Below are 81,753 nucleotides of genomic sequence, written 5' to 3' on the forward strand. Positions count from 1 at the left end.
GTCTGAATTACTTCCATACATTTCATTTCAGTAATCGTCATCCGTTCTGAAATCTCTGACGGAGTCGGAAACGTATTGCCCGATTCTAAAAATGTGTGTACATGAAGTACAACCATAAATTCCGTTTCATTTAACCCTAATTTTTTATAATGCATCATAAGTAATTTTGGAATTGCAATGCTTCCCTGCTCAAACCACTGTAACATCATTTTCTTTTTCATCACCAAACACCTCGCTCTCTAGTATAACACACCTTTCGCTATTTCTTTTTGCCACAATTCGTCAAAAAAACCTCCCTATTATGTAGGAAGGTTTTTTGTATTGCGTTAATAAAATATACAATTAAGCTTTCACTTTACTTTTCATAAACGTATGAATGCGTTCTAATGCTTTCTCTACTTGTTCAAGAGATGTCGCATATGATAAACGAACGTTATTTGGAGCACCAAATCCTGTACCTGGTACAAGAGCCACTTTTTCCTCTTCTAATAAAGCTTTTGCCCAATCATCAACGTTTTCATACCCTGATAAAGCTACAGCTTCTTTTACATTAGGGAATAAGTAAAATGCACCTTGTGGTTTAATGCAAGTAAAGCCAGGGATTTGAATTAATTTATCATAAATAATGTTTAATCTCTCTTCAAATGCTTGACGCATTGTTTCTACAGGTTCTTGTGAGCCTGCATATGCCGCGATTGCGCCGTATTGAGCGATTGAAGTAGGGTTTGACGTACTATGACTCGCTAAGTTCGTCATCGCTTTAATAAGCTGCTTATTTCCTGCTGCATATCCAATACGCCATCCTGTCATAGAATGAGATTTAGATACACCATTAATAATAAGTGTTTGTTCTTTTAATGCATTAGAAAGCTGGGCAACCGAAGTATATTCTGCTCCACCATAAATTAATTTTTCATAAATTTCATCTGAAACGATTAAAATATCGTGTTCTAAACATACTTCTCCAAGCTGTTGTAATTCTTCTTTGCTGTAAATCATTCCTGTTGGATTGCTCGGTGAATTAATAATAACTGCTTTCGTTTTCTCTGTAATTGCCTCACGCAGCTGCTTCGCTGTAATTTTGTATTCATTGTCTTCCAGACCTTCTACATAAACTGGCTTACCACCAGCAAGCTTTACTTGTTCCGGATAACTTACCCAATAAGGAGTTGGGATGATAACTTCATCTCCTTCATCAAGTAATACTTGGAATAATGTGTATAATGCATGCTTTGCACCGTTACATACAATAATTTCAGATGGATCATACGCAATTCCTTGATCACGAGTAAACTTCTTCACAATTTCTTGTTTTAACGCTTGTAATCCACCTGTTGGTGTATACTTCGTATGTCCTTCTAACATCGCTTTATGTGCAGCATCCATAATATGTTCTGGTGTATTAAAGTCAGGCTCTCCTGCCCCTAATCCAATTACATCATGACCTTCTGCTTTTAATGCTTGTGCCTTTGCTGTAATTTCTAAAGTTGCAGATGGTGTTAAAGCAGCTACTCGCTTTGCTAATTTCATTTGTAGTTCCCCCTACATCTATTTTTCAATGCTGTAGTGTCCAGCATAAACCCCATTTTGAAACTCTAAATAGTAATACGTATAACGATCTTCCTGATCAATATATGTAATTTCCCACAACGGAATATCGTTTTGAGCACCTAATTTTACTTTTATAATTTCTTTTGGTTTCGGCTTCGGCTCAGCACCTTCTCCAGTAGCTTGTTCAGCCAATTTTTGCAAAGCTTCTTTTTCAGAAATACCTTCGCTCTTTTTCTTCAAAAGGACATTTCCTTTTTTATTAGGCACCCAAACAATAATTTGTTCTCCTTTTTCGTCTACACCTTGCACGACTGTATATGAAGAATTTCCATTATAATAATCTACAGATTTTACCTTTGTAAGCTTTGCCTTTTCTTTTGCAATTTCTACAGATTTTTCCTCTTTAGGAATTTTCTTTTCCATTGCTTTATTATAAACATACGCCCCATATATTCCGCTAGCAACGATTACGATAACGATTGCAAAGATCCACTTTTTCATTGTATCACTACGTTCTGTAAATCGTAAATACAGCTGTTTCTTTGTCTTTTTCGTCTAATGCTAATCCGAACATGAGGTCCTGCTCTTTTAACGTACGATTCAAACTATCAACGATTTTATACAAGTCAGACGAATATTTAAGACGCGTCGTTGATAGGACTTCGATTTTCTTATCCATGAAAAAACTCCTCCGTTACACAAAAATTTCTAATTATAGAAGAACGCAATGCGGTTACAATAAGAGTACATTCTTTACAACCCCTGCTTCATCACCCATCTATTATAGCAGGACATGTACTGCAAAAAAAGGTTTCAAGTCGAAAACCAATACATTTTGTATACAAGAAGTAAGAAAAATAAAATTCCTCCTACCCACATTTTTTACGCCTGAAGCTTAAATGTACTTCAGGCGTATTTTTCTTCCAATTTTATTTATTTGGCCGTTCCTTTAATTGTTCTAATAATTCTTCTAAAGGGCCTTCATAAAGTGGGACAGTTGGGATTGATTGTAAAAAACGTTTTCCATAAGAAGCGCTTGTCAAACGACGGTCTAATACAAATACCGTTCCGGTATCTGTACTTGTTCTAATCAGACGACCAAATCCTTGTTTGAAACGCAGTATTGCTTGCGGGAGTGCTAACTTAGCGAATACGTCTTCTCCTTGATTTTTTAACCATTCTCCTTTTGCTTCCATCATCGGTTGATGAGGAGGCGTAAAGGGAAGCCGGACAATAACAAGACAACTAAGGGCATCTCCAGGTATATCTATCCCTTCCCAAAAACTACTTGTTCCTAACAAAATCGATTTGTCGAACTCTTGAAATTTACGAATGAGACGACTTCGGCTCTTATTATTCACACTTTGCGTTAATAATAAATATCCCTCTAATTCCTCATCATTTTTCAAATTCGTATACGCTTCTTTCAACATTTCATACGAAGTGAATAAAACAAGCATTCTACCTTTTGTAGCTTTCGCTATTTTTGCAATATGTGCCGACACAGATTCAATATATTCTTCATTACTTGCTTGCTTAATAAAAGGCACATCTGTTGAAACCATTAATTTCATCTGTTCTTCAAAACGGAATGGTGACGGGACCTGTAATGTATTTGGAGAAAAATCATGTAAACCTAGCTCCTCTTTTATATAAGCAAATGAATCGTTTACTGTTAACGTTGCTGATGTGAAAATAACACTCTTTTTCTGTGTTAAAAATTCATCCGCAAACCTTTCACCAATATGAACAGGCTGTGCATATAAAACTGTTGAATGAATTGTTCCCTTCGTTTCAGTCTCCATCCATGTCACGTATGAATTTTTTTCTAAAATGAGTAATTGTAAAGATTGTTCCATCTTTCTCAACAACTCAATTAAATGCATAAATTCACCTGTAACAACATGCATCTCCCATTCTAATTTACTTTGCAATATATCAACTTGCTTCTCAAGTGTAGTCAATAATTTTCTTACATCGTATACAAAACGATTTGTTATCTCGGTAATGCTATCCCATAACTTACCTTTCTCTACTTCCGTGTTATATCGATAAATGAGTGGCATATTGCTTATCCCTTGTTCCTGCTTTGTTTGTTTAAAGATGAATGCACGTAACATTTGGAATAGCTCATCCGCATCAAATTTCAATTCCTTTAAACTATGACTAACCATACGGAAAGTCGAACGAGAAGCTTGCTCTGATTTTTTCATCATTTTATATACTTTAGAAAGTACATCATCTGTTTCTAGCGTACCAAGACGAGATAAAACTAATTGAAAATACATACAGGAGAACTGTTCACCTAATGTTCTACTCGCCGCTTCCTCAATATGATGAGCTTCATCAAAGATAATATGTTCACATGAAGCAAATAGTGGTTCTTCACTTGAAAAATCTTGAAATAATAACGCATGATTTGTAATAACGATATCTGCAAATAATGCTTTATTCTTTGCTCGTTGATAAAAACAACGGCTATACCAGTTGCTTTGCATCCCGCCTGGACTATGTACATCACTACAAATACGGTTCCAAAGTAACTTTCCGCCCTCAGGAATATTTAATTCATCACGATCGCCAGTTTCCGTTTGCAATAACCACACTAAAATTTTTGCCTTTGTGAGCGCCATATCATAATTTTTCTCTTCCTCTTGCAAGGCATATTCAAATTTATGTAGACAAAGATAATGCTTTCTTCCTTTCAAAAGAGCTACTTCAAATGAAAATGGCATTATTTTCTGTAATAATGGAATTTCTTTTTCTAATATTTGTTGTTGCAGTTGTACTGTTTGGGTACTTATGATGACAGGTTCTTCTTTTTCCGTTGCAAAATAAATACTTGGAAGTAAATACGCAAGAGTCTTCCCTGTTCCTGTTCCCGCTTCAATTAGTGAAAACCTAGAATCTCTTAATGCTGTATATATTTCCTTCATCATAATCTGTTGGCTTTCTCTTTTTTCAAACTTTGGCATATTCAATTCAAGTTTATCGATTGTCTTATGCAAGAAAGCATCAAATTTAGATGAGCATGTTTCACTGAGATTTAAAGCATAATTCCGTTTTCGAAGCGCAATATTTCGATGCACTTCATACCCCTCTACCGCTTTTTTACCATGCATCATTTTCTTTAAAATATTTTCAGAAAGTACATCCGCTATATCACTTTGAAAAACATCGCTCAATTCATAGAGCGATTGCAAGGTGACAAGGGGTAACTTTTCAATTTCATTTAAAAATTGTAAAAACAATTCCGCTGTTGCAAGAGCATCACTATCCGCACGATGCGGTTGATCGTGCTCTAGTTCATGTCGTTTAGCTAAATCACGTAATTTATAACTATCAGCCGTCGGCAAAAGAATTTGCGCCAACTCAACTGTATCAACTTTCGGACAATGTACTTCTGTATATCCAGCCTGCCTTAATTCTTCCGTTAAAAAATTCCAATCAAAGTGAACGTTATGTGCAACGAAAGCTGCACCTTGTAATAGCTCAACAACCATCGGGGCTACATCTTGAAATAACGGGGCTTGCTTTACCATACTCTCATCAATCCCTGTTAGTTCTGTAATAAATGGCGGAATCTCTCTCTTCGGATTAATAAAAGATGAAAAAATCTCTAATATCTCTCCATCTTCCACTACAACAGCTGCAATTTGGGTAATTTTATCCTTCCCATCCTTCCAGGAGTTCCCTGTCGTCTCTAAATCCACAACAACATAACGCTTACTCATATATGTAACACCTCAATTTCTTACCTATCAAACACAAAATTATATAATGTTACTATACCACGTTTTATCTCATCTTAATGAAAAGATACGCAAAAAAGCTATCTCCGTAATAGAGATAGCCTTCTTACTTATAATATCGTACCCGCTTTTTCAGCACCTAACATTTCAATAATTTGATTATCATCGTCTAATACTGCAATTTTCGGCTCTTGTTTATGAATATTTTCTTCTGCCACTAAACCGTAGCAAATAATAATAACTTTATCCCCCGGCTGTACAAGTCTTGCAGCTGCACCATTTAAACAAACAACACCGCTACCACGTTCTCCCTTAATAACATATGTCTCTAAGCGGGCACCATTATTGTTATTGACAATTTGTACTTTTTCATTTTCTACAATATTTACTGCATCCATTAAATCTTCATCAATTGTAATACTACCTACATAATTTAAATTTGCTTCTGTTACTGTTGCGCGATGTAACTTCGCTCTCATCATTGTGCGAAACATAGATGCTCCCCCTTATTTAACCGTTAATGTTATATTGTCAATTAATCGTACATTCTCAAATTTAACTGCAATTGCTAAAATGATTCGTCCTTCAATTTTATCTATTACTTGTAGTGAAGGATATGCATATAAATCCGCATAATCTACAGTGCCTTTCGTATACGTCTCAATATACTCTTTCACAAGATTTGTAATGATTTCTGCATTACGTTCGCCTGCTTCAATTTTTTCTTTTGCTATGCATAGACTGCGGTATAAATGAGGAGCCTCTTCACGCTCTTCTTGTGATAAATACACGTTACGAGAACTTTTCGCTAATCCATCCACTTCCCTTACAATATCCACTGGTACGATCGTAACCGGAATATTAAAATCAGCGACAAATCCTTCAATGACAGCAACTTGCTGTGCATCTTTCATACCGAAATAAGCACGCGTTGGCAATGTAATATTAAATAGTTTCATTAGTACAGTCGCAACACCAACGAAATGACCAGGTCTTTGTTTGCCACATAATACATCGGTACGCTTCACAACTGCTACTGTTGTCGTTTGTTCTGCTGGATACATTTCTTCTATGCTCGGATAAAACAAATAATCTACACCGTTTTCTTTTGCTACATTTTCATCTCTATCAATATCACGAGGGTATCGATCTAAATCTTCATTCGGCCCAAACTGTAGCGGATTGACAAACACGCTTAAAACTACAATTTCATTTTCTGCTCTTGCCTTACGTAATAAAGTCGCATGACCTTCATGTAAATAACCCATCGTTGGAACAAAACCAATACTTTTTCCACTGGTACGAAGTTCGTTTGTAGTTTGCTGCATCTCTTGTACTGTAGTAACGATTTTCATTATTGTTTTCCTCCGTATAACGCTAAGCATTCTTCCTCTTTCATTGTGAATGAATGTTTTTCTTCTGGAAATTGCCCTGTCTTTACTTCAGTAACGTATTGTGAAATCCCTCGCACAATCTCCTCTTGAACAGACGTATATTGCTTCACAAATTTTGGAACACGATTTACGCCGTATGAGATAAGATCATGATAAACAAGTACTTGCCCATCCACTTTTTGTCCTGCTCCAATTCCAATCGTTGGAATTGTTAGTTGCTTCGAAATTAATTCTGCTAATTGCATTGGCACACATTCTAACACAAGTGCTATCGCACCAGCTTCCTCACATCTCTTCGCATCTTCTATTAATTTTTTTGCACTTTCAGCATCTTTTCCTTGTACTTTATACCCACCTAGTACTCCTACAGATTGAGGAGTTAAGCCTAAGTGCGCCACGATAGGAACTCCCGCGCTCGTCAAGTAATGAATAGTTGATATCACTTCTCCTGCACCTTCTACCTTCAGTGCATGAGCACCACTCTCTTGAACGATGCGGCGTGCATTCACCATCGTATCTTGAAGCGACACATGATACGACATAAATGGCATATCAGTTACAATAAACGTCTCTTTCGCTCCTCGACGTACAGCTTTCGTATGATGAATCATATCCTCTACTGTTACAGGTACTGTTGAATCATATCCGAGCACAACCATCCCAAGGGAATCTCCAACTAGGATCATATCAACTTCAGCTTCCTCTGCTAACTTAGCAGATGGATAATCATACGCCGTTAGCATTGTAATCGGCTCACCTTGCTCTTTCATCTTCAAAAAATCTGTTTTTGTTTTCAAAAACTACTCCTCCTTTATGCAGGAGAGAGGAGATGGCCGAAATCATATAAAAAACCCCTCTGGCCACAAAAGGGCAGAAGGGTTGTGTGTTAGTCGGCATTATTCATCCCTCTGTCCCAGTCCGTTATTGGATCAAGGCAGAATCCAAGTTATTATTTTTTTGTATTGCTTCGAATCATGGTGCAGTTCGCTCTGATACTGCCCACATTCGAACTAATTATAGCAAATTCCAAAAAGGAATTACTACATTTTTTTGAAAAAATAATTTTTATCTCCATTACGGTATGTGAAATTTTTTTATAACTAACGCACTCATAGAAATATAAACAGCTTTGTTTACATGAATAGTATAACTCTTTAAATAATGATGCAGTTTAATTGAAGAAACATACTTACAAAAGGAGAATTACGAATGTCTATGAACAAATGGTTATTTCGATTCAACAATTTGCTTGTGATAATTGTAGGGATGATAACGTTTAGCTCCTTCTATACATTTGCCTCAGTTAACGTCGTAACACAACCTATCGATTCAACGAAAGTAATTGAGGTCGAACTAAACGATGATTACTTTCATCCAAACGTCATCACAATTCCAATTGAAGAGTCAACAACATTGTTATTAAAAAACAAGGGTAAGAATGAACACACCTTTACAGTAAAAAAGCTTGGCATTGACGTCGTAATCGAGTCAGGAAAAGAAAAAAATATTACCGTAAAACCTAAAAATATTGGTACATATGAATTAATATGTCGGTACCATCTTCTTAAAGGAATGGAAGGCAAAATAATAGTCAAATAAAAAGAAGTTCCAAAGAGGAACTTCTTTTACTTAATTTCGATATCCGCAGAATGAATGTGATGTACTTTCCCTTCATGGTCTTCTAGAAGCAATACACCATCCTCTGTAATTCCTTTTGCTACCCCTGTAATTGTCTCTCTCATCGTTCGAGCGATGATTTCTTTCCCGATGCTCACAGCGTAACTTTCCCAAAGAATTTTAATGACAGAAAAACCATTTTGTAAATACTCTTCATATAATTTTTCAAGTTGTAAAAAGATTTGTTGCATAAGCTCTGCACGAACAATAGGCTTACCAGATTCAATCGCTAAAGAAGTAGCAATATGCTGAATTTCCTCATCAAAATGTTCTTGCTTTTGATTCGCATTAATACCAATACCCATAATGACGGCATTAATTTTATCAGGATCAGCCTGCATTTCTGTTAATATACCTACAGCCTTTTTACCTTGAATTAAAATATCATTTGGCCATTTTATTCCTACGTTTACACCCGTGTACTTTTCGATTGCTTGTGCAACGCTAACGGCCGCTAATAAAGTAAGTTGTGGTGCATGATGAACCGGGATTGATGGACGTAAAATAATACTCATCCAAATTCCTGTTCCTTTTGGTGAATGCCATTTCCTGCTTAAACGACCTCTGCCCGCTGTTTGTTCTTCTGCCACAACAATCGTTCCTTCTGCTGCACCTTCATAAGCAAGTTTTGCTGCAATATGCTGCGTAGATTCAACAGATTCTTCAAAATATACCGTTCTACCAATATGTTTCGTTTGTAACCCTAACTGAATTTCATTAGCAGTTACTTTGTCTGGCTTACCCGCAATTCGATAACCTAATCGACGCACAGCTTCAAGTTCATATCCCTCATTTCGAAGGTCCTCCATATGTTTCCACACAGCGGTTCTTGAACAACCAAGTTTATCACTAAGCGTTTGGCCAGATACAAACGCGCCATCCGCTTCCGAAAAAACTTGCAATAACTGCTTTCTTATAGTAGATTGCATTCTTGCAGCCACTCCCTTATACACTCTTTCTCATTAACTACGTTTCCTTGTACGATTGCTTCCTCAATTTTTTGAATCATTTCAGCAACCCACGGACCGGGCTTTTTATTTGCCCAGTTTAATAAATCATTCCCAGTCACATTCATTTCTTGTCGATTCTTGATTGGCAATGCTTCAAACAACATTTGTACCCGTTTAACAGACGTATTATCATAGCTTTCAATCATCGCTTCATATACTCTTTCTGCCATTTCAGCGATATGAATTCCCGTTTTATAAAGAAGAACTGTATCCCAATCCTTCTCCTTTCTCGTACGGATTGTTAATAAAACTGCGACGATATCTTTTATTTTTTTATTCGAAAACTTCCATTGACGTAAAAAGACAGATGGATGCTCTTCCCCGATACAATATAAGAAAAATGCCCATGCCTCAATGTCCGTTTCAAAAGAATCCCAGTTATACTGCGTAGCTTTTAATAATCTCTCTTCTGACATTTGTAAATATGGCAAATGAGAAAATAGCTTCGTTTCTACTAATTCTTGCAAACCCTTCACGCAATATGTACCAGTTAACAGTTTTTCAAACTCCACTGTAATTCGCTCAATTGCTATATGTTCCAGCAAATGTCCATACGTTTCAATTGCTTGTTTCGTATTCTTTTCTAAAGAAAAACCTAACGTACTTACGAAACGAATACCACGCATCATCCGCAAGGCATCTTCTTGAAAACGATCCGCAGCATTTCCCACTGTCACAATTTCTCTCTTTTGAATCGCTTCCTGTCCAGCAAATAAATCAACCATTTCGCCTTCTTCTGTCATGGCAATTGCATTCATTGTGAAATCACGACGTTTTAAATCCTCTTCTAATGAACGAACAAATTGAACACTACTAGGTCTTCGAAAATCTTCATATTCGCTCTCTGTTCGAAAAGTGGTTACCTCGTAAGGTTCACCATTTTCTACCACAATTACAGTTCCATGCTCAAGACCAACAGGAACATGTCTTGGAAATATATCCATCACTTCTTCTGGTAAAGCAGATGTCGCAATATCAATATCACCAATCGGTCTATCAATAATAAGATCTCGTACGCTTCCACCGACAAAGTAGGCCTCATGTCCTTGTTGCTTTAAAGTCTCAATAATAGAACTAGCTTTTTTAAATCTTTCCATTTTTGTCATCCCTTAGCACATCATAGTAAATCGTTTCATATTGTGAAACGATTTTTTCAGAGCGGAACTGCTCGTAAACACTTTCTCTTGCCCGCTCTCCCATATTACGGTGAAGTTTTTCATCCTTTAAGAGCTGAATGGCTTGATTTGCCACTCCTGTTGTATTCCCAACTTCACATAAATATCCTGTTTCACCATGTTGAATGACTTCTGGAATACCTCCAACCCTTGTTCCGATACAAGGTACACCACACGCCATCGCTTCTAATAAAACAAGACCAAAACTCTCTTTCTCTGATAGAAGCAACATTAAATCACTCATTGCTAGTAGCTCAGCAACATTATCTTGCTTCCCTAAGAATAAGACGCGATCTTCAATATGTAGATTTTTTACTAGCTGTAAAATCGTGCAAAATTCTGGTCCATCTCCAACAAGAAGCAACTTTGCATCTACTTCTGTAACAATTTTAGCAAATGCCTGAACAACATCTTGCACACGTTTCACTTTACGGAAATTCGAAATGTGAATGAGTATCTTTTCATTCTCACTTATACCGTATTCTTTCTTTAATTGAGACATATCGCGCTTGAAATATACACGTTCGTCTATAAAGTTATATACTGTTTGAATTTCTTTATTTGGTTTAACAAGCTCATGCGTTTCGTTAATTAATGAATGCGAGACAGCAGTAACAACATCAGATTGCTCAATACCAAAACGAATTAAATTATTTAAAGACGGGTCGGAACCTAACACAGTAATATCTGTTCCATGCAAGGTTGTAACAATTTTAATACGCTCTCCAATCATTTGTTTTGCTAAATAAGCACAAATGGCATGTGGTATTGCGTAATGCACATGTAAAATGTCTAGGTTTTCTCTTTGTGCAACCTCTGCCATTTTACTCGCTAACGCTAAATCGTATGGTGGATATTGAAATACAGAGTATTGACTTACCGTCACTTCATGAAAATAAATGTTTGGATACACTTTATTTAACCGGAATGGTAAACCCGATGTAATAAAATGAATTTCATGCCCGCGTTCCGCTAATTGCTTTCCTAATTCTGTTCCAACAACTCCAGAACCACCTACAGAAGGATAACATGTAATACCTATTTTTAATTTCATTTACATCCCCCTATTAAATCAGCATGTAATAAAACCGGTTTCTTACTCATAAACCCTTCGGCATATAAAACTCCAACTTCTTTTCCAAACATTTTCTCACGAGCGACCACAGTTTCAACGTAACCTTCTGTTAACGGCGTTTTCACACCATCACTCCCTGTTGAAAACTGACTTTCATACGCTTCTAATGCTTCCACTTTTATAGAAAGGTACTCACTTATATCTATACAAAAATTCGGTTTATGAAAACCATTAATCATATAATAATAAAAAGACTCCACACGATGTGGTGGAAACTCTGGCATATATTTACGAATTCCCGCTGAAAAAATAGCTTCTTCCACAAGTTTTGCACAATTTGCATGATCTGGATGACGATCTTCATAATACGGCGCAAAAACTAGTTTTGGTTTATATGTACGAATCACCTTTACAATTTCACGTATATACTCTTCTTTCATATACAAACCACGGTCTGGCATCGCTAAATTCAGTCTCGTTTTCACTCCCATTATACGAGCTGCGGCCTTGGCTTCTTCTTTTCTCAATTCTACCGTTCCATTAGAAGAAAGATCAGCTTCTGTTAAATCACAAATACCTACTTCATACCCTTGCTTCGTATATTTAGCAATGGTACCAGCCATGCCGATTTCAACATCATCGGCATGAGCACCAAACGCTAATATATGTAATCCACTCATAATTGTTCCCCTCATTTTCTTAACTTGCGGTAATCTAAATCTCCTCGCTCTAATGCGTGCATTAACATTTCAGCACTTGCCATATTCGTTGCAAGTGGAATCGCATATACATCGCATAGACGAAGCAATGCATTTACATCTGGTTCATGCGGCTGAGCAGTTAGTGGATCCCGGAAAAAAATCACCATATCCATATCATTTTTCGCAATCATGGCACCAATTTCTTGATCACCACCAAGAGGACCCGATTGATATCTTGTTACAACTAAACCAGTTGCCTCCATAATACGAAGTCCTGTCGTCCCTGTTGCAAATAATTCATGTTTTTCAAAAATTGGTTTATATGCGTATGCAAACGAAACCATGTCATTTTTCTTTTTGTCATGTGCGATTAAGGCAATTTTCATCCGTTGTTTCCCCTTTAGTCGATAATATTTTCTAAACCGTACACAAGATGATCTAGATTCATTACTGTATCAATTGATAGTTTTACACCCGACATAAATGATGCACGATTGAATGAATCATGACGGACCGTTAACATTTGTCCATCTCCACCAAACATTACTTCTTGGTGTGCAATAAGTCCTGGTAAACGTACACTATGAATGTGAATGCCGTCTACATTTGCACCACGAGCACCTTCTAGTTGCTCTACTTCATTTGGATGACCTTGCTGCTTTGATTCACGGTTTTGACGAATTAATTCTACTGTTTTTACAGCTGTACCAGATGGTGCATCTAATTTTTGATCATGATGCAATTCAATTACTTCAACATCTTGGAAGTACTTCGCTGCCATTTGTGAGAATTTCATCATAAGAACTGCACCAATTGCAAAGTTTGGAGCGATAATTGTTCCTACTGCTTTTTCTTTCGCATTCTCTGTTAATTGTTTTAGTTCTTCTTCTGTAAATCCAGTTGTACCAATAACAGAACGAAGTCCACGCTCAACTGCTAGTGTAACGTGTTGTTTCCCAACTTCTGGCGTTGTTAAATCTAACAACACATCTGCTTCTACTTCCTCTAAACAAGTATGTAAATCTGCGTAAATTGGCGCTTGTAACGCTGGCATGCCCGGTAAATCAGAAATTTTCTCTCCACCATGCTTATAATCCACTGCTGCTACTAAATTAAAATGTTCCGTTCTTTCCATAAGAAGGACTGCCTCATGTCCCATACGTCCTCTTGGTCCAGCGATAATTACTTTAATTTCTTTCATTATTCTTTCTCTCCCTCATCAATACGTGTCCAGCGATCTTTATCACGTGTATTAAATTTATTCATTACAATGTTATGTGCTGTTTCTAAATCAATATTTAAACTATTTGCCATACAAATCATAACAAATAATACATCTCCAAGCTCTTCTTCTATACTACGTTCTTTTTCAGTTGTTTTCTTCGGCTTCTCACCATAATAATGATTTACCTCTCTTGCAAGCTCCCCCATTTCTTCCGTTAAACGAGCCATCATTGCAAGTGGACTGAAATAACCTTCTTTAAACTGACCAATATATGCATCTACTTCTTTCTGCATATCCTTCATCGTTTTCGCTTCCATACAATTCACCTCTAATCCTTCCTCTTTCATGTTAGCCAATTCATCGCGATTTGACAAATATTATTCCCCGCCAAACACCCATTTGCGACCCTTTTTTGGATAGACTATAATAAAGTGAAACTTCTTTTGCACGCTTTTCGCAAAATATTAGTTGAACCAATCGGGTTCCTACGGCTGGTTTGTCTCTCTTCAGAGCTTTATCTCCTACCAGCCGTTGGAACGGGGTAAAGTGAAACTTTCTTTTGCGATTTTTGCAAAAGATCAGCCCGAACCAATCGGATTTTTGTAACCTTCACTATTTTTACTAACAACTAGAAATTACTTATTATTATGTTTTACCGTTTCAGCGGAGCAATGCAATCTACATAATTAGGGGGATTTCTATATGACATCAAATTTGAAGATTCGAAATATCATTTTCATTTTAATCGGTTCCGCTATTTTTTCTTTCGGTATTGTGAATATCAATATTGAAAATCACCTTGCAGAAGGTGGATTTACCGGTATTACACTATTATTGTATTTTCTATTTAAGTTTGATCCTTCTTATTCAAACTTAATATTAAATATCCCTATATTTTTTATTGGTTGGAAGTTACTTGGAAGAACGACATTTATCTATACACTAATCGGCACCTTCAGCGTATCTTTGTTTCTATGGATTTTTCAACGTTACGAAGTTCTCAACTTACATTTAAACTTACAAAATGATATGACACTCGCGGCTTTATTTGCAGGGGCATTTATTGGTATCGGTCTTGGAATCATATTTAAATATGGCGGGACTACTGGCGGTGTAGATATTATCGCGAGACTCGCTCATAAATATGTTGGCTGGAGTATGGGGAAAACGATGTTTATGTTTGATGCAATCGTCATTATCGTCTCTATTCTTACCTATTTATCATACCACGAAGGCATGTATACGTTAGTTGCTGTTTTTATCGGGGCGAAAGTCATTGATTTTATGCAAGAAGGAGCCTATGCGGCGAAAGGAGCAACTATTATCTCAGATAAAAATGATGAAATTGCTGCCAAAATTTTATCTGAGATGGAACGTGGAGCTACTTTTTTAAAAGCTGTTGGATCGTATACAAAAGTGGAACGGAACGTATTATATTGCGTTGTTGCTAAAAATGAAATAGTGAAATTAAAAAATATTATTACTTCTGTAGATCCTCATGCCTTTGTTGCTGTAAGTGATGTACATGATGTAGTTGGTGAAGGTTTTACATTAGATGAAAATAAAAATCCGTTACATACATAAATGCAACTAGAAAAGCTCTCTAGCTTTTCTAGTTTTTTATTACATATTTTTTAAGTTTCTCTAAATCCTCATAAATTAGCTCCAACAAACTCCTATTATAAAAAATGGAAGCAGGATGAAAAGTCGGGAAAATATGATAGTCTTTCCCTGACCATATAAACTCTGCACTTTGCATGTCCTTTAATTTTTGAATAGGCTGTTTTAATAATTGTCCGTGCACATCTGTGATTTTTGTATTTTTTCCTGTTAAACGTTGAAGGCCGATATTTCCAAGCGTAACGATAAGCTTCGGGTTTATTTTCTCTAATTCATAATCTAACAAAGGTGCATGGGCAAGTATTTCTCCTTGATTTGGCGTTCTATTATACTTTTTCTGTATGATTTCACCATTTCGTTCTTTTTTCTCTCGCCACTTATAAGGTCTACTCCGAACTGTGCTCGTAATATATACTTCCTCCCTTGTAACGTGAATCCGTTCTAAAAACTCCATTAACTGTTTTCCCGCTCTCCCGCTAAATGGAATCCCATTATGAATTTCTGTTTCACCAGGCGCTTCTCCTAGCAACATAAATTTTGGATTTTCAGGACCTTGTCCACTTAAAAAGCCTTCTAGCTGATAAGAGGCACTTTGTTCTCTCACTTGTTTTACTAAATGGCTTGGATATTTCATTTCCCTCACCACCTTTCCGCATTACTTCTATTATTTCTATTTACAATACATTATATAATCCAATCCACAAAACAAAAAAAGACTATCAAATGATAGTCTTTAGTCGTCGCTACGCTGCATACCAGTATACATTAATACGAGACGTAATAATTCAAATACCGCTACAGCTGCAGCTGCTACATATGTTAATGCTGCCGCATTTAATACTTTACGAGCTTGCCCATATTCATCTGTTGATACGATACCTAACGCTTCAATTTGTTGCATTGCACGCTTTGAGGCATCAAACTCAACTGGTAATGTAACGAGTTGGAACACAACACCTGCTGCCATTAAGATAATACCTAATAACAATAAGTTAGACATAGATGCAAAGGCACCAATCATAATAAATACCCAAGAAATATTCGATCCAAAGTTTGCAACTGGCACTAACGAATGACGAATACGCATAAAGTTATAATCTTTTGCATCTTGAATTGCGTGTCCTACTTCGTGTGCTGCAACTGCTGTACCAGCAACTGAATGACCGTAATAGTTGTCTGTTGATAATCGAACTGTTTTGGCAGTTGGATCATAATGGTCTGATAAATGACCTGGTGTTTCTTCTACAGCTACGTTGTATAATCCATTCTCATCTAAAATTTTTCGAGCCACTTCCGCTCCTGTCATACCTGATGTTGAATAAACTTGTGAATACTTGCTATAGGCACTACGTACTTTTGACTGTGCATACAACGGTATGATCATTATGATCGCGAAGTAAATTAAATAAAACATCATGAACCTCTGAACCTCCATTGAAGTTTTAATTATAGTACTTCTCATTCTATTTTCTTCTGACATCATTGTCAATGAATAAACCTTACAATCCATATCTTTATTTATTGCATTATCTATTCTTAGAGTGTACATTACTTTTCCTTTTTTCTCTCTCTCCTTTATACTTTCTCCACCCAACATAAGTTAATGTGAATAAAATAAGACCTCCAGTAATTGTCATAAACCAAATGAGAGAGGGTGCAATTTCATCTTTTTTTACTGTGTGAAATATTTTTTGCAAATCCCCTTTAATGATCCCTAATTGCATTTGCCCACCTTTTGTTTTTAACATAACGTTACGAAATTCATCCAAATAAGATAAATGGGCATTTACACGCTGCACTTCGTTTTCTGGCAAAGCAATCATTAAGCTTGGATAAATAATATTAAATTCATGCAAAAATGTGTTTAACGTTTGTTGAAACTGTCCCGTATCTTCTTTTTTCATCGCTTTTTCCATTTGAGAAAAGGCACCCATTACTTTTTTTTCTCTTTCCATCCAAAGTGGTTGATATTTCGACACTTGCGCATCAACCGCGAGCTGTAGGGCTAACACATTATCAATTTTAACTTGTTTACCTAAATCTTCTTCTGCGAGAGATTGTTTTGCCTTGTCATATGCCAAAGAAATAACTCTAACTTGATCTGGCGTTACTTCTTGCTTCTTTTCATTACCCTTTATGACAAACTGCTCCGAGAAATGTTGTAATACTTGTACTGCTTTTTCATCTTCATTACGCTTCACTAATTGTAATGAGTCATCTAACAATCCGGTTAGTTCACTCCACTCTTCAGCGTATATACGTAACGGAAACATTATAATTAGAAATGCTATCAATCCAATTAATGTTCTCTTCATCACGGTCCCCCCTATAACTACTAGTACAAAATATGTTAATTTGGACAAGAATAGAACAGAACTGGACCGAAAAATATATTATCGTTTTACAAACAAAAAAATTCTCTTTAAACAGAGAATTTTTCCTTTGAAATCCTTTTCTTTTTTACAAAATATCTATACAAGCTGTAACAAATTATGCTACCGCATAAAATAAATAATAAAATAGCACACGCAGCATGCATAAAGAATTCTTCTGGTAGCATTAATATAATCGGATCCGTTTCAATATCAAACATCCAATAATCATTACTGAATAACAGTTTATGGAATAATACAAAACTCTTTTCAAAATTAATAGCGATTGGTAGCATCAGCGCGATTGGAAAGATAATTGTTAAAATCGATCCGTGCAGTAAAAACTTTTCATTTTTCTTTTTTAATAAATAAATGCCGCCTATCATTGCAATCATAATTGTTGCATACATTACATATTGAATCTTGACTAAAATATTTTTAACATCTACAAAATGAATACGGCCATTTGTAGACATATCTAATGTTGGCAACTGTAATGCACCATCATAAAACGGCGATAAATATGTGATAAGCACATCATAATTTCTTTTAATATCACCCTTCGTCATATCCGCTAAATCTGGAATGTTTAAAAAATCAATTTCAAAATAATACAGCCATTTTCCGTATACAACCGCCGTTGTTGCGAGTGCAAATACAGAAAATGCTATGCTGTATGAAACAACTATTGTAACCAATCGATCCCATATTTTTGTACCACTCTTATTTTTCTTCATTTTCTCCCCCTACATGTTTTAACTATCATAAAGAAAACTGTTTTCGGTTCTCACGCAAGCAAGAATAATATGTAATACATAGTGTAGCGATGCTTAGCCAGAACGTAAAATAACCAATTTCTTCTACAAACAAATGCATAATTCCATATCTCGGCATTTGCCAAAATAAATAATCAATTGCATCATTATGTAATGTCCATATAGCCGCTACCGCAAAATGCCATTTTTTTATACGGTAAAACGGTGCATATAACAATCCTTGTACTGTCATCGCAAAATGTGAAAGCATTAACATATATCCCACAACACCAATAGGACCTTTTACATAGATCAAAACCCCATTTACAACAACAGCCCATATACCATATTTTATTAAAGTAACAATCGCTAATGCCTCTATTAATCCCCAATTTCTCTTTATTAAAAAAGCAATTAAAACAAAGACAAAAAAGAGACTCGCCATCGGGCTATCCGGTACAAACGGCCAAAATATAGGTGAAGTTTCTTTTAATTGATTTCCATACCATATAAATCCGTATATTGTACCTAATATGTTAACAACTAATAAAAATAATAATACGGAGCGTTGCCTTAACATTGCATACAAGTAAACCAAGCTGTATGTCCAACACCTTTCAAACAAAGTCATTCTTTTCTCAAACACTACTCTATTATATAGTAAACTTTCTTTCATCAAAATAAAAAGCTGACTACAAATTTTTGTAGTCAGCTTTTTATTATTTTTTATTATACTTTGCAACGAATTCCGAAAGCTTCTTCAATTCCTCATCCGTACCTTTAAATACGCCTTTAGGCATTGAACCTTTTCCTTCTTTCGCAATTTTAGCAATTTCTTCTGGCTTTAAAGTTAAGTTTTGCAGTGCAGGCGCTGCTGCCCCGCCCTGTAAATTGTCACCGTGACATGTTAAACAAGTATTTTTTTGCATTAATTTATAACCGTCATCATTTTTATCAACTGGTGCTGTTTTTACAATTGCTCCTTGTTTTTTTGCAGCTTCCCAGTCGTGGTGTGCTACAGATTCCCAAGTTAAAAAGATAATCGATGCAATTGCTAAAAGCATAAATCCAGTTGCTACAGGACGCTTTAACGGGCGTCTTTCTGGTCCTCGATCAAGAAATGGAGCTAATAGTAATGCGCCAAATGCAATCCCTGGCATTATAAACGCTCCAATTACAGTAAATGAGCCAGAAGCATAAGAATACTTTAACAACTGATACAAGAATAAAAAATACCAATCTGGAAGTGGTATATATCCGGCATCAGTTGGATCCGCCATTCTCTCAAGTGGCGACGGATGCGCCACTGTTAAACATAAATAACCGATTAAAAAAACTGCACCAACCATCCATTCTTTTAACAAGAAATTCGGCCAAAATGCTTCTGTTTTTCCTGGGTATTCAGAATAGTCTTTTGGAATATTTGGTTTCCGAGCTACCGGTACCCGAGAATCTCCTACAAACTTCATCCCTTTGCCGCGATGCATAATCTCCCTCCTTTAGTTCTTTCCCCTTTAATTTAGCAATCTCTTATAGTGGACCGGAAATACCTTGTTTGCGAATCATGATGAAGTGGAAGGCCATTAAACCTAGAAGTGCTGCTGGTAAGAAGAAGACGTGAATAGCAAAGAAGCGAGTTAATGTTTGAGCGCCAACAATTTCGGAATGACCAGCGAGTAATGTTTTAATATAAGGACCAATGAGCGGCGTTTGCTCTGCAATTTGAATCCCTACTTTCGTAGCAAATAAAGCTTTCATATCCCACGGTAATAAATATCCAGTAAATCCAAGACCTAACATAACAAAGAAAATAAGAACACCAACAATCCAGTTTAGCTCACGAGGCTTTTTATACGCACCCTGGAAGAAAACTCTAAGTGTATGTAAAAACATCATTACAATGACGAGACTAGCACCCCAGTGGTGCATACCACGAACAATTTGTCCGTATGCAACTTCATTTTGTAAATAATAAACCGATTCCCAAGCATTTTTAATATCAGGCACATAATACATCGTCAAAAACATTCCAGATAAAATTTGAATTACGGTAACGAAAAAGGTCAGTCCTCCAAAGCAATAAACGAATGCAGAAAAGTGATGTGCCGGGTTTACATGTTCAGGTACTTCATGATCAGCGATATCACGCCATATTGGTGTAATATCTAGCCTTTCATCTACCCAATCATAAATTTTATTTAGCATCTACTTTGCACCCCCTCTTGGCTTCGCTTTTCCTAAATACAACGTTCCATCTTTCACTTTAGATTCGTATACATCAAGTGGAGCAAGGGGCGGCGTGCCTTTAATGTTCATCCCGTCTTTTGTGTAACGGCCCCCGTGACATGGACAAAAGAATTGATTCGGATGTGCTTTGTCCGAATTCCAGTTCACTGTACATCCTAAATGTTTACATACTGGAGAGAACGCAACAATGTCTCCGCTTTCATCTTTATGAACCCAAGCTGATTTTGGCTCTTCGGACTTGTACCAACCATCAACCTGCTTCACCTTAAAGTCGAAACGTTTCGGCTCTGTTGTAATATCCTTTACTTGCGCAACAGCAACCATATCCGTTCCCGCTTCTTTTCTTAACACCGGATCAAGCGCAAATCGCGTCATCGGCATTAAAATACCCGCTGCCATAAAGCCTCCTACCCCGGTAAGGGTGTAATTTAAAAACTGTCTTCTTGATACACGATGTTCTTTCTCGCTCACGAAAATTTCCCCCCTCTATCAGAAATTGTCCCCTCGTGATAAATTATATAAAAAATAAAAACTAGGACACTATCATGATATAATACGCTCATGCACAGGTCAATATCATACTACTCATAATAATAAGAACTTTCTGTTTATTATTCTTTTCCCCATTTTTCTTCTAACATCACCATTATATTTTTTATATGCGCATGAATAACTTCTCTTTTCGCTTGATCACTAAATTGTTCTAACGCTAATGAAGGAAACCAAAATAAATCTCCCTGCAATTCTTGCATATCTTCTTTCCATGAAAAATCACTAGTAACATAAGCAATATGCTTAAAACCTTGCTCTTGTAAATGATTTGTCCATTCTTGCAAACGACCTTTTTCATTTTTTTGACTTTCTACCAAATACGTAAATGATGGTAGTAAAAGCACTCTTCCCTTATATTCCCTTTCCAACTCCATACTCAACAATTCAATAAATTCCCCTTGTTCTACTACCATTTTCATTTCTTTTGCTGCCGAAATTGATAAAAGTGGTATAACACCTGTATCTACATACTCTCTTGCTTGCTCAAACTGTTCCACATCTTTTACAATCCATTTCAAATTTCTTCCCTCCCCTCACCTACAAATGACAGAACTTTCACTTTATATATATTAAACCATACTAAAAGAGGTAAAAAAAGAAAAACTACCTTAATATAGGTAGTTTTTCTTAAAAAGTCTGAAATTTGTAAAATTTTATGAATCCAAATGAATTCTATAACATCTTTAACTCAGCTGTTAACCTATGAAACGCTTCCTGATCTTGCTTATCCAGCGCTTCATCAATTTGTTTCAAAAGGCGTTCTCTTCTAAAAGAAAATACACTTTCTTCTAAAAATCTTTCTGCAAGTAAACGATCTTTTTCATTTACTTCAATATGTTTCGGTAAATACGGGTTTTCTTCTAATACAGCTACATAATTGGCATTTTGAAACGATGATTTAAAATTGAGTTGAATATAAATATCCTCATCTCGATTTAAACGAATATCATGAAACGATTTTTCAGCATCTGTTGTCATAACATTTTGTTTAAAAAAGTGAAACGGTGTATCTTTTACACAATTCGCGGACATCACTAAGCCACGCGGACAATATTTTGCATGCTCTACGAAGTGGACTTTATGCATCAATTGGTCGTGACTCATTAAATAATTCAAAATCCATACACATTCACGCTGTTTCAGTTGGTAATTGTTCAAAAACCATTTTACAAAATCCTTCTTCTCGTTTACAGAAACAGGGGTATTCATAGCAATTAAGTCCCTCCTCTGTCTTTCTCTTTTCTTTTTAGATTCAAGAAGCGGTATTCAGTTTCCTTCCAACTTATGAAAAATCCTCTAAATTATATAACAATTCTTCAATATGAATTTGTGTCGGGTCTAGTTGTATTAACTGAGTAAATACTTCTTTCGCCTCTTTGCGCATACCTTCTTCCAATAAGAAATAACCGTACTCTTCCAAGAAGTCTGGATGATTCTTAAAAGAAGTATATGCACTTTCATAGTGTTTTAATGCATCCGAATACATTTCTAATTGTTTTTTTGCAAATGCAAGATCCCAAAGTAGTTGTGTATCTGGTTCTCCGCTATCAATCGCACGCTCTACAACTGCAATTAACTCTTCATACTTTTCTTGTTCTTTTAGGATATACGCATATTTTAATATCGCACCTAAATGTCCTGGATCTAACTCAAGCGCTTTTTGAAGCACTTCCTCTGCTTCCGCTATTTTTCCTAATTTCGCCGCAATGTTCGCTAATTCTACATAAAATGGTACAGAAAGCTCATCTACTTTAATTCCTTCTTGAAGTGTTTCATAGCTTTCTTGAAGCATTCCTTCTTTTTCATAGCTTTTCGCTAAATACATGTAAAGCGATGCATACTCCGGATCTAATTCTTTTAATTCTTGCCAAGCACCAATTGCTCTTTGGTATTCTTCACCTTGATATAATGTGAAGGCATATCCAAATAATGAGTGGATATCTTTTTGTTCCTCTAAACCTGCTTCATAATAAGAAATCGCTTCTTCCCAATTTCCAATCGCACTTAACGTTTCTGCGAGGCGAAGTGCAATGACAACACCACCCATTACTTTATGTTCCGCTAATAGCGCCTCATAATAAGTGATTGCCTTTTGTTCTTCCCCTTTACTACTATATAACTCTGCTAATCCAAACGTAATAACAGGCTCGTCAGGCATCATTTCTTTCGCCTTTAATAGTTTTTGTTCTGCTACATCATCGAAACCTTGCATTTGGAATAAATCCGCAACAAGTAATAACGATTGAACATATAAATCATCATTTTCAGGAATATCATGAAGCACTTCAATTGCTTCATCTTCTTTGTCTAGATCAATATATAATTCTGCTAAAAATACAGTGAATTCACTTTCTTCTGGGTACAATAAACGCAAATCTTCTGTAATTGCTAACGCTTCATCCGTAAATCCAAGTGTATGATAATAGCGAGCGATATCATACTTCTCTTCATCATTCGCAATTTTTAATTGTTCTTTTAATAATTGTAATCCTTTTTCCGCTTCACCATTTTCAATATGTGAAACAGCTTGTTCAAATTTTTGCATAAACGTCTCCTTTAATTCTAACAAATATTATTTTCTGGTCATTTACCCCGATTGGTGCGGGCTAATAATCAGTAGGGGATAAACATCCCACTGATTAAAGTTTCACTTTATCATAAGCAACTAGGTGTAAGAACGCAACCTTTAGAATGAGCATACTTCTTCTTGTACTTTCACTGATAACGATTCGAATATGACACCGATACCGCATTACTACTTTCTATTGTACCGTTTTCTTTTATGACCGTGCAAATAACTTCTCTCACTAATTATCGAGCCATACAAACCGTGGTTTACAGAACAACTTAATTACCAGTCTTCAACTTTTATTTTTAATGCGATAAAAAAGGCCCCTATAATAGGAGCCTTCACAATTTCTTAAGAATATGTTTCTTCTTTCTTTACTTGCTCTTTTACAAGCTCTGTCAATAATTCTATAATTTCATCATTTTCTTCTTTCAAACCGACAGTAATACGAATACCATCATGTATACCAAATGCAGCACCAGAACGAACAATGTAGCCTTTCTTCATTAATCGTTCGAAAGCCTCATTACCAGGAATACCGAGCTTTAAGAAAATGAAATTTGTTTGAGATGGATAATAGAATACATTATATTCCTTACAAAATGCGTAATATTGATTTAATCCTTCTTCGTTCTTTTTCACACATTCTTGTAAAAATACTTGATCTTCTAATGCAGCGAGTGCTACAGCCTGCGCTACAGTCGATGTATTAAATGGTAACCTTGCTACTTCTAGCTGCCCGATTAACTTCGCATTACCAACCGCATACCCGATACGGAAAGCAGCTAAACCATATGCTTTTGAAAACGTACGTAAAACCATAAGATTTTCATATTTTTCAACAAGTGGTAATGTTTGTGGATAGTCTTCTGCTCCCGCATATTCATAGTATGCTTCGTCCATAATAATGAGCGCTGACTTAGGAACTGATTCTAAAAATGAAAGTAAGTTTTGTTTCTCTACATATGTACCTGTCGGATTATTCGGGTTACAAATCCATACAATCTTCGTTTTATCATCTACTTGCTGTAACATCGCATCTAAATCATGAACGCCATCTTTTAGTGGTACTTCACGAACTTCTGCTCCTTCAATAACAGCATGGTGATGGTATTGCGAGAATGTTGGATTCGCCATTACAACATTTGTTCCTTCTTGTAGTAATGCACGGCTAATCATTTGAATGACTTCATCTAATCCACTACCAAATAACAGTTGTTCTGCTTTAACACCTAAATGTTTTGCCACTTGTACCCGTAGTTCAAAAGCATATCCATCTGGATAAAGAGCGTATTGACTCGCTAAAGAAGTTAATGCTTCTGTTACGCGTGCTGAACAACCGAATGGATTTTCATTCGATGCTAATTTCACAATTTTTGACAATCCATATTCCCGTTTTACTTCTTCAATGTTTTTCCCAGGTACATATGCTCTCAAAGTTAACAATTGCTCTTTCACTCTCATTTTTCTTCCCCCAGTCATTTTATTCAATTCGATTACAATGCGGTTGTAATCCCGCACCAGCATCGTTTATCTTAACCGCCACTATTACGAGAATGCCTCAAAACAAGCACTTCACACTTCTTAAGCCATATCCTTTTGAAATGCCTCTAACGCAATATGAACAGTCTCATCTGGAATAGATACGACATTCACTACCCCATATTCCTGCATTAGCACCATATGAATTGCTCCAGCATTTGCTTTCTTATCTTGTTTCATCAACTGGACGAGGCGCTCTACATTCAAATCACTTGGCATTTTTGGATAGCCGTACTTTAAGAACCACTGCTTCATCTCTCCATAGGAAAGGTCAACCTTGTACACTTGCTCACTTAAAAACAAAGCAAATAGCATGCCAACCGCTACTCCGTCACCGTGAGTAATATTTCCATATCCTAGCTCTTTTTCAAGCGCATGGCCTAACGTATGTCCAAAGTTCAAATGAGCACGTACACCTTTTTCTGTTTCATCTTGCGCTACAATATTTGCCTTTACAGGAATCGCCTTCGTTAATATATGGATTAACTTTTCATCACGAAGGTCTGCTAATGTTTGCACTTCTTCTTTTAGCCAATGATACAGCTTTACATCACCAATAAGAGCATGCTTTATCACTTCTGCATAACCTGAACGCCATTCTTTTTCAGGAAGAGACTGTAAAAACGGCGTATGATATACAACTGCTTCTGGTTGATGGAATGCCCCTATCATATTTTTACCTAACGGATGATTAATCGCTACTTTCCCACCTACTGCGCTATCATGAGCTAATAAAGTTGTTGGAACTTGAACAAAGCGGATTCCACGCATAAACGACGCAGCAACAAAGCCAGCTAAATCTCCAATCATCCCGCCTCCAAGTGCAATAATTAAAGAATTTCTATCTAATTTATTTTCAAGAGCTGACGTATGAGCTGCATAGAAGTTTTCAAAAGACTTCTCTTTTTCGCCACTCGGTACAACGAATGAAAATACTTTTTGCTCTATTTGCAATGCATCTACAACTGTCTGTAAATGGAAAGATGCAACAGCTTCATCTGAAATAATCATAATGTTTGATACAGATGGCTGCATGTTTTGAACGATTGTTGTCAAATGTGACAACGATTCTTTTCCTACATGTACATCATATTCTTTTGATTTCGTTTGAATATGTATGTTTCCCATTAAAATCCCCTCGCATATTCATTATGTTTCTCAATATTTTCACGAATAAGGTCCATACGATCTAATCCGAATTGTTCTATTAAAGCTGTCGCTAATTCCCAAGCTACAACCGCTTCTGCAACGACACTAGCTGCTGGCACAGCACAACTATCTGAACGTTCAATGCTCGCTGTAAAAGGCTCTTTCGTATCAATATCTACACTTTGAAGAGGTTTATATAGTGTAGGTATCGGTTTCATCACACCTCGCACAACAATTGGCATTCCAGTCGTCATACCGCCTTCTAATCCACCTGCATTATTTGTTCTTCGTGTATATCCATGTTCCTCATTCCACAAAATTTCATCATGAACTTCACTTCCCGGTCTATGCGCTGCTTCAAAACCAATTCCAATCTCGACGCCTTTAAAAGCATTAATGCTCATAATTGCGGCTGCTAATTTTGCATCCAGTTTTCGATCATAATGCACATAGCTACCGATCCCAATTGGCATTCCTTCCACAATCACTTCAACGATTCCACCAATTGAATCACCATTTGCTTTCGCATCATCAATTGCTTTCATCATTTGGTTACCTGCTTCTTCATTTAAGCAACGTACAGGTGATGCTTCTGTAATATTTTTTAATTCTTCAATTGAACTATACGTAACTTCCTTAGCCTCAACACCACCAATTTCAATTACATGGCCCGCCACTGTAATACCGATTTCTGCTAACACTTTTTTAGCAATCGCACCAGCAGCAACACGCACGGTCGTTTCGCGTGCTGAAGAACGCTCAAGTACATTTCTCATGTCTCTATGACCATATTTAATCGCACCATTTAAATCAGCATGTCCCGGTCTTGGTTTTGTTACTTTCCTTTTCATTTCTTTTTCTTCTTGTTCCGTTAAAGGCTCTGCGCCCATAATTTTTGTCCAATGTGCAAAATCACGATTTTCAACAACAAGTGCAATTGGAGAACCTAATGTCTCTCCATGTCTAACACCACTTACAATTTGCACTTGATCTGTTTCAATTTGCATGCGTCTACCACGCCCATACCCCTTTTGCCTTCTAGCTAACTCTTCATTTATATCATCCGCTACTAAAGGCAATCCCGCCGGAACACCTTCTATAATCGTCGTAAGTTGTGGACCATGAGATTCACCAGCTGTAATATATCGCATACGTTATTCCTCTTTTCGTATATGTATTTATCTCGCTATATTAAGCAATGCTATTATCTTTCCTTACTCTAAAAATATGAAAGAAATTATATAATTAATCAGCCATTCGTTTATTCTCCGATAGGCCTTTTACTTTACATATCAATATATCATAACAGCTCTAACTTCGTAACTAATTGAAACAAAAAAAAGTGCAAGAAGAATACCCCTATTCTCCTTGCACTTTCTACTATTATCACAGTGATTAAAGCGTTTACAAATTATTTCAAAATAATTAGTAAATCCATTCATTCATTAATTTTGAGTAGTCAACTAATTCTTCTTCCTTAAAGAAAATAGCAATCTCGCGCTCTGCACTTTCTAACGAATCCGAACCATGAATAATGTTTTTTGCAACAGTTACACCGAAATCTCCACGAATTGTTCCAGGAGCTGCTTCATGTGGTCTTGTTTTACCCATCATGTTACGAGCTGTATCTACTACACCTTCACCTTGCCATACCATTGCGAATACAGGTCCTGATGTAATAAAGTCTACTAATTCACCAAAGAAAGGTTTTTCTTTATGCTCACCGTAGTGTTGTCCAGCAATTTCTGGAGTGACTTGCATTAATTTTGCACCAACTAATTGAAAGCCCTTTTTCTCAAAACGAGCTACAATTTCCCCAATGAAAGCACGTTGTACACCGTCTGGTTTTACCATTAGAAATGTTTTTTCCATAAAAAATCTCTCCACTTCTGAATTATGTATGTAATTGTATATCCCCACACACATATTAACACCCTTATCACAATTGTGCAATAGTTTTGAAATAGAGAGATTATTTTATTTTTTAGAAAAAACACTAAAATTTTCGTTTCCCAATATACTTTGCTACATTTTGTAATGCATACTTCGCTTGTCCACGCGGAAGTGGTTTTATGATTTCTAATGCTTTATGTAAATAACGTTCACTAAACGCAAATGCTTGATCAATAGCGTCACTATTTTTTATATCCTCAATAATTTCTTTCATTTCGTCCGCTGTTGTATTTTCATGTACAGATATGATTTTCTTACGAAGTACGGGATCTTCCATAGCATATAGGGCAGGAAGCGTAATATTCCCTTGTAGTAAATCTCCGCCAGCAGGTTTTCCAAGCTTCTCTTCTGTGGAAACGAAGTCTAAAATATCATCAATAATTTGATACGACATGCCTACAAAATACCCATACCAAAATAGTCGATTTACCGTATCACGATTAGCGCCAGCAGCAATTGCTCCTAGTTGACAACTCGCAGCAATTAATAATGCTGTTTTTCGCTTTATTCTTCTTAAATACGTTCGTAAATTTTGGTCATAATTGTATTTATCTTTAATTTGTTCAATTTCACCTTTACATACTTCTAAAATGGTATGCGATAGCGCCTGATGCGCCTCTGGAATTTCGATATTTGTTATACATTCAAGAGACTTAGCAAATAGATAGTCCCCTGTATACATTGCAATACGATCTCCCCATTTCGCATTCACAGTCGCACTACCACGTCGTAAAAATGCAGCATCAATAACATCATCGTGAACAAGAGAAGCCATATGAATAAGTTCTAACGCAACAGCTACATGCTTAATTGCATCTAACTTATAATCTCCAAATTTTCCCGCAAGCAATACAAATACAGGACGAATTCGCTTCCCACCAGCTTCAATAAGTTGTAATGCTGCCTCTTCTACTAATGGTTGTTCAGAAGCAACTGTCTTTTTTAATTCTTTTTCTATCACATTAATATCCGATCGTAAAAAAGAGTACATAAGTTGTAACTTCATATTGTTCACCTTAACCTAAAACTTCTTTTTTCTATTTTGATTCTGGTTTCATACCTAAATGCATCGCTGCTACTCCAAAAGTAAACGGCTTCACTTGTACACGTTCAAGTCCAGCTTCTTCAAACATATTAGCCAGTTCTTTCATACCTGGGAATGAGCTAGCAGATTCTTGCAGCCATGAATATTCTTTATAACTTTTCGCAAATAACTTTCCAAATAACGGCATGATATATTTAAAGTATAAAATATATCCTTGTCGAAAACCAATCATTGTTGGTTGAGATGTTTCTAAACAAATTACTTTTCCACCTGGCTTTACTACACGCGTCATTTCTTTTAATACGTGCATATAATCTGGTACGTTACGTAAACCAAATCCAATCGTTACATAATCAAATGTGTTATCTTCAAATGGAAGTTCCATTGCATTCCCGTGTAGAAGTTCTACTTGTTTTAATTGTAACGCCTCTACCTTTTGCTTACCGACAGATAACATATTTTCACTGAAGTCTAAACCAACAACCTTGCCCTGTTCACCTACCGCTCCAGCTAGCGCAATTGTCCAGTCCGCTGTCCCGCAGCATACATCAAGAGCCTTGTTACCTGGTTTTACATCCATAATGCGCATCGTCTCTTTACGCCATGCTTTATGTCTTTGAAAACTAATTACAGAATTCATCACATCGTATTTATCAGAGATTTTCTCAAATACATCATGTACTCTTTCTTCTTTTGATTGTTGCATGCTCGTACCTTCTTCCAATGTAAAATAGCTTATGTCTTCGATTTATCTCTTAGCACAGAGTTTATTTCGCTTATATCTGTGTGGTTTTCTAAAAACTGATTTTCTTTCTTTCTGAGTTCCATCATCCATCCATGTATAACTGTTTCTGCCTCCGCTTTATCCTTCGCAATCCCTTGAACTGCTTGAAAAACAGGTGAATGTCGTTTATCAGCATGCAGTTCACATTCTTTTTGAAGACGGTTTTTTCCTAGTACATACGTTATAAACGGCTTCCAATGCGATAAATGAAAATGATCACATGTTTTTTGCAAGAGTGCAGACTCAATCGTTACTACACTTTCCATTATGTCATCCATCGTTTCATGCGCTTTTTGATATAACATTATTTTGTGTTCATTAATTTCTTTAATTCCTTCAGCAAGCGCACGGATTAAAACAATATCACGATTCATAGACAATAAGTAATAATATAACCCGCTATAGTAATCACCAGCAAGTACTGTTAGCTGACGACGTTTATGCGATTCATTTGCTTCTTCCCCTGCTTTATTTGATACTCTTTCATGTGTATCAAGCGCAATTTGCACAAGCATAATCGTTACTACATAATGCTCAATTTGTTCTATATGTAAATTTGCACCTTTTAAAGCACCATATAACAATGCTATTTTTTCTTCATCAATAAATGGTTCTTCAATATAGTTTATAAAATAAGGATGGCGTAATTTCTCCATCAATTTCTCTCTTATACCCGCATACCCTCCGTAGATGTCACACACAAAAATCACCCTTGTTTTCTAATTCATAAAACTTATTATAACACATACATACTATTTTCTATAACCAAAACTTGGCTACTCTTTCCAAACTTCCACCGAACGAAATAACATCTTCCATTCTTTTTAGTAGTCTTTCTATTCTCACTCTTCCTTGCTAAAACTATATCATTTATTTACATAAAAAAAAAAGAAAAGCAGTTTCCTACTTTTCTTTACTTCGATTTAATAAAAGATAAAATTTCACTACGTGCTGCTGCATCATTTTCTAGCACACCACGTACTGCTGTTGTTACTGTTTTCGCGCCTGGCTTTTTCACACCACGCATCGTCATGCACATATGTTCCGCTTCTACTACTACCATTACACCATGCGGCTCTAGTACTTCCATAATAGAGTTCGCTACTGTTGATGTAATACGTTCTTGCAGTTGTGGACGACGTGCAATTGTATCCACAGTACGAGCTAATTTACTTAACCCTGTCACTTTTCCGCCTTGCGGAATATATGCAACGTGAGCAACTCCATAGAATGGAACTAAATGATGCTCACACATCGAATAAAACGGTATATCTTTTACTAGTACAAGCTCCTCGTGATCTTCTCCGAACACTTTATGCAAATGTTCTTTCGGATCTTCATGCATACCCGAGAACACTTCTGCGTACATTTTTGCAACACGCTTTGGTGTATCAAGTACTCCCTCACGATTTGGGTCATCTCCGATTGCCTCTAAAATAAGGCGTACTGCATGTTCAATTTGTTCTAAATTAACTTTTGCCATCCGCTAGCCCTCCCGAAAACCTAAAAGTGATACGAACACATTCTAGCATATTTATGTTTTTAAAAGCAAAAAGAAGAGTTCCCAAAAAGGAAACTCTTCTTCCCTGTTAATATGTAAGGATTATTTAACCGCATCTTTTAACGCTTTACCAGGTTTGAATGCAGGTACTTTACTTGCAGCGATTTCAATCTCCTCACCTGTTTGTGGGTTACGACCTTTACGAGCCGCACGCTCACGAACTTCGAAGTTACCGAATCCGATCAGTTGTACTTTATCACCTTGTTTTAAAGCTTCTAAGATAGAATCAAAAACAGCGTCTACTGCTTTTGTTGCGTCCTTTTTAGAAAGGGAACTTGCTTCTGCAACAGCATTGATTAAATCTGTCTTGTTCATGCCATTCACCTCCTCCCAAAGATAAGACTGTATAATGATCATAAAATGAGTCTTACTTTCATTTGTAGGCAATTTTTACAAATTCTATACTACAAAGATGTAGATAAATCATTATCAACGCCTATATTATACGATTCTCCTTTATAATTCAATATTTTTAAGGAAATTGTTACTCTTAAAATGTGAAAATCTGATGAAACTTGACAATTTACAACAATATATTAGATAATGACTGTTTATTTTTCTATTTCATACGCAAAAATCAAAAAAATCCCTCTACGATGAGAGGGATTTTTTCTTATAATATAATCGCAATTAATCCGCCAGATCCTTCATTAATAATTCTCTCTAGCGTTTCTTTTAATTTATATCTCGCATTTTCTGGCATTAAAGATAGTTTTGCTTGAATGCCTTCTCGAACAATAGAGCTAAGTGAACGCCCGAATATATCAGAATTCCAAATTGATAATGGGTCATCTTCAAAATCCTGCATTAAGTAACGAACTAGTTCTTCACTTTGCTTTTCAGTACCAATGATTGGCTCAAACGTTGACTCCACATCTACTTTAATCATATGAATAGACGGAGCTACAGCTTTTAATTTCACACCAAACCTTGAACCGTGACGAATAATTTCTGGCTCATCTAAGCTCATGTCAGCTAACGCAGGCGCTGCTACACCATATCCTGTTTGCTTTACCATACGCAGGGCATCCGCCACTTGATCGTATTCTATTTTTGCATGAGATAAATCGAGCATAAGCTTTAATAAATGATCTTTCCCTCGAATTTCTACCCCTACTACTTCTTTTAAAATTTGATCATATAATTCATCTGGTGCATATAAATCAATCTCTGCTACGCCTTGCCCCATATCAATACCAGCTAAGCTCGCTCGATCAATAAATTCATACTGACTAAACTGCCAAACGACACGGTCCACATCACGAAGACGTTTTATATCCTTCACAGTCTCTTGAACCGCTTCTTGATAACTTTGGCGCAACCAATGCCCTTCATTTAACACCATCACCCAGCTCGGAAGGTTAACATTCACTTCTAAAACAGGGAACTCAAATAATGCTTCTCGAAGTACATTGTATACATCTGTTTCCCTTAAACTTTCTACACTCATCGCAATAACTGGGATATCATATTCTTCAGATAAACTTTGGCGCAATTGCTCTGTATCTGGATGATACGGCTGTACAGTGTTGATGATCATAATGAAAGGTTTTCCGACTTCTTTTAACTCATTTACTACGCGTTCTTCTGCCTCTATATAATCTCTTCTTGGAATTTCACCAATCGTTCCATCTGTTGTAATTACAACACCAATTGTGGAATGTTCTTGAATTACTTTACGTGTTCCGATTTCTGCAGCTTCATGGAATGGAATAGGTTCTTCATACCAAGGAGTATTAATCATGCGTGGGCCATTCTCATCTTCATAGCCTTTTGCTCCTGGAACCGTATATCCAACGCAATCTACCAATCGAATATTCACTTCAAGACCTTCATCTACTTCGATAGAAACCGCTTGGTTTGGAACAAACTTCGGTTCCGTCGTCATGATTGTACGACCAGCAGCACTTTGAGGCAGTTCATCCTGCGCCCTTTGACGGTCAGACTCATTCTCAATATTAGGAATAACTACAAGTTCCATAAATTTTTTAATGAATGTTGATTTCCCTGTTCGAACAGCTCCTACAACTCCAAAATAAATATCACCGCCTGTGCGTTCCGCAATATCTTTAAAAATATCTACCTTTTCCAAGTGATTCCCTCCCTCAATATTTTTGGGAATAATTCCACGTTTATAGTCAACTAATACCTTCTCTAACGTTGCCTATAATATCTGATATAATATAATGGTATTCTAGAAGTTCGGACAATATATCATATAATTTTGTCCAATTTCATATGACTATTAAAAAATACCTTTGTTTGCATCGCAAGTTGTGTAACATAAAAAACCTTTCTTCTAGAACTTATTCACTAAAAGAAAGGTTCATGACTTATGATTTTAAAAAAATTGGTTCTCCATTCTTTACCGTATACGGTAAAGAATACGCAGGTACAAATGGAGAATCGTTCGAAAGTATATTCCGAATATCTTCCCCCTCCTTAATTTGACCTTCATTTTTTTTCAACGCTTCATATAAGTCGATTCGATAATCAACATAAATTTCTCCCTTTTCATTGATTACAAAAGGAAGCCCTTTACCGGAATACGGACTTGTCACTTGTGGCACATCTTTATATCCTAGTTTTTTGAAATCTAATTCATACACACCATCTGAAATTACCTTTTTAAAAGGTGGATATTGATGTTCATCCCGATACATCCTAAGCTTTAATGATAATTCCTGGATTTGTTCAGCCATCCTAACATCAATTAACTTTACTGTCGGGTTTGTTTCAACATCTATTAATACGTATTGGTACACTCCCCCGCTTTCATACGCATTTCCCGGCGCTTCTTGTATGTAACGCGGCGCAATCTTTTGAAAATCAATTGGATACTTTTGGTAAATAGGCGTACTCATATCCCGCGTCTTAATTGGCAATATCCCATCATTTTTCTCCTTAAATGTCTCTACAGCTTTTTGGACAACCTGTAGCTGATCATCATAAGGAACAGCATTTTGTCTCATATTTTCTTTCGGATACAGACAACCTGTTAAAAGGCTCATACAACAAAATATTAAAATAATATGGACTTTTTTCACTAGCAATCACCTTTTCATACTAATATAACTTGCTCCGTATGTAGCATTTTCGAGACCATTCCCTTTACTGCTGTACTGGTCCACTAAATACAACAAGAAAAATAACAATTCCTGACACAACCATAAGGGTGTACGCTACTAACGCTGTAATCCCTTTCAAAAATTTATTCTTTATTTTGTATCTACTTAGTAAAATAAAACTTACTGCAAAAAACATAAATCCAATTGCTCCTAAAGCAAACCACATTTTTAAAAGCCCTTCTGACATATACACACCCCTTTTTATTAATCTATTTTTATACTATTTTAACAAATTAAAATCTTTAAACAAATAAAAAAAAAACATTTTATTACAAATTACGAATATGTAACTTTAATCCACATATTTTTTCGCATCTTCCTCTAATCTAGATAAAAATAAAACCGAAGCGAGTGTATCTCTCGCTTCGGTTGACCAAATATGCCCAAAACAGCTCTATTCCCATACTTTCATGGCTATCATATGCAATCTACAAACTCTTTGTTTCTTATATTTTATTTTTTAAACATTTTACTTAACGAGCCAAAGTCAGCGGGCATATTATTGTTAATGATCGCTTTTACAATTTGATCCTCTTGTTCTTTCGGCACTTCACGTCCTGCCATAAGAGCCACTTGATGAATCAATTGACGAAGCACAGTCTCATCACGTAAATTCGCATTTTGTACAGATGATGCTAATTTAAAAATATCTTCTTTATTCACTTTCGCTTCTTTTTCAATGTTATTAAAAATGTTATTATCCATTCTTTTCACCCTCTCCTCAAGTTACTCTTCATCCTATGCAAAATTAAAAAAATGGTGAAAAGACCCATAAAAATAAAAAGCGACAGAAGTACAAATGTACTTCTGTCGCTTTTCTTTAAAGTAAGTCAGGTATAGCTTCCACTTCATGTTTTCGAACACGTCCCATTAATGAGCCTACTGCATCTTTCACATTATTCCCATTGAATAGCACGTCATATAAAGCAGCTGTAATCGGCATTTCAACTTCCATTTTCTCTGCTAATTCGTGAGCAGCTTTCGTTGTTCTGACACCTTCTACAACCATACCCATACTTTCTAACACTTCTTCTAAAGAGTGTCCTTTTCCAAGCATATTTCCAGCGCGCCAATTTCGGCTATGAACACTTGTACAAGTTACAATTAAGTCTCCCATACCAGTTAGACCAGCAAACGTTAATGGATTTCCGCCCATTTTTCTTCCTAAACGAGCAATCTCCGTTAAACCACGTGTCATTAATGCTGCTTTCGCATTATCACCTAATCCAAGTCCATCAGTTATCCCAGCAGCTAATGCGATGATATTTTTTAACGCACCACCAAGTTCAACTCCAACGATATCTGGATTTGTGTATACACGGAAGTAACTATTCATAAACAGGTCTTGTACTTCCTCAGCCGCTTCCATACGCTTTGCTGCAGACGTAACCGTCGTCTCTTGACGTAAACCGACTTCTTCAGCATGACTCGGTCCAGACAGTACAACAACGTCTTTAATCAAGTTCTCTGGAATTTCTTCCTCAATCACTTCCGAAATACGTTTTGACGTACCAGGTTCAATTCCTTTACTTGCATGAACCCAAGTAATCGGACCCGCTACATATTTCTTCATATCTTGCAATACTTCTCTATACGCTTTCGTTGGTACTACAAGAAGTACTACATTTACATCTACTAATGCTTCTTCTAAAGAAGAGTAGGCTACGATTGTGCTTGGCAATGTAATTCCTGGAAGGTATCGACTATTCTCATGTTTCGTATTAATCTCATCCATGAGTTCAGAGCGATTTCCCCAAATTCGTACATCATGTCCATTGTCAGCCAATACCATCGCTAACGCTGTTCCCCAGCTACCTGCTCCTACTACTGTGATTTTTGTCATAAAATCACATCCTCTCCATTAGTCTCTTGCTCTAGCGATAATGTGAATTGGCGTTCCTACAAAACCGAACGCTTCACGTAAGCGATTCTTTAAGAAGCGCTCATATGAGAAGTGCATTAACTCTGTATCGTTTACAAATATAACAAATGTTGGTGGTTTTACCGCAACCTGTGTCGCATAGAAGATTTTCAAACGGCTACCATTATGAGTTGGCGTTGGATTCATCGCTACCGCATCCATAATTACATCATTTAATACGTTCGTTTGAATACGAATACTATGGCTTTCATTTACTTCATTAATAACTGGTAATAATGTTTGTGTACGTTTTTTCGTTTTCGCAGATAAGAATACAATCGGTGCGTACTCTAAAAATTGGAAATGAGCACGGATGTTTTCTTCAAATGCTTTCATTGTTTTTTCATCTTTTTTCACTGCATCCCATTTGTTTACGACGATAATAACAGCACGTCCTGAATCATGAGCATATCCAGCGATTTTTTTATCCTGTTCAATAATTCCTTCTTCTCCGTCTAAAACGACTAAAACAACGTCAGAACGTTCAATCGCTCTTAGTGCACGAAGCACACTATACTTTTCTGTACTTTCGTATACTTTCCCTTTTTTACGCATACCAGCTGTATCGATGATTACATAATCTTGACCATCTTTACTATATGGTGTATCAACAGCATCACGTGTCGTTCCCGCTATATTACTTACAATTACACGTTCTTGACCAAGAAGTGCATTTACAAGTGATGATTTCCCTACATTCGGACGTCCAATTAAAGAGAAACGGATTGTTTCATCGTCATAAGCTTCTTCTTCAATTTTTGGAAAATGATTTGCAGCTTCATCTAACAAATCACCAAGTCCTAAACCGTGTGTACCTGAAATCGGGAATGGCTCGCCAAATCCTAATGCATAAAAATCATAAATATCACTACGCATTTCTGGATTATCAACCTTATTTACCGCAAGTACAATTGGTTTTTTAGAACGATATAAAATTTTAGCAACTTCTTCATCTGCTGCAGTTACACCATCGCGACCATTCGTCATAAAAATGATAACATCTGCTTCATCAATCGCTACTTCCGCTTGTTGACGAATTTGTGTCAAGAACGGCTCGTCACCAATATCAATTCCACCTGTATCAATAATGTTAAACTCATGATTTAACCATTCTCCCGCACTATAAATACGGTCTCGCGTTATACCTGGTATATCTTCTACGATTGAAACTCTTTCTCCAACAATTCTATTGAAAATAGTAGATTTTCCTACGTTCGGGCGGCCTACTATTGCTATTACTGGTTTCGGCATATACTTTCATCCTTTCAACTTGCTTCTGTTTATTATGTAAAAAACCCTTCTTTGTGCAAGAAGGGATTTGCATTCCAGAATATTTCTCAGCGTATCAAAACACCTCACATTATACCACACGTTACTAATGTTTCACAATAATATATACATTCTCTTGTAAGCGATGCGCAATACCATCCAAAATTGCCTCTAAATTATTTGCAACAAATTCTAATTCATCTGTCGATTCACAAGTAAACAAGGGGGCACCACCAGCAAATTTCTCCGGCGCTGTGGTAATAACCGCGAGTATTACACTTTCTAACATCATCTTTTATCTCCCCTTCCTTTCGGGGCTTCCGATGACATATGAACAGCACTTTCTAACGTCGGTACGTTCCCTATGACACCTATCGCTTTCTCTGCATCTTGATCTTGTGGCAAGACAAAAATCCCCACCCTACCATCTTCTAAATCACGCTTTGCTAACGGCACAAGCGCTGGCGTACCAGAATCTCTATAAATCCCTAAAGCAACAGAAACATCATGTAAAATAGCTTGTCGTTGTCCTAAGTTTGAGATTGTCACCATAGCATCAATTGATTTCGGCCTTAAAATAAAGCCCATTCCATATTTCATAATTTCTTCTTGCCTTGCTGGCAATCCAATATTCATAATGTAAATATTATCAATATATAGTCCCGCTCCTTCAAAACGAAGTGGAACATGCTCGATATCAACAAGATCATGTAACCTTCTGCCCGACATTAATTTTTTCGCGATAATAAATGCGATGATAGCCATAATTACTCCAGCAATCCATGAACGGAACCCTATATACGCAAACGTCGTTGCAAACGACGTTAACATCGCCAAATAGTTGCGACTTTCAAAAACTAATGCAATCCCTTCAATATATGTATTCCCACGCGGTACGAGCTCATATCCATCTAATTGTTGAAGTGTATTTCTTTCCATATTACGCACATCACGAAACTGTGTTGCTGCTAATGTCAGAAATGTAATAGCAGAAAAATCTTTTTTCAAAATTGACGGAATCGCAATCGCTCCTAAAGCCGCTGCAATTAACCCCATCGCAACGTGAATAATTTTCCCGTGGAGCCTCGTCGGATATTGACGCGTATCTGTCCGGAGCATTAGCACTCTCGTTACTGTCCCCGCAATTACTCCGCATAAAATGGCCGGTGTATATTCAGTCATGTATTACCCTCGCCTTTCTTTTACGTGCTTTCCTCTTGAACTGTTCCATGTATACTGATGCTTTTGCAATCCAAAACAAAATTGCCATGAAAAATGTAGAAACGGCGACGATATCAAAAAACGCTAAACTCCCGTAATCATAAGGAAAGTGTAGTTTCCGAAAAATAAGTGTCACAAACAATTCTCCCTGTAACATTCCTATATAAAGAGAACATAATCGTAATATGCGATCCCCATGTAATAAAACTGATGCATACACAAGAGCACTACTTAACAAAAACAACCTGTCCACCACAATCCAAATCGGATCATATACTTCTAACAAATGAAAACTTGTATATAACATTGCAATAATAAGTGCCGAAAGTAAGGTATATAATTTTTTCCAAATCGAATATAGTGTGATTCCTATAAAAGCAACAATACAAAGCAAAAGTGCATTTACTGATACCGTGAATGAAGCAATCGTTACATGTAACGAAGAGCAAATAATAAAAATCAGTATACAAGCGCTTATCTTCCACCGCATAGAGTCCTTTTTCATAAAAAAAGTTACAACAATCCACCCTATCCAAGCTACAAAATAAAAAGTACTCCCTTCCATCATTTCACCTCCTATGTTTTCCATTATGGGAACTTTTTATGAAAGTTAATCCACTTTCTTCACGCATAGTTTTTTCACATAACAGCAACACTTTTAATAAGGAGGTGCTATTCATTATGGGTAAAGATCGTCAAGAACGAAAACTAAGAGAATCACGACGCGTCGAATCTGACCGTGACCAATCATTACAATATCCCGGTGCAACTGGACTGGATACACCAGAGCAAGCCCGAAAACAAAATCAGCACTAATGAACACAAAAAGACGGTTTCGATATTGTACGAAACCGTCTTTCACATTTTTATTTATATCGAAATAACATTTCATATATAAGTCTTTCTAGGATTTTTCTACCTCCACCTATTTTCTTTGACAAAATTAAACCCTTCCCAATCATTCATCAGTACAATATTTACATTTTTCAGCCTCTATTTCAGTCGCAATTTTCTCAAGCTAATGTTTATATACATAATAATAATTTCATTTTTTATTTTTATAGAATATTAATTCGTTCCTCACTTTATATTACTCAAAAAGAACAGAAAATAAAAAAACCAACCAAACGGTTGATTTTTTTATCTCCTACTATAATGCGCAGTATCGATACCACGCTGCGTTAACCAATGATATGTTTCGCCCTTTACAACAAGAGGTACAGCCTGTAACTCTTCTATCGTCTTCGCACCAAGAGCTGTCATAATAAATTTCAAATCTGTATGTAAAAGAGCAATTTCATCCACTAACTTCTCGATACCATCTTGCATTAAAATACGTAAAAAGTATCCAGCAAACGCAGTTGTATTCGCCCCTAATGCGATTGCTTTCGCTACGTCAAGCGCTGTTTGTATGCCCCCAGATGCAATAAAAGAGAGGTTATTATTTGTAGAGGTTGCTTCAATAATCGAGGTTGCCGTTTGTATGCCCCAGTTATTAAAATAAGAAAGCATTCGTTGTCTTCTTTCATTTTCAACAGCAGCAAAATTCGTACCACCTTGTCCGCCAATATCAATTGCCGTGACACCTATGCTCGCTAACTGTTGCATTGTTTCCTTACTCATCCCAAATCCAACTTCTTTCACAATGACAGGAACTTTACTATTTAAAACAATTTTCTCAATGCGCTGAAGTACACCAGTAAAGTCACGGTCTCCTTCTGGCATCGTTAACTCTTGTATGACATTTAAATGAATTTGCAATGCATTCGCTTCAATCATATCAACGGCACGCTCTGCTTGTTCGATAGTTGCCTCACTACCTAAATTAGCAAAGAAAATACCATTTGGATTTACCTTTCTGATAATCTTATAAGAAGCAGCTTCACTTTCATCTTTTAACGCCGCCATTTGCGATCCTACAGCCATAGCAAGTTTATGATGTTTCGCTACATATGCTAATTGCTCATTAATATGTAACGTTTTCTCTCCTCCACCACCAGTCATCGCATTGATAAAAATCGGCGAACTTAGTGAAAGTTCGCCGATTTTTGTTTCACATGTTATTGTGTCATAACTTGAATTTGGCAAACCTTGATGCACAAAATCAATATCATGAAAGCCATGCGTACGAGACTGACCAGTAGAAAGAGCGTATTCAATATGATCTAATTTACGTTTTGCCCTTACCACTTGTACCCCTCTTTATTTCTTTAATTTTTTCAGTTGTTCACCAATAATATCACTTAATTGGAAAGTAGCAGAATCAGCATTTGGTTCATACTGACTGTAATCTTCAATTACATTATTTTCCTCAAGCGCTTCTTTTATACTTAAAGAAATACGTTTCTCTGCCACATGGACTTCAAGCACTTTCACTTTTACTTCTTGTCCCATTTCCAATACTTCACTTGGATTTTTCACGTGACGATTTGCAATTTGAGATACGTGCACAAGACCTTCAACGCCAGGTAAAACTTCAACAAATGCACCGAATGTAACAAGACGCTTTACTACTCCCTCACGAATATCTCCAGCTTTTAGTTCGCCAGCAACATTTTCCCAAGGTCCTGGTTGAGCTGCTTTAATTGATAAAGAAATACGTTGTGTATCAGCATCAACAGATAACACCTTTACTTTTACCTTTTGCCCTTGCTCTAATACTTCAGAAGGTTGCTCTACACGTTCGTGTGAAATTTGTGAAATATGAACTAAACCGTCCACACCACCAACATTTACGAAAGCACCAAAATCAGTTAATCGTTGTACTGTTCCTTCAACAACGTCTCCTTCTTTTAATGAAGAGATTGCTTCTTTTTTCTTAGAATCCAGTTCTAATTCTACTACTGCTTTATGCGAAAGGATTACACGATTTTTTTCGCGGTCTAATTCAACAATTTTCACGGCTAATGTTTTGCCTTTATAGTCAGTAAAATCTTCTACATAATGTACTTCTACAAGTGAAGCTGGGATAAAACCACGAACACCAAGGTCCACAACTAATCCACCATTCACGATATCTTTTACAGTCACATCAAATACATGACCTGAAGTAAATTTCTCTTGTAATTCTACCCATGCTTTTTCTGCATCAACAGCACGTTTAGATAAGACAAGATCATCTTCTTCTAATTTAATAATTTTTAATTCTAGTATTTGATCTAATTCTACAACATCGCTTGCTTTTTCAATATGAACGTTAGCTAATTCACTAATTGGAATTACGCCATCTGTTTTGTATCCAACATTTACAAGCACTTGTTTCTCTTCAACTTTCGTTACAGAACCTGTAACAACGTCACCAACTTGTAATTCTTTTGAATCCATAACTTCTTCATTCATTTTCTCTACCATGGAAATACCTCCCTACAGAATTGACAAAGCATTTTTTATGTATATACGAAATGAAAACATGTGTTTTCATTTGCATGTTTAAGAATTTATCATCACATACTCAGTTTTCATACATTTCACTAGAAAATATATTAAACCTATATAAATAGTATACAGCAAAATCATCTTGAAGAAAGTATGTTTTGAAATATAATAGCGAATATATTCTGAAAGTTTCATCTCTCTTTTACTAACTTCTTACAAATCCCATCATTTGTCAAGGAAAGAGACTCACAATTCACGTATCCTTTACATTTCTATATAAACAAAAAAGAAAGAGGTTATCCCCTTTCTTTATTTCGCAAACACTCCTGAAACAATACTCATAATTTTTTGGACAACTTCTTCAATTGATAAAGAAGTTGTATCTAATTCCAATGCATCATCAGCTTTCTTTAGAGGAGAAACCTCGCGTTCTGAATCTAATTTATCACGCTGAGCAATTTCTTCTTTTAACTGCTCTAAATTAGAATCGAACCCTTTATTCATATTTTCTAAATGTCTTCTTTCTGCTCTTTCTTCAACAGAAGCAAGCATAAAGATCTTCACTTCAGCATCTGGCAACACATGTGTACCAATATCACGACCATCCATTACAACGCCGCCTTTTTCCGCTAACTCTTGTTGACGACGTACCATTTCTTCACGAACAAGGCGATGTTTCGCTACAATAGATACTCGATTCGTCACCTCAGGTGTACGAATTACTTCAGAAACATCTTGTCCATTTAAAAATACAAGTTGTGTATTTTCTCCTTGCTGAAACTCGATTTTCACATTCTTTACAACTTCCATTAACTGCTCTTCATTTTCAATATCCACTTTTTGCTCAAGGGCTGCATATGTAATCGCACGATACATTGCGCCTGTATCAATATAAACGTAAGAAAGCTTCTTTGCCACTACTTTTGCAACCGTACTTTTTCCAGCAGCTGCTGGACCATCTATAGCAATTGAAATTCGTTTATCCATTGTAACACCTCATTTTTTCACTTATAAAACAAAATGAAAAGCAGGTATTCGCCTGCTTCTTCTCATTTGCTTCACGTCATTAAATCCTCAATTATTGTAGCATAATCCTTCATAGAAGAAAATGAAAACTACCTATTCACCTGTAAGATTTCTGCTTTGTTTTTTACCATGACACCTTCATAATAAACAATTTTAGATAAATATTTCACCGATGACTTATGTATAAATAACAATTGCACAATACAAAGACAAATGAATTGTATTACTAATATTCGAATAAAAATTCTCTCCATCTTTTTCAACGTAATTGCTCCCCCCTATCCTATATTTACACATTTCGTTTCGCAATTTTATACATCGTACATATAGCAGCTAACTTTATTGTCATTTTCAAGGCATACTTTTATACATTTCCATTGTCGAATTTACTCAAAACATGTTATGTTCTAAATGTATTTTTCAACTTGAAAGGGGTATAAGCATTGAAAAGAATCCTAGTTTTACACACAGGTGGAACAATTGCAATGGAGGAAGATAAAGAAACTGGGGTCGTACAACCAGGTGAAAAAAATCCTCTTTTAAAATTTATTCCTGATTTAGAAGGCGATGTTGATTTAATCGTTGAAGATGTGTTCCATCTACCATCTCCTCATATGACACCGAGCGAAATGTTACAATTACAAGTCATCATTGATGAAAGAGTAAAACAAGACAACATTCATGGCGTAGTCATTACGCATGGTACGGATACATTAGAAGAAACAGCCTATTTCTTAGATTTAACAGTGCAAGCAACTATTCCAATCGTTGTAACAGGCGCAATGCGTTCTAGTAATGAATTAGGTGCTGATGGTCTATATAACTTCTTATCAGCTGTAAAAGTCGCTAGCTGTAGTGAAGCTGCTGAAAAAGGAGTTCTAGTCGTATTAAACGACGAAATTCATTGCGCTACAAATGTAACGAAAACACATACAAGTAACGTGGCAACATTCCAGAGTCCACAGTATGGACCAATTGGTATGGTAACAAAGCGAGGCGTTGTATTCCATCACGCTTTAGTACATCACGAAACATATTCAGTCAATACAGTTTCTAAAAACGTAGTTGTTCTAAAAGCATACGCTGGTATGGACGATACATTATTAGCAGCAATTGAAACCCTTCCAGTAGACGGGATTGTTATTGAAGCACTTGGACAAGGTAATTTACCTCCAAGAACACTTCCTAGTCTAGAACGATTAATAAACAAAGGAATTCCTGTCGTATTAGTTTCTCGTTGTTTCAATGGCATCGTTCAAGATGTATATTCATATGAAGGTGGCGGCAAGCAATTAAAAGATATGGGTATTGTATTCACATACGGTTTAAATGCTCAAAAAGCACGTATTAAATTATTAGTTGCATTAGAGAACACAAATTCTCATGAAACAATCCAAAATATGTTTATGCACAGTTAAAAAAGAAGCTGTCGAAATAAACTTCGACAGCTTCTTTTTATACTTCTCTTGTTGCAATGGTTTGCGCAAGCGCATCTCCATGAAATCGACCGTTCTCAATAAATATTTCGTTCGCATTATTTCCAGCAGCAATTACACCTGCAATGAAAATATTTTCAGCGTTCGTTTCCATCGTATCCTCTGTATAAATTGGACGTCCTGTTTCTTCATCAATCCGAACACCCATCTTCGTTAAGAAACTATGATCAGGATGGTAACCAGTCATCGCAAATACAAAATCGTTTTGAATTGTATATGCCTCATCATCAACTGTAAACGTTAATGTATGTTCAGTAATTTCTTTCACGTGAGCCCCGAAATGCATTTGAATCGTGCCGCTTCGTACTAACGCCTCAAACTCCGGCAAAATCCACGGCTTAACGCTTGGTGAATACTCACTTCCGCGATATAAAACCGTTACACGCGCACCGGCTTTAACAAGTTCTAACGCAGCATCTACACTCGAGTTTTTCCCACCTATAACTACTACATCTCGATCAAAATAAGGATGTCCCTCTTTAAAATAGTGCGCTACTTTCTTTAGTTCCTCACCTGGAACGTTCATATAATTTGGATTGTCATAATATCCAGTTGCTACAACAATATATTTCGCTATATATATTGTTGTACTTCCGTCACGCTTTGTCGTCTCAACCTGAAACACTTCTCCATCCTTTTGAACTTTCTCCACTCGTTCAAAAGCATTTACACGTACAGATTTACGCTTTACTACTTCACGATAATACGCAAGCGCTTGATTTCGGACTGGCTTACGATTTTCTGTAATAAAAGCTACATCACCAATTTCTAATTTTTCACTAGAAGAGAAAAATGTTTGATGAGTTGGATAATTATAAATCGCATTTACAATGTTTCCTTTTTCAATTACTAACGGATTTATCCCTACCTTTTGCAACGAAATTGCTGCTGCTAATCCGCACGGACCGCCTCCAATTATGATAGCTGTTTCTTTCTGCATACTCAGCTCACTCCTAGTCTTCTACCAATACGCTATTTATAAAAACAAGAAAAAACCTACTTACAGCAGTAGGCACCTATCTTTATTGTATTCATTTTTCATATATTTGTCATCTAAACGAAACGTACATCCGATAGACATCTGCTAAAAACTGCTGAAATTTAATACCTTGTTTCCCTAATACATTCTCAGGATCAATCTTTCTAGCTGGATCAAGCGTTTTATGTGACACGATATCTTTTTTCGGATTTAAGCCAAAGTTTTGGCATAAATACGCATGATACCATGTAAAACGATTATATGCTTCCCAAAAGTTAACATCACCACCATAACAAAGTTCCACTCCAATGGCCGCCTTATTCGCGTCATAGCCGTATAAGTCATTATCCGTCGGCACACCATATCGAACATGATACGCAACTTCATTTATAGGAACAATTTCCAATATTGTTTTATCATCTATAAATGTATGTGCCGAAGCTTTCGGTTGTATTTCATTAAAATAATCCCGATTCCCTATCGCATTGCTACCAGGGTTCCCCGTATCATGACTTACAATAAACCTTACTTTAGAAAGAGGAATTCCCGGTCGTGAACTTCCATACCCAATATAGTTACGCTCTATAGGAAACATCGCCATTACTACCAACTCCCGCTCTAGAAGATTACCTTACTTCCTTATATATGTATTCGGCAGTAATGTCCTTATCGCATATTTCTTACGCGAAGAGAAAATCGAAAATATTTGAAGTGAACACCATAAACAACAAAATACTTACAGCCACTCCATAAAAACCGTAAAACCAAACACAATCTTCTTTCGTATCTAAACCGAAAAATTTGTTTACTGATTGTAATAATGTGCCACGCTTACTTTGTTTGTTTCGTAATACTTCCACTCGCTCTACAACATCTGCTGGCATCATAAATCTTTGGTCTACTGTCATTTTCATCATTTATCTCTCCTTAAAATCATTTCCGTTTTGTTTATCTAAGGAAAGTATAGCACGTTTGTTCGTGCAGAACAAGCGTTCTTTTTTATTTTTATTTTATTTTTCAACAATCCAAGTAAGAATTGAGATTACAAAAGCGATAATCGGCCCTACTACAACTGCACCAAATATTAAAAACAGTAGTCCTTCTCCGAACATCCGAACGTTACTTGTTTTTCGGGCTTTCATCGTTCTTGAGAGTTCTCCCTCTAACCTCTTAACCTTTTCTTCTAATTGTTCTACTCGTTCCATCATTTCATTTTCCATATACAACACCTCACACTAATACTTCAACAAAAAAACGTGATTCCCTCGAAAGGAATCACGTTTTCTCACGATATAATATTATACCCAACCTCTGAAGCGACTTGCTTCAGCCATTTTACGAACACCGACCATATACGCAGCTAAGCGCATATTCACTTTACGAACTTGTGCTGTTTCATAAATAGAATCAAATGATCTTACCATCACTTTTTCTAAACGTTGTTCTACTTCTTCTTCAGTCCAGTAGTAACCTTGGTTATTTTGTACCCACTCAAAGTAAGATACTGTTACCCCACCAGCACTTGCTAATACGTCTGGAACAAGTAAAATTCCGCGATCTGTTAAAATTTTAGTTGCTTCTAATGTTGTTGGACCATTTGCAGCTTCAACAACGATTTTTGCTTTAATATTATTAGCATTTTCTTCTGTAATTTGGTTCTCAATTGCAGCTGGAACTAAAATATCGCAATCAAGTTCTAACAATTCTTTATTTGAAATTGTATTATTAAATAGTTTGGTCACTGTACCGAAGCTATCACGACGGTCTAATAAATAATCAATATCTAATCCGTTTGGATCATGCAATGCACCGTAAGCATCCGAGATTGCAATAACTTTCGCGCCTGCATCATGCATAAATTTAGCTAAGAAGCTACCAGCATTACCGAATCCTTGAACAACAACGCGTGCACCTTTAATATCAATGTCGCGTTTTTTTGCAGCTTCGCGAATACAAATTGTTACACCTTTCGCTGTTGCTGTTTCACGTCCATGTGATCCACCTAATACAAGTGGCTTACCTGTAATAAATCCTGGTGAATTAAATTCATCAATACGGCTATATTCATCCATCATCCATGCCATGATTTGAGAGTTTGTGAATACATCTGGAGCTGGAATATCTTTCGTCGGTCCTACGATTTGGCTAATTGCTCGTACATAACCGCGGCTTAATCTTTCTAACTCACGGAATGACATTTCACGTGGGTCACAGATAATTCCACCTTTACCTCCACCGTATGGTAAATCAACAATACCACATTTTAAACTCATCCAGATTGAAAGTGCTTTCACTTCATTTTCTGTTACATTCGGATGGAAGCGAATTCCACCTTTCGTTGGACCAACAGCATCATTATGTTGTGCACGATATCCTGTAAATATTTTAACAGTCCCGTCATCCATACGAACTGGTATTTTCACTGTCATCATACGAATTGGTTCTTTTAATAATTCATATACTTCGTTTGGATAACCCAATTTTTCTAATGCTTCACTAATAACAATTTGTGTCGAATTCAATAGTTCAAAATGTTGTTCCCTTTGTTGTTGTGTTTTTGTTTGAGTTCCCTTTTCGGCTACCATAGTAAGTAAACCCCCTGTAATTTCACTTGTTTAGTAAACCTTCATTGCCTAGTATACACCGTTAAATTTGGAATGCAATAGAAAACGCTAACAAATATATACAAACTTTTTTCTGTTGCAAGCGTTTTCACTATCATTATAGTCCTTTTATTACTTTTAGAAAAGTAAAATACTTAAATATTTAAATATTTTTTATTTCACTTAAATACAACACCTTAAAAAGATACATTTAAATAAAATAAAGAATGCTTAAGTATTTATGATTCCCGCTATACCATTAATCGTTTTGACATTTTCAGACCAACATTTTAGGTTTTTCCAAATAAAAAACAAAACCTTAGCTCTGTTATATTAGCTAAGGTTTTGTTTTTTCACAAAGTAATTGTGTATTTGTTCAATTGCTTGAGAAGCCATTAATTCTTTACCATACTCCATTAGACGATAAATAGTTGCTGTAGACGGATTACCATATTCCGCTAAAATAGCTATAAAATCTGCCTTCAGTAATTGAACTTGCTCCTCTTCTTCCATCCAAAGATAGTAACGCCCATCCCACGTATATAGTTTTCCGCCAGTTACATCAAGGTTATATAAACGATTCGACAGGTTAATTACGTCATCTAGTGTAGCAAACTCATAAAGTATATGCTCACTTTCATCTAGAGTCACTTGCATTTCAATAAACTCGTCACGGAACTCATCATCTGTATCCACATCTTGATGTTCTTTCGTTACAATTACGACCATTCCTTGCGCTTGTAGAGAAAATACTTCAACTGCAATCGGACCATCCGCTTCAAACCCTAGTTCCTTATTTGCTTCTTGCATCATATCACGAAATAATTGCTGTACTTTCGGTGCATTTCTCCACAAATCTTCTTTCGTTAATCCTCGTTCAGATAAATCATCAAATGTTAAGAAAATTTTTATCTTATTGTAATTTAATCGTTCCAGCCTCATCTCATACCCTCCCTACGTAACCAATGAATATAATTTTTATTATATGAAATAGAAAATAGATGGTTCTTTTCGAACAACTATTCTAACATTTTTAACCAATCATCCCATTCTTCTTTCGTATCACCAATTAGGCATGTTTGAATGTTCAACTGATCTCGAGCACCTATTTCTCCTATAAACCCAACAGAAAGTTTCTCACTTTTTTCTTGCAACAAATTCATGTCGTTCATCGCGTTCTTAAGTTCTTGTTCCTCATCAAAAGAGACTACTACATATGTAGGTTGTATTTGCTCAACAGCTAACAAAATGCCATCTTCCGCTAAGCTTGACCTAATATATATCACTTCATATCCTTTTAAGCGTAAATACGTTGAGAAAACAAACCCTTTCAACATATTATTTTCTAACACAACAACTTTGTGTATAGAAGAAAATGATGATGCATTATGATACACCATTCCTAGACGAGTTTGTAAAAATGATACGACATATTGGAATTGCACCAATGTAACTTCATTATTATTTTTTAGCGTTAACAATTTATTTGACACTTGAAGAACAATACTTGCTATAACTTTTTCTGTTGCATAAATACTAAAAGCCTCGTTTAACAATGCAGAAGTTGTAATTTCATCAAATTTTAACAAAGCTTGTAGTAAATCGTCCACTAAAACAACTTCTCTATCGTAATGTATTTCTTTTTGAACATTACGCTGCAAACGATTCCCTTCTAATAATTGAACTGCTTGTCCAATCATCATGCCGGAAGAAACCTTGTCCATTAACCATTTCAAAATTTGAATATGCTCTTCTGTATATAATCGATGCCCCGCATGATTCCGCTTTGGAGCAATAATTTGATATCGTCTCTCCCATGCACGAAGAGTACTCGGCTGAATTCCAATTATATTCGAAACAGCTTTTATGTTATATTTCCCGTTTAGAGTTGGCATCATTTCCCTCCGCATAACGTGATAATATGTGTTTGAGCAGGTGCTCGGAAGCGAAGTGGGATCAACGTTGTTCCATACCCATTACTAACAAAAAGAGTCATATTTGAATGCTTATATACGCCACCTTTTAAATATTTTTTAGATGGGAATAATCGAATCTGTCCTCCATGTGTATGTCCACTTAACACAAGTGAAATTTGTTCTTTTCCAGACATTTTATTTATTATATCAGGGTTATGACTAATTAATATGCGAAAACCATCTTCTTTGCAATCAGCCAACGCTAAATCTAAACGATCACGTTTCAAACCAACATCATCTACACCGAGTAAACAAATTTTTTCTCCTAGTTCAGACTCAAATACAACTCTTGTATTATCTAAAACTTTCACATTATTTTCTAATAACAAAGCATCTAATTCATGATATTCAATCTCATAATCATTATTTCCCCATACAAAATATACAGGAGCTATAACTCTTAACTTTTGTATATTTGCAGAGATTTTCGATAAAGGGACGCCTCTTTCCGCTAAATCACCGCCAATAATTACAAGGTCTACATTTCCTTTTACTTGTTCAATTAATGAACTTGAAATGACCCTTCTATGAATATCAGAAATAAAAAACACCTTTACTTTTTGAAAACTTTTCGGAAATTCTTCAAATATTAAAGTATGTTCTAACACAGTATTACGCATCGCTTCTGTATACATTACAAGAAGAAATATAATACCAATACATATGAGAGTACTTAATAAGATAATCCATATCATATATTTTTTACTCCCTTCCTCATAAAGATAATCCTCAGTTTTTATAGCAAGTATGTTCTAGCTCTCCTGCTTTGCGGACTTATCTTTTATCGGAATTTTTATTTCTTGACCTACATTCACTTCATCCTCTTGTAAATCATTATACTTTTTAATCACTTCGATCCCAGTTTCATCTGAAAAATATTGCTTCGCTATACTTTCTAAAGTTTCTCCCTCTTTCACCGTATGCGTTACTACTTTCTCAGATGGTGCCCCTGATTCAGATTTAGCTGAATCAAAGAAAATGACCTCAAACGCACTTTTCCCAGCGTTATTACCATCACTTTTCACCTGAATATATTTATCTGTATACCATAAGATACTAATTGGTAGTAATATGAATAGAAATGTTAAAACTCGGACGAAAATATGATTCATTTTAAACTTTTCTTTTTTCTCTTTATTTCTATGAATTTCACTACGCGGCGGTAAACTTTCTTTTTCTTCCACTCGCTCAACTTCTAATTCCTCTTCAAAATCAGGAATTCGTTTTCTCATGTTGTTCACCACCACCTTCCATTTATTTTCTTAATTGGAGTCCCATTATAAAATCAACAAGAAAGTGTGCAAAGATTGTTATAAACAAATTTCCTGTCCATTCAAATACATAACCGAAGACAAAACTAATGAAACATACGAAACAAAATAAAAATGGCTTTTTTATATACCGAATATGTAACACTGCAAATACTAAACTCGCTATTACAATTCCAAAGTGCGTCTGCACTACACCTCTAAATAGAAATTCTTCTGCAAAACCGATAATGAACGTAATAACGAGTAGATGCATAACTGACATTCCTTGAAACATCCTATCGTTAATACCCCCATCATCAAACCAAGACTCTGGAAATACTCGCATTGCAACATAATCTAATAACACAATACCAATTGCTAATAAGCCGCCTATTATAAGTATAGACACCGGTTCCCATTTCCACAGACTATACACCGATTTTATATCTCGGAATAATATATATGCTAGTAAACAACCGATACCGATAATAATGAACTGTGTGATATACAGATTCAACCTTATTTCTTTCGGACTCATATCTTCAATATTATGCCTTTGAATGTTCATCATTCCCCCATCTTTTCTAGACCGAAAAGCTTTTGTAACTCTGTTTCCCAATTATAGTCGAAATCCGATTGCTGCGCTTGTCTTTTTTTATAATCTGTTTTTGTAATACTACAATAGTCACAGCAATTTTTTAACTCGTTCTCTTTTCTATAACCGAACTGTTGCAGCAAATATTCACGTCTACATCCTTTCACTTGTATCCATGATTTCATGTTTTCTAGCTCACTATATTTATTACGCAGCCTTATTTCTACTTCAGCTATTAATCTGTTCATAATTTCATCTGACAAGCTCTCTAATTTTAATTTTCGCTGTTGTATGATTCCAAGCTGCTCAAGATGATAGCGGATGAAACGCCAATATTGTTCATTAAATCTTGCTGCATTATAACAAATTTCTTCTACCTCTTCTATTGGTAATTCTTTCGTTTGAAACATTCTTTCTTGTAGTAAAGAAAATAGAAATTGTATTTGCGACTGACTTGGCAATTCATCTTCAATTATTGAAATTGGCAAATCGTGATCTAACGGACTACATAGTAAGATAGCTATACTCGGTTCACCATCTCTTCCAGCTCTTCCGATTTCTTGTAAATAGGAAGCTATATTGGTCGGATAATGGAAATGAATAATATAGCTCGTATTCGACTTATTTACTCCCATACCAAAAGCACTTGTACATATTACAAGCTGCAACTGGTCATTCATAAACTGCTGTTGAATTAACATACGCTCTTCATGTTCCATACCACCATGATAAAAAGCGACACCAGTCACGCCTTTTCCTCTTAAATATTCCGTTAAGCGCTCTGTCCATGCTCTGCTTGAACAATATACAATCCCTGGCCCTTGTAAATACATCACCTGGTCCAAAAGCGCTTCTTTCTTCTCTTCTATCGTCTCCACAAATTGGACTTCCATTGCAATATTTGGACGATCAATAGAGTATACATGCTGCGTCACTTTCTTCAAATCTAAACTATCCGCTATATCTCGTAGCACATCTTTCGTCGCTGTTGCCGTTAATGCTAGCACCGTAGGAGACCCGATATTCTCAATGACCACATTTAGTTTTTTATAGTCCGGTCTAAAATCATAACCCCATTGTGAAATACAATGAGCCTCATCCACAACAAATAATGAAATATGAACTTTCTTCAATTCTCTTATTAGCACTTCCGACTGCAACATCTCTGGTGAAACAAAAATAAATTTATATGAAGCTAATTTTTTCATCGCTTCTCTTTTTTCATGTAATGTCCGAAAACTATTAAATGCTATTACTCGGTTTTTCACAACATATTTTAATTGTGTAACCTGATCTTCCATCAAAGATAATAACGGTGATACAACAAGTACTGTTCCTTCTTGCATTAGCCCTGGAAGTTGATAGCACATAGACTTCCCTCTTCCAGTCGGGAGCATCGCTATAACATCTTTTCCTTCCAATAAATCTGTAATTACCCCTTTTTGCCCTGGTCGAAATTCAGAATATCCAAACCATCTATATAAATATTCCTCAAGCTTCATTTATACCCTCCATCCGCGCCAATACAAGACGGACCTCAAAATAAGAAATCCCCTCTCCAACCGCTTGTTTCAACTCACGCAACTTACGTGTTTGTAATGCCTCAATTACTTTTGTTACTTTATCTATTTTATCTTTTTCCATAAACATCTCGATTGAAAACTCTTTTTCCCGTAAAGCAATTTCAACAAAATGATCTTCTATCGTTGCAACCTTTAAATTTCTAATTGTCGCTATTTCTTCTAAAGAACGTCCTTGTCTCCAAAAATTATATGTTTTTTTCGTTGATAAACTAAATAATTCAGCTCTCTCATTTGGGTAAGATATAATTTCAGCTAACAGCGGAAATTCATTTTCTTTATCGCGAACTTCTTGTATAAAGAAGTGAATTGTACCCCAAAATAAAAAATACACCCGAAATATATCTTGTTTCGTAATTTCCGCTAATTGCTGCAATGTACAACCGATACGTTCATATCCTGTTAATCGATATGTTACAATTGTCGCTTCTACTACATCACCTTTTCCTAAAAGATTATGTATTTCTTTCCATAATCTTTTAGCCAATTCACTTCTCCTATACGGTATACCTGTTAAAAAGCGTTTCACCCACACCGTTATTTCTGTATCTTGTTGAATGGGAATAAACTTCGTATTATTCTGTTGTAAATTAGATATAGTTTGAATAATTAATGATAACCTTTTCCAAAATGTTTCACCTAATTCTCCATAGTGCAAACCATGTAAATGCGCGGGAAAAGCATACACTTCCTCCCATGTTTGCAACTGCATGTTACCTTTAGATGTTAACAAATATGTATTTTCATGTATTTCTTGAATCAAGTCTGCTTGCAACAACTTTGCAACTTCACGATCATAGTCTGTTCTATTTAACGATTTATATATTCCAAACAAAAAAGAAATTCGGAACATATTTCCATCTTGGAACGTTTGCGAAGATCGTTTTCCTTTTAATAAATAATAAATAGAAGAAACGGTCCTTTCACCATTCAATTGTTTTAAACAATACAATACAGTATATTGTAGTTGCATTACCGCTTCCACCTTTCAATCTAACTTAGTTACTTTTTAATATGATTGCGCTATTAAACTTATCATATTGGCACTATGTACTTGTATATAGTATATTGTACCAAACGAAATAACATTTACGTATTTTGAAAATCTTATGACATAATACAAAAATTAGTTGACACTCTAATTGATAAGGATTATCATTATAATTTTATGTTGAAAAGTTTTAAAAACCGTTTTACAATAAGATTATAATTTTTATGGCGAGCTTTTCACATACATATTATCAGGAGGGATAAAAGATGGCAAAATATACAATCGTTGATAAAGATACTTGTATCGCATGTGGTGCTTGCGGCGCTGCTGCACCAGACATTTATGATTATGATGATGAAGGTATTGCATTTGTAACGTTAGACGATAACCAAGGTATCGTTGAAATTCCAGATGTATTAATTGAAGATATGATGGATGCATTCGAAGGTTGTCCAACTGACTCAATTAAAGTTGCTGACGAATCATTCGACGGCGACTCTTTAAAATTCGAATAGTCTTTTATTAACTTCAAAAAATATCCCTCATTAATATGAGGGATATTTTTTGTTTTCTTTTTTCATTCTACTTAATAAAAAACCATTAGTAGTTCCATACTACTAATGGTTTTATTCCCCCCCGCTATTTGCCAGGCAGTAAGATCCCCACCTCAAAATTCAACGAAAGCAAAGAAGTTAGATGAGGGACGGGCTGCCCGTAAAGGATCGATTGGTAAGGGCTAATAATTAGTGGGGGCTAAACAAAAATCCCACTGATTAAAGTTTCACTTTATATTTTATGCATTTTTCATTTTTGCAAACACCCATACTTTCAGGCGTGAGAATAACGCTACAAATACAATTGTCACAACAATTCCTTTAATCAAATTAAATGGTAAGATGGCCGTTACAACCGTTGTTTTTATCGCTTCGCTAGACATAGCTGGTGAATTTAAAAACCAAGTGTAAGCTGGGAATATGATGATGTAATTTAATACACTCATAATGAGCGCCATTGTAATTGTACCTAGCATTAATCCTGTCGTTAAACTCTTAACAGTACGATACTTCCTAAATAAGAAAGCTGCTGGTCCAATAAATAAACATCCTGCAATAAAGTTAGCAATTTCTCCAACTGGTACTCCCGTTAAACTCCCTTGAATCCCGTAATGTAAAATATTCTTTATCGCTTCTACAATTATCCCTGCAACTGGCCCGAAAATAATCGCAGCAATTAGAGCTGGCACATCACTAAAATCAATTTTTAAAAATGGCGGAAGCCCTGGAAATGGGAAATCCAACATCATCAGTAAATACGCAATACTACTTAGCATCGCTACACTCACCATCTGCACTACACTTTTTTTTTGTTTCATCTTTCTCTCTCCTTTTCCATCGATCATCTCATGGAAAGTGGAAAGGTTCTGCTATGCCTATTTTTTCATAGAACGAAAAAACCCTTTGTGTTTTACACAAAGGGAGAATTTAAGGCACATCAAACAGACGTTCAAATACCTATCTTTTTTGAACGCTTGAACCTCCATCTTCTCCCATCCAGACTGTACTGTCGGCTTTGGAATCACACCAAATCCTGCCTTAACGGCTCGCGGGCTTAGAACAAAATCAAATATAGTTCATCACCGCCGGTCGGGATTTTCACCCTGCCCCGAAGATAGACCGATATTCTATTTTCCACTTCATTATACAACAACATGATCGTGTTGTGAACAAAAAAAATGTAACTTATTAAAAATAAGTTATTAATTTTATATAATTGAAACCAATCGCTATATTTTACAATACACCCCATATTTTTTAGTATTAGGCATTTCTCCTATGAATCCACTAGTCATATATAGTTAAAAGTGATAAGATGTTGAATTGTTAAGATAAGAACATTTTCTGGATTATGGAGGAAATGTCATGAAGAAAGAAAAGAGACACTCTATTCGAGAAGCAATGAAAAAAAACTTAAGAAAAGAATACTTTTACTTAAAAAAAGAATTACTTTTCTACTGTCCAATTGATCTAGGCACATTCTCAAGCGAGACATACTATGCTGCTTTCGATGAAGATGGCATCAGTATTTATCAGTATGATAAAAAAACAGAGAGTAAATTAAAATTATGCGAGCGTCATCCGTGGAAGAGTTGGAATAAAGTGAAGATTGATCACTACTTGACAACTTCACAATTTATTTTTCAAGGGGAGCGAAACTGGATATTATCCCTTTTCCAAAAAGGAAAAGAAGCTCAAAAAATAATTGAAGAGCATACATCTTTACAAACTGAAGTTGTTTCCCGCTCTTTCTTAAAAAAACTTCCAGGGTTCCGTTCTAATGCACCGTTGAATAAATACATCGGCAGCATTTGCTACACTGCACTTATTGCATTTTTATTAAAATGGATGATTCCATTTCAAGCACCACAAATTGCCCTGTACTCCATTTCAATTGGTTGTATGCTTCTTGGTCTACTTTGTTTGACAATCGGTTTAATTGAACCAACAATTGTACTGTTTCGGACAAACGAAAAAACAAGAACGAAAGTATTTTACTTATATAGCTACTTAGCTATTTCTGGATTTATATGTGTCTTTATTTTTTGGTAAAAGAAGAGCTAGTTAAACTAGCTCTTCTTTACTTTACGTATAATTGTTGATTTGGATAAATCCGATCTTGCTGCAGTCCATTTTTTTCTTTAACTTCCTTAACTGACATACTAAATTTCCGTGCAATACTAACTAAAGTGTCCCCTTTTTGCACGACATATAACGATGAAGAAACGACTTCATTTCTCTGTTCATGTAAAACAAGCAATGGATTCATCGCATTCTTTTTTGACATCGTCCATCTTCCTTGATGAACTTCCAAATGTAAGTGTGCACCTCTCGATTCTCCTGTATTTCCTACTTCTCCAATTATTTCTCCTTTTGAAATATAATCCCCTTGAACTACATATCTCTTATTTAAGTGTGCATACACAGCCTCATATTCTCCATGTTTAATAAATACAACGTTTCCATAACTACTTGAATAATAAGACTTCGTTACCTTACCTTCTTGAATAGCTGCCACAGGCGTGCCAATCGGTGCCGCTATATCTATACCGTAGTGTTTTCCATGCCTTGTCCCAAAATAATCACTTATCTGCCCTTCAACAGGCCATGTCCATCGATTTCCCTCTGCGTACACATGTAATTGAGATAAAAACAATACCGTCAATAACATGACACCACATTTTAACACTTTCATATACATCCTCCGTTTTCTAATTAACACCATACCTTCTCTATTTTGGTATATTACAGAAAAAAGTATACAAAAAAAGAAAGTGAATCACTCCACTTCCTTCTCTTCTTTATCACGGAAAACGATTGCACTGCGATTATACTCCACATCTTTTACTTGTAATCGAGCGTTTATTACTCTAGCTACCGCAAACAAATAATCAGATAATCTATTTACATACTTTAGAACAACTCCATTTATTTCCCCTTCTTTTTGCAAGGATACTACACATCGTTCTGCTCGCCTTACAACTGTACGCGCAATATGAATAGCAGCTGCAGCTTCGCTTCCACCTGGTAAAATAAAACGCTCTAACGGCGGTGCTTCTTCTATATACGAATCAATCCTTCTTTCTAAGCTTTCAACCATTTCAATCGTTACTTTATGAGGTGTTTTCCCCTCTACTATCGCCAAGTCTCCCCCGCAATCAAATAGTTCATGTTGAATATTTTCAAGTTCATTGTAAATATCTCCAAAAGATCCGCCTTGTAGCTTAGTCATTGCATATCCAATATGAGAATTCGCCTCATCTATCGTGCCATATGCTTCAACTCGGCTATTATCTTTATCCACTCTGCCGCCTATTACACTCGTTGTCCCTTTATCTCCTGTTTTCGTGTATAATTTCATCGCTTCACGACACCCCTCTTACTATTCTTCATTCGACTAAGATAGAAAAAAAGTTCTACTATTATTTATTTAATTGATTTTACAAAAAAATAAAAAACAGTAGAACTTTATTCATTATCAACTTTAAAAACGTATATCTAAATTATACGATTCGGTAAATATACAGAGAATGTAGTTCCCTCTCCAACAACACTTGAAACAGCAATTTTACCATCATGGCCTTGCACAATATTTTTTGCAATCGCAAGCCCGAGCCCTGTTCCACCTTTTTTTCCACGTGTTCTTGCTTTATCAGCTTTGTAGAAACGATCAAATAAAAATGGAATATCTTCTTCTGGAATACCAGCGCCCGAATCTCGTACTTCAAAAGTAAGACCATTATTTTTCGTATCAATTACAAGCGTTACATGTCCGCCTGCATTCGTATGACGAATTGCGTTGTCAATTAAATTCGTCAATACTTGTTCCATACGATCTGCATCAAACGGGTATTGTTCAATTGGATTCTGGAAATCAACCGTTAATGCGACTTCTTTATCCTTTGCAATTCCTTGGAATTTACGACCTATTTTTTCAACGAAAGGATGAATATCAACTTCACCTATATGTAACTCTACATTACCACTTTCCATACGCGCTAAATCTAATAGTTCATTTACAAGTTTACCTAAACGAACAGATTCATCATAAATGATTTGAACAAACTCATTAATTTCTTCTTTCGTTTGCACAATATCATCTAAAATCGCTTCACTATACCCTTGAAGCATTACCATCGGTGTACGAAGTTCATGTGATACGTTTGCAATAAAGTCTTGACGCATCTTCTCAAGACGGCGTTCTTCCGTCATATCACGTAATACAGCTACAGCACCACGAATTTTCGTTTGGTTGTAAAGCGGCGTCATAAGAACTACATAGTTCCCTTTTTGTAAATTAATTTCAACCACTTGTTGTTGTTCACTTTCTACAACAAGATGGAATAATTCAACAAGTTCAGAAGGCAGCTTTTTACTGAGCTCTACTTCTTTTTCCTCTTGCCAAACTTGTAAGAAATGTTCGGCCGGCGGATTGATTACAACGACTTCACCTTCTTGATTTAACGTAATAACCCCATCTGCCATACTACTTAAAATACTAGCTAGCTGTTCTTTCTCTTGCTGCAGAGCATTCATATTAAACTTCAACTGTTTCCCCATTTGATTTAAGGCCGTTGCAAGCTCACCAATCTCGTCCTGAGATACCATAGGAGCTTTCGCATCAAACTTCCCACGCGCCACCTCAAAAGCAACCTCACGCATTTTACGGAGCGGTGCTGTAATTCGAGTAGATAAGAAGAATGCAAAGAAAGTTGTTAATATAATCGCAATCCCTGCTGATAAGAATATAAAATCAGTCGTTCTCTCCATACCTTGTATCGGAACTTTTAAAGATTCGTATACGAACACTGCACTTTGATTTTTTGACTGCACTGGTTTTCCGACAATCATAATATCATTTTCAGTGTTTTTATTCTTTCTACTATTAGAGGCTTTTCTAATGTTATTCTTAATTTCTTTTTTGTCTGTAAAAACAGCCGCTAATTCTTTATCTTCTTTCAAATCATCCATTGTAAGAGTGACTAATCCTTCTTGTTTCGGCGAAGAAGATATTTCTTTACCATCTTCTACAATAATGATCCTTGAAAGGGGATCAGAGAATTTGTACGCGATATTCTCAATCGTTTTTACATCGGCACCTTCTTCAATTAACTCTGAAACACTTGTTGCAACCTTTTGAAGCCTTGCTTCACTCATATCAACATAATACGTTCTAAAAAACTGTGAAAGTAAAATCGCAACAAATCCAAGCACAAACGAAACGAGAAGTAATATGGTCATCCATAACTTCCCTACTACACTTCTCCAAAGCATCAGTCGTTCACAACCTCAAACTTGTAACCTACGCCCCAAACGGTAACAATCATCTTCGCAGCATCTGGTGATTTTTTGCTTAACTTCTCACGTAAACGCTTTACATGCGTATCAACTGTACGTAAATCTCCGAAGAATTCATATTGCCATACTTCTTTTAACAATTGCTCACGATCAAATACTTTATCAGGCGCTTTCGCTAAGAATAATAGTAATTCGTACTCTTTCGGTGTTAAGTTTACTTCATTACCATCTGCTGTAACACGGTGTGCATCATTATCAATTGTTAAATGAGGGAACACAGTAACATCTTTTGTCGTTGTATCTTGTGTAAAGAATGTTGTTGGTACTGAACGGCGTAAGACCGCTTTCACACGAAGTACTACTTCACGTGGGCTAAATGGTTTCACAATATAATCATCAGTTCCTACCTCAAACCCCTGTACTCGATTTACCTCTTCACCCTTCGCTGTCAACATAATAATTGGCGTCGCTTTCTTCTCACGAACCCCTTTACACACTTCAATACCATCTTTACCAGGCATCATAAGATCTAGTAGGATCAAATCGTAATCATTTTGCAGTGCCATTTCTAAAGCTGTATCACCATTGTCCGCTTCTTCAATTGTGTATTGTTCTCTTTCTAAATACATTTTCAACAAACGACGAATACGATCCTCATCGTCTACAATTAAAATTCTTGATTCATTTTCCATTTCTACCCGTTGCGTACTTTTACCACAACGGTTTACACCTACCCTTCTACACTAGTATGTTGCGCTATTCTCGTTTATTTAAGCAATCTTCTAAATGTTTCACTTCCCATATTATGCTTCACAAGAATACTAAATTTTGTTCAATTTTTTTCCAAAACTATGTATTTTTTTTGAACAGTATATAATGTCCTCGACATCATTTTACAAAATCAACCGCTACTTTGTCATGTTTTTCTCAAAAAAGAAGAAAAGTTGACAAAAATAAAATAGGAAAGTGACATTCACTCTCCTATTTTATTTCTCTATGCGTATGAATGTAAACCCGCGATAATTAAGTTTACTACAATAAAGTTAAACATAATGATTGCAAAACCAATTACCGCTAACCACGCTGACTTCTCTCCGTGCCACCCTTTTGATAAGCGTAAATGTAATACCGCCGCATAAAAGAGCCAAGTAATAAGCGCCCAAACCTCTTTTGGATCCCAGCCCCAAAAACGCGTCCACGCTATTTGTGCCCAAATCATGGCGAAAATTAATGCACCTAATGTGAAAACTGGGAATCCAATTGCAATAGAACGATATCCGATTTCATCCAGTAAATCACTATTTGTATTCTTTACTAACGGCTGAAGTGCTGCCGATACCCGTTTCCGTAAAACAAGTCTTAATACAATATAAAGTAATGTCCCAACTAACACTGACCAAATAACAGTATTTAACTTTTTCGCATTTACAATCGCTGGAACTTCAACTGTCGGTTCTAATTTATTTTCTGTCAATAACTTTCCTTCGTGCGGTCCTACTAAAGCCGGAAGATTGTACTTCATTTCCACTTGTTGTTCATTTTTATCAATCCATTGAAACTTCGCTTCATATTTCATACTAGAAAATACCGTTGTCACTCCAATAAAACCAACTGTACAAACAAGTGTGAACACTACCGTTTCTAACCAAAATGTACGTTTACTTCTCGTTGATTGATCTACATTTTTCAATAAATACATAACGCCCGTAATAAAACTAATTGCTAAAATTGCTTGTCCTGCTGCTGCAGTCGTCACGTGAATATGTAACCAATTACTTTTTAAAGAAGGAATAAGCGGCGATATTTCCCTCGGAAACATACTTGCATAGGCAATTAATAAAAGTGCAACTGGTAATGCAAAGAGTCCGATTATACTTACGCGATACATAAAATACATGACAATAAATGCTCCGACAAGCATCATGCCGAAAAATGTACCGAATTCAAAAAAGTTACTAACCGGCGCATGTCCTGATGCAATCCATCTTGTAACAAAATATACTGTCTGTGCAATAAACCCTAAAATTGTAATCGTTATTCCTATATTTGCCCATTTATGACCCTTTTCTTTAATAGCTCCCCCGAAAAATAGAGTTGCAATTAAATATAAAATAAATGCGGTAAAGAGGAAGTTACTACTTATTTGCACCATATCGTTTCCCCACCTTAACTAATTTTTTTATCCACTACTTTATCGCTTGGCTGCGGAATTGCTGTACCTTCTATTACTCTTTCAATATCTTTCTTTAAACCGAACCAATTTTTATTCGTATGTCCTGCAATCCACCATTCATCATTAACGCGTTGTATCCAAATACGGCGATGATTCCAATACATTCCTTGAATGACACCAACCATAAATATAAATCCGCCAATACCGAGAATCCAAAGCGTTAAATCTTTCCTTACAGTAAGTGCTGTTGCATTTTGCATTTCAACACCTGCAAACGACATTTTATATTTGTTATTCCCATCTGGTTCTATATTTTGCTGAATACCAACAAAACTCACTTCACCATCTGGTGTTTCAGGCGTAAACATTTTAAACACAAATGCAGGGTTGTTTGGCAATTTCGTTTTTGTATTCGGTCTTCCATTCTCGTCAAAATAAAAATCAGGAAAATAGCTTAATAGTTCTAAAGAATAACCATTTCCTAAATCGAATTTTTCTGTAGGATTCGTTAAATCAACTTTGATTGGTCCCCACTTTTGATTATTTTCTTTGTTTTGCAAATGGAATGACATGCTTTTAAATTCACTTTCTTTGTAATCCACTTGATAAACAGCAAATTGATCAAATTTCATTGGCTCATTTACTCGAATTTCCGCTTCTTTTATCTTTTCCAATTTCGGTTTTTGTCCTGCTATATTTTCGCCAACTACTTTATATAATACCGCATTCGTTTGGAAGTTTTTCGCAATCATTTTATCACCTACACGGTCAATTGCTTCATCAAAAACTTCCTTGTCCTTACTTTTATCGTAAACTTCCTTTATAAATTTCTCGTTTTTTAGATAGTATTGCCCATCCGTTCCTGGTATTTCTTTCGTTTCACCATCACGTAACCAAAGCGCTTCGTCTACGTACATACTCGGTAAAAAACGGAGCATTGCACCGAATAAAAAGATAATGAGACCGATATGATTCACATATGGACCCCAGCGTGAAAACCGTCCCTTTTCAGCTAAAATGTTACCGTCTTCCACTTTCACGTTATAGTTCGTTTTCTTTAAATTCATTTGGATTTTTTCCAAATCACCATCTTGGGGTGTACCAGTGCCGTATAATCGTTGTCTCTTTAAAAAGCTAGGGTGTCTTTTCACCCCTTGCTTCTTTAAGGCTTTATAAAGCGGAATGACACGATCTAAACTGCATATCACAAGTGAAATACCAATTGAAGCAATTAAAATCATATACCACCACGAACCGTATAAATTATTAAATCCTAATTGATAGTATAATTGTCCTAAAAATCCATATTCTTGTTTATAATATTCAGCTGGTGCAATCCCTGGAGTTATGTACATTTCTTGTGGAAAAATAGTTCCAACCGCCGATGCAGCTAAAGTGATTACAATGAGCCATACACCCACTTTTACAGAAGAGAAAAAGCTCCAAATTTTATCGACAATCGTTTTTGTTTGCGTGAGAGATCTTCGTGCACTCCCCTCATAGCGCATATCCAATAGTTTTATATTTTCATTGCTTTCAAATGGTTTCCCACAAGCTTCACAAAAAACAGTTCCTATCGGATTAACATGTCCACATTCACACTTAATTTCTTTCAACACTCTCACCGCCCCTGTATCTATATGTACTATTGTATATTCTAACCTCAAGTTACCGCAATACTCAGAATTTTTAAACCAAAGGTGCTATAGGTAAGCACCTCTCATGTAAAGGCTTTCTTTATTACGGAGTAATTTTCTTTAAATATCCTTCTAACTGTTCTTTCGTTTGTTCACCTATAATTTTCTCCACTACTTTTCCATCTTTATCAATCAAGAAGCTTGTCGGTAATGGTCCTACGCTATATGTCCCTATGATTTTTGTTCCTTTATCAATAGCGACTGGGAACTTCAAATCATATTGTTTCACAAAGTTCTTAACAGCAATTTCTGTTTCATCTGCATCTAACGCAATAATTTCAACGCCTTTTTCTTTATACTTTGGATATAATTCATTCATATAAGGCATTTCTTTCTCGCAAGGTTTACACCAAGTGCCCCAAAAGTTTAAAAATACACCTTTTCCCTTTAAATCTTTTAATTCAATTTTCTTTCCTTCTAAATCTGTCACAACAAAGTTAGGTGCTTCTTTTCCGATTTGCATTTTCTCTTTATCAGCAAAGAATCCTTGATAAAGTGTAAATCCTACAGCACCACATAAAATGAGCAGAATAATAACGCGAAATAATAAGCGATTTTTTTTCATATTGTCTCCCCTCTCTTCGACGAGTGATGAATATATGTATTTTTTAATAAATCACCAGCGGAGCATTCCACTGGTGAAATTTTCACAAGATCGATTAGCGAGGCTTTGTAGAAGCCAATGCACGTAATTGTTTTACCTCATGTGGTGTCAATTCTCTTGCATCACCAGGTCGCAGGCTTCCTACTTCTAAGAAAGCATAGCGTTCACGCTTTAGTTTCACTACTTTACAATCTAACGCTTCAAACATACGACGTACTTGACGGTTACGTCCTTCATGAATTGTTAATTGTACAATCGCCATTTCTTTACGCTTGTCCCAAGAAATAATTTTCACTTGTGCTGGTGCTGTTTTCCCATCTTCTAATGCAACACCTCGTTCTAACATGCGAATTTTCTCACCTGTTAATGGCCCTTTAATTTTTGCAACATACGTTTTTTCAACTTTATATCTCGGATGCATTAATACATTTGCAAATTCCCCATCATTTGTCATCAATAATACGCCCGACGTATCATAATCTAAGCGTCCGATTGGGAATAAACGTTGTCTAATTTCAGGGAAAAAGTCTGTTACAACACTTCTTCCTTTATCATCTGATACACTTGAAATTACGCCAGTTGGTTTATATAGTAAAAAATAAACAGGTTCTTCTTTTTCAAGAGGGATGTTATTTACTTCTACTTTATCTTGAGGAGTGACTTTCGTTCCTAACTCCTTCACTATTTTTCCGTTAACTTTCACTTTTCCTTGCTGAATTAATTCCTCAGCCTTTCTTCTTGATGCAATACCTGCTTGCGCAATCACTTTTTGTAATCGTTCCATTTCTTTTTTTCACCTCGAATTTATCTTACCTTACATTAGAAAGACTTGGCAACCGCATACACTTGACGGCTTTTCGCTTCATCTTACTTAAACAACATAGCGATGATAATAAACATATAAAGGTCAAATCATGTTTTTACCTTTTATTATTGTCCATATTCTTCATATTGCTCACAATAAAAGTTCATCATTTTGTCAAAAATACCGCATAAAAAAACCACTATTAAGCAACACCTTAATAGTGGTCGTATACGTATTATAAGCGAAATAGCATAAAAAATGAATAGCATTACTTAAACATTAAAGAAACAAACACAATCGAACAAATAATTCCGATCAAATCGGCAAAAAGTCCTACTTTTAATGCATCTCCCATTTTTCTAATTCCAACAGCTCCGAAGTATACTGTTAAAATATAAAAAGTCGTATCTGTACTCCCTTGCATCGTAGAAGCCAATCTTCCAATAAATGAGTCTGGCCCATATGTGGCAATTAAATCGGTCGTAATACTTAAACCAGCAGAGCCTGAAATAGGGCGTATAAGTGCTAGCGGAACAATTTCTGCTGGGACATGAATTAAATCTAACATCGGCTTCATTACTGATATCATTGCATCTAACGCACCTGAAGCTCGAAATATAGAAATAGATACGAGCATTCCAACCATAAACGGTAAAATGGAGATTGCAATTTGAATTCCTTCTTTTCCTCCCTCAACGAATGATTCATACGTTGGCACTTTCTTTATCGTGCCATATAAAAGGATAAAACCAATTACACAAGGGATTACCCATAATGAAATTGTATTGACAATGCTCATTTTTTCCGCCCCTTCCTACTCCTTCTTCGGTAAAAATAGCGGTCAATCCAAATCGCTCCAATCATAGAGAGTACTTGTGCAATGAATGTTACCCCAACAATTTCAGTAGGATTCGCTGATTCATATGTCATTCGAATCGAAATGACAGTCGTAGGAATTAAAGTAATCGCTGATGTATTTAACGCGAGAAACGTTACCATAGAACGACTCGCCGAGTCCTTCCCTCCATTTAACTCTTTCAATTGTTCCATTGCTTTAATACCGAGAGGGGTCGCTGCATTACCTAACCCAAAAAAGTTTGCCATCATATTCGATAAAATAAATCCCATTGACGGATGATCTTTCGGTATTTCTGGAAACAACCTTTTTACGATCGGCATAAAAAGTGACACTAACTTTTTTAACAACCCTGCTTCCTCTGCAATTTTCATTAAACCAAGCCAAAATACTAAAACACTAATCAGTCCTATACAAATTGTTACTGCGTCTTTTGCTCCGTCAAATACAGCTTTATTTATTGCTTCCATCGTTCCATTTATCATGGCATATACGATCCCTATGACTGCCATCGCTACCCATACGAGATTAACCATCGCTTCCAACACCTATCATATGAGAAAAAATTTCTTTCACATTATTCCAGTACATTCCCGTTGTAGCTACTAACTTTCGTTTACTATAAAATAAATTCCGTTCTCCAACTTTCTCATTGCCAACATAAATTTCTGTCTTCCCAACCTTTACACCATCCTTAAGCTTTGAGCTTTTATCGAGTTCAACTTTTAATACGACATCCTTTCTTTCTTGCTCAGTTAATGGCACCGCAAAACTATTTTTCGTATAGACATGATTGGCATATTTCTTTTCAGTTATTTCAGCAAGAGCTCCTTGTCCTACAACGTTCGTTTGCTTGAAACGTTCAAAACCCTTATCAAATAAATTCATATGATCATCCCAATCGCTAGAAGCGCTCAAAGTTACGACAATTAGATCTAGTCCATCTTTTGATGCTGTTGTAACAAGCGTCCGTCCTGCTTTCTTCGTAAAACCTGTTTTTCCTCCTGTTGCAAATTCATAATACGACGTCACAAGTTTATGTTTGTTTTTCCACGGATAATCCCATGAGTCTGATTTATACGTTTTTGTTCCAAAAATCTTCTTAAAGGTTTCGTTCCCCATTGCATACTTCGTTAAAAGTGCCATATCATAAGCCGACGAATAATGGGATCCATCTCCATCCAAACCATGTGGGTTTGAAAAGTGCGTATCTTTCATTCCAATTTGTTTCGCCTTTTCATTCATTAAATATACGAACCCTTCTATACTCCCTCCTACATTTTCAGCAATTACTTGTGCTGCATCATTACCAGATCTAAGCATGAGTCCGTATACTAAATCCTCTAACTTCACTTTCTGTCCAGGCTTTAAATAAATTGCTGATCCCTCTACTCTCACCGCTTCATTACTAACCGATACCATTTCTTTCATTTTTCCTGATTCAGCAGCTAACAAGGCTGTCATAATTTTTGTTATACTAGCAATTTTTTGTGGCTCATGTTCTGCTTTCCCGTATAATACACGGCCTGACTGTTGCTCCATTAATACAGCATTTCGAGCACTGACATTACTGTTCATCTTTGCATATGTAGGAATTGGCATAACGCTTGCATACATAATAAGAAGCGTGATTATTACACAAATTCGTCTCATATTTCCCCCCACGTCCTTTTGGCACTTTTTGTACAAGTGTATGCTTGGCCTTTTAAAATATGAACGAAATCTCTTGCCCCTTCCAATAAAAAAGACGCAGAAAACCTGCGTCTAATACGGTGTCCATTCAATTTGTTTCGCACTTTCAAATCTTTTCTCGACATCAGGCCAATTTACAACATTCCACCAGTTTTTAATATATTCATCTTTTCGATTTTGGTATTGTAAATAATACGCATGTTCCCACACGTCTAGTACGAGGAGCGGTATCGTATCCCATTGTGTAAATAATTGATGAAGTGTACTCTGCAAAATTTCTAATCTTCCAGATCGTGGAACCCAAACGAGAATCGCCCATCCTGATCCTTCCACTTTAGAAGCTGCTTCTGTGAAATGTTTTTGAAAACGTAAAAAACTCCCAAAGTCTTGTTCAACCTGCTGTGAAAGAGCCCCTCTTGGACTTCCACCACCATCTTTTTTCATGTTATTCCAAAATATCGTGTGTAAGTAATGACCTGATCCATGAAAAGCCGCTTCTCTTTCCCAATGTTTAATTAAATCAAATTGATTCGTTTTTCTCGCTTCTTCCATCATCTTCTCTGCCTTATTTAATCCTTCCACGTAACTGCGATGATGTTTATCATGGTGTAACATCATAATTTCTCTGGAAATATAAGGTTCTAACGCATTATACGGATAAGGTAATGGTGGAAGTGTGTGCCCTCCAATTGGAACAGCTCGTTCACTACCCCCTCTTTCATATAGTTCATATTCCTCTTCTCCCTGCACGAATACTTCCTGCAAGTGATGCTGAATATGTTCTACATCATCACTTATTTCATACATAAACTCTGCATCTGTATCATACTCATGCTCTTTCATACGATCTAATAACGTTTGAATTTTATAAGCAAGCATATGGACATCATACACTTCCATTGCACGGCTATCTAATACGTGAAGAACACTTTCACACCAGCTCTCTACTTCATGAAAGTAATCTGTAAATACACCTTGCTGACTCATGTTACACCTCCTTAATGCTATCCCCATAAATATATTCAAAGGAAATCCCTTATATAACTTTACAAAAGGAAAAGAAGCTAAGTCCCCTTAGCTTCTTTTTCGCAATTAATATTTGTGTAACATCTTTGTTTGGTAATCCGTCTCATAATATTCTAGTTCTTCACGCATCAATTGAAATTTACCTTCTAAACTCTTCATCACTTGCTCTACAGATGCTGGTGGCGTTTGTTGAAAAACAATGGAGTTTTTCCCTGTATAGGCAGACCGACTATTTTCATACCAATGATCACTCTTCGGTGAGAAAAACTCTGCAATTACTTGATGATAAATTTTATATAAAATTTTTTCAGCTGCTGTTTTTCGAAATGGCTGGCTATTTAACAGAACAAAACATGCATCATGTCCTTCTTCACAAAAAACGAGAAGACGTCTCATTGATGCTAATAACCCTTTATAATATCGCTCGTTCCCTGCTGGTGTTTCTTCTAATAAAGAAGGCAACGTATGATAATTTACATAATTGGTTATCAAAGTAATAACATCTTCTAAAAACATAGAAACTTGTTCTGTTTGATTTTCAACCATTAGATTAGACATTTTTTCCCTCTCCTTTGCCATTTCACGCTATTTCTACTCTTTTATTTTTATGTAATTCAGCCAATATTTCTTGTACTTTCACCACTGTTCCCTCATCAAAATATTGTTGGAATTCTTCTATATTATTTACATACAAACGTTTTTGTGTACGAAGCTCATTCTCTTTCAGTAAACAACATATCGCTACAATTTCCCGCAAATATATGTCTTGTTCTTCTACTTGACATACTGGATTTCCTTCAAAAGAAGTAATTTCTTGTAAAACTTCTTCAAAATATCGAACGTATAAAACGGAAAAAGTTCTTTCTTCATTATTTAATATATATGTCACTTCAGATCTATTAAAGAAATCTTCTGATGTATTAGGTTTTGCTTTCTCTAACTCATATCCCGCATAACCTATTATAATCATCTACTTCCCCTCTCTTCCTTCTTTCAATTTATTTTAACTTAATTTTCTGACAAACGGAATACTCTTTTAAATATAACCGTTATAAAAAATAGCTTCCCTATAAAGGAATTTACCTTTTTATTTTTCTTGAAGTTTGTCATAATAATATTATTGTCTCAGTTTTCTTATACAAGGAGAGTTGTATTTATGTCGTTTTCATGGAAACGTTTCTTACAAATTGGGAAAATTATCTTCCCATTTATTGTATTAACAATTGTATTCTTTCAAGCAAAAAAAGAATTAGCAGGCATTTCTTTTTTAGAAGCAATCAATACAATTAAAAACATTCCAACCGGAGGAGTCTTTTTAGCAATTACACTTGGCGCATTTGCCGTATCAACAATGTTCTTTTATGACTATGTTATGCTTCGTTATTTAAAAGCTGATATACCAGTCCAAAAGATTTTCCGTATCTCATGGATTGCTAATACTTTAAATGGATTTATTGGATTTGGTGGTCTCGTTGGAGCTGGTGTACGCACAATGCTTTATCGTCCATACATAAAAGAAAATGGCAAACTTATTAAAAGTATCGCCTGGATGACAACTGCTTTTATTAACGGATTAGCCATTCTTTCATTCCTCGGTCTTATTGGAATATTAGACACAAGTTTTATTTTGCATGAAAAACCGTGGCTATGGCCTGTTCTTATCTTCTTTGCTCTTTTCGTCCCTATATATATTGGCTTTTCTAAACTTAAAAATAGAAAAACAAACCAAACTGAAGGACAAGAAGAAGAAGAAGAAGAGAAAAACCCAACTGTTTTATACTCATTAGTTTCATTAGTCGAGTGGGTATCTGCTGGTATTGTTATGTACGTTATATTAATATTATTTGGCATCGATATCGAATTTCAAAAGTTTTTAGGTGTATATGTAATTGCTGCTTTAGCTGGCGTTGTTAGCCTTGTACCTGGTGGACTTGGGTCATTTGATCTTGTCTTTTTAACTGGACTCGGACAATACGGCATTGATACAGGCGTATTACTACCTGCTATGTTATTATATCGCCTTGTCTATTACATTTTACCTTTCTGCCTTGGTCTTATTTTTGCAGCTTTTGAAATGACAGGCGTGGCCATTAAAAAGTTTGAAGATAAACCTTTTATTGCGCCTGCACTAGAAACAACTGGTGTTATATGGACCTTGCAGCGTGACTTTCTAGGAAAACTAGGTTCATGGGCATCTGCTGCTTTAACAGTATTTGCTGGCTTAATGGTTATTTTATCGACCATTCTACCAACAAGTATAAACAGGGCACACGCCTTACATATTCTAGCTCCAAAACATCTTATTCAATTTTCTTTTAGCTTATCACTAACATTTGGTATTCTCCTGCTAATCCTTTCGCGAGGGATATATTATGGAACAAAACGTTCTTACTATATGACGATTATTTCTTTAATCGGAGCAGCCATCTTTAATACGCTAAAAGGAATTGATATTGAAGAGACGTTTATTTTATTAATCGTACTCGCTGTATTATATATGCTTCGTAAAAGATTTGTACGAGAGAAAATGGAAGTTTCGCTTTCTGATATGGTAAAAGTTTTTATATTCTTACTTATAACTTTATATTTATATAAAAACTTAGGTATTTTATTTGCAGGTGCAAAAGAAGCTTTTAAACCTGACTTTGTCGTTCGTAATATTACACAAGTGAAACGAAGTGCATTAGCAGCTGCCTTTTTCGTTCCTACCTTTTTACTGATTGGCTCACTCATTGCCAATCGTTATCGAAATGAATTTCCCGGGCAACCAGCTAATGATAAAAGATTGCAAAACTTTTTAGATGAACATGACGGAAATGTACTTAGTCATTTAGGATTTTTAGGTGATAAACAATTCTTCTTCAGTAGTGATGGGAAAGCGCTCCTTCTCTTCTCTATAACAGGAAAACGTCTTGTTGTGCTAGGTGATCCAATTGGAGACCCTTCCTCCTACCGTACTGTGTTACAAGAGTTTTTAGCTGAGGCTGATCGATTTGGATACATTTGTGTATTCTACCAAATCGAAAGTAAATGGATGAGTTTATATCATGATTTTGGTTATAACTTCTTTAAGCTTGGTGAAGAAGCTGTCGTTGATTTAAATACATTTACAATAACAGGAAAAAAACGCGCTGGTATGCGAGCGACTTTCAACCGTTTTGAAAGAGAAGGCTATACATTCTCTATTCACCAGCCACCATTCTCAGATGAACTATATGAAGAGTTAAAGAAAGTTTCAGATGCGTGGCTCGGCGGTAAAAAAGAGAAAGGCTTTTCACTCGGATACTTTGATCGCGAATATATTAGCCGAGCACCTATCGCTACATTATCTGATGCAGATGGAAAAATCATCGCATTTACAACCTTTATGCCCGTATATCAAGACGGATCATTGTCTGTTGATTTAATGCGCTATTATCCAGATGCACCTAGTGGCATTATGGATGCAATTTTCATCCACCTGTTCCAGTGGGCAAAAGAAAATGAATACCATTCCTTTAATATTGGTATGGCACCACTTTCAAATGTAGGTTTATCGACACAATCTTTCTGGTCTGAACGAGTTGCTGCTGCCATCTTTAATAATGTTCGTTATACGTATAGTTTCAGCGGGCTACGTCATTTTAAAGAAAAATATAAACCAGCATGGAGCGGTAAATATTTAGCATTTAGAAAGAATCATTCTTTACCAATTACAATGCTCTCTGTAACAAAATTAATAGGAAAAAGAAAAAACAGCTAAACATTTAGCTGTTTTTTCTTTTTTGAACTTGTACAATAAATTCTTTTTCATATTTCTTACCATTTATATAGAAATCTCCCCATATTTTATACGCTCCTTCGGCAGGAAATGTAATGCGATATTGTACTTGCTCATCTGTATCAACAGGTATTGCGTATAAAAAGTTTTCTCTCGTTTCGTCCACGATATAGAGCGCCTCGACTTCTCCTCTCTCTGAATGTAATTTCAATTTTTCACCCTTTTTCGCTTGGAATTGAAACGTTAATGTCGCTGGTTCATTTGGATGCAATGCACCAAACAAAAGAGAAACTTCATACTCCCCTATTTTTTTTGTAAGTACACTATCGATTGGGAATTTTGCTTTTTTCTTATTTTTTTCGTCCATCTCTTTCCCAAAATCTTTCCTCGCAAATGATTGCACAGACTTATTTTTGTCTTCATATAAAAATATTGTATAGCCTTCATCTTTCGCTATTTTGGAAGATACCTTATAGGATCCATTTCCTGCAAATGTAGGTTTCATTTGTTGTACTTGTTTTAATTGTCCGTCTACAATAATTGCCCGAATTTGATCATTCACACCACGAACTTCGTTATTTTTATGATTTAGTAATTGAAACAAAATATCTACTTTCTCATTTCCTTTTCCATTTGACACATCCCATTTTACTTCCTGAACATCACCTACAGTCTCTGTAGTTTCCTGATACTTTTTTATGTAAAATCCGCCTAGTACAATAAATAATAAAGCAAAAAGTCCAATGACAAGATTTTTCAAAATATCACCTACCATTTTTATTGTCTCTGTTCATACAAAACTTCTTACATATATATTCTAGATTATGATTTATGAAATCCTCCTGCTTTGCACATATTACAAATAATTAAAAGATTTTAATTGAAAGGATTCGTAGTGTATAATGCAAATGATATTGATTTCTATCAATACATTATAAGGAGGACTTTTCATGAGTGTACATATTGAAGCAAAACAAGGCGAAATTGCTGAATCTATTCTATTACCTGGTGATCCATTACGTGCAAAATATATTGCGGAAACATTTCTAGAGGACGTTACATGCTATAATAACGTGCGTGGTATGTTAGGTTTCACTGGAACTTATAAAGGAAAACGCGTATCTGTTCAAGGTACAGGTATGGGTGTTCCTTCTATTTCTATTTATGTAAACGAATTAATCCAAAGCTACGGAGTTAAAAATTTAATTCGCGTTGGAACTTGCGGTGCGATTCAAAAAGACGTAAAAGTACGTGACGTTATTATTGCAATGACGGCTTGTACGGATTCTAATATGAACCGTTTAACATTCCCAGGTTTTGATTTTGCACCTGCTGCAAACTTTGACCTTTTAAAGAAAGCTTACGATGCTGGAACTGAAAAAGGCTTACACGTTCGTGTTGGTAATGTTTTAACAGCAGATGTATTTTACCGTGAAAGCATGGACATGGTTAAAAAACTTGGAGATTATGGTGTACTAGCAGTAGAAATGGAAACAACTGCTCTTTACACATTAGCAGCGAAATACGGTGTAAATGCCTTATCTGTATTAACAGTAAGCGATCACATTTTCACTGGTGAAGAAACAACATCTGAAGAGCGTCAAACTACATTTAACGAAATGATTGAAATCGCTTTAGATGCAGCAATTCAACAATAATACACTAAAGAACTCGTCATACGTCTGTCGAGTTCTTTTTATGTGACTTTTTATTAAAAACTACTTTCGGAAGAGACAGATTTTCTCCTCTACTTTTTTGTAACGTTTGTTATAATAAAGAAATCATTTACAGTATTTCTCACAAGAGGTGACGCAGTGAAAAACAGAAGTATCGTCTTTAAACTATTTTTATTAACATCAACATTATTTACAATCATATTCCTCCTTTTTTTCTTAGGACAATCTCTATTTTTAGAGAAATTTTATATTAATAAAAAAGTAAAAACAGTTCAAACTGCTTTTGAGAAGTTTGTAGATACTTACGAAGAAAGTGGTAAAACTTATGAGGAAGTTCGAAAACTAAAACAAGAGTTTCATGATAAAACAAATGCTGAAATGCAGTTTTTAAATACGAACGGCATTATTAAAAGCGACAATAATTTTTACATTGATGTAATTAATCCTAAAAATAATAAAGCATATTCCATTCCACTCAATAATGTTTTAACGCCCGAAGAATATAATAAATTTGAAAACTTAGGATTGAAAAAAGATGGGATGATAAACGTCGTCGGTTTTGTACAAGATTCCACCATAACACCGCTAGAATTGACAACAAACTATAATCGATGGCAAAACGAAAATGTCAATTCAGATTTTCAATCCATTAATGGCAACCCTGCTAAAAATAGACTTACAAGCCGATCCAAAACTGTGACTCAAATTGAGTTTACTGGTATTGTATCTAAGTTACAGCTTCCATCCAAAGCGGATGTTCGTCTTGCAAATGATTTTGAAACATTACAAGCCGTTCAATATTTTGCAGAGATTATTAGAAATGGCACTGCTAACTCGCAGCAATTAAACACTTATATAATAGATGGCGGAGAAAATATAAAAAATAGTATCTTTGTAAAACCTATTATTGAAAATGGAAAAATTACAGAATACGCTTTTGCGATAGCATCTTTACAACCTGTTAATGAAGCAATGCTCGTTTTAAAGGACTATTATGTCTATGCCTTAATCATCGTATTTCTCGTAATTATTTTATTATCCTTCTACTACTCAAAAATCATTGTGAAACCATTAATTAAAATGAATCGCGTTACAAAGAAAATGGCCAATTTTGATTTTAGTGAAAAATTACCTGTGACAGCAGACGATGAAATTGGTGGGCTTTCCGGTAGTATTAATACATTATCTGTAAACTTAAAAGACCGAATCGATCGATTAAATGTTGCCAATACAAAATTACAACAAGATATTGAACGTGAACGTCAATTAGAGAAAACGCGAAAAGAATTCATTTCTGGTGTATCACACGAATTAAAAACACCGCTCAGTGTAATTAGAAGTTTCGCAGAAGGAATTAAAGATGGCGTTAGTAAAGATACGACGTATTACACAGATGTTATTTTAGAAGAAACAGAAAACATGAACAGACTTATTGTTGAAATGTTAGAATTGGCAAAATTAGAATCAGGTACGTACAAACTAGATATGACGACATTCTCAATCGGTGAATTAATTCAACAAGTCTATACAAAGTTATTATTTAGCATGGAGGAAAAGCATTTACAAGTAAACATAGATGTAGACTCTTCGATATTTGTTAAAGCGAATCGTAGTCGTATTGAGCAAGTCGTTGTGAACTTACTTAGCAATGCAATTCGCTATACGCCAGATGGAGAAAAAATACAAGTCTCCGTTATAGCAATGAAAGATACAATAAAAATCGAAATCGAAAACACAGGAAACCCTATCCCAGAAGAAAGTCTTGAAAAAATTTGGGATCGTTTCTACCGTTTAGATGCATCCCGTAGCCGTCATACTGGAGGTACCGGTCTCGGTTTATCTATTGTAAAAAACATTTTAGATCTCCATCATGCCGAGTACGGTGTATATAATACGACTAATAGTGTTATATTCTACTTTAATTTACAAAAAGTAAAAGAAGTCAAATAATTTGTCTTAATTTCACTAGGAGTTCACATGAAATTCACACTCTCCCTTTATAGTTAGAAACAAGTTAATCCTTTCCTTTACACACATAAAAGAGGAGAGTGCGTGAAATGAAACAAGCAGGACAACCTATTCAAAATGAAAAACAATTAGAAACTATCAAAAATATACTTTTACAATCTTCGAAACGTGATGGCTTATTATTCGTATTAGCTGTAAATTCTGGCTTAAAAGTAAGTGAAATCTTACAATTAAAAGTTAGTGATGTAATCGATGAAAATGAAAATGTTCGCCATTCCATTTTATTTTACAATGAAAAGGTAAAGAAACATAAATGGTTTGCTGTAAATGAAGACTTACAGCACGCGATCGAAGACTACATGAAAGAACGTAAAACTTGGAAACGTAATGAACCATTATTAAAGTCTCAAAAAGGAACAAAATCTATTACGAGACAACATGCATGGTACATTTTAAACAAAGCTGCAAAAGAAGTTGGATTAGAAGGGATTAGCTCACATACACTTCGAAAAACTTGGGGATATTGTGCATACAAATCAGGTGTTGACATCGCATTTTTACAACACTTCTTTGATCATAGTACTCCATCAAAAACTTTAAAGTACATCGGTATTGCTTAATAACTCTTATACATAAAAAAGGTTACCATTTATAAATGGTAACCTTTTTTATGTTTCACATTCTCTTTCCTTGTCTCTCCTATATTGTAGTGGTACTCTAATAGTAAGGGGGAGAAATTATGAACACATTAACAATTGAATTACCGAAAGAAACGGCTGAAAAACTTGATTTATTAAAACAAGCTTATGAAAAGAAAACAGGTGCTTCCATTTCTGAGAGTACTCTTGTTCAAACACTTATCTCAAAAGAATTTATCCAAGCGATAACTCCTTTTGATTTACAACAATTCGTCACTGGAAAAGAACAGCATTAATTGCTGTTCTTTTTTTGATACTTTATCAGGAGTTTACTAGCATTCTACCCCGAAAAACTTCTTTGCTTCAGCCAAACTTTTTATCAGGTATCTTCCTACCCGTTAATGTCTCATAAAAAGTTTTTTATTTATTTTTCGGAAAACTATTGACAATGATAATGATAACCATTATCATTTATTACGAAGCCAACAATTGATGAATCAACCAAACGCTCAGTAACATTGTTACCCCTCTTTTTCATATAGAAAGGCACTGTACATTCCCCCTGTTTGTACAGTGCCTTTCTTATTTATCATCATTCAAACAAATTTAATTGCTCAGGCTTCGGCTCACCATATGTAATGTTCATCATTTTCATAAGCTGTTTCGCATTATCCGCTGCATCTCCGCCCGAATTATTATTAAATAGTACATATATGCCCTTTGTCTTCTTTTTTAATTGCTCTAGTCTCTCTACCCATTCTTTTAGTTCTTTATTATTGTAGCGATATAAACAGCGAACTGCTCTCCAATTTTCCCCTTTATCAAGCCATCCATGAACATTTCGACCATGAAAACGTATTAACACCATCTCTGCATTCGTTACTTCTAAAACGAGCGGTACCGAACCTATCCCCGCCTGTGGCTCGTCACAAATTGTATGAATCCATTTCTCCTGCTCTAGAAACTGTAACGTCTTATCTCTCATTTCTGGATAAAACCATGTTTGATTTCGAAATTCTATAGCACACGGCAAACCTTCCATTTTTTCTTTCGTATATCGAAGAAAATCTACATTTTTCTTTTTACAATCAAACCATGGTGGATATTGAAATAAAATCGTTTTTAATTTATCAGCTTCTATTAAAGGAAGAATAGATTGTTTATACACATCAAACATCTCATCAAACGTAGAAAAAGGGATTTCACCTTTCATATGTCCTGTCATTCCTTGATATGCTTTTACGATAAAAGCAAAATCTTTCGGTGTTTCCCTTGCCCATTTTGTATAGTTTCGTGCGGGTTGCATCGCATAAAATGAACTATCCACTTCCACTATAGGAAAATACTCACTATATGTTCGTAATTTATTTCTATTTTCATAGGGGTCTATATATAAAGAATCATGATCTCCCCACCCTGTCACTCCAATGAAAAGCAAATATATCCCTCCCTTTTTCACTTCCCGAACACTTCGGCTAATCAATTTCATTAAGTAGCCCCTTCTTTAAGAGTATCCGTATAAAAATATGATATACTAGATGGAAGAATTTTTAAATTGAGGGGTTATTTATTTATGCTTCCAAACGATGATATTGTATCTCATGAAAAACGAATAGAAGAACTAGAAACTAAAGTACGTTTTTATGAAGAGCTTGTGAATCAATTACCACATCATTTCACATACAAAAATCCACATATTGGTTTACAAATAAAGAAAACGAGAACGACTCATTCCATCCAAAACATACAAAAAGAAAATAAAGAGGCTGATTTTCAACTTACTTGTGATTCATTATTTTTATTTGAGCAACTTGAAACATACTTTGTTCATATTTTTGATGCTTTTTCACATCATGTAACCTTTGTTGATGCTAAAGGAAATATAACTTTATGTAACCAAGCTGCAGCAGATGATTTTGGTGTAGTACGAAATGATATAATCGGAAAACCAATCCAACAATTACTAAAATTGCCAGAAGAAAAAATTAAAGCTCTTGAAACATTAAGAACGGGTACAGAAATATATAATGAAGAAGTTTTAGACAAAAACTATGGCATTTTAAATAACCGAATTATTCGTGATTATAACGGAGAGATTTTTAGAGTTATTAGTGTCTTTCATTATTTAAACACGGAACGTGATGCAGAGAAATTTTCTTTAGCAGGGCGAATCGCAGCTGGTATTGCGCATGAAGTACGTAATCCTCTTACAACCGTACGAGGTTATTTACAATTTTTACAAGAAAGTGTTTCTTCATCTAATAAAGAATTATTTAAAAACTTACTTATTCCTGAATTAGACCGCGCAAATAGTATTATTACAAAATTTTTAGCTATTTCAAAAACACGCGATTTTACAAGAGAACCGTTTCCTATTAATACATTTTTACGTGAGTATATTCAACAGTTACTAGCTAGTGAAGTCTTTTTACATAATATTTCAATTGACTATACTTTTTCTACCGAATTAGATGATGTATTAGTCCATATTGATCGTCATGAACTTGTGCAAGTTTTTTTAAACCTATTTCAGAACGCTGTCGACGCTCAAGGCGAAAAAAAACTTTCTATCCAAATCACTAGTTATCGCCTTAATAACTTTGTTCGTATTACTTTCACTGATAATGGAATTGGTATTCCTCCAGCCATTCAAGAATATATCTTTGATCCATTCTTCTCAACAAAAGATTCAGGCACAGGACTGGGCTTGTCAGTAACGAAGAAAATTATTCAAAATCATAACGGTACATTAAAAATGACTAGTAATCAAGATGGTACAACTTTTACCGTTTCAATTCCAATTTTACCTAAAACGACTTTGGAAAAATTGAATGAATACAAATGAGGTACTCCTCCACAAACTGCATGCCAATTGTTAAATACCTACAACAATTAGCATGCAGTTTTTTATGTTGAACTTTTCGTCTTTACATTATATAAACCTTCTCTTTATCTTACTTATTTTTGCTAAGAGGGCCAATTTCTTATTTTTTTAGAAATGGTAGTTTGTCCATCACGAATTTAGTATAAATTTCATTTTAATATATAGTAATGACTATTGATTCTATGAAAGAAAGGAATGAAAAGATGAACAATAAAAATAAAGGAAAAGTATTTTATGGTAATGATTGTTGCGAAGTAAGAGCTTGTAGTTATATTAACATCTCTAAGTCCGAACTTACAGAATTCGTTAGACTTCTTCAAGCTCTTGGCCAAGCTATTCAAGCGGTCTTTCAAAACCCTTCTCAAAATCATATCGATAACTTGATCGCTGCCCTAAATAACCTACAAAAATTCCTCAATTGCTTAGATTTATCTCCAGCACAAAAACAAATTGGAAATTCTATTATTGCTAATCTATTAACTATTCTAAGAACAAAACCTTTCTCATGCGGAGCATTGTACGTTGAGCTACAAAGCTTGCTTAATTATTTATTGTATATCGCTAAGTTATTCAAAGTAGATTGCTCCACTATCGACAAACTAGTTAAACTCATAACAGAGATTCAAACTATCCTAGTCCAATACGGATCAGGTTGCCTTGGAGGAGGAGCAACAGGTGCTACTGGTGCTACTGGACCTCAAGGTGCTACTGGACCTCAAGGACCGGCTGGTGCTCAAGGTGCTACTGGCGCGACAGGAGCAGCTGGCGCGACAGGAGCAGCTGGCGCTCAAGGCGCTACTGGTGCTCAAGGACCTCAAGGTGCCCAGGGACCAGCGGGTGCTCAAGGCGCTACTGGACCTCAAGGTGCTCAAGGTATTCAAGGACCAGCTGGCGCTCAAGGTGCTACTGGTGCTCAAGGACCAGCTGGCGCTCAAGGTGCTACTGGTGCTCAAGGACCAGCTGGCGCTCAAGGTGCTACTGGTGCTCAAGGACCAGCCGGCGC

General features: G+C 35.7%; 90 protein-coding genes and 1 riboswitch (1 of these 91 running past the window's edge). Of the genes, 13 read left to right on the forward strand and 77 right to left on the reverse strand.

The window, feature by feature from the left end; genetic code table 11:
- The 8 genes from dnaD to panB form a co-directional block, all read right to left on the reverse strand.
- Window positions 1-221 carry the start of a DNA replication protein DnaD gene (gene dnaD / locus KVT31_RS08460; RefSeq protein ID WP_088095800.1) on the reverse strand. 487 nt of this gene lie to the left of the window's left edge, so the window shows 221 of its 708 coding nt (coding positions 1-221); it begins with the start codon at window positions 219-221; its stop codon lies beyond the left edge, outside the window.
- Between the two features lie 121 nt (window positions 222-342).
- Complete coding sequence (gene aspB, locus KVT31_RS08465; protein WP_088095799.1) at window positions 343-1,530, reverse strand: aspartate transaminase AspB; 1,188 nt, start codon at window positions 1,528-1,530, stop codon at window positions 343-345.
- A gap of 18 nt (window positions 1,531-1,548) precedes the next feature.
- Entirely contained in the window at window positions 1,549-2,052 is a 504-nt protein-coding gene (locus KVT31_RS08470; protein ID WP_088095798.1) for a cell wall elongation regulator TseB-like domain-containing protein, read from the reverse strand.
- Window positions 2,053-2,059: 7 nt separating this feature from the next.
- Complete coding sequence (locus KVT31_RS08475; RefSeq protein ID WP_000358354.1) at window positions 2,060-2,230, reverse strand: YpmA family protein; 171 nt, start codon at window positions 2,228-2,230, stop codon at window positions 2,060-2,062.
- Window positions 2,231-2,480: 250 nt separating this feature from the next.
- On the reverse strand, window positions 2,481-5,285 hold the full coding sequence (gene dinG / locus KVT31_RS08480; protein ID WP_088095797.1) for an ATP-dependent DNA helicase DinG: 2,805 nt from the start codon (window positions 5,283-5,285) through the stop codon (window positions 2,481-2,483).
- A 128-nt stretch (window positions 5,286-5,413) separates the two neighbouring features.
- Entirely contained in the window at window positions 5,414-5,797 is a 384-nt protein-coding gene (panD, locus tag KVT31_RS08485) for an aspartate 1-decarboxylase (protein ID WP_000490176.1), read from the reverse strand.
- Window positions 5,798-5,809: 12 nt separating this feature from the next.
- The gene (panC, locus tag KVT31_RS08490) at window positions 5,810-6,658 is read right to left on the reverse strand and encodes a pantoate--beta-alanine ligase (RefSeq protein WP_088095796.1); all 849 of its coding nucleotides are present in this window, start codon (window positions 6,656-6,658) and stop codon (window positions 5,810-5,812) included.
- Window positions 6,658-7,494, reverse strand: coding sequence for a 3-methyl-2-oxobutanoate hydroxymethyltransferase (gene panB / locus KVT31_RS08495; protein ID WP_088095795.1), 837 nt, complete (start codon window positions 7,492-7,494; stop codon window positions 6,658-6,660). The genes panC and panB overlap by 1 nt, the downstream gene beginning before the upstream one ends.
- Before the next feature lie 412 nt (window positions 7,495-7,906).
- Between panB and KVT31_RS08500 the strand changes: the two genes are divergently transcribed.
- On the forward strand, window positions 7,907-8,296 hold the full coding sequence (locus KVT31_RS08500; RefSeq protein WP_088095794.1) for a cupredoxin domain-containing protein: 390 nt from the start codon (window positions 7,907-7,909) through the stop codon (window positions 8,294-8,296).
- A gap of 26 nt (window positions 8,297-8,322) precedes the next feature.
- Here KVT31_RS08500 and KVT31_RS08505 read toward each other — a convergent pair whose 3' ends face one another.
- The 7 genes from KVT31_RS08505 to KVT31_RS08535 are packed head-to-tail and all read right to left on the reverse strand — an operon-like array spanning window position 8,323 to window position 13,877.
- Window positions 8,323-9,303, reverse strand: a complete 981-nt coding sequence (locus KVT31_RS08505) for a biotin--[acetyl-CoA-carboxylase] ligase (protein ID WP_088095793.1) — start codon at window positions 9,301-9,303, stop codon at window positions 8,323-8,325.
- Entirely contained in the window at window positions 9,288-10,481 is a 1,194-nt protein-coding gene (locus KVT31_RS08510) for a CCA tRNA nucleotidyltransferase (RefSeq protein ID WP_088095792.1), read from the reverse strand. The genes KVT31_RS08505 and KVT31_RS08510 overlap by 16 nt, the downstream gene beginning before the upstream one ends.
- Window positions 10,468-11,613 (reverse strand): N-acetyl-alpha-D-glucosaminyl L-malate synthase BshA, encoded by a 1,146-nt coding sequence (gene bshA / locus KVT31_RS08515; RefSeq protein WP_088095791.1) that lies wholly within the window; start codon window positions 11,611-11,613, stop codon window positions 10,468-10,470. The genes KVT31_RS08510 and bshA overlap by 14 nt, the downstream gene beginning before the upstream one ends.
- Window positions 11,610-12,314, reverse strand: a complete 705-nt coding sequence (gene bshB1, locus KVT31_RS08520; protein WP_088095790.1) for a bacillithiol biosynthesis deacetylase BshB1 — start codon at window positions 12,312-12,314, stop codon at window positions 11,610-11,612. Before bshB1 ends, bshA begins: the two co-directional genes overlap by 4 nt.
- An 11-nt stretch (window positions 12,315-12,325) precedes the next feature.
- Window positions 12,326-12,721, reverse strand: coding sequence for a methylglyoxal synthase (gene mgsA / locus KVT31_RS08525; protein ID WP_000684760.1), 396 nt, complete (start codon window positions 12,719-12,721; stop codon window positions 12,326-12,328).
- Window positions 12,722-12,735: 14 nt separating this feature from the next.
- The gene (dapB, locus tag KVT31_RS08530) at window positions 12,736-13,536 is read right to left on the reverse strand and encodes a dihydrodipicolinate reductase (RefSeq protein WP_000658814.1); all 801 of its coding nucleotides are present in this window, start codon (window positions 13,534-13,536) and stop codon (window positions 12,736-12,738) included.
- Window positions 13,536-13,877, reverse strand: a complete 342-nt coding sequence (locus tag KVT31_RS08535) for a nucleotide pyrophosphohydrolase (protein ID WP_002108639.1) — start codon at window positions 13,875-13,877, stop codon at window positions 13,536-13,538. Before KVT31_RS08535 ends, dapB begins: the two co-directional genes overlap by 1 nt.
- 385 nt (window positions 13,878-14,262) lie before the next feature.
- On the opposite strand from KVT31_RS08535, the gene KVT31_RS08540 reads away from it, so the two are divergent.
- Window positions 14,263-15,144, forward strand: a complete 882-nt coding sequence (locus tag KVT31_RS08540) for a YitT family protein (protein WP_088095789.1) — start codon at window positions 14,263-14,265, stop codon at window positions 15,142-15,144.
- Between the two features lie 28 nt (window positions 15,145-15,172).
- On the opposite strand, the gene KVT31_RS08545 is transcribed toward KVT31_RS08540, so the two are convergent.
- The 29 genes from KVT31_RS08545 to KVT31_RS08685 all read right to left on the reverse strand — a co-directional run bounded on the left by KVT31_RS08545 (window position 15,173) and on the right by KVT31_RS08685 (window position 39,813).
- On the reverse strand, window positions 15,173-15,814 hold the full coding sequence (locus KVT31_RS08545; protein ID WP_088095788.1) for a uracil-DNA glycosylase: 642 nt from the start codon (window positions 15,812-15,814) through the stop codon (window positions 15,173-15,175).
- Window positions 15,815-15,913: 99 nt separating this feature from the next.
- Window positions 15,914-16,594, reverse strand: coding sequence for a zinc metallopeptidase (locus KVT31_RS08550; protein ID WP_002096760.1), 681 nt, complete (start codon window positions 16,592-16,594; stop codon window positions 15,914-15,916).
- 112 nt (window positions 16,595-16,706) lie between these two features.
- On the reverse strand, window positions 16,707-17,495 hold the full coding sequence (gene ypjB / locus KVT31_RS08555; protein ID WP_088095787.1) for a sporulation protein YpjB: 789 nt from the start codon (window positions 17,493-17,495) through the stop codon (window positions 16,707-16,709).
- A 107-nt stretch (window positions 17,496-17,602) separates the two neighbouring features.
- Window positions 17,603-18,289, reverse strand: coding sequence for a lipoprotein intramolecular transacylase Lit (gene lit, locus KVT31_RS08560; protein ID WP_088095786.1), 687 nt, complete (start codon window positions 18,287-18,289; stop codon window positions 17,603-17,605).
- A gap of 25 nt (window positions 18,290-18,314) precedes the next feature.
- Complete coding sequence (gene lhaT / locus KVT31_RS08565) at window positions 18,315-18,905, reverse strand: lipoprotein heptaprenylglyceryl N-acetyltransferase LhaT (protein ID WP_098343594.1); 591 nt, start codon at window positions 18,903-18,905, stop codon at window positions 18,315-18,317.
- A 121-nt stretch (window positions 18,906-19,026) separates the two neighbouring features.
- Window positions 19,027-19,794 (reverse strand): menaquinol-cytochrome c reductase cytochrome b/c subunit, encoded by a 768-nt coding sequence (gene qcrC / locus KVT31_RS08570; protein ID WP_000554603.1) that lies wholly within the window; start codon window positions 19,792-19,794, stop codon window positions 19,027-19,029.
- 43 nt (window positions 19,795-19,837) lie between these two features.
- Window positions 19,838-20,512, reverse strand: a complete 675-nt coding sequence (gene qcrB, locus KVT31_RS08575; protein WP_000932700.1) for a menaquinol-cytochrome c reductase cytochrome b subunit — start codon at window positions 20,510-20,512, stop codon at window positions 19,838-19,840.
- Complete coding sequence (gene qcrA / locus KVT31_RS08580; protein WP_001290420.1) at window positions 20,513-21,025, reverse strand: menaquinol-cytochrome c reductase iron-sulfur subunit; 513 nt, start codon at window positions 21,023-21,025, stop codon at window positions 20,513-20,515.
- 140 nt (window positions 21,026-21,165) lie between these two features.
- On the reverse strand, window positions 21,166-21,624 hold the full coding sequence (locus KVT31_RS08585) for a YpiF family protein (protein WP_088095784.1): 459 nt from the start codon (window positions 21,622-21,624) through the stop codon (window positions 21,166-21,168).
- A 154-nt stretch (window positions 21,625-21,778) separates the two neighbouring features.
- Window positions 21,779-22,315: a ReoY family proteolytic degradation factor gene (locus KVT31_RS08590; protein WP_001095929.1), complete on the reverse strand. Its 537-nt coding sequence runs from the start codon at window positions 22,313-22,315 to the stop codon at window positions 21,779-21,781.
- Window positions 22,316-22,388: 73 nt separating this feature from the next.
- A complete protein-coding gene (locus KVT31_RS08595; RefSeq protein ID WP_088095783.1) occupies window positions 22,389-23,651 on the reverse strand; it encodes a tetratricopeptide repeat protein in 1,263 nt (420 codons plus the stop codon).
- A 375-nt stretch (window positions 23,652-24,026) separates the two neighbouring features.
- Window positions 24,027-25,139 carry a histidinol-phosphate transaminase gene (gene hisC / locus KVT31_RS08600; RefSeq protein WP_088095782.1) on the reverse strand — a complete coding sequence of 371 codons (1,113 nt, stop codon included), beginning with the start codon at window positions 25,137-25,139 and terminating at the stop codon, window positions 24,027-24,029.
- 120 nt (window positions 25,140-25,259) lie between these two features.
- Window positions 25,260-26,345 carry a 3-dehydroquinate synthase gene (gene aroB / locus KVT31_RS08605; protein WP_088095781.1) on the reverse strand — a complete coding sequence of 362 codons (1,086 nt, stop codon included), beginning with the start codon at window positions 26,343-26,345 and terminating at the stop codon, window positions 25,260-25,262.
- The gene (gene aroC / locus KVT31_RS08610; RefSeq protein ID WP_088095780.1) at window positions 26,345-27,517 is read right to left on the reverse strand and encodes a chorismate synthase; all 1,173 of its coding nucleotides are present in this window, start codon (window positions 27,515-27,517) and stop codon (window positions 26,345-26,347) included. The genes aroB and aroC overlap by 1 nt, the downstream gene beginning before the upstream one ends.
- Window positions 27,518-27,791: 274 nt before the next feature.
- The gene (gene ndk, locus KVT31_RS08615) at window positions 27,792-28,238 is read right to left on the reverse strand and encodes a nucleoside-diphosphate kinase (RefSeq protein WP_000415890.1); all 447 of its coding nucleotides are present in this window, start codon (window positions 28,236-28,238) and stop codon (window positions 27,792-27,794) included.
- 124 nt (window positions 28,239-28,362) lie between these two features.
- Window positions 28,363-29,325, reverse strand: coding sequence for a heptaprenyl diphosphate synthase component II (gene hepT, locus KVT31_RS08620; protein WP_088095779.1), 963 nt, complete (start codon window positions 29,323-29,325; stop codon window positions 28,363-28,365).
- Window positions 29,326-29,356: 31 nt separating this feature from the next.
- On the reverse strand, window positions 29,357-30,070 hold the full coding sequence (menG, locus tag KVT31_RS08625) for a 2-heptaprenyl-1,4-naphthoquinone methyltransferase (protein WP_088095778.1): 714 nt from the start codon (window positions 30,068-30,070) through the stop codon (window positions 29,357-29,359).
- A gap of 29 nt (window positions 30,071-30,099) precedes the next feature.
- Entirely contained in the window at window positions 30,100-30,849 is a 750-nt protein-coding gene (locus KVT31_RS08630; RefSeq protein WP_140392405.1) for a heptaprenyl diphosphate synthase component 1, read from the reverse strand.
- Between the two features lie 212 nt (window positions 30,850-31,061).
- Window positions 31,062-31,631, reverse strand: a complete 570-nt coding sequence (gene folE / locus KVT31_RS08635) for a GTP cyclohydrolase I FolE (protein ID WP_088095776.1) — start codon at window positions 31,629-31,631, stop codon at window positions 31,062-31,064.
- 120 nt (window positions 31,632-31,751) lie between these two features.
- Window positions 31,752-32,024 carry an HU family DNA-binding protein gene (locus KVT31_RS08640; RefSeq protein WP_001043860.1) on the reverse strand — a complete coding sequence of 91 codons (273 nt, stop codon included), beginning with the start codon at window positions 32,022-32,024 and terminating at the stop codon, window positions 31,752-31,754.
- Window positions 32,025-32,322: 298 nt separating this feature from the next.
- Complete coding sequence (spoIVA, locus tag KVT31_RS08645; protein ID WP_000416519.1) at window positions 32,323-33,801, reverse strand: stage IV sporulation protein A; 1,479 nt, start codon at window positions 33,799-33,801, stop codon at window positions 32,323-32,325.
- A gap of 241 nt (window positions 33,802-34,042) precedes the next feature.
- On the reverse strand, window positions 34,043-34,756 hold the full coding sequence (locus KVT31_RS08650) for a hypothetical protein (RefSeq protein ID WP_098343582.1): 714 nt from the start codon (window positions 34,754-34,756) through the stop codon (window positions 34,043-34,045).
- A 64-nt stretch (window positions 34,757-34,820) separates the two neighbouring features.
- Window positions 34,821-35,024 carry a DUF2768 domain-containing protein gene (locus tag KVT31_RS08655; RefSeq protein WP_088095775.1) on the reverse strand — a complete coding sequence of 68 codons (204 nt, stop codon included), beginning with the start codon at window positions 35,022-35,024 and terminating at the stop codon, window positions 34,821-34,823.
- 266 nt (window positions 35,025-35,290) lie between these two features.
- Window positions 35,291-35,542 carry a stage VI sporulation protein F gene (locus KVT31_RS08660; protein WP_000369753.1) on the reverse strand — a complete coding sequence of 84 codons (252 nt, stop codon included), beginning with the start codon at window positions 35,540-35,542 and terminating at the stop codon, window positions 35,291-35,293.
- Between the two features lie 115 nt (window positions 35,543-35,657).
- Complete coding sequence (locus KVT31_RS08665) at window positions 35,658-36,680, reverse strand: NAD(P)H-dependent glycerol-3-phosphate dehydrogenase (RefSeq protein WP_000161774.1); 1,023 nt, start codon at window positions 36,678-36,680, stop codon at window positions 35,658-35,660.
- A gap of 18 nt (window positions 36,681-36,698) precedes the next feature.
- Window positions 36,699-38,009, reverse strand: coding sequence for a ribosome biogenesis GTPase Der (gene der / locus KVT31_RS08670; RefSeq protein WP_001125888.1), 1,311 nt, complete (start codon window positions 38,007-38,009; stop codon window positions 36,699-36,701).
- 124 nt (window positions 38,010-38,133) lie between these two features.
- Window positions 38,134-38,319 carry a capping complex subunit for YIEGIA gene (locus tag KVT31_RS08675; protein ID WP_088095774.1) on the reverse strand — a complete coding sequence of 62 codons (186 nt, stop codon included), beginning with the start codon at window positions 38,317-38,319 and terminating at the stop codon, window positions 38,134-38,136.
- Window positions 38,316-39,209: a YIEGIA family protein gene (locus KVT31_RS08680; protein ID WP_088095773.1), complete on the reverse strand. Its 894-nt coding sequence runs from the start codon at window positions 39,207-39,209 to the stop codon at window positions 38,316-38,318. The genes KVT31_RS08675 and KVT31_RS08680 overlap by 4 nt, the downstream gene beginning before the upstream one ends.
- The gene (locus tag KVT31_RS08685) at window positions 39,202-39,813 is read right to left on the reverse strand and encodes a YphA family membrane protein (RefSeq protein WP_088095772.1); all 612 of its coding nucleotides are present in this window, start codon (window positions 39,811-39,813) and stop codon (window positions 39,202-39,204) included. Before KVT31_RS08685 ends, KVT31_RS08680 begins: the two co-directional genes overlap by 8 nt.
- A gap of 116 nt (window positions 39,814-39,929) precedes the next feature.
- On the opposite strand from KVT31_RS08685, the gene KVT31_RS08690 reads away from it, so the two are divergent.
- Window positions 39,930-40,064, forward strand: a complete 135-nt coding sequence (locus tag KVT31_RS08690; protein ID WP_000513900.1) for a YpzI family protein — start codon at window positions 39,930-39,932, stop codon at window positions 40,062-40,064.
- 324 nt (window positions 40,065-40,388) lie between these two features.
- Here KVT31_RS08690 and KVT31_RS08695 read toward each other — a convergent pair whose 3' ends face one another.
- From KVT31_RS08695 to KVT31_RS08710, 4 genes are all read right to left on the reverse strand, one after another.
- Window positions 40,389-41,438 carry a type 2 isopentenyl-diphosphate Delta-isomerase gene (locus tag KVT31_RS08695; RefSeq protein ID WP_088095770.1) on the reverse strand — a complete coding sequence of 350 codons (1,050 nt, stop codon included), beginning with the start codon at window positions 41,436-41,438 and terminating at the stop codon, window positions 40,389-40,391.
- A 12-nt stretch (window positions 41,439-41,450) separates the two neighbouring features.
- The gene (gene rpsA / locus KVT31_RS08700) at window positions 41,451-42,599 is read right to left on the reverse strand and encodes a 30S ribosomal protein S1 (protein ID WP_088095769.1); all 1,149 of its coding nucleotides are present in this window, start codon (window positions 42,597-42,599) and stop codon (window positions 41,451-41,453) included.
- Window positions 42,600-42,932: 333 nt separating this feature from the next.
- Window positions 42,933-43,610: a (d)CMP kinase gene (gene cmk / locus KVT31_RS08705; RefSeq protein WP_044790500.1), complete on the reverse strand. Its 678-nt coding sequence runs from the start codon at window positions 43,608-43,610 to the stop codon at window positions 42,933-42,935.
- 128 nt (window positions 43,611-43,738) lie between these two features.
- On the reverse strand, window positions 43,739-43,912 hold the full coding sequence (locus KVT31_RS08710) for a YpfB family protein (RefSeq protein ID WP_088095768.1): 174 nt from the start codon (window positions 43,910-43,912) through the stop codon (window positions 43,739-43,741).
- A 180-nt stretch (window positions 43,913-44,092) separates the two neighbouring features.
- On the opposite strand from KVT31_RS08710, the gene ansA reads away from it, so the two are divergent.
- Window positions 44,093-45,067 (forward strand): asparaginase, encoded by a 975-nt coding sequence (gene ansA, locus KVT31_RS08715; RefSeq protein WP_088095767.1) that lies wholly within the window; start codon window positions 44,093-44,095, stop codon window positions 45,065-45,067.
- A 37-nt stretch (window positions 45,068-45,104) separates the two neighbouring features.
- On the opposite strand, the gene KVT31_RS08720 is transcribed toward ansA, so the two are convergent.
- The 12 genes from KVT31_RS08720 to KVT31_RS08775 form a co-directional block, all read right to left on the reverse strand.
- Complete coding sequence (locus KVT31_RS08720) at window positions 45,105-46,085, reverse strand: YpdA family putative bacillithiol disulfide reductase (protein WP_088095766.1); 981 nt, start codon at window positions 46,083-46,085, stop codon at window positions 45,105-45,107.
- Between the two features lie 109 nt (window positions 46,086-46,194).
- Window positions 46,195-46,725, reverse strand: a complete 531-nt coding sequence (locus KVT31_RS08725; RefSeq protein ID WP_088095765.1) for a peptidoglycan recognition protein family protein — start codon at window positions 46,723-46,725, stop codon at window positions 46,195-46,197.
- A 79-nt stretch (window positions 46,726-46,804) separates the two neighbouring features.
- A complete protein-coding gene (locus tag KVT31_RS08730) occupies window positions 46,805-47,041 on the reverse strand; it encodes a DUF3961 domain-containing protein (RefSeq protein WP_001983018.1) in 237 nt (78 codons plus the stop codon).
- Window positions 47,042-47,134: 93 nt separating this feature from the next.
- Entirely contained in the window at window positions 47,135-47,344 is a 210-nt protein-coding gene (locus KVT31_RS08735) for a hypothetical protein (protein WP_000426773.1), read from the reverse strand.
- Between the two features lie 78 nt (window positions 47,345-47,422).
- A complete protein-coding gene (gene gudB, locus KVT31_RS08740; RefSeq protein WP_000225171.1) occupies window positions 47,423-48,709 on the reverse strand; it encodes an NAD-specific glutamate dehydrogenase in 1,287 nt (428 codons plus the stop codon).
- Window positions 48,710-49,060: 351 nt separating this feature from the next.
- On the reverse strand, window positions 49,061-49,669 hold the full coding sequence (locus tag KVT31_RS08745; protein WP_088095764.1) for a genetic competence negative regulator: 609 nt from the start codon (window positions 49,667-49,669) through the stop codon (window positions 49,061-49,063).
- A 77-nt stretch (window positions 49,670-49,746) separates the two neighbouring features.
- Window positions 49,747-50,622 carry a MerR family transcriptional regulator gene (locus tag KVT31_RS08750; protein WP_140392404.1) on the reverse strand — a complete coding sequence of 292 codons (876 nt, stop codon included), beginning with the start codon at window positions 50,620-50,622 and terminating at the stop codon, window positions 49,747-49,749.
- Window positions 50,622-51,398: a metallophosphoesterase gene (locus KVT31_RS08755; protein ID WP_088095762.1), complete on the reverse strand. Its 777-nt coding sequence runs from the start codon at window positions 51,396-51,398 to the stop codon at window positions 50,622-50,624. The genes KVT31_RS08750 and KVT31_RS08755 overlap by 1 nt, the downstream gene beginning before the upstream one ends.
- A gap of 57 nt (window positions 51,399-51,455) precedes the next feature.
- The gene (locus KVT31_RS08760; RefSeq protein WP_088095761.1) at window positions 51,456-51,935 is read right to left on the reverse strand and encodes a LysM peptidoglycan-binding domain-containing protein; all 480 of its coding nucleotides are present in this window, start codon (window positions 51,933-51,935) and stop codon (window positions 51,456-51,458) included.
- Window positions 51,936-51,957: 22 nt separating this feature from the next.
- Complete coding sequence (locus KVT31_RS08765) at window positions 51,958-52,521, reverse strand: CPBP family intramembrane glutamic endopeptidase (protein ID WP_061677819.1); 564 nt, start codon at window positions 52,519-52,521, stop codon at window positions 51,958-51,960.
- Window positions 52,521-54,050 (reverse strand): RecQ family ATP-dependent DNA helicase, encoded by a 1,530-nt coding sequence (locus KVT31_RS08770; RefSeq protein ID WP_088095760.1) that lies wholly within the window; start codon window positions 54,048-54,050, stop codon window positions 52,521-52,523. Before KVT31_RS08770 ends, KVT31_RS08765 begins: the two co-directional genes overlap by 1 nt.
- On the reverse strand, window positions 54,040-55,101 hold the full coding sequence (locus tag KVT31_RS08775) for a YpbB family protein (protein WP_088095759.1): 1,062 nt from the start codon (window positions 55,099-55,101) through the stop codon (window positions 54,040-54,042). Before KVT31_RS08775 ends, KVT31_RS08770 begins: the two co-directional genes overlap by 11 nt.
- A gap of 284 nt (window positions 55,102-55,385) precedes the next feature.
- Between KVT31_RS08775 and KVT31_RS08780 the strand changes: the two genes are divergently transcribed.
- Window positions 55,386-55,634: a ferredoxin gene (locus tag KVT31_RS08780; RefSeq protein WP_001151994.1), complete on the forward strand. Its 249-nt coding sequence runs from the start codon at window positions 55,386-55,388 to the stop codon at window positions 55,632-55,634.
- 278 nt (window positions 55,635-55,912) lie between these two features.
- Here KVT31_RS08780 and KVT31_RS08785 read toward each other — a convergent pair whose 3' ends face one another.
- The gene (locus KVT31_RS08785; protein WP_088095758.1) at window positions 55,913-56,491 is read right to left on the reverse strand and encodes an ECF transporter S component; all 579 of its coding nucleotides are present in this window, start codon (window positions 56,489-56,491) and stop codon (window positions 55,913-55,915) included.
- Window positions 56,492-56,653: 162 nt separating this feature from the next.
- Window positions 56,654-56,793, reverse strand: a riboswitch (FMN riboswitch).
- 245 nt (window positions 56,794-57,038) lie between these two features.
- On the opposite strand from KVT31_RS08785, the gene KVT31_RS08790 reads away from it, so the two are divergent.
- Window positions 57,039-57,725, forward strand: coding sequence for a hypothetical protein (locus KVT31_RS08790; protein ID WP_088095757.1), 687 nt, complete (start codon window positions 57,039-57,041; stop codon window positions 57,723-57,725).
- Between the two features lie 28 nt (window positions 57,726-57,753).
- On the opposite strand, the gene KVT31_RS08795 is transcribed toward KVT31_RS08790, so the two are convergent.
- The 14 genes from KVT31_RS08795 to KVT31_RS08860 all read right to left on the reverse strand — a co-directional run bounded on the left by KVT31_RS08795 (window position 57,754) and on the right by KVT31_RS08860 (window position 70,794).
- Entirely contained in the window at window positions 57,754-58,368 is a 615-nt protein-coding gene (locus KVT31_RS08795) for a peptidoglycan DD-metalloendopeptidase family protein (RefSeq protein WP_088095756.1), read from the reverse strand.
- Between the two features lie 84 nt (window positions 58,369-58,452).
- Window positions 58,453-59,034, reverse strand: a complete 582-nt coding sequence (locus tag KVT31_RS08800; RefSeq protein WP_088095755.1) for a cob(I)yrinic acid a,c-diamide adenosyltransferase — start codon at window positions 59,032-59,034, stop codon at window positions 58,453-58,455.
- 137 nt (window positions 59,035-59,171) lie between these two features.
- A complete protein-coding gene (gene resE, locus KVT31_RS08805) occupies window positions 59,172-60,947 on the reverse strand; it encodes a sensor histidine kinase ResE (protein WP_088095754.1) in 1,776 nt (591 codons plus the stop codon).
- Complete coding sequence (resD, locus tag KVT31_RS08810; RefSeq protein WP_000426862.1) at window positions 60,947-61,663, reverse strand: DNA-binding response regulator ResD; 717 nt, start codon at window positions 61,661-61,663, stop codon at window positions 60,947-60,949. Before resD ends, resE begins: the two co-directional genes overlap by 1 nt.
- Before the next feature lie 302 nt (window positions 61,664-61,965).
- Entirely contained in the window at window positions 61,966-63,123 is a 1,158-nt protein-coding gene (resC, locus tag KVT31_RS08815) for a cytochrome c biogenesis protein ResC (RefSeq protein WP_088095753.1), read from the reverse strand.
- A 14-nt stretch (window positions 63,124-63,137) separates the two neighbouring features.
- On the reverse strand, window positions 63,138-64,763 hold the full coding sequence (gene resB, locus KVT31_RS08820; protein ID WP_088095752.1) for a cytochrome c biogenesis protein ResB: 1,626 nt from the start codon (window positions 64,761-64,763) through the stop codon (window positions 63,138-63,140).
- A gap of 121 nt (window positions 64,764-64,884) precedes the next feature.
- Window positions 64,885-65,406, reverse strand: a complete 522-nt coding sequence (resA, locus tag KVT31_RS08825) for a thiol-disulfide oxidoreductase ResA (RefSeq protein ID WP_088095751.1) — start codon at window positions 65,404-65,406, stop codon at window positions 64,885-64,887.
- A 94-nt stretch (window positions 65,407-65,500) separates the two neighbouring features.
- The gene (gene rluB, locus KVT31_RS08830; RefSeq protein WP_088095750.1) at window positions 65,501-66,229 is read right to left on the reverse strand and encodes a 23S rRNA pseudouridine(2605) synthase RluB; all 729 of its coding nucleotides are present in this window, start codon (window positions 66,227-66,229) and stop codon (window positions 65,501-65,503) included.
- Between the two features lie 289 nt (window positions 66,230-66,518).
- Window positions 66,519-67,049, reverse strand: coding sequence for a spore maturation protein SpmB (gene spmB, locus KVT31_RS08835; RefSeq protein WP_000029511.1), 531 nt, complete (start codon window positions 67,047-67,049; stop codon window positions 66,519-66,521).
- Complete coding sequence (gene spmA / locus KVT31_RS08840) at window positions 67,046-67,642, reverse strand: spore maturation protein SpmA (protein ID WP_000247806.1); 597 nt, start codon at window positions 67,640-67,642, stop codon at window positions 67,046-67,048. The genes spmB and spmA overlap by 4 nt, the downstream gene beginning before the upstream one ends.
- The gene (dacB, locus tag KVT31_RS08845; protein WP_088095747.1) at window positions 67,635-68,759 is read right to left on the reverse strand and encodes a D-alanyl-D-alanine carboxypeptidase DacB; all 1,125 of its coding nucleotides are present in this window, start codon (window positions 68,757-68,759) and stop codon (window positions 67,635-67,637) included. The genes spmA and dacB overlap by 8 nt, the downstream gene beginning before the upstream one ends.
- Before the next feature lie 111 nt (window positions 68,760-68,870).
- Window positions 68,871-69,785: a superoxide dismutase gene (locus tag KVT31_RS08850; RefSeq protein WP_088095746.1), complete on the reverse strand. Its 915-nt coding sequence runs from the start codon at window positions 69,783-69,785 to the stop codon at window positions 68,871-68,873.
- 105 nt (window positions 69,786-69,890) lie between these two features.
- The gene (locus KVT31_RS08855) at window positions 69,891-70,382 is read right to left on the reverse strand and encodes a YpuI family protein (protein ID WP_088095745.1); all 492 of its coding nucleotides are present in this window, start codon (window positions 70,380-70,382) and stop codon (window positions 69,891-69,893) included.
- Window positions 70,383-70,404: 22 nt separating this feature from the next.
- Window positions 70,405-70,794: a hypothetical protein gene (locus tag KVT31_RS08860; protein WP_088095744.1), complete on the reverse strand. Its 390-nt coding sequence runs from the start codon at window positions 70,792-70,794 to the stop codon at window positions 70,405-70,407.
- 186 nt (window positions 70,795-70,980) lie between these two features.
- Here KVT31_RS08860 and mprF point away from each other — a divergent pair, with 186 nt between their 5' ends.
- Window positions 70,981-73,566, forward strand: coding sequence for a bifunctional lysylphosphatidylglycerol flippase/synthetase MprF (mprF, locus tag KVT31_RS08865; protein WP_088095743.1), 2,586 nt, complete (start codon window positions 70,981-70,983; stop codon window positions 73,564-73,566).
- A gap of 4 nt (window positions 73,567-73,570) precedes the next feature.
- Here mprF and KVT31_RS08870 read toward each other — a convergent pair whose 3' ends face one another.
- Window positions 73,571-74,359 (reverse strand): hypothetical protein, encoded by a 789-nt coding sequence (locus KVT31_RS08870; protein ID WP_140392399.1) that lies wholly within the window; start codon window positions 74,357-74,359, stop codon window positions 73,571-73,573.
- A 175-nt stretch (window positions 74,360-74,534) separates the two neighbouring features.
- On the opposite strand from KVT31_RS08870, the gene deoD reads away from it, so the two are divergent.
- From deoD to KVT31_RS08890, 4 genes are all read left to right on the forward strand, one after another.
- On the forward strand, window positions 74,535-75,242 hold the full coding sequence (gene deoD / locus KVT31_RS08875; RefSeq protein WP_000110707.1) for a purine-nucleoside phosphorylase: 708 nt from the start codon (window positions 74,535-74,537) through the stop codon (window positions 75,240-75,242).
- A 156-nt stretch (window positions 75,243-75,398) separates the two neighbouring features.
- Entirely contained in the window at window positions 75,399-77,210 is a 1,812-nt protein-coding gene (locus tag KVT31_RS08880; RefSeq protein ID WP_088095742.1) for a sensor histidine kinase, read from the forward strand.
- Window positions 77,211-77,317: 107 nt separating this feature from the next.
- A complete protein-coding gene (locus KVT31_RS08885) occupies window positions 77,318-77,848 on the forward strand; it encodes a tyrosine-type recombinase/integrase (RefSeq protein ID WP_000806236.1) in 531 nt (176 codons plus the stop codon).
- Between the two features lie 119 nt (window positions 77,849-77,967).
- Window positions 77,968-78,162 carry a DUF3924 domain-containing protein gene (locus KVT31_RS08890; protein WP_001094861.1) on the forward strand — a complete coding sequence of 65 codons (195 nt, stop codon included), beginning with the start codon at window positions 77,968-77,970 and terminating at the stop codon, window positions 78,160-78,162.
- 296 nt (window positions 78,163-78,458) lie between these two features.
- On the opposite strand, the gene KVT31_RS08895 is transcribed toward KVT31_RS08890, so the two are convergent.
- Window positions 78,459-79,304, reverse strand: coding sequence for a DUF72 domain-containing protein (locus KVT31_RS08895; protein ID WP_088095748.1), 846 nt, complete (start codon window positions 79,302-79,304; stop codon window positions 78,459-78,461).
- Between the two features lie 135 nt (window positions 79,305-79,439).
- Here KVT31_RS08895 and KVT31_RS08900 point away from each other — a divergent pair, with 135 nt between their 5' ends.
- Both KVT31_RS08900 and KVT31_RS08905 read left to right on the forward strand, forming a co-directional pair.
- Window positions 79,440-80,711 carry an ATP-binding protein gene (locus KVT31_RS08900; RefSeq protein ID WP_088095741.1) on the forward strand — a complete coding sequence of 424 codons (1,272 nt, stop codon included), beginning with the start codon at window positions 79,440-79,442 and terminating at the stop codon, window positions 80,709-80,711.
- A gap of 242 nt (window positions 80,712-80,953) precedes the next feature.
- A partial coding sequence (locus KVT31_RS08905; RefSeq protein ID WP_254637148.1) for a collagen-like repeat preface domain-containing protein occupies window positions 80,954-81,753 on the forward strand: 800 nt, incomplete at its 3' end.

The organism is Bacillus sp. GbtcB14 (genome assembly GCF_019091205.1).
GTDB lineage: Bacteria > Bacillota > Bacilli > Bacillales > Bacillaceae_G > Bacillus_A > Bacillus_A cereus_AG.

Coding starts and splice junctions, on each gene's coding strand:
- aspB (WP_088095799.1), bottom strand. CDS start 1,530: ATGAAATTAGCAAAGCGAGTAGCTGCTTTAACACCATCTGCAACTTTA.
- KVT31_RS08470 (WP_088095798.1), bottom strand. CDS start 2,052: ATGAAAAAGTGGATCTTTGCAATCGTTATCGTAATCGTTGCTAGCGGA.
- KVT31_RS08475 (WP_000358354.1), bottom strand. CDS start 2,230: ATGGATAAGAAAATCGAAGTCCTATCAACGACGCGTCTTAAATATTCG.
- dinG (WP_088095797.1), bottom strand. CDS start 5,285: ATGAGTAAGCGTTATGTTGTTGTGGATTTAGAGACGACAGGGAACTCC.
- panD (WP_000490176.1), bottom strand. CDS start 5,797: ATGTTTCGCACAATGATGAGAGCGAAGTTACATCGCGCAACAGTAACA.
- panC (WP_088095796.1), bottom strand. CDS start 6,658: ATGAAAATCGTTACTACAGTACAAGAGATGCAGCAAACTACAAACGAA.
- KVT31_RS08500 (WP_088095794.1), top strand. CDS start 7,907: ATGTCTATGAACAAATGGTTATTTCGATTCAACAATTTGCTTGTGATA.
- KVT31_RS08505 (WP_088095793.1), bottom strand. CDS start 9,303: ATGCAATCTACTATAAGAAAGCAGTTATTGCAAGTTTTTTCGGAAGCG.
- KVT31_RS08510 (WP_088095792.1), bottom strand. CDS start 10,481: ATGGAAAGATTTAAAAAAGCTAGTTCTATTATTGAGACTTTAAAGCAA.
- bshA (WP_088095791.1), bottom strand. CDS start 11,613: ATGAAATTAAAAATAGGTATTACATGTTATCCTTCTGTAGGTGGTTCT.
- bshB1 (WP_088095790.1), bottom strand. CDS start 12,314: ATGAGTGGATTACATATATTAGCGTTTGGTGCTCATGCCGATGATGTT.
- mgsA (WP_000684760.1), bottom strand. CDS start 12,721: ATGAAAATTGCCTTAATCGCACATGACAAAAAGAAAAATGACATGGTT.
- dapB (WP_000658814.1), bottom strand. CDS start 13,536: ATGAAAGAAATTAAAGTAATTATCGCTGGACCAAGAGGACGTATGGGA.
- KVT31_RS08535 (WP_002108639.1), bottom strand. CDS start 13,877: ATGGAAGCGAAAACGATGAAGGATATGCAGAAAGAAGTAGATGCATAT.
- KVT31_RS08540 (WP_088095789.1), top strand. CDS start 14,263: ATGACATCAAATTTGAAGATTCGAAATATCATTTTCATTTTAATCGGT.
- KVT31_RS08545 (WP_088095788.1), bottom strand. CDS start 15,814: ATGAAATATCCAAGCCATTTAGTAAAACAAGTGAGAGAACAAAGTGCC.
- KVT31_RS08550 (WP_002096760.1), bottom strand. CDS start 16,594: ATGTTTTATTTAATTTACTTCGCGATCATAATGATCATACCGTTGTAT.
- ypjB (WP_088095787.1), bottom strand. CDS start 17,495: ATGAAGAGAACATTAATTGGATTGATAGCATTTCTAATTATAATGTTT.
- lit (WP_088095786.1), bottom strand. CDS start 18,289: ATGAAGAAAAATAAGAGTGGTACAAAAATATGGGATCGATTGGTTACA.
- qcrC (WP_000554603.1), bottom strand. CDS start 19,794: ATGCATCGCGGCAAAGGGATGAAGTTTGTAGGAGATTCTCGGGTACCG.
- qcrB (WP_000932700.1), bottom strand. CDS start 20,512: ATGCTAAATAAAATTTATGATTGGGTAGATGAAAGGCTAGATATTACA.
- KVT31_RS08590 (WP_001095929.1), bottom strand. CDS start 22,315: ATGAATACCCCTGTTTCTGTAAACGAGAAGAAGGATTTTGTAAAATGG.
- KVT31_RS08595 (WP_088095783.1), bottom strand. CDS start 23,651: ATGCAAAAATTTGAACAAGCTGTTTCACATATTGAAAATGGTGAAGCG.
- hisC (WP_088095782.1), bottom strand. CDS start 25,139: ATGAGAGTGAAAGAGCAATTGTTAACTTTGAGAGCATATGTACCTGGG.
- aroB (WP_088095781.1), bottom strand. CDS start 26,345: ATGGGAAACATACATATTCAAACGAAATCAAAAGAATATGATGTACAT.
- aroC (WP_088095780.1), bottom strand. CDS start 27,517: ATGCGATATATTACAGCTGGTGAATCTCATGGTCCACAACTTACGACG.
- ndk (WP_000415890.1), bottom strand. CDS start 28,238: ATGGAAAAAACATTTCTAATGGTAAAACCAGACGGTGTACAACGTGCT.
- hepT (WP_088095779.1), bottom strand. CDS start 29,325: ATGAAGTTACAACTTATGTACTCTTTTTTACGATCGGATATTAATGTG.
- menG (WP_088095778.1), bottom strand. CDS start 30,070: ATGCAACAATCAAAAGAAGAAAGAGTACATGATGTATTTGAGAAAATC.
- folE (WP_088095776.1), bottom strand. CDS start 31,631: ATGGCAAAAGTTAATTTAGAACAAATTGAACATGCAGTACGCCTTATT.
- KVT31_RS08640 (WP_001043860.1), bottom strand. CDS start 32,024: ATGAACAAGACAGATTTAATCAATGCTGTTGCAGAAGCAAGTTCCCTT.
- KVT31_RS08655 (WP_088095775.1), bottom strand. CDS start 35,024: ATGTCAGAAGGGCTTTTAAAAATGTGGTTTGCTTTAGGAGCAATTGGA.
- KVT31_RS08660 (WP_000369753.1), bottom strand. CDS start 35,542: ATGGATAATAACATTTTTAATAACATTGAAAAAGAAGCGAAAGTGAAT.
- KVT31_RS08665 (WP_000161774.1), bottom strand. CDS start 36,680: ATGACAAAAATCACAGTAGTAGGAGCAGGTAGCTGGGGAACAGCGTTA.
- der (WP_001125888.1), bottom strand. CDS start 38,009: ATGCCGAAACCAGTAATAGCAATAGTAGGCCGCCCGAACGTAGGAAAA.
- KVT31_RS08675 (WP_088095774.1), bottom strand. CDS start 38,319: ATGATGTTAGAAAGTGTAATACTCGCGGTTATTACCACAGCGCCGGAG.
- KVT31_RS08680 (WP_088095773.1), bottom strand. CDS start 39,209: ATGACTGAATATACACCGGCCATTTTATGCGGAGTAATTGCGGGGACA.
- KVT31_RS08685 (WP_088095772.1), bottom strand. CDS start 39,813: ATGGAAGGGAGTACTTTTTATTTTGTAGCTTGGATAGGGTGGATTGTT.
- KVT31_RS08690 (WP_000513900.1), top strand. CDS start 39,930: ATGGGTAAAGATCGTCAAGAACGAAAACTAAGAGAATCACGACGCGTC.
- rpsA (WP_088095769.1), bottom strand. CDS start 42,599: ATGGTAGAGAAAATGAATGAAGAAGTTATGGATTCAAAAGAATTACAA.
- cmk (WP_044790500.1), bottom strand. CDS start 43,610: ATGGATAAACGAATTTCAATTGCTATAGATGGTCCAGCAGCTGCTGGA.
- KVT31_RS08720 (WP_088095766.1), bottom strand. CDS start 46,085: ATGCAGAAAGAAACAGCTATCATAATTGGAGGCGGTCCGTGCGGATTA.
- KVT31_RS08725 (WP_088095765.1), bottom strand. CDS start 46,725: ATGGCGATGTTTCCTATAGAGCGTAACTATATTGGGTATGGAAGTTCA.
- KVT31_RS08730 (WP_001983018.1), bottom strand. CDS start 47,041: ATGATGAAAATGACAGTAGACCAAAGATTTATGATGCCAGCAGATGTT.
- KVT31_RS08735 (WP_000426773.1), bottom strand. CDS start 47,344: ATGGAAAATGAAATGATGGAACGAGTAGAACAATTAGAAGAAAAGGTT.
- gudB (WP_000225171.1), bottom strand. CDS start 48,709: ATGGTAGCCGAAAAGGGAACTCAAACAAAAACACAACAACAAAGGGAA.
- KVT31_RS08745 (WP_088095764.1), bottom strand. CDS start 49,669: ATGAGGCTGGAACGATTAAATTACAATAAGATAAAAATTTTCTTAACA.
- KVT31_RS08750 (WP_140392404.1), bottom strand. CDS start 50,622: ATGCCAACTCTAAACGGGAAATATAACATAAAAGCTGTTTCGAATATA.
- KVT31_RS08755 (WP_088095762.1), bottom strand. CDS start 51,398: ATGATATGGATTATCTTATTAAGTACTCTCATATGTATTGGTATTATA.
- KVT31_RS08760 (WP_088095761.1), bottom strand. CDS start 51,935: ATGAGAAAACGAATTCCTGATTTTGAAGAGGAATTAGAAGTTGAGCGA.
- KVT31_RS08765 (WP_061677819.1), bottom strand. CDS start 52,521: ATGAACATTCAAAGGCATAATATTGAAGATATGAGTCCGAAAGAAATA.
- KVT31_RS08770 (WP_088095760.1), bottom strand. CDS start 54,050: ATGAAGCTTGAGGAATATTTATATAGATGGTTTGGATATTCTGAATTT.
- KVT31_RS08775 (WP_088095759.1), bottom strand. CDS start 55,101: ATGCAACTACAATATACTGTATTGTATTGTTTAAAACAATTGAATGGT.
- KVT31_RS08780 (WP_001151994.1), top strand. CDS start 55,386: ATGGCAAAATATACAATCGTTGATAAAGATACTTGTATCGCATGTGGT.
- KVT31_RS08785 (WP_088095758.1), bottom strand. CDS start 56,491: ATGAAACAAAAAAAAAGTGTAGTGCAGATGGTGAGTGTAGCGATGCTA.
- KVT31_RS08790 (WP_088095757.1), top strand. CDS start 57,039: ATGAAGAAAGAAAAGAGACACTCTATTCGAGAAGCAATGAAAAAAAAC.
- KVT31_RS08795 (WP_088095756.1), bottom strand. CDS start 58,368: ATGAAAGTGTTAAAATGTGGTGTCATGTTATTGACGGTATTGTTTTTA.
- KVT31_RS08800 (WP_088095755.1), bottom strand. CDS start 59,034: ATGAAATTATACACGAAAACAGGAGATAAAGGGACAACGAGTGTAATA.
- resE (WP_088095754.1), bottom strand. CDS start 60,947: ATGCTTTGGAGAAGTGTAGTAGGGAAGTTATGGATGACCATATTACTT.
- resD (WP_000426862.1), bottom strand. CDS start 61,663: ATGGAAAATGAATCAAGAATTTTAATTGTAGACGATGAGGATCGTATT.
- resC (WP_088095753.1), bottom strand. CDS start 63,123: ATGGTGCAAATAAGTAGTAACTTCCTCTTTACCGCATTTATTTTATAT.
- resA (WP_088095751.1), bottom strand. CDS start 65,406: ATGAAAAAAAATCGCTTATTATTTCGCGTTATTATTCTGCTCATTTTA.
- rluB (WP_088095750.1), bottom strand. CDS start 66,229: ATGGAACGATTACAAAAAGTGATTGCGCAAGCAGGTATTGCATCAAGA.
- spmB (WP_000029511.1), bottom strand. CDS start 67,049: ATGAGCATTGTCAATACAATTTCATTATGGGTAATCCCTTGTGTAATT.
- spmA (WP_000247806.1), bottom strand. CDS start 67,642: ATGGTTAATCTCGTATGGGTAGCGATGGCAGTCATAGGGATCGTATAT.
- dacB (WP_088095747.1), bottom strand. CDS start 68,759: ATGAGACGAATTTGTGTAATAATCACGCTTCTTATTATGTATGCAAGC.
- KVT31_RS08850 (WP_088095746.1), bottom strand. CDS start 69,785: ATGAGTCAGCAAGGTGTATTTACAGATTACTTTCATGAAGTAGAGAGC.
- KVT31_RS08855 (WP_088095745.1), bottom strand. CDS start 70,382: ATGTCTAATCTAATGGTTGAAAATCAAACAGAACAAGTTTCTATGTTT.
- KVT31_RS08860 (WP_088095744.1), bottom strand. CDS start 70,794: ATGATTATAATAGGTTATGCGGGATATGAGTTAGAGAAAGCAAAACCT.
- mprF (WP_088095743.1), top strand. CDS start 70,981: ATGTCGTTTTCATGGAAACGTTTCTTACAAATTGGGAAAATTATCTTC.
- KVT31_RS08870 (WP_140392399.1), bottom strand. CDS start 74,359: ATGGTAGGTGATATTTTGAAAAATCTTGTCATTGGACTTTTTGCTTTA.
- deoD (WP_000110707.1), top strand. CDS start 74,535: ATGAGTGTACATATTGAAGCAAAACAAGGCGAAATTGCTGAATCTATT.
- KVT31_RS08885 (WP_000806236.1), top strand. CDS start 77,318: ATGAAACAAGCAGGACAACCTATTCAAAATGAAAAACAATTAGAAACT.
- KVT31_RS08890 (WP_001094861.1), top strand. CDS start 77,968: ATGAACACATTAACAATTGAATTACCGAAAGAAACGGCTGAAAAACTT.
- KVT31_RS08900 (WP_088095741.1), top strand. CDS start 79,440: ATGCTTCCAAACGATGATATTGTATCTCATGAAAAACGAATAGAAGAA.